123 protein-coding genes (2 of these 123 cut by a window edge) are annotated in these 109,151 nt (G+C 63.6%); 55 read left to right on the top strand and 68 right to left on the bottom strand.

Features of this window, described 5'->3' with window-relative positions:
- From RS899_RS06920 to RS899_RS06775, 30 genes are all read right to left on the bottom strand, one after another.
- On the bottom strand, positions 1 to 861 hold the start of the coding sequence (locus RS899_RS06920; RefSeq protein ID WP_315809461.1) for a lytic transglycosylase domain-containing protein. It extends 1,752 nt beyond the left edge of the window; the window shows 861 of its 2,613 coding nt (coding positions 1–861); it begins with the start codon at positions 859 to 861; its stop codon lies off the left edge, out of view.
- 62 nt (positions 862 to 923) lie between these two features.
- On the bottom strand, positions 924 to 1,328 hold the full coding sequence (locus RS899_RS06915) for a hypothetical protein (RefSeq protein WP_315809460.1): 405 nt from the start codon (positions 1,326 to 1,328) through the stop codon (positions 924 to 926).
- Between the two features lie 74 nt (positions 1,329 to 1,402).
- Positions 1,403 to 2,908: a hypothetical protein gene (locus tag RS899_RS06910; protein WP_315809459.1), complete on the bottom strand. Its 1,506-nt coding sequence runs from the start codon at positions 2,906 to 2,908 to the stop codon at positions 1,403 to 1,405.
- Positions 2,909 to 2,917: 9 nt separating this feature from the next.
- Positions 2,918 to 3,640 carry a hypothetical protein gene (locus RS899_RS06905; protein WP_315809458.1) on the bottom strand — a complete coding sequence of 241 codons (723 nt, stop codon included), beginning with the start codon at positions 3,638 to 3,640 and terminating at the stop codon, positions 2,918 to 2,920.
- A gap of 2 nt (positions 3,641 to 3,642) precedes the next feature.
- A complete protein-coding gene (locus tag RS899_RS06900; RefSeq protein ID WP_315809457.1) occupies positions 3,643 to 4,083 on the bottom strand; it encodes a GNAT family N-acetyltransferase in 441 nt (146 codons plus the stop codon).
- On the bottom strand, positions 4,080 to 4,637 hold the full coding sequence (locus RS899_RS06895; RefSeq protein WP_315809456.1) for a DUF6445 family protein: 558 nt from the start codon (positions 4,635 to 4,637) through the stop codon (positions 4,080 to 4,082). Before RS899_RS06895 ends, RS899_RS06900 begins: the two co-directional genes overlap by 4 nt.
- 2 nt (positions 4,638 to 4,639) lie before the next feature.
- On the bottom strand, positions 4,640 to 4,969 hold the full coding sequence (locus RS899_RS06890) for a hypothetical protein (RefSeq protein ID WP_315809455.1): 330 nt from the start codon (positions 4,967 to 4,969) through the stop codon (positions 4,640 to 4,642).
- Between the two features lie 8 nt (positions 4,970 to 4,977).
- Positions 4,978 to 5,553 (bottom strand): hypothetical protein, encoded by a 576-nt coding sequence (locus RS899_RS06885; RefSeq protein WP_315809454.1) that lies wholly within the window; start codon positions 5,551 to 5,553, stop codon positions 4,978 to 4,980.
- A 2-nt stretch (positions 5,554 to 5,555) separates the two neighbouring features.
- Positions 5,556 to 6,983 carry a hypothetical protein gene (locus RS899_RS06880; RefSeq protein WP_315809453.1) on the bottom strand — a complete coding sequence of 476 codons (1,428 nt, stop codon included), beginning with the start codon at positions 6,981 to 6,983 and terminating at the stop codon, positions 5,556 to 5,558.
- On the bottom strand, positions 6,980 to 7,690 hold the full coding sequence (locus RS899_RS06875) for a hypothetical protein (protein WP_315809452.1): 711 nt from the start codon (positions 7,688 to 7,690) through the stop codon (positions 6,980 to 6,982). The genes RS899_RS06880 and RS899_RS06875 overlap by 4 nt, the downstream gene beginning before the upstream one ends.
- Before the next feature lie 45 nt (positions 7,691 to 7,735).
- Positions 7,736 to 8,068, bottom strand: a complete 333-nt coding sequence (locus tag RS899_RS06870) for a hypothetical protein (RefSeq protein ID WP_315809451.1) — start codon at positions 8,066 to 8,068, stop codon at positions 7,736 to 7,738.
- 54 nt (positions 8,069 to 8,122) lie between these two features.
- Entirely contained in the window at positions 8,123 to 9,346 is a 1,224-nt protein-coding gene (locus RS899_RS06865) for a P22 phage major capsid protein family protein (RefSeq protein WP_315809450.1), read from the bottom strand.
- A gap of 12 nt (positions 9,347 to 9,358) precedes the next feature.
- A complete protein-coding gene (locus tag RS899_RS06860) occupies positions 9,359 to 10,102 on the bottom strand; it encodes a hypothetical protein (protein ID WP_315809449.1) in 744 nt (247 codons plus the stop codon).
- Positions 10,103 to 10,162: 60 nt separating this feature from the next.
- On the bottom strand, positions 10,163 to 12,283 hold the full coding sequence (locus RS899_RS06855) for a portal protein (protein ID WP_315809448.1): 2,121 nt from the start codon (positions 12,281 to 12,283) through the stop codon (positions 10,163 to 10,165).
- On the bottom strand, positions 12,280 to 13,623 hold the full coding sequence (locus RS899_RS06850) for a PBSX family phage terminase large subunit (protein WP_315809447.1): 1,344 nt from the start codon (positions 13,621 to 13,623) through the stop codon (positions 12,280 to 12,282). The genes RS899_RS06855 and RS899_RS06850 overlap by 4 nt, the downstream gene beginning before the upstream one ends.
- Positions 13,604 to 14,071, bottom strand: a complete 468-nt coding sequence (locus RS899_RS06845) for a DUF2280 domain-containing protein (protein WP_315809446.1) — start codon at positions 14,069 to 14,071, stop codon at positions 13,604 to 13,606. The genes RS899_RS06850 and RS899_RS06845 overlap by 20 nt, the downstream gene beginning before the upstream one ends.
- A 32-nt stretch (positions 14,072 to 14,103) precedes the next feature.
- Positions 14,104 to 14,724 carry a putative metallopeptidase gene (locus RS899_RS06840; protein ID WP_315809445.1) on the bottom strand — a complete coding sequence of 207 codons (621 nt, stop codon included), beginning with the start codon at positions 14,722 to 14,724 and terminating at the stop codon, positions 14,104 to 14,106.
- A complete protein-coding gene (locus tag RS899_RS06835) occupies positions 14,725 to 15,006 on the bottom strand; it encodes a hypothetical protein (protein WP_315809444.1) in 282 nt (93 codons plus the stop codon).
- Positions 15,007 to 15,039: 33 nt separating this feature from the next.
- A complete protein-coding gene (locus RS899_RS06830; RefSeq protein WP_315809443.1) occupies positions 15,040 to 15,375 on the bottom strand; it encodes a phage holin, lambda family in 336 nt (111 codons plus the stop codon).
- Positions 15,376 to 15,561: 186 nt separating this feature from the next.
- Positions 15,562 to 15,936 carry an antiterminator Q family protein gene (locus RS899_RS06825; RefSeq protein WP_315809442.1) on the bottom strand — a complete coding sequence of 125 codons (375 nt, stop codon included), beginning with the start codon at positions 15,934 to 15,936 and terminating at the stop codon, positions 15,562 to 15,564.
- A complete protein-coding gene (locus tag RS899_RS06820) occupies positions 15,933 to 16,511 on the bottom strand; it encodes a recombination protein NinG (protein WP_315810407.1) in 579 nt (192 codons plus the stop codon). The genes RS899_RS06825 and RS899_RS06820 overlap by 4 nt, the downstream gene beginning before the upstream one ends.
- A 127-nt stretch (positions 16,512 to 16,638) precedes the next feature.
- Positions 16,639 to 16,911: a hypothetical protein gene (locus RS899_RS06815; protein ID WP_315809441.1), complete on the bottom strand. Its 273-nt coding sequence runs from the start codon at positions 16,909 to 16,911 to the stop codon at positions 16,639 to 16,641.
- Positions 16,908 to 17,492, bottom strand: coding sequence for an NUMOD4 domain-containing protein (locus RS899_RS06810; RefSeq protein WP_315809440.1), 585 nt, complete (start codon positions 17,490 to 17,492; stop codon positions 16,908 to 16,910). The genes RS899_RS06815 and RS899_RS06810 overlap by 4 nt, the downstream gene beginning before the upstream one ends.
- The gene (locus tag RS899_RS06805) at positions 17,492 to 17,908 is read right to left on the bottom strand and encodes a recombination protein NinB (RefSeq protein ID WP_315809439.1); all 417 of its coding nucleotides are present in this window, start codon (positions 17,906 to 17,908) and stop codon (positions 17,492 to 17,494) included. The genes RS899_RS06810 and RS899_RS06805 overlap by 1 nt, the downstream gene beginning before the upstream one ends.
- A complete protein-coding gene (locus tag RS899_RS06800; protein ID WP_315809438.1) occupies positions 17,901 to 18,026 on the bottom strand; it encodes a hypothetical protein in 126 nt (41 codons plus the stop codon). Before RS899_RS06800 ends, RS899_RS06805 begins: the two co-directional genes overlap by 8 nt.
- Positions 18,023 to 18,817, bottom strand: a complete 795-nt coding sequence (locus tag RS899_RS06795; protein ID WP_315809437.1) for an ATP-binding protein — start codon at positions 18,815 to 18,817, stop codon at positions 18,023 to 18,025. Before RS899_RS06795 ends, RS899_RS06800 begins: the two co-directional genes overlap by 4 nt.
- Positions 18,807 to 19,628, bottom strand: a complete 822-nt coding sequence (locus RS899_RS06790; protein ID WP_315809436.1) for a hypothetical protein — start codon at positions 19,626 to 19,628, stop codon at positions 18,807 to 18,809. Before RS899_RS06790 ends, RS899_RS06795 begins: the two co-directional genes overlap by 11 nt.
- A gap of 35 nt (positions 19,629 to 19,663) precedes the next feature.
- Positions 19,664 to 19,876, bottom strand: coding sequence for a hypothetical protein (locus tag RS899_RS06785; RefSeq protein ID WP_315809435.1), 213 nt, complete (start codon positions 19,874 to 19,876; stop codon positions 19,664 to 19,666).
- A 19-nt stretch (positions 19,877 to 19,895) separates the two neighbouring features.
- Positions 19,896 to 20,093: a hypothetical protein gene (locus RS899_RS06780; protein WP_315809434.1), complete on the bottom strand. Its 198-nt coding sequence runs from the start codon at positions 20,091 to 20,093 to the stop codon at positions 19,896 to 19,898.
- 11 nt (positions 20,094 to 20,104) lie between these two features.
- Positions 20,105 to 20,296: a Cro/CI family transcriptional regulator gene (locus RS899_RS06775; RefSeq protein ID WP_315809433.1), complete on the bottom strand. Its 192-nt coding sequence runs from the start codon at positions 20,294 to 20,296 to the stop codon at positions 20,105 to 20,107.
- Positions 20,297 to 20,404: 108 nt separating this feature from the next.
- On the opposite strand from RS899_RS06775, the gene RS899_RS06770 reads away from it, so the two are divergent.
- From RS899_RS06770 to RS899_RS06695, 16 genes are all read left to right on the top strand, one after another.
- Positions 20,405 to 21,130, top strand: coding sequence for a helix-turn-helix transcriptional regulator (locus tag RS899_RS06770; RefSeq protein ID WP_315809432.1), 726 nt, complete (start codon positions 20,405 to 20,407; stop codon positions 21,128 to 21,130).
- Positions 21,131 to 21,784: 654 nt separating this feature from the next.
- Positions 21,785 to 22,105 carry a hypothetical protein gene (locus RS899_RS06765; protein ID WP_315809431.1) on the top strand — a complete coding sequence of 107 codons (321 nt, stop codon included), beginning with the start codon at positions 21,785 to 21,787 and terminating at the stop codon, positions 22,103 to 22,105.
- A gap of 118 nt (positions 22,106 to 22,223) precedes the next feature.
- Positions 22,224 to 22,487: a hypothetical protein gene (locus tag RS899_RS06760; RefSeq protein ID WP_315809430.1), complete on the top strand. Its 264-nt coding sequence runs from the start codon at positions 22,224 to 22,226 to the stop codon at positions 22,485 to 22,487.
- A gap of 301 nt (positions 22,488 to 22,788) precedes the next feature.
- Positions 22,789 to 23,271, top strand: a complete 483-nt coding sequence (locus RS899_RS06755) for a hypothetical protein (protein ID WP_315809429.1) — start codon at positions 22,789 to 22,791, stop codon at positions 23,269 to 23,271.
- Positions 23,272 to 23,388: 117 nt separating this feature from the next.
- Entirely contained in the window at positions 23,389 to 23,973 is a 585-nt protein-coding gene (locus RS899_RS06750) for a DUF1566 domain-containing protein (protein ID WP_315809428.1), read from the top strand.
- Positions 23,974 to 24,011: 38 nt separating this feature from the next.
- Positions 24,012 to 24,368, top strand: coding sequence for a four helix bundle protein (locus tag RS899_RS06745; protein WP_315809427.1), 357 nt, complete (start codon positions 24,012 to 24,014; stop codon positions 24,366 to 24,368).
- Between the two features lie 788 nt (positions 24,369 to 25,156).
- A complete protein-coding gene (locus tag RS899_RS06740) occupies positions 25,157 to 25,489 on the top strand; it encodes a hypothetical protein (protein ID WP_315809426.1) in 333 nt (110 codons plus the stop codon).
- Positions 25,486 to 25,695: a hypothetical protein gene (locus RS899_RS06735; protein ID WP_315809425.1), complete on the top strand. Its 210-nt coding sequence runs from the start codon at positions 25,486 to 25,488 to the stop codon at positions 25,693 to 25,695. The genes RS899_RS06740 and RS899_RS06735 overlap by 4 nt, the downstream gene beginning before the upstream one ends.
- 106 nt (positions 25,696 to 25,801) lie before the next feature.
- On the top strand, positions 25,802 to 25,948 hold the full coding sequence (locus RS899_RS06730; RefSeq protein ID WP_315809424.1) for a hypothetical protein: 147 nt from the start codon (positions 25,802 to 25,804) through the stop codon (positions 25,946 to 25,948).
- Positions 25,949 to 26,025: 77 nt separating this feature from the next.
- A complete protein-coding gene (locus tag RS899_RS06725) occupies positions 26,026 to 26,946 on the top strand; it encodes a recombinase RecT (protein ID WP_315809423.1) in 921 nt (306 codons plus the stop codon).
- A complete protein-coding gene (locus RS899_RS06720) occupies positions 26,930 to 27,556 on the top strand; it encodes a lambda exonuclease family protein (protein WP_315809422.1) in 627 nt (208 codons plus the stop codon). Before RS899_RS06725 ends, RS899_RS06720 begins: the two co-directional genes overlap by 17 nt.
- Entirely contained in the window at positions 27,553 to 27,900 is a 348-nt protein-coding gene (locus tag RS899_RS06715) for a LytTR family DNA-binding domain-containing protein (protein WP_315809421.1), read from the top strand. Before RS899_RS06720 ends, RS899_RS06715 begins: the two co-directional genes overlap by 4 nt.
- An 8-nt stretch (positions 27,901 to 27,908) precedes the next feature.
- On the top strand, positions 27,909 to 28,097 hold the full coding sequence (locus tag RS899_RS06710) for a ribosome modulation factor (RefSeq protein WP_315809420.1): 189 nt from the start codon (positions 27,909 to 27,911) through the stop codon (positions 28,095 to 28,097).
- Complete coding sequence (locus RS899_RS06705) at positions 28,097 to 28,342, top strand: hypothetical protein (RefSeq protein ID WP_315809419.1); 246 nt, start codon at positions 28,097 to 28,099, stop codon at positions 28,340 to 28,342. Before RS899_RS06710 ends, RS899_RS06705 begins: the two co-directional genes overlap by 1 nt.
- Positions 28,343 to 28,417: 75 nt before the next feature.
- Positions 28,418 to 29,296: a hypothetical protein gene (locus tag RS899_RS06700; protein ID WP_315809418.1), complete on the top strand. Its 879-nt coding sequence runs from the start codon at positions 28,418 to 28,420 to the stop codon at positions 29,294 to 29,296.
- A 321-nt stretch (positions 29,297 to 29,617) separates the two neighbouring features.
- Positions 29,618 to 30,475, top strand: a complete 858-nt coding sequence (locus tag RS899_RS06695) for a hypothetical protein (RefSeq protein WP_315809417.1) — start codon at positions 29,618 to 29,620, stop codon at positions 30,473 to 30,475.
- Positions 30,476 to 30,517: 42 nt separating this feature from the next.
- Here the strand turns inward: RS899_RS06695 and RS899_RS06690 are convergent, their stop codons facing one another.
- Positions 30,518 to 30,736, bottom strand: a complete 219-nt coding sequence (locus RS899_RS06690; protein ID WP_315809416.1) for a hypothetical protein — start codon at positions 30,734 to 30,736, stop codon at positions 30,518 to 30,520.
- A gap of 75 nt (positions 30,737 to 30,811) precedes the next feature.
- Here RS899_RS06690 and RS899_RS06685 point away from each other — a divergent pair, with 75 nt between their 5' ends.
- From RS899_RS06685 to cobA, 17 genes are all read left to right on the top strand, one after another.
- Positions 30,812 to 31,210 (top strand): hypothetical protein, encoded by a 399-nt coding sequence (locus RS899_RS06685; protein ID WP_315809415.1) that lies wholly within the window; start codon positions 30,812 to 30,814, stop codon positions 31,208 to 31,210.
- A gap of 84 nt (positions 31,211 to 31,294) precedes the next feature.
- Complete coding sequence (locus RS899_RS06680; RefSeq protein ID WP_315809414.1) at positions 31,295 to 31,672, top strand: hypothetical protein; 378 nt, start codon at positions 31,295 to 31,297, stop codon at positions 31,670 to 31,672.
- Positions 31,657 to 31,851: a hypothetical protein gene (locus RS899_RS06675; RefSeq protein ID WP_315809413.1), complete on the top strand. Its 195-nt coding sequence runs from the start codon at positions 31,657 to 31,659 to the stop codon at positions 31,849 to 31,851. The genes RS899_RS06680 and RS899_RS06675 overlap by 16 nt, the downstream gene beginning before the upstream one ends.
- A gap of 3 nt (positions 31,852 to 31,854) precedes the next feature.
- Entirely contained in the window at positions 31,855 to 32,301 is a 447-nt protein-coding gene (locus tag RS899_RS06670) for a hypothetical protein (protein WP_315809412.1), read from the top strand.
- Entirely contained in the window at positions 32,298 to 32,558 is a 261-nt protein-coding gene (locus RS899_RS06665; protein ID WP_315809411.1) for a hypothetical protein, read from the top strand. Before RS899_RS06670 ends, RS899_RS06665 begins: the two co-directional genes overlap by 4 nt.
- Positions 32,559 to 33,049: 491 nt before the next feature.
- The gene (locus RS899_RS06660; protein ID WP_315809410.1) at positions 33,050 to 33,487 is read left to right on the top strand and encodes a phage protein NinX family protein; all 438 of its coding nucleotides are present in this window, start codon (positions 33,050 to 33,052) and stop codon (positions 33,485 to 33,487) included.
- Positions 33,488 to 33,593: 106 nt separating this feature from the next.
- The gene (locus RS899_RS06655; protein WP_315809409.1) at positions 33,594 to 34,130 is read left to right on the top strand and encodes a hypothetical protein; all 537 of its coding nucleotides are present in this window, start codon (positions 33,594 to 33,596) and stop codon (positions 34,128 to 34,130) included.
- A 4-nt stretch (positions 34,131 to 34,134) separates the two neighbouring features.
- Positions 34,135 to 34,551, top strand: coding sequence for a hypothetical protein (locus RS899_RS06650; protein WP_315809408.1), 417 nt, complete (start codon positions 34,135 to 34,137; stop codon positions 34,549 to 34,551).
- Positions 34,437 to 35,579 (top strand): tyrosine-type recombinase/integrase, encoded by a 1,143-nt coding sequence (locus RS899_RS06645; protein WP_315810406.1) that lies wholly within the window; start codon positions 34,437 to 34,439, stop codon positions 35,577 to 35,579. The genes RS899_RS06650 and RS899_RS06645 overlap by 115 nt, the downstream gene beginning before the upstream one ends.
- Positions 35,580 to 35,956: 377 nt before the next feature.
- On the top strand, positions 35,957 to 36,649 hold the full coding sequence (locus RS899_RS06640) for a polysaccharide lyase family 7 protein (protein WP_054907740.1): 693 nt from the start codon (positions 35,957 to 35,959) through the stop codon (positions 36,647 to 36,649).
- A gap of 98 nt (positions 36,650 to 36,747) precedes the next feature.
- A complete protein-coding gene (locus tag RS899_RS06635) occupies positions 36,748 to 37,176 on the top strand; it encodes a thioesterase family protein (protein ID WP_024765720.1) in 429 nt (142 codons plus the stop codon).
- A gap of 319 nt (positions 37,177 to 37,495) precedes the next feature.
- Positions 37,496 to 38,707 carry a nitrate/nitrite transporter gene (locus RS899_RS06630; RefSeq protein WP_315809407.1) on the top strand — a complete coding sequence of 404 codons (1,212 nt, stop codon included), beginning with the start codon at positions 37,496 to 37,498 and terminating at the stop codon, positions 38,705 to 38,707.
- A gap of 152 nt (positions 38,708 to 38,859) precedes the next feature.
- On the top strand, positions 38,860 to 40,530 hold the full coding sequence (locus RS899_RS06625; RefSeq protein ID WP_315809406.1) for a bifunctional protein-serine/threonine kinase/phosphatase: 1,671 nt from the start codon (positions 38,860 to 38,862) through the stop codon (positions 40,528 to 40,530).
- Between the two features lie 272 nt (positions 40,531 to 40,802).
- Positions 40,803 to 43,253 carry a nitrite reductase large subunit NirB gene (gene nirB / locus RS899_RS06620; RefSeq protein WP_315809405.1) on the top strand — a complete coding sequence of 817 codons (2,451 nt, stop codon included), beginning with the start codon at positions 40,803 to 40,805 and terminating at the stop codon, positions 43,251 to 43,253.
- A 56-nt stretch (positions 43,254 to 43,309) separates the two neighbouring features.
- Positions 43,310 to 43,639: a nitrite reductase small subunit NirD gene (gene nirD, locus RS899_RS06615; RefSeq protein ID WP_054907744.1), complete on the top strand. Its 330-nt coding sequence runs from the start codon at positions 43,310 to 43,312 to the stop codon at positions 43,637 to 43,639.
- A 35-nt stretch (positions 43,640 to 43,674) separates the two neighbouring features.
- Complete coding sequence (locus RS899_RS06610; protein ID WP_315809404.1) at positions 43,675 to 46,389, top strand: molybdopterin-dependent oxidoreductase; 2,715 nt, start codon at positions 43,675 to 43,677, stop codon at positions 46,387 to 46,389.
- Between the two features lie 36 nt (positions 46,390 to 46,425).
- Complete coding sequence (gene cobA, locus RS899_RS06605; protein WP_315809403.1) at positions 46,426 to 47,163, top strand: uroporphyrinogen-III C-methyltransferase; 738 nt, start codon at positions 46,426 to 46,428, stop codon at positions 47,161 to 47,163.
- A 67-nt stretch (positions 47,164 to 47,230) separates the two neighbouring features.
- Here the strand turns inward: cobA and RS899_RS06600 are convergent, their stop codons facing one another.
- From RS899_RS06600 to ppsA, 8 genes are all read right to left on the bottom strand, one after another.
- Entirely contained in the window at positions 47,231 to 48,292 is a 1,062-nt protein-coding gene (locus tag RS899_RS06600) for an OmpA family protein (protein ID WP_054907747.1), read from the bottom strand.
- Positions 48,293 to 48,400: 108 nt separating this feature from the next.
- Entirely contained in the window at positions 48,401 to 48,991 is a 591-nt protein-coding gene (gene sigX, locus RS899_RS06595) for an RNA polymerase sigma factor SigX (RefSeq protein ID WP_024765715.1), read from the bottom strand.
- A 73-nt stretch (positions 48,992 to 49,064) separates the two neighbouring features.
- Positions 49,065 to 49,889: a mechanosensitive ion channel family protein gene (locus RS899_RS06590; RefSeq protein ID WP_024765714.1), complete on the bottom strand. Its 825-nt coding sequence runs from the start codon at positions 49,887 to 49,889 to the stop codon at positions 49,065 to 49,067.
- A 2-nt stretch (positions 49,890 to 49,891) separates the two neighbouring features.
- Entirely contained in the window at positions 49,892 to 50,140 is a 249-nt protein-coding gene (locus tag RS899_RS06585) for a hypothetical protein (protein ID WP_054907748.1), read from the bottom strand.
- A gap of 54 nt (positions 50,141 to 50,194) precedes the next feature.
- A complete protein-coding gene (locus RS899_RS06580; RefSeq protein WP_315809402.1) occupies positions 50,195 to 51,193 on the bottom strand; it encodes a zinc transporter ZntB in 999 nt (332 codons plus the stop codon).
- A gap of 101 nt (positions 51,194 to 51,294) precedes the next feature.
- Positions 51,295 to 51,783 (bottom strand): ribonuclease E activity regulator RraA, encoded by a 489-nt coding sequence (rraA, locus tag RS899_RS06575; protein WP_315809401.1) that lies wholly within the window; start codon positions 51,781 to 51,783, stop codon positions 51,295 to 51,297.
- Between the two features lie 96 nt (positions 51,784 to 51,879).
- Positions 51,880 to 52,854, bottom strand: a complete 975-nt coding sequence (locus RS899_RS06570; RefSeq protein ID WP_315809400.1) for an alpha/beta fold hydrolase — start codon at positions 52,852 to 52,854, stop codon at positions 51,880 to 51,882.
- A 65-nt stretch (positions 52,855 to 52,919) separates the two neighbouring features.
- The gene (gene ppsA, locus RS899_RS06565) at positions 52,920 to 55,289 is read right to left on the bottom strand and encodes a phosphoenolpyruvate synthase (RefSeq protein WP_054907752.1); all 2,370 of its coding nucleotides are present in this window, start codon (positions 55,287 to 55,289) and stop codon (positions 52,920 to 52,922) included.
- Between the two features lie 166 nt (positions 55,290 to 55,455).
- Here ppsA and ppsR point away from each other — a divergent pair, with 166 nt between their 5' ends.
- From ppsR to RS899_RS06535, 6 genes are all read left to right on the top strand, one after another.
- Positions 55,456 to 56,274, top strand: coding sequence for a posphoenolpyruvate synthetase regulatory kinase/phosphorylase PpsR (gene ppsR, locus RS899_RS06560; RefSeq protein WP_017516884.1), 819 nt, complete (start codon positions 55,456 to 55,458; stop codon positions 56,272 to 56,274).
- A 408-nt stretch (positions 56,275 to 56,682) separates the two neighbouring features.
- Positions 56,683 to 58,080 carry a DUF3300 domain-containing protein gene (locus RS899_RS06555; protein WP_315809399.1) on the top strand — a complete coding sequence of 466 codons (1,398 nt, stop codon included), beginning with the start codon at positions 56,683 to 56,685 and terminating at the stop codon, positions 58,078 to 58,080.
- 10 nt (positions 58,081 to 58,090) lie between these two features.
- A complete protein-coding gene (locus RS899_RS06550; protein WP_315809398.1) occupies positions 58,091 to 58,984 on the top strand; it encodes a DUF2950 domain-containing protein in 894 nt (297 codons plus the stop codon).
- Positions 58,985 to 59,267: 283 nt separating this feature from the next.
- Positions 59,268 to 59,810, top strand: coding sequence for an ATP-dependent zinc protease family protein (locus tag RS899_RS06545; protein ID WP_054908497.1), 543 nt, complete (start codon positions 59,268 to 59,270; stop codon positions 59,808 to 59,810).
- Between the two features lie 4 nt (positions 59,811 to 59,814).
- Entirely contained in the window at positions 59,815 to 61,350 is a 1,536-nt protein-coding gene (locus RS899_RS06540; protein WP_038803686.1) for an inactive transglutaminase family protein, read from the top strand.
- Positions 61,351 to 61,353: 3 nt separating this feature from the next.
- On the top strand, positions 61,354 to 62,340 hold the full coding sequence (locus tag RS899_RS06535; RefSeq protein ID WP_315809397.1) for an alpha-L-glutamate ligase-like protein: 987 nt from the start codon (positions 61,354 to 61,356) through the stop codon (positions 62,338 to 62,340).
- Positions 62,341 to 62,561: 221 nt separating this feature from the next.
- Here the strand turns inward: RS899_RS06535 and RS899_RS06530 are convergent, their stop codons facing one another.
- From RS899_RS06530 to RS899_RS06500, 7 genes are all read right to left on the bottom strand, one after another.
- Positions 62,562 to 63,743: a MalM family protein gene (locus RS899_RS06530; protein WP_315809396.1), complete on the bottom strand. Its 1,182-nt coding sequence runs from the start codon at positions 63,741 to 63,743 to the stop codon at positions 62,562 to 62,564.
- 10 nt (positions 63,744 to 63,753) lie between these two features.
- Positions 63,754 to 65,352: an outer membrane protein transport protein gene (locus RS899_RS06525; RefSeq protein WP_233300120.1), complete on the bottom strand. Its 1,599-nt coding sequence runs from the start codon at positions 65,350 to 65,352 to the stop codon at positions 63,754 to 63,756.
- An 18-nt stretch (positions 65,353 to 65,370) separates the two neighbouring features.
- Positions 65,371 to 66,375: a transporter gene (locus RS899_RS06520; RefSeq protein ID WP_054908496.1), complete on the bottom strand. Its 1,005-nt coding sequence runs from the start codon at positions 66,373 to 66,375 to the stop codon at positions 65,371 to 65,373.
- A 48-nt stretch (positions 66,376 to 66,423) separates the two neighbouring features.
- Entirely contained in the window at positions 66,424 to 67,185 is a 762-nt protein-coding gene (locus RS899_RS06515; RefSeq protein ID WP_024765704.1) for a C39 family peptidase, read from the bottom strand.
- Between the two features lie 78 nt (positions 67,186 to 67,263).
- Positions 67,264 to 67,719: a DUF6160 family protein gene (locus RS899_RS06510; RefSeq protein ID WP_037010433.1), complete on the bottom strand. Its 456-nt coding sequence runs from the start codon at positions 67,717 to 67,719 to the stop codon at positions 67,264 to 67,266.
- Between the two features lie 231 nt (positions 67,720 to 67,950).
- Positions 67,951 to 70,674 (bottom strand): LuxR C-terminal-related transcriptional regulator, encoded by a 2,724-nt coding sequence (locus tag RS899_RS06505; protein ID WP_233300121.1) that lies wholly within the window; start codon positions 70,672 to 70,674, stop codon positions 67,951 to 67,953.
- Between the two features lies 1 nt (position 70,675).
- Positions 70,676 to 73,384, bottom strand: coding sequence for a LuxR C-terminal-related transcriptional regulator (locus RS899_RS06500; RefSeq protein WP_082450636.1), 2,709 nt, complete (start codon positions 73,382 to 73,384; stop codon positions 70,676 to 70,678).
- A 162-nt stretch (positions 73,385 to 73,546) separates the two neighbouring features.
- On the opposite strand from RS899_RS06500, the gene pabB reads away from it, so the two are divergent.
- Entirely contained in the window at positions 73,547 to 74,890 is a 1,344-nt protein-coding gene (gene pabB, locus RS899_RS06495; protein ID WP_315809395.1) for an aminodeoxychorismate synthase component I, read from the top strand.
- A gap of 88 nt (positions 74,891 to 74,978) precedes the next feature.
- Here the strand turns inward: pabB and thrH are convergent, their stop codons facing one another.
- Complete coding sequence (gene thrH / locus RS899_RS06490) at positions 74,979 to 75,596, bottom strand: bifunctional phosphoserine phosphatase/homoserine phosphotransferase ThrH (protein ID WP_315809394.1); 618 nt, start codon at positions 75,594 to 75,596, stop codon at positions 74,979 to 74,981.
- A gap of 189 nt (positions 75,597 to 75,785) precedes the next feature.
- Between thrH and RS899_RS06485 the strand changes: the two genes are divergently transcribed.
- The 3 genes from RS899_RS06485 (at position 75,786) to RS899_RS06475 (ending at position 77,692) form a co-directional block, all read left to right on the top strand.
- Entirely contained in the window at positions 75,786 to 76,520 is a 735-nt protein-coding gene (locus RS899_RS06485; protein WP_037007390.1) for a phosphoadenylyl-sulfate reductase, read from the top strand.
- Between the two features lie 85 nt (positions 76,521 to 76,605).
- Positions 76,606 to 76,950 (top strand): hypothetical protein, encoded by a 345-nt coding sequence (locus RS899_RS06480; RefSeq protein ID WP_054908492.1) that lies wholly within the window; start codon positions 76,606 to 76,608, stop codon positions 76,948 to 76,950.
- Between the two features lie 112 nt (positions 76,951 to 77,062).
- Complete coding sequence (locus tag RS899_RS06475) at positions 77,063 to 77,692, top strand: phosphatase PAP2 family protein (RefSeq protein WP_315809393.1); 630 nt, start codon at positions 77,063 to 77,065, stop codon at positions 77,690 to 77,692.
- A 55-nt stretch (positions 77,693 to 77,747) separates the two neighbouring features.
- On the opposite strand, the gene cysB is transcribed toward RS899_RS06475, so the two are convergent.
- The 5 genes from cysB to RS899_RS06450 all read right to left on the bottom strand — a co-directional run bounded on the left by cysB (position 77,748) and on the right by RS899_RS06450 (position 81,734).
- A complete protein-coding gene (cysB, locus tag RS899_RS06470) occupies positions 77,748 to 78,722 on the bottom strand; it encodes an HTH-type transcriptional regulator CysB (RefSeq protein ID WP_024765699.1) in 975 nt (324 codons plus the stop codon).
- A gap of 167 nt (positions 78,723 to 78,889) precedes the next feature.
- Entirely contained in the window at positions 78,890 to 79,375 is a 486-nt protein-coding gene (locus RS899_RS06465; RefSeq protein WP_054908490.1) for a universal stress protein, read from the bottom strand.
- Between the two features lie 96 nt (positions 79,376 to 79,471).
- The gene (locus RS899_RS06460; RefSeq protein ID WP_054908489.1) at positions 79,472 to 80,383 is read right to left on the bottom strand and encodes a 5'-nucleotidase; all 912 of its coding nucleotides are present in this window, start codon (positions 80,381 to 80,383) and stop codon (positions 79,472 to 79,474) included.
- Between the two features lie 17 nt (positions 80,384 to 80,400).
- Positions 80,401 to 81,348 (bottom strand): putative 2-dehydropantoate 2-reductase, encoded by a 948-nt coding sequence (locus tag RS899_RS06455; protein WP_315809392.1) that lies wholly within the window; start codon positions 81,346 to 81,348, stop codon positions 80,401 to 80,403.
- Positions 81,348 to 81,734, bottom strand: coding sequence for a thioredoxin (locus RS899_RS06450; RefSeq protein ID WP_315809391.1), 387 nt, complete (start codon positions 81,732 to 81,734; stop codon positions 81,348 to 81,350). The genes RS899_RS06455 and RS899_RS06450 overlap by 1 nt, the downstream gene beginning before the upstream one ends.
- On the opposite strand from RS899_RS06450, the gene RS899_RS06445 reads away from it, so the two are divergent.
- Together RS899_RS06445 and RS899_RS06440 are read left to right on the top strand one after the other, a co-directional pair.
- The gene (locus RS899_RS06445) at positions 81,733 to 82,152 is read left to right on the top strand and encodes a PilZ domain-containing protein (protein WP_024765464.1); all 420 of its coding nucleotides are present in this window, start codon (positions 81,733 to 81,735) and stop codon (positions 82,150 to 82,152) included. The two genes, RS899_RS06450 and RS899_RS06445, sit on opposite strands and share 2 nt — an antisense overlap.
- A gap of 180 nt (positions 82,153 to 82,332) precedes the next feature.
- Positions 82,333 to 83,409 (top strand): 3-deoxy-7-phosphoheptulonate synthase, encoded by a 1,077-nt coding sequence (locus RS899_RS06440; RefSeq protein WP_024765463.1) that lies wholly within the window; start codon positions 82,333 to 82,335, stop codon positions 83,407 to 83,409.
- Positions 83,410 to 83,637: 228 nt separating this feature from the next.
- Here RS899_RS06440 and RS899_RS06435 read toward each other — a convergent pair whose 3' ends face one another.
- The gene (locus RS899_RS06435; protein ID WP_024765462.1) at positions 83,638 to 83,922 is read right to left on the bottom strand and encodes a GNAT family N-acetyltransferase; all 285 of its coding nucleotides are present in this window, start codon (positions 83,920 to 83,922) and stop codon (positions 83,638 to 83,640) included.
- Between the two features lie 22 nt (positions 83,923 to 83,944).
- Entirely contained in the window at positions 83,945 to 85,219 is a 1,275-nt protein-coding gene (locus RS899_RS06430) for a hypothetical protein (protein WP_054908486.1), read from the bottom strand.
- Positions 85,220 to 85,455: 236 nt separating this feature from the next.
- On the opposite strand from RS899_RS06430, the gene RS899_RS06425 reads away from it, so the two are divergent.
- Both RS899_RS06425 and RS899_RS06420 read left to right on the top strand, forming a co-directional pair.
- A complete protein-coding gene (locus RS899_RS06425; protein ID WP_054908485.1) occupies positions 85,456 to 86,145 on the top strand; it encodes a crotonase/enoyl-CoA hydratase family protein in 690 nt (229 codons plus the stop codon).
- 157 nt (positions 86,146 to 86,302) lie between these two features.
- On the top strand, positions 86,303 to 86,494 hold the full coding sequence (locus tag RS899_RS06420) for a hypothetical protein (protein WP_024765460.1): 192 nt from the start codon (positions 86,303 to 86,305) through the stop codon (positions 86,492 to 86,494).
- A gap of 109 nt (positions 86,495 to 86,603) precedes the next feature.
- Here the strand turns inward: RS899_RS06420 and RS899_RS06415 are convergent, their stop codons facing one another.
- Positions 86,604 to 87,107, bottom strand: a complete 504-nt coding sequence (locus RS899_RS06415; RefSeq protein WP_315809390.1) for a macro domain-containing protein — start codon at positions 87,105 to 87,107, stop codon at positions 86,604 to 86,606.
- Between the two features lie 284 nt (positions 87,108 to 87,391).
- Between RS899_RS06415 and RS899_RS06410 the strand changes: the two genes are divergently transcribed.
- Together RS899_RS06410 and RS899_RS06405 are read left to right on the top strand one after the other, a co-directional pair.
- Entirely contained in the window at positions 87,392 to 87,613 is a 222-nt protein-coding gene (locus RS899_RS06410) for a hypothetical protein (RefSeq protein ID WP_037010437.1), read from the top strand.
- Positions 87,614 to 87,705: 92 nt separating this feature from the next.
- Entirely contained in the window at positions 87,706 to 88,677 is a 972-nt protein-coding gene (locus RS899_RS06405; RefSeq protein WP_233300129.1) for a magnesium and cobalt transport protein CorA, read from the top strand.
- Between the two features lie 193 nt (positions 88,678 to 88,870).
- On the opposite strand, the gene RS899_RS06400 is transcribed toward RS899_RS06405, so the two are convergent.
- The 4 genes from RS899_RS06400 to RS899_RS06385 form a co-directional block, all read right to left on the bottom strand.
- Positions 88,871 to 89,623 (bottom strand): amidotransferase, encoded by a 753-nt coding sequence (locus tag RS899_RS06400; RefSeq protein ID WP_315809389.1) that lies wholly within the window; start codon positions 89,621 to 89,623, stop codon positions 88,871 to 88,873.
- A gap of 203 nt (positions 89,624 to 89,826) precedes the next feature.
- Positions 89,827 to 90,381: a cysteine hydrolase family protein gene (locus tag RS899_RS06395; RefSeq protein WP_054908481.1), complete on the bottom strand. Its 555-nt coding sequence runs from the start codon at positions 90,379 to 90,381 to the stop codon at positions 89,827 to 89,829.
- Between the two features lie 174 nt (positions 90,382 to 90,555).
- Entirely contained in the window at positions 90,556 to 92,700 is a 2,145-nt protein-coding gene (locus tag RS899_RS06390) for a 3-hydroxyacyl-CoA dehydrogenase NAD-binding domain-containing protein (RefSeq protein WP_315809388.1), read from the bottom strand.
- 15 nt (positions 92,701 to 92,715) lie between these two features.
- Positions 92,716 to 93,921 (bottom strand): acetyl-CoA C-acetyltransferase, encoded by a 1,206-nt coding sequence (locus RS899_RS06385; RefSeq protein WP_315809387.1) that lies wholly within the window; start codon positions 93,919 to 93,921, stop codon positions 92,716 to 92,718.
- A 688-nt stretch (positions 93,922 to 94,609) separates the two neighbouring features.
- Between RS899_RS06385 and RS899_RS06380 the strand changes: the two genes are divergently transcribed.
- Positions 94,610 to 95,413 (top strand): cytochrome c, encoded by an 804-nt coding sequence (locus RS899_RS06380; RefSeq protein WP_315809386.1) that lies wholly within the window; start codon positions 94,610 to 94,612, stop codon positions 95,411 to 95,413.
- Positions 95,414 to 95,661: 248 nt separating this feature from the next.
- Here RS899_RS06380 and RS899_RS06375 read toward each other — a convergent pair whose 3' ends face one another.
- From RS899_RS06375 to RS899_RS06360, 4 genes are all read right to left on the bottom strand, one after another.
- Positions 95,662 to 96,396: a proteasome-type protease gene (locus RS899_RS06375; protein ID WP_233300134.1), complete on the bottom strand. Its 735-nt coding sequence runs from the start codon at positions 96,394 to 96,396 to the stop codon at positions 95,662 to 95,664.
- Between the two features lie 79 nt (positions 96,397 to 96,475).
- A complete protein-coding gene (locus RS899_RS06370) occupies positions 96,476 to 97,285 on the bottom strand; it encodes a transglutaminase family protein (protein ID WP_233300135.1) in 810 nt (269 codons plus the stop codon).
- Positions 97,282 to 98,232, bottom strand: a complete 951-nt coding sequence (locus tag RS899_RS06365; RefSeq protein ID WP_315809385.1) for an alpha-E domain-containing protein — start codon at positions 98,230 to 98,232, stop codon at positions 97,282 to 97,284. Before RS899_RS06365 ends, RS899_RS06370 begins: the two co-directional genes overlap by 4 nt.
- 2 nt (positions 98,233 to 98,234) lie before the next feature.
- A complete protein-coding gene (locus tag RS899_RS06360; protein ID WP_315809384.1) occupies positions 98,235 to 99,647 on the bottom strand; it encodes a circularly permuted type 2 ATP-grasp protein in 1,413 nt (470 codons plus the stop codon).
- Between the two features lie 351 nt (positions 99,648 to 99,998).
- Here RS899_RS06360 and ydcS point away from each other — a divergent pair, with 351 nt between their 5' ends.
- The 5 genes from ydcS (at position 99,999) to RS899_RS06335 (ending at position 105,644) form a co-directional block, all read left to right on the top strand.
- Positions 99,999 to 101,171 carry a putative ABC transporter substrate-binding protein YdcS gene (gene ydcS, locus RS899_RS06355; RefSeq protein WP_156356599.1) on the top strand — a complete coding sequence of 391 codons (1,173 nt, stop codon included), beginning with the start codon at positions 99,999 to 100,001 and terminating at the stop codon, positions 101,169 to 101,171.
- A 166-nt stretch (positions 101,172 to 101,337) separates the two neighbouring features.
- On the top strand, positions 101,338 to 102,357 hold the full coding sequence (locus tag RS899_RS06350) for an ABC transporter ATP-binding protein (RefSeq protein ID WP_054908473.1): 1,020 nt from the start codon (positions 101,338 to 101,340) through the stop codon (positions 102,355 to 102,357).
- The gene (locus RS899_RS06345) at positions 102,354 to 103,256 is read left to right on the top strand and encodes an ABC transporter permease (RefSeq protein ID WP_315809383.1); all 903 of its coding nucleotides are present in this window, start codon (positions 102,354 to 102,356) and stop codon (positions 103,254 to 103,256) included. Before RS899_RS06350 ends, RS899_RS06345 begins: the two co-directional genes overlap by 4 nt.
- Positions 103,246 to 104,067 carry an ABC transporter permease gene (locus RS899_RS06340; RefSeq protein ID WP_315809382.1) on the top strand — a complete coding sequence of 274 codons (822 nt, stop codon included), beginning with the start codon at positions 103,246 to 103,248 and terminating at the stop codon, positions 104,065 to 104,067. The genes RS899_RS06345 and RS899_RS06340 overlap by 11 nt, the downstream gene beginning before the upstream one ends.
- Positions 104,068 to 104,219: 152 nt before the next feature.
- Positions 104,220 to 105,644: a gamma-aminobutyraldehyde dehydrogenase gene (locus RS899_RS06335; RefSeq protein WP_054908470.1), complete on the top strand. Its 1,425-nt coding sequence runs from the start codon at positions 104,220 to 104,222 to the stop codon at positions 105,642 to 105,644.
- 160 nt (positions 105,645 to 105,804) lie between these two features.
- Here RS899_RS06335 and RS899_RS06330 read toward each other — a convergent pair whose 3' ends face one another.
- The 5 genes from RS899_RS06330 to RS899_RS06310 form a co-directional block, all read right to left on the bottom strand.
- Entirely contained in the window at positions 105,805 to 106,509 is a 705-nt protein-coding gene (locus RS899_RS06330; RefSeq protein ID WP_315809381.1) for a type 1 glutamine amidotransferase, read from the bottom strand.
- 187 nt (positions 106,510 to 106,696) lie between these two features.
- Complete coding sequence (locus tag RS899_RS06325) at positions 106,697 to 107,035, bottom strand: ribonuclease E inhibitor RraB (RefSeq protein WP_024765445.1); 339 nt, start codon at positions 107,033 to 107,035, stop codon at positions 106,697 to 106,699.
- A gap of 277 nt (positions 107,036 to 107,312) precedes the next feature.
- Positions 107,313 to 107,996 (bottom strand): VIT1/CCC1 transporter family protein, encoded by a 684-nt coding sequence (locus RS899_RS06320; protein WP_315809380.1) that lies wholly within the window; start codon positions 107,994 to 107,996, stop codon positions 107,313 to 107,315.
- 33 nt (positions 107,997 to 108,029) lie between these two features.
- On the bottom strand, positions 108,030 to 108,791 hold the full coding sequence (locus tag RS899_RS06315) for an SDR family oxidoreductase (RefSeq protein ID WP_315809379.1): 762 nt from the start codon (positions 108,789 to 108,791) through the stop codon (positions 108,030 to 108,032).
- A protein-coding gene (locus tag RS899_RS06310; protein ID WP_315809378.1) for an alpha/beta hydrolase crosses the window boundary here: on the bottom strand, positions 108,788 to 109,151 show its final stretch. 584 nt of this gene lie beyond the right edge of the window; the window shows 364 of its 948 coding nt (coding positions 585–948); the start codon falls outside the window, past its right edge — the gene reads right to left on this strand; its stop codon occupies positions 108,788 to 108,790. Before RS899_RS06310 ends, RS899_RS06315 begins: the two co-directional genes overlap by 4 nt.

The raw sequence follows: 109,151 nt of genomic DNA, 5'->3' as shown, positions 1-109,151 counted from the left end.
CATGACGCCGCCAATGTTGCCGACGAGGCGGGCGACCTTGAGCGCACCACTGTCGCCGGCGCGCTGGGCGTAGTCCTCACGGGACTGGCGGTTGAGCTCTACCTGCTGCTCGTAGGTGGGCATGGGCACGCCCAGTTTGTTCAGCGCCCCGGTTAGGCCGACTTTCTCGGCGCCGCCGGCGAGCCATTCGGACGGAGCATCGAGCACGTCGCTGATGCCGCGCCCCAGAGCATTCGCCACGCGCAGGCCGGCTCCGCCGATTTGCGAGGCCAGGCCAGGAGTTTCAGGAGTTAGGGCCGGCGCAGTGGGCGCGGCCTCCGGTGCAGCCGTGGGCGTAGGCTGTTCAGCCAGCATCGATCCGAAGCGCTGCTGGAAGGCGCTTGCAGCCGATGCGGACTGCGGGTTCCCGTCGTCGCCGATGACCGCGCCAAAGCGATTGCGGAATGCGCTGTCGCCGGCGGGCTTCTCGGCGGCAGGTGCCGCCGGGGCCGCGTTTTGATATCTGCCCATGATCTTGCTGACGTAGTTCTTGGTTTCCGGGTAGTTCGGCACGCCGCCGGCACGATCCACCGCGCCGGGGCCGGCGTTGTACGCTGCCAGGGCCAGGCCGACGTCGTTGTACTTGTCGAGCTGCTGCGCCAGGTAGCGGGCACCGCCGAAGATGTTCTGGCGCGGATCGTTGATGTCGGTAACGCCCATCTCGCGGGCAGTTGCCGGCATTAACTGCATGAGCCCGCGCGCGCCCTTCTGGCTGACTGCACCGACATTCCCGGCGCTTTCCTGAGTCATCACCAGGCGCAGCAATGAGGGGTCGACGTTGTGCGTGCGGCCAGCCTCTTCGAGCAGGTCGTCGTAGTTCATGAGGTTTCCCGTAGGCATGAAAAAGCCCGCACTAGGCGGGCTTCTCGGATGGTGTGAATCGGCTACTTGTTACAGGAGTCGAAGCACTGCTCAGGCGAACGTGAGGTGTTCGCCTTGCAGGCTGTGATGCACGCGTTGATGTCTACTGGCGGGCTACTGGTAGTCACCACGTTGGAGAAAGCCGCAGTGCATTGCACAGCGGCTGCACGGTTCTCCACCACAGCAATCGAATCAGCGGCTCGCTGCTGCGCGGCGATCATGAAAAGCCCTGCATTGGGTCCAGGGGGGATATAGACCGGCGCAGTGTTGATCCTCGCTATCTCGGACCGAAGCATCGAGCATTCTTTCTGCTTTTCTTCTGCAGTCACCGGCAGCGGGCGGTTCTCGATCTGCTGCCGGTAGGTCGGTCCTGTTTCGCAGCCTGGCAGCACTGTTGCTACCAAAATGGTGAGAAGAATGCGCTTCATGCGGTAGGGCTTCCTGGGTGAGCTCGATCATTGATTCTATGGCCCACCCCATGCGCCCAATTCCGCATCGCATGTCAGAAAGCCCCTAGGCTCGCCATCTGGTCATAGCTCTTCTCGACTGCCTTGCGTTTGGCCTCGGGCAACGACTTCCAGTACTGCGCCGCTTCAGCGTCGCCGAGGCTGGCCATGTACATAGCGTCGGGGTTGTAGGCCTTGTTCCAGCGGGTTTCAAACTGGCTGTACTTGGTGAGGTCGCCGCCGTTGCCATCGGCGAACTGCTGCGCGGCCTGTTGCTTGGCGAGCTTGCCGGCGGACTGGGCGCGCACGTACTGGATGGCTTCCTTCAATGCGGCCGGGTTCATCGCGTCCGCGCTCGGCTGGCCGCCACGGAACATGGCGCGGCCGGCGTCGGAGCCTGAATAGCCGGCAGACTTGGCGGCCTCGTTGGCGGCGTTCTCCAGGTACTTGTGGAGCTCCTGCCAGTTCTTGTTCTGGTCGGCGTCCACCGGAAGGCCGAAAGCTTCAAGGCCTGCGTTCACAGTCATGACCGGCGACATGCCAGGGCCGGAGGTGCCCAGGCGATCCAGCGCCCCCATGGCGTTGTCATAGCCGGCAATGGTGTTGCGCAGGCCGTCTGCATCGGCCATCAAGCCGTTGAAGCGCTCTGCGCCGCCCTTTGCTGCCACTTCGGCGCTCGCCATCTGGCCTGGGCGCGCGGAGGCCTGGAAGCCGCCCGGCATACCCCCCATGGGTGCGCCCGAGTTGCCCGGGTAACGACCATTGCCGCCACCGCCAGCGAATCCGCCCGGCGCCTGGCCACCCTGTCCCAGGAGTTGCCCTTTCGGCACGAGGTAGTCCGTACCATCCGGGCCGGTAACGCGCACCATTTCGGCGGCGGCCTCCGGGCCGAGGGTGTTCTGCAGGCTGCCGGCGACGGTGGGCGCGCCGGTGATGGGATCGACGTTCAGCACCTGCTGGCCGCTGCCGGTGTTGATCACTTGGGTCTGCGGCATGATCGCCTTGAGCTGCGCCTCGTTCTGCAGGGACTGAACGTAGTTCTGCCGCAGCCACTGCTGCAGCTCGGGGCCGCCTTCCGGCGCGGATTGCAATGCGCCCATGAGCTGGTCAGGCGTCACCAGTCCCTGATGAAGGCCGCCGGCGGCGTACTTGATCACGTCCTGCCGGGTGGCGTTGGGGTTGTTGAGCATTGCCCCGAAGCCTGATTTCAGCCAGTCGTTCTGCTTCTTCGCCAGGTCGAACTGCTTTGTGTCGATGTCGTACTGCTTCGACGTGTTCTCCAACTGGGAGTTACGCATCTGCTGCACGCTGGCATTGAACTGCGGAGCGTTGTAGGCGCCGCGCGGGTCGGCAGCGAGGTTCGATAGGGCCTTGCCCCAATCAACCTGGCCATCCTGGCCGGTGGCGCCGCGGATGGCTTCGGACTGGGCGACGTTGGCGTTGTACTGCTGATTCATCGCGCGCTGCTGCATGCCGGCCTGGCCCAATTGCGCGTAGCCCAGCAGGCTTTCCAGGGGATTGTTCTGTGTTCCCCTTAGGATGATGTCGGTGTTGACTGGCATGGCGCCTCCTTAACCGTACTTCTTGTTCAGCGCGTAGAGGCCTAGCCCGGTGTTGGCCAGCCCCGACAGTGCATTGGCTTGACCCATGCGGCCAGCTGCCTGGGCATTGCCGGCGTCGACCATGTAGCCACCTGCCGAATTGGCGGCATTGATGCCGGCGGTGCCGGTCTGCGCGGCGGAGGCTTGGCCGGTCTGGAGCAGTTGCATGAGGTTATTCACGTTGTTGCCGGCGGTCTGGTAGTTGGTGTTGTAGGTGCTGAGGGCGTTGTTGTACTGATCGTTGAATGTTTGTTGGGCCAAACCCGTGGAGAACTGCTGCGCCCCCTTGAGTTGCGCCCCGGAAAGGCCGAGGCCGCGGGATGTCATGCTGTTTTGCCCTGCCTTCAGCCCTTGCTGTAACGCGAACTGATAGCCAGGGGAGCTCTCCAGGTTAGACGCGTTGAAACTGAATTTTTGCTGCAGCGGCGACGCGGAGTTCACCGCCAGCTCAGCCAATTTCCCGTCCTTGAACGTGGGGTTGTAGCCCATGGCCTTGAGCAGGGCGTTCTGGCTACCGGTGCCCAGGGAGACGAAGGGCGATAGGTCGGTGCGCATCTGCGCGGCGGCATCCTGCTGTCCCTGAGCAGCACTTTCGGCGGCGTCGGCTTGCTTCTCCGCGCCCTTCTTGGCCTGGTTTGCGGCATAGGCCGAGGCGGCGACGGTTCCGGCGACGACTGCGGTTGTGGCGGCCATGGTTACAGCACCTTGGTGAATGAGGTTTCGGTTTTCGCGTAGCCCAGTCGCTGGTAGATCCGGTTCGCCGTCTCGGGCGACGAGGATTCCATGCTGACCATGGTCCAGTAGCGGATGCCCTGTTCGCGGGCCAGGCGCTCGATGTACTGCATCAGTTCGATTCCCTTTCGGCCCTGGCGGTATTCAGGCTCTATCCACCAGGCGAGTTCGGTACCGGTGAGCACGGCGGCATTGCCGAGCAAAGCGCCCTTGCAACCGGCGACGAAGCCGACGACGCCGGCCTCTTCCTCGAGCACGGCGAGCAGACCCTGCTCATGGGCGAGTTCGACCATGAGCCGCACGCTGTCGGCGCAGAAGGGTTCGTCGTAGATCGTTTCTCGCCAGAAGTGCCGGGCGAGCTCGACGATTTCCGGCACGTCGCAGCGCAGGCCACGGCGGATCATGTGAAGAAGCAGGTCAGGACTACCCTGCCCTCCGCGCCTTCGCCGAAGCCGCCCACGGGCTCGGCCCGGTGCAGGGTGTTGGCTTCGAAGACGGCGCCGCGGTTGGGGACCATATCGATCATCTGGACGATGGCCCAGGCGTCTGGGGTGTTCTGGTCGGCGCGAATGGCATCGAGGAATTCAGCACGCTCCGGCGCGAATGCCACGCCGGTTTCCAGGTGCCGCACCATCGAGGTGCCGCCCTGGCAGTGTTCGGGGCGGTTGAGGTAGAGCATGAAGCTGAAGACGCCCATGGAGTTGTCGCTGTGGACCTGGTGCGGGCAATGCACACCCGCCGGAGAGCGGCGAAGGAACATCGTGTAATCGGTAACGGGCGCGCCCTTGATCAGGGCCAGGCGTTGGAGCACTTCTTCGCGGATTGCGCGGGGGATGTCGCGGCAGATTTGCGGGTAGGTCACGCCGTCGATGTCGTTCACCTCGTCCTGGTACTTGGCGTCGAAGGCGTAGGCCTGCAGGTCGGCGAACTGGGTCAGGAAGTTGTCGATGATCAGCATGGTCACTCCGGGATGTACTCGACGCCCGAGATGTTCAGGCCCAGGCCGAGGCCGTCGGCATAGAGCTGGGTGCCGGGTTGCAGCTTATGGTTAACGGCGTCGAAAAGGGTCACGGTCCCGCCGGCTGGCACGGTGCGGGTGGCGATTTTGTTCGGGCCGCCGGCGGTGCCGGCGGCGGGCACCTTGTAGAGGTTGCAGACCACAGCGGCGGCGGTTGGGTTGTTCACAGTGGCGGCGTGGATGGCGGCGGCGGTGTTGGCTGGGGCGGCGTAGTAGGCGACGGCGCTGGCGGTCAGCAGCTGGCCGGCCACCATTTCCTTGTAGGCGATCATGGGCGCTCCTAGAGGGCATCAAGCTTGGCTTTGTCCGCTGCGGACATGAATCCCGCGGACGTGGGAGTAGCGAGGGCGTGCAGGTCCGGATCATGCTGTAGGCCATGGCAGCTAATGACTTCGTGAAACTGGTCGTAACGGCGCGCCACGGCGACCAGTTCCACGTCTTGCTCGCGCCGCCGCAGGGATGGAACCGGTGCAACCTCCTGCTGCTGGCGGTGATGCACGGGCACGGCCGGAACATCCAGCGCGGCGGGGCGCGCAATCGTTACTAGTGACACGTCTGCCGGGGCGGCCTGCTGCTGGTGAATCTGCACCTGGGCAGCGGCCAGGGCTTCGAGGAACAGCTGCCCGATGACGGCGGCGCCGTTTGTAGGCACTTCGGACGCTGACAGCGCGGCGTTCTCGGTAATGACGACTTCTGTTCGTTCTGTGATGACCTGCAGTTCCGTAGCGTCGACGCCTTGCTGGCCGCCTGTGCGGTTGAGCAGTTGCAGTAGGAAACGCCACCACACGTCGTTTACGCGCCCGCCGGCGCCAAGAATCGGCGTGGCGAAGTCGGGAATGTTCCCGCGAACATCCATCGTCAACCCCTCCCGCTCTCGGTGCGTATGAATGCGCCGTTGAGCGCGGTTTTCGTGTTGGCCATCCAGCTCAGTTCGAATACGCGGTCGCGGCCCAGACCCAGGCGGCGGAAGGTCGGCGTCTTGAGGAAGTCACCGCGCGTGCCGAATGACTGGCTGACGCTGGTCCCCCAGCTGCGGCCGGCGGTGTCGCTCCAGCGCAGGCGCAGCTCGCCGTCATCAAAGCTATCCGCCCTACCCTCGCCCACCTGAATGGCGGCGGTGAATTCGTGGTAGTGGATGCGGTTGTCATCCTCCAGCAGGTGCGGGAAGGAACGCACGCGGCGGATGGGGCCGCCGTCGTCCTGGTAGACGTCGGTGCGCATCTCGTAGAGCCGGCCATCTTCCCAGTCGCCCACCAGCGTCATGCCCTGGAAGAAGGCGTGACAGTTGGCGCGGTGGCGGTGCTCTTTGCCCTGGGCATCGAGCCAAGTGCGCTCGTGCCATTGGCCGGTGGCCAGGTCGAAGCACCAGGTGGCATCGGCGGTCGGGAAGGTCACCTGGTAGAAGAAGTGTCCATCCTGCTGATAGGTGAATGCCGTCGCGTCGTCCACGCGTGGGTAGGCGGAAATCGCCTGCTCGATGGCATGGGTGGAGATGCGCCCGGCCTCGTAGTTCTCGGTACGGAAGAACACGCAGTGCCCCTCTTTCGACCGACTGAGCCAGTACAGCGAGCCATCCATCTGCTGCACCGAGCCCACGGCGACGCAGCCGTGCTGGATGAAGGCGCCGGGCATGCGCGAAAAGGTGAAGTCTGCGCTGCCGTCGTTGAACCACACTTCCGTGGTCAGCTCACCGAGCAGGTACACCTGACGTTTCGCGGCGGCAACGGCCACGAGGTTGTCGCTGAAGCCGCTCTTGGCCGCGAAGTCCAGGGCGTCGAAATCGACCTGCTGAAACAGGCTGATGTAGAACTGGTTGGTACCGGGGCGGTTGAGCAACAGGTAGTCGTCGCTCAAGTCGATGCGGCTGGAGCCGTAGAATGCAGAGTTGCTGACGACGCCGAACGCGTCGGTGCTCATGTCGATGGTGTAGCCGGCGGCGGTACCGTCCACTGCCACCACGGTCAGGCCATTGTCTACGGGGTATACCGGGGTGGTGTTCGCTCCTACGGTGCCCAGTAGAGTGAATGCCCAGGGTGTGCCGGGGATGATGCGGTAAAAGGCATTGCCGGCCACGCCGTAGAACCGGCCATTGTTCGCCGCATACAGGCAGCGCCACCCCTTGTTGTTCGGTGCTACGGCGACGCGCCGCAGGCCGGGCGTTGGATAGTGGGTGACCGGGAACGGCGAGTCCTCAGGGTTCTGCTCGGGGAACAGGTTGGCGCAGCGCTGAGCGTTGGCGATCACGCTGCGGGCTTGGTAGGCGCCGAGGGTCAGGGGCACTTTCATCGGGATTGGTCCGCGTAGACGTTGTACGCGCCGGGCCGGATCAACTCGCCGGGCACTTGCAGCCGGGGTATCTGCGCGTTGGCCTTCTTCACGATGTTGAGCGATGCGCGAGCCAGGCCGGCCAGTTCGGCGCTCACCGAGAGCCCATACAGCGGGCACAGGCGACCGGCGAGGTTGTACATGATCGCTTCCTGATACTCGTCGGGCATTTCGAATTCGTCGTAGGGCGTTGCGAAGCGCTGCAACGGTTCCATCACGGTCAGGTGCAGCTGGAACTGGCTGCCCGGTACCGGCCAGGGGTAGACGTTACCCAGCGGGTAGGCGCTGTCGTAGAACAGGCAGTAGGGGAACGACTTCAGGCTCTTCTGGCTGATGCGGTTGTAGTCCTCGCGGGCGCGCAGGATGTCCAGGTCGTAGTCCACCGGATCGGGGCCGGGCACCAGCTGCCGCACGAAGGCGCTTTCGATCTTGTTCGGGCGCGCGGTGTCGATGTCGCCGCCGGCGCCGATGGTGTAGGCCTGGCGGCCATCGCAAGTGATCGAGACGGTGCGCAGGCGGTATACGTTGTAGCGGTTGCGCTGCCACTGGGCGAGCATCATCTTCAGCAGGGTGAAGCCATCTTCCAGGTCTTCGGCGCTGGCGGTCTGGCCGATGCCGAGGGCGGTGGTCTGCTTCATTGCCAGGATGATCAGGTCTTGGGGGGTCATGGGCAGCGCTCGGAAAGAAAAGGCCCCGCCGGAGCGGGGCAAGGGTCACGCCGGCTTGTGCGCGGCGATGGCGGCAGCGATGCGGGAAGCGCCCCAGCGGGCGTCGTACTTCACGCCGAGGGCTTTGGCCTGGGCGATCAGGTCGTCACGGGTTGGCTCACCGGTTGCAGCCGGAGGTGTAGGTGGCGGAGTGGGCTCGGGCTCAGCTGGCGGTGGAACAACAGCGCCAACGGCCGCGAGCGGAATGGCCGGGGCGACGGCTGGTGTTTGCGGCGGCGCATCGAACCACTCGCCATCGAGGGCCAGTTCTTCCTCGGCGCTCTCGACGATCACCGCTTCACCCGGGCGGTACTTCCACTTCGGGAACTCTTCGAACATGGGAACTCCTGAAACGACACAGGCCCCGCAGGGCCTGTTGTCGTGTGTGGCGGGTTAGAGGATGTCCGCGACGGTGGTACCCCACTCGCCGCGGATGTTCTGCCAGCCGTAGAGCACGTCGAAGCGGCTGATGAAGTTGTCGTTGGTGACGTCGTAGCCGGTCACGAAGCGCAGCGACACGCCGTCGTAGCTTTCGCGGTATGCCTCATGCACGCCCTTGGGCAGTTCCAGGTCAGCGAAGGCGGCAGTGATCGCCATGGGGTCCATCACGAAGTTCTTGCGGAAGGTGACGCCTGCACCGCCCACCAGGGTGATCAGCGCGCCGTTGGCCGGCGAAGCGGTCACGGTGCCGTAGGCCACGTTGCCGGGGATCAGCGGCGGATAGATGGGGATGGACGTGCCGCCGGCCGCGACGTTGGCGGTGACCACGAACTGGCGCAGCTCGCCGGTGGATTGCTTGGTCACCGGGTTCACACCCTGCACACCGGCAAACACGATCACGTCGCCCTTGTTGAGGGTGCCGGTGATGGCGGCCGTGGTGATTGCGGAGCCGGTCTGGTTGGCACCTGCCACGGCGCCCGCCGAGTAGGTGCCGTTGGTGTGCTTGATGACGGTCTGGTCCACACCCCAGTCGAGGCCCAGGGTGTCCACGCCCATCTCGCCGGTCTTGAACTGCTCGCTGACCTTCTTCGAGTCGTTGAACAGACCCTTCAGGCTGTCGACAGTGCGCGCCTGGGTACGCGGGTCGAGGATGGCCTTGCGGTTGCCCTTGGCGTTCACGCGCGGGGTGCTGGTGAGGTCCAGCTGCGCGCCGGCATCGAGCCAGGTATTCGACGTAGGAGTGGCGATAACGCCCGTACTGTCGACGGTGTTGCGGCCCTGGAAGGTCAGGTTGCTGAAACCCTCGGTCGCGCTCATCACGTTAACCGCGATAGCGCCGGCAAGGGTGTTCATCGCCGGGAGCAGGATGCGCTGGCTGTAGTCGTCCAGGGACAGGGCGCGCTCGGCGGAGCTGAACGCAACGTCTACGCCCTGCTGGGTGGCAACGGTGAGCGAGGTACTGCGCTCGGCGGTGTCCTGCGGCGCGGCGACTTTGCCGGTACGAACGGTGTAGTCGTTCGGCAGACGGATGCGCAGGGTGTCGCCGATTTTGGCGCCCTTCTGCGCGAAGCTATCGTCGTACTGGGTGTCGATGTTGCGCAGGAAGAGGTTGGTGTTCTTGAAGATCCGCAGTGCTTCGCGGGTGATCATCTGCGGCGTCAGCAGGGTGTTGGCCATGGTGTGGTTTCCTTAAAAGCGAGTCTTGGCGTTCTTTTCGCGCCAGGCCATCCAGTCCTTGGTGGACATCTTGCTGGGGTCGGTCTCGACCTTCGCAGAGCCACCCACGGGAGTGATGGGTGCGGGCGCACTGGATACAGGAGTGGTTTTCGGGGCGGCGGCCTTCTGCGCGAGGCGCTCCAGCTCACGGCCCTGGGCAACGGGCGACAGGGAGAGAATGCGGGCGGCGTTGTCGAGATCACCGGCAAGGGCATGGAGGATCACGTGTGGCTTCTCCATCGACGTCACGGCGTCGAGGAAGCCCGGATCAAGCTGCCCCAGGAGCGTCAGGTTCTGGATTCTCTCGTCGAAGTCCGAAAACTCGGCCTTGCCCTGGGCGTAGGCGTCATTGCAGCGAGCATCAAAGGCCTGTTGCTGGACGATCTGCTGGGCCAGCGCCTGCGGGTCGCGGGTGTCCTGCTGCTGTTGCGGCAGTTGCACCTGGTCGCCGTTCTGCTGTGCGTCGAGCAGTCGTCGATAGGTCTCGTTTTCGCGCCGCGCGGCGTCAAGTTCCGCCTGCGTTGCGTGGTTGCGTGCGGTCAGTTGGCCGAGGCGCTTCTGAACCCATTGCGGCGTTTTCTGCCGCTGGTCATCCTGCTGCTCGCCGGGCTGCTCCGCTTCCTGCACCGTGGCCTGCTCGGTGCTGTTGAGTTCGGCCTGTTGCGCCTGTTCGACTTCCTGTCCAGTGGGCTCTACTGCGCTGCTTTCGTCGCTCATGGATTACTCCAAGGGGGTGCATCCGGTAACCGCCGGAAGTCGGGCGTAAAAAAGCCCGCACTAGGCGGGCATCTGGGGTTGTAGCGGATTCATGTCCGGTGGCGCGGCCATCTGTGGCTGCATGTCCATCGGCGTCGGCTGCTGTGGTGGCGGCATTGGCTCGGGGTCGGCCTGGGCGGCCTGCACGGTGTCGCCGGTCAGGCCTTCCAACAGCACGGCGGCGGCCGGGTTGGCCGTCAGCGCGCCAATGAGCTTGTCGAGGCGCTCGGTCACAGCCTTGTAGCTGTTGATCTCGTTGGCCTGGGCCTTGGTTTCGTTCTCGCCCTGGGCGTCGGCCAGGGCCTGGAGCGCGTCGCTCAGTTGGCCCTGCATCTGCTGAATCTGCTGCTGGGCCTGCACAAGCTCAGGCGGCGGCGCCTCGCCGCGAAGCTCCGGCGGGATGGTGCGGGCGAAGCGCTCGGCCAGTTCCTCGGCCATCGGGAAGTTCGCGCTGCGGAAGTACAGGTCGCCGGCCACGGTCTTGAAGGTCGGGTCCTGAGCCATCATCTGCGACATGGCGTCAAAGGCCTCATCACGGCGGGTGGCGTAGCTCGGGCCGGTGTCAGCGATGACGTCGTACTGCCCCACCGCCGGGTTGAAGATGCGCTGCACCGTGTCGCCGGGGCCTGGCTGCTCCGTCATAGCCTGCTGACTTTGCGGGTCGATTTTCACCTGCTCGTCGGTACCGTCCTCGGCGAGGATGCGAATCACGCGGGGCGTGTCGTAAATCTTCGGGATCAGGTCGAGCAGGATTTTCCCGGTGTAGCGCACGGCTTTGGCGAGGTTGTCGGTGTAATGGTAGGTCGCCTGGTCGGCCTTGCGCTGCTGCTTACCCAGTGCAACGCCGGATTGATCGAGCGGGTTGGCGCCCTGGGCCGGGTCGTACTGGCCGCTGACCATCTTCATCTCTTCGCCGGCGATCTGCATGCCGCTGATGTAGGCCTGGGCCATCACCGGGGGCTGTTCGCGGGTCGGCGGTGCTATCGGATTCCCCTGCTCGTCCACGCCGTTGTAGGGCAGATAGGAGTAGTTCACCCGGTTGGCGTTCTCGTACTCGGTCTCGAAGCCCTCGATTGCCTCTACCGCGGCGACGTAGGGCTGTTTGCCCTGCAGCGCGACCTGCTCAACAGCCGAGCTGGTCCAGTAGTTGTACATGCGCTGCGGGTCTTTCAGGTTGCGCACGTGGCCCTTGCGCTCCAGCTTGCCCTCGATCAGCAGTTCCTCACCCACCACCTGCACGATAGGCAGCCAAGCGCCGGGCCAGTCGGCGCGGTCGATGATCTGGTCGCCGCCGATCTTGTACCACTTCCACACGGCCCGTTCGACGGAGCGGCGCTTGATGCTCTTGTCGGCCTTCACAACGTCGCGCATGTCGTCCGGCAATTCGCTGAGCTTCACCACCTGGGTGTAGGTGCCGCCGTCGGGCGCGGGCAGCGGCAGCGCGATCAGTTCGTCTTTCTCATACTCGCAGCGGTAATACTCGGCGACCTTCACCGAGTCCTTGCTGGCCCACGAGATGTCGTCATCGAGCACGCTCTCGCGAACATCGTCCTTGAACTTGGGGTACTGCCGCTTGAACTCATCGCGGGACATATCGTCCAGCACAAACCCCCACTTGGCGTCGCTCTTGTCCGCCTCCTTGGCGTCGCAGTCGATCAGCACGCAAAGCGGGTCGCGCACGCGGCGGATGAAGATTTCCTGGTCGAAGCTCTCGCCGTCCGCGTAATCGGTCATCACCCGCCAGTAGCCGACGCCGCCCTGCACCTGGTGATCGAGCGCGGTGTCGTAGGCGTCCTGGGCGTTGCTGATGTACTCGATGTGGCGCACAACGCCCTCATACACCTGGGCGGAATCATAGGAAGCGCTGCCGCCGGTGGCCTGCACCTTCACGCTCGGCTTGTTCTGCTTCGCATCGTTGGTGATCTGCAGCACGTGCTGGCGGGTCTTGTTGATCGTCAGGCACGGCCGGGCATCATCGGCGCGGGTCTTGCGCAAGTCATCCGGCCACTGGTAGCCGTTGTCGGAATCGGCATTGCAGAACTGCAGGTCCTGCACAAACAGCTTGCGGAAGTCGGATTCGAATTCCATCGCGCGCTTGAACCGCTCGTGCGCCTCGCGAACGATTTCTTCGTCTTTCATCATGCCATCCAGGATTGTGCGCCGGACCGAGGGCCTTTCGCCCGGGTCTTCGGTTGCGGTTTGGGCTTGTCCTCGTCGTCCTGCGTCTGCGCGATGGCGAGGTAGCGGAATGCGTCGGCGCCGTGGGACGCCCAGTCGTGCAGCGGCTCGCGCTTGAATTCCTTCTTCTCTTCGTCGTACTCGTAGCGATAGCTGCGCAGAGCGGCGAGGCCGGAACCGCCGTCTTCGGGTCTGTCACTCTCCCGGTCGCAGCGGGTGCGGTCGAACCAGCAGCGGTCGAGCACCTGGCGAGCGGCGTTGATACCCTCGTTGACCCTGATCTTCTTCACGATGCGCACTTTGAAGCCGGCATCGCGCATCTGCTGCGCCACGGTCAGGCGCGAGGCGAGCAATTCGTTCTCAGCGTCGTGGGGCAGCCAGCAGTTGCCGTACACGTAGCCGCGCGATTGCAGCAGCTGGATGAAGTGGTCCAGCGCCTTGCCTGATCGCTCGTAGTAATCGATCACCGCGAAGCCGAACGGCACCACCTGCACGAACCAGATGGCGGTCTTGTCGGCGCGCCCCAAGTCCCAGAACAGGTGGACCGGCTTGGTGCGGTCATACGGGACGTTGGTCACACGGTCCGAGGCGTCCAGGCGCTTGAGCTCTTCGCCATACACCGCGCCGCGCACAATGCCCCGATACTCCCCTTCCCAGATCCAGCCGTACTCGTCCGGCCGTTCAACCTGGTCGCGCAGGCGCTGGCGGTTGAGCTTCGCCGGGAACCAAGGATTGTCCCGCCAGTTCAGCGCCACGACCTTGATACGCGGGTCTTTCGACTGTCGGTAGCGCTTGTCCGTGGGGCTGTTGCGCGCCTCGGGGTTCCACGTCACCCAGAGTTCGGCGTTCCAGCCTTCGTCCTCGGCGCGTAGCGTGGGCTCCAGTTTCATGTAGGCGTCATCGGTGACGCTCTCTGCCTCGTCCACCCAGCAGATCAGGATGCGCGCGGTGGACTTGATACTGTCGAGGTTCGCGCTCAGGCCGCGGAAGATGAAGTCCACCCGCCCTGGCAGGCCCTTGGTACTGATGTAGTTCTCGCCCAGGTCAAACACGGGCGCGAGTTCGGGGTTATCGGTGATCGCTTCCTTGATCTCGGCGAACGATGATTCCTTGATGCTGTTCATGTGCTGGCGGCCGCAGAGCATCACACCCCGCACCCCGGCCTCGGCGAAGCGCCTGGCGTGTACAGCGATCATCTCCGCGAAGCTATGCGTCTTCGCCGAGCCACGACCACCATAGGCGCCGCGCACGTCAGCCTCGCCCAGGAACACGTCCACCAGCTTGTCAGGTAGACGAATCTCCATCGGCCTTCACACCTATCAATCGGATTTCGGAAATGGCCTTGATCGGGCCGCCATCCGCCCCGGAGTGCTCGTGCTGGTGCTTGTTCGTATACACCCCGCCGGACTCCTTCGCGGCCTGCTCCAGCAACTGGGCGGCCAAGCTCAGGTTGCGCATGCTTTCAGCGCGCTCGGCCATGCGGCCCAAAGCGCGCAGGCGGAACGCGCGGTTGGCGATGGGAATGTCCGCCGTTTCCTCACGGAAGCGCGTGCGGGTGTCGTGGAAGAGCGTCACCCAGCGGGCTGCGAGATGCACTCCAGCGCGTTTGGTGGGGTCATGCTGCTCGACCTGCTGCCGGCTAACCTCGATGCCGAATACGTCCTTCACGGCCTGTGAGACCTGGCTCGGCGTGTCGAAACAGGCCAACGCCTGAACGATGAAGGCTTTCACCTCGATTTTCAGGGTGGCCATAGGGAATACATCCGTCTCATGTCTGTCTCACGTCACGCCGACTTCAGCAGACAGGTTCCGCAGGCCCTCGCGATGTTGATCTTGGCCACCTCGGGCGGCCTGTTGGCGGCGTCGACCAGAGCTCGCACGCCTTCGCTCGCGCCGTAGCGGCGCACCACGCCGACGAACTCTTCCACGTCGTGGCCACGCAGCGTCAGCGAGGGCAGCCCCTCTTCGGTGAACTTGGGTTCGCCGTACTTATCCAGCGCTTGGGCGATGTGGTACAGCTCATGCTCCACCAGGGCGCAGAACTCGGCGTCGGTGCATTCGGCAGCGTAGTCGGCGGCCAGGGTGATCAGGAAGGACGGCACGTAGCCGAACCAACGCAGCATCTGCTGTTCCTGCCGGCCCTTCTGCCACGGCCCGCAGCGAAACGTGACGTCCTCCGCCTGGCCTAGCACCAGGCGCCCTTTCCGCTCGAAGCCCGAGGCGGCCCAGAGGAAGGCGATAGGCGCATCCTGCAGATGAGCATGGTCTTCGTTCTGCAGCTCGCCGGTTTCGTGCACGAAGGTGGCCATGGCCCACTCCAGCACCTCGGGCGCGGGCACGAACGCGTCATCCCAGGCCTCGCCCTCGGCGAACTGGCCGAGGGTCGAGGGCGGCAGCGGGCGCATTTACTCGACCTTCATGACCGGATAAAGCTCCTCGTACTTGGCGTGGAACTCCTCGTTGCTCACCACGTGGACAACATCGCCAACCCTGTACACGATCTGCCCAAGACCCACGGTCACGGTCTCGCCGTTCTCCAGGGTCAGGATCAGTTCTTCGGTGCGGCGGTTCGCCTGGAAGGCGTCGGCCTTCACGAAGTTGGCGATCAGGCCGGCGTCGGCCATGTCGGCGAATGCGACGGCTTCCACCGTCGGAGCCTTCTCTTTGAAGCTGGTCACGCTGAACATCTGACTCTCCGAGTGTGTGGGCGCGGGGCGCTATCAAGGCTCGTCCGGACGCTGGGGCAGCTTCCAGTCTGCGAAGCGGTCGGCGATGTCCGCCACCTTCTTCACGCCCAGGAAGCCAGTGAACACCCCAGCAGCGGTGGCCAGCCCTTCGGGCAACCCGGCCCACTCCAACAGCGAAACAAGGCCGAGGGTGATGAGCGTGCAGAGCGCGGCTTCGAGTAGGGCCTGCCGACGCGTACCGCCCCCGTAGATGACGCGAATCAACGCGGTGAGGAATGAAAGGCCTGCGGCGTACAGAATCGGCGTGTGCTGGCTCAGCCAGGCGAGCACCATCGCCCAGAAGTCTGGTTTGTCAGGCATATGGGCCATTCCGTTATCCCCTCTGAGGGGTGGAAATGAAAAAACCCAGCGCGAAGGCTGGGCTCAGAAAAAAGCCCGGCTCATTGGCCGGGCTGGATGTCGTGCGAAGGTTCGCCGAAGCGGCAAAACCGCAATGTGACACAAACTCTATCTACGCTGATTATCACTGTCAATATGTCCAGCCTGGATATCCACTCAGGCCGCCAGGCGATCCTGCATCAGGAAACATGCGGCGATCGCCGAGAGCCCAGCCCGAACAAGCATTCGCGCATCCACGTAGCTGCGCCCCATTCGATCACCCACCTCTCGAAAAGTGAGATCGTGGACGAAGTAGAGGGTCAGGCTTTCCACCACATCAGGATCACTCTTCAGCAGCGTCCCCATAAATGAATCCACCTGCAGAGCACAGTCATCACTGATTAGCGGCGTAGGCGATCGCAGCCTCTTCTCGTTCGCTGGGTTCCTGAGCATGATCGCCAGCATCGGGGAAGTGCAGCGCGGAACGCCGTTGTCCCGCCACACCCAAAGGCCGTACTGCTCCATAAGGAACTCGGTAGCCTCGATTTTCATGCTGCTCCCCTTTTAAGTTCGCGCAACTTGGCGCGGTAGTGGGCCGTGATGGCTTTGATCTGGTCGATGGTCAGCTTCAGTGGCTCATGCGGACCCTCCAGCCAAGCCACGCGCTCAGCCCCGATCTTCGCCACCAGGTTGATGCGGTAGTTCACGATGTCGCCGGACTTGTGGTTGTTGCAGGGCGCGCACTGCTTGTGGATGTTCAGCAGTTCGAAGCGGAGCTCAGGGAAGGCAGCGACCGTTCGATAGTGCCCGGCGTGGTATTGACCCTGGTGGTGCCGACCACAGCTGATGCATGGGAGGTCCTTGTCGCGCAAACGGACGTATTCGTTCACTGCGGCCTGGGCGTCCTTTAGGTGATCCGCCCTGCTCTTCAGCTTCTCCTTCCGCTCCTTGATCTCGCGCCGCTCCCGGCGCTGGAACGACACTCGGTCCTTCTCACGCTTCGCGGCCGCCATGCCCAGGCCACACTTCGGACTGCAAGCCTCCTGCCCCAGACGCTGCGGCACGAAGGGCGCGCAGCATTGTGGGTTTTGGCATTTTTTAGGCTTGGGTTGCCGGGCTGTCGTCATGGGCGGATAACCCCAGTCATCATGAAAAGCCCCATTAAAATGGCAACAAGCCCAGTAAAAAGAGCAGCGCATACGCAAGCCATGAATAACGCCCATGCAGTCTGCTCTAGCGTTCTGATTGCCTTCTTCATGCCTCCACCCCCTTCGCCTTCTGCTGCTCGGGCTGGAAATCCCCGCGGAGGGGCATGAGATTGCGCTCCAGCTTGATGCCGATCTGGACGCCGTCCGTCACTGCCCAGCCGGAATGCTCAGAATCTGGGTTCAGGTAGTAGTGACTGCCATCCTTGGCAACGTGGTACAGATCGCCCGGATTCACCCAAGAGCGAACCTCTACCTGCTGCCCGAGGAACAGATCGCCGCCGACCACCAGGGCGATGTCGCCAGCCTTGAACTTGCTCATGCCGCCCTCCCCCTGCGCTCGCCATCCAACGATATGTGGCTCCAGGACCTGCCAGCCTTGATCTCGCTGATTGCAGATGGAGTAACCGGATAGTTGCGCGCTATGGAGGCAGGCCCTTCACCCGCAGCCAATCGCCGCTTGATCTCCCGCACAGAGTCATCTGTCAATTTTGCAGCTGGGCTTTCCATCCCTGGGCCAGAATTCGAAACCATCAACCCCATTCGTGCGGCATGGGCCATGTTCTGTTTGTGAGTAACCCACTCCAGATTTTCAGGGCGATTGTTCAGCTTATTTGCATCAATGTGGTTCACATGCGGCAGCCCATCAGCGTTCTCGATAAATGCCATCGCCACCAGCCTATGCACTAACATCCGGCGACGATTTCCGCTGTCCTTGAGTTCAACGGATTTGTAGCCATAGGCTGTATCCGTCATTTTCAGGATTCGTTCCGGAATTGCTCTAGGGCGCCATTGTTTCTTAGGGCAATGTCTGACGATTTGGGCAGACGAACGAATTCTTCCGAGATTTGATGCCCAGTACTGCCCATTGAAACCAGGTATCTCTTTCCATATCTCTTCCATCAGTAACGCCCCTCCCAATGGTCCTTCTGCGTCCAGCGCACCGAGTGCTCTGCACCGAATGCCTGAACCCATTCGATCAGCGACGCACACTTCTTCACCCCGAGCTTCGAGGTCTTCTCGTAGATCACGTCGAAGCCGTTGCCATCGAGGGCCGGAATCATGGTGGCGTTCTCGCCCTCTTCGCGAAGCCATGCCGCAGTGCATAGGCGTTTCCAGATCAGGACGCTCCATTTCTGGCCCGCGTGCTCAACCTGGCGCGCAATGTCGGTCAGCATCGCGTGGAGCTTGGCGTTCTGCTCGGCGGTACGGTCTTCGTCGCTGATGGCCACCTTGCGGGGCTTGCTCAGGTCCAGGCCGGAGATGAAGCCCAAAAGGCGCGAGCGGTCCGACTCGGTGCGGAGCTGAAGGTCAGCCATGGCTCCCCCCTATGACGAATGCCAGACCGATCACCAGGCCGACCCCGATATAGCTACGACGAGCCATTGCTATCCAGCCAAAGGCCGAGAGCGTGGCGATGGTTGCGAAGTCGATCATTGCTCCGCCCTCCCCCTGGCCGACTCCCAGTCGAAGCCGACCACGATGCCGCCACCCTCGCGCAGGCGGTCTACGCAGCGCTCGCCAATAGCCGCTGGCAACTCTTTCGGCGGCAGGTTGGAGATGATCACTGTTGGCAACCGCTCTTCGTAGCGGCCATTGAGGATCGCGAAGATGGTTGCCAGTTCGAATTCGGTAGGCTTGGTCGCACCGACCTCATCCAGGACCAACAGGTGGGGCCTGATGAGGCCCTTGAAGGCATCGGACTCGGTGTACTCGGCATCCCGGTCGTAACTGCCCTTGATGTACTGGAGCAGGCCGCCCACGGTGCGGTACACAGCCAGCGCTCCGGTGTTCCGAATCAGGTAATTCGCGATGGCCGCGCCCAGATGCGTCTTCCCGGTGCCGGGCTTCCCCAGCAGCATCAGGCAACGGCCGGCGTCGTAGTTTGCTTGGAAGTTCTCGGCGTACTCGCGGCATACCGACAGGGCTTTCTGCTGTCGCGGCGCGTCGGCCTGGTAATTCTCGAAGCTGCGATCAAGGAACCTAGTCGGAATCATGGCGCTGCCGAGCTTACGCTGCAGGCGGTCGCGATCTTCGCGGGCTTTGGACTCGATCTCGGCTGCTGCTTCCGCTGCTCGACGCTCCTGAGCGCAGACAGGGCAGCCACAGCGTATTTCGCGCCCCATGATCTCAGTGACCTTGCCTTGGAAATCACCGTGTTTATCGCAGGTGCCGCGGTAGCTGCCCGGAGCAGGCATTTCGACCACGTTGGATTTTTTAGATGCCATAGGTGCCATCCTTCCGTTCGGTCAGGCCGTCGAAATAATCGCGCCCAGCGAAGCCGTGATGCCGGCTACTGGGCAGGTGCTGGACGTTGGCTGTTACGCGATCAGGGAAGAGCCCCTGGTAGCCACCGGCTATGGAGCGGCGGATAACCTCATCGGGACTAGGGTGCCCCGCCAATTGCTTGGCTTGGGCGTGGCAGGTTGTTTCCTTGAGCGGCTTCCCCTGCTCCCTGCGGCACTGAATCCACTCAGCCCATACGGACGGGGTGACGTTCTCAGGGCAGCAGGTCATAGCGTCGAATTTGGCGCGCTGCTTGGCAGGCTTTGGGCTGCCTTCAACCTTTTCGGTTTCAGCCGACTGGCTCGGAGCGGCAGCGACGAATTCCCCCTCAGGGGGTAAGGGGGTTATCTCTTTCTCTTCTGTATCTGTATCTGTATCTGTATCTGTATCTAGAGCGTTATCTTTTGCTACTTCGCCGTTACCTGTAACGTTACATGCATTTTTCTTACGCGCTCGGTGGGCTGCAACCCGCGCAGCGCTTGAGTCCGAGGAATACTGGCGCTTGTCCCAAGCGACAGGCTTATTGTCGTTTCCGATAAGCCCCTTGGCGATGAAACGGGCCTTTGAGGCCGTCCACTCTTCCTCAGAAATCCGCATCTGAAACGCGACTTCCTCGTCCTGTAACGTTACATCTCCGTTACTGCAACGCATGCACAGCAGCATCACGTAACGACGCTGGTCGGACTCAGAAAGCATCTGGACCTTCGGGTCATTCGCGAACTCGGAGTACATGCGGAACCAGGGATTTGCCATGAAGGCCACCATCTAAATCTGAGAGGCCCTCGGGCCTACCCTTTTGAGGCCCTGTCGGAGTCCCTCTTGAGGGTCACCAACTGCAAGACCTTGGCTTTTTGGCGTCCAACCACCGATGTGGCGCCGTTGGATACCGCTGAAATGCAGATTTCGTTCAGGGCCTTCTCGAAGCTCCACCCGTTGGCGTGCATGAGTTCCTGAATGCGCCGTCGCGTCTCTGGCGACAGCTTGTCCGGTTCGAAAAGCATTGGGCCCTCCAGAGGGCCTTCAGCCCGCGATATCTTCGTGGTCGGTCTGGAGCTCTTCGATGGCGCCGTTGGCTACTGCCCACTCGATCAATTCGTAGAGGTATGTGGCGTGCTGCCGGCGGGACTTGTGCGCCGCCTTGCGCAGGATTCGATCCAGTACCGGTTCGAACCGAACCTTCACGGGGATGGCGCGTTTCTGGGATTGGTCGAGATACATGCACAGGCCTCCTATGCAGCTACAGGATTGGAAACTGGGTTTGCGTCAGCCTTCAGGCGGCCCTTGGTGATCACCTGGATCTGGCACTGGCGGACGTGAGGGATGGATTCGCCCCACATGGAAACTGCGCTCGGACTGATGCCCAGCGCCTTCGCGAGCTTGGTTTTGGTTTTGAAGTGCCCAACGGCATCGGTCATGTTCATTGCGCGTCCTCGGGTGGCAATGAACGAATTTCAGCACACTTAAAACATGCACGCAACAGCGCCAGACGATTTCCACACGCTTAAATTAAGCCACCTTAAGATTTGAGGATGAAAACAAACGAGCGCATCGCCAGGGCCATCCAAGCCAGTGGTAAATCAAAGAGCGAGGTCGCAAAACTTTGCGGCGTCGCTCCGTCTGCAGTCACGCAATGGATTTCAGGAGAGAGCAAGACGCTGAAGGCAGAGAGCGTCTTCGCGCTGGCTAAGGCGACCGGATTCCGAGCTGAATGGCTGGCAACTGGTCTCGGTGCTGAGCGCGCAATAGACGAGAGGCAAGGCGTCCAAGGTGAAGTGATCGGCCTAGTTTCCGCTTGGGAGGCCGACGATCCGCTAGATGACGATGAAGTCGAGCTCCCCTACTATGCCGAGGTCGAGTTTGCCGCGGGCGATGGAATGACCGAAGTAGTAGAGATCGCAGGCCGGAAGCTGCGATTCAGCAAGGACACCCTAAAGGCGGCCGGTGTGGAAGCATCGAGCGCGGCGTGCGCCAGAGTAAAGGGGAGGAGCATGGAGCGCCTGATCCTAGATGGAGCCGCCATCGGCTTTGATACCAGCTTCACCCACATCGTTGATGGCGAAATCTACGCCTTCAACCAAGACGGGATGCTGAGGGTGAAATACCTCTATCGCATGCCAGCCGGGAATGTTCGGGTTCGCAGTGAGAACGACGACGAATACCCTGACGAAATCCTATCCCCAGAGCAGTTTGCCGAGATCAAGATGCTCGGACGTGTATTCTGGTGGTCAACGGTAAGGCGCGCTCCGCGCCGATAGTTGGACGAACCCACGTAAAGCCCGCCAAGTGCGGGCTTTTTCATTCCCATACACTTCAGCACGCTGAAAATAATCTTTTCAGAGCGCTTGACCTTGCAATTTCAGTGCGCTTAAATTCACTCAACGCCGAGCAACACACCGCCGGCCAGGCCACCGAGCCGCGATCTTTCACAACCTGACGTACCCAGCGACGTACCGGCTCCAGCCGGTGGCGAGAAAGCTAAACCGTCGCCCATGCAGCCTCTGGCAGCTGCCGGACTCCCCATATGGGAGGACGCCAAACCACGCAAGCCATCCGGGAGCGCATCGACCACGAAATGTGCAATGCCGGACAGGTGGGGAAACCGCGGCGACGCGCGTGGGGAGGAACAAACGACAGAGGAGGAACCAACCGATGAAGAACTAAGCCCAGCCGACGACACGGGTCGGCACCTCGCGAGCAGCTGCCCACATCACCGGGCCGCCGGGCTGCAGTAGGCCGCGAGAGAAATCCTGAACCCCATGACCTGCTCCGTAAGCCGATTGAAGGCGCAGCGAGGGAAGCCCAAGGCCAAACATATCTAGTCCGAGCTGCTATCGGCAGTGGTGAGGACAGCACCACCCGCGGGTTGTAGAAGCCCAGTAGGCGAACGCGGAGCAATACCGATTTCCTCGATGCGCTTCACCCGAGGCGCATCAGGGAAATCAACTGCCCTGGAGGGCAAACAGATGCGACCAGTTATGACCATGAAGGCCTTGCACGATGATCGTGGCCGCCGGACAGGGATCGAAGACGCAGCCGAAGGCAAGTTCCACGCCTGGGGTGTCGAGTACGAAGAGTTCGAGAACGGCCCTGGAAACTACAGCGTCGCCATTGTTGAGATGGCGGATGGCACAGTCAAAACGCTGATGCCTTGGGAGATCCGCTTCTTGGATGGTGAGGACGCCAAACAGCAGGCCCTGAATGACTTCCTCGCCCGGCCAGCCATTGGCTGACTAATTCCCTGACAGCCGGAAAGACGGCCCGATCCCCTGGCCCAGCCAGGGCGCGGCGGAACGCATCACTGAAGCCCATCCAGAGGGTGGGCTTTGGGATGACAACCAGGAGAACACCATGCGCATCAACGTCTATAGCCAGGAGCTGACCAGCGAGGTCATCACCGTGGCGAAGGAATCGAACACCGGGGTCACCTACCACGCCGCCCAGCTGATCCTGCACAGCAGCGAGCGCCTGCATCACCCGCCGGCGGATGACGACCGCAGCGCCGTCACCTTCTGGCTGCCGAAGTCGCAGCAGCGGCGCGAGGAAATGGCCCAGGCCTTCGAGCGCATCGCCGCGGTGTTCCGCGAAGCGCCACCGGAAAGCGGCCTCGACTGAGCATCACTTCTGCCGCTTCATCGAGGCGGCAGCGGGATGCGCAAGCATCTCCCTAGCTAGTTGGCCTTGCCCGTCCCCGCGGGCCTTTTGCGGGCGTTCTGGTTCGATGCCGGGCGCCCGCTCCACATTCGATCATGGAGTCATGAGGGGAGCGGTCTGCAAGTGAGTAGCCAGGCACCTGACTTGTAATCAGGCCGACGCCAGGTGGAACGCAAGCAGCCACCGCGAAAGCTGGGGACGCCCGCGCAGACCGCTCCCCCATGGCTCCGCACCAAAACACAACACCGACAAGGACACCACGATGACTATCACCTCCATCAAAGCAGCAGAACTCCCCGCCATCGGCCAAGCGCTGGCTGACGGCATCTTCGCCTACCGCTATTGGCTGAATGGCTCCGAGTACGCCCTGGTTGATCTGGGCGCCGAGCGTGAGTTCGCCGGCGAGTGGGGCGAGTACGACCAGGATGTGGAAGGCGCAACCAGTTACCGCGACGGCGCCGCGAACACCGTTGCCATGGTCGAAGCTGGCAGCCCCATTGCCAAGCAAGCCATGGAGCTCGGCGAAGGCGTATTCATCCCCTCCGCCCTTGAACTGGCAGGCCTGTACGCAGCGAAGCAAGCCGGCGAGATCAGCGGCTTCCAGGATCGCTGGTACTGGTCGAGTTCGCAGTACTCCGCCTACGGCGCCTTCTACGTGGACTTCACCGACGGCTGGACGTACACCAACGTCAAGTACGACGACTTCCGAGTTCGCCCCGTCCGCAAGATTCTCATCCTTCAGTGATCCGTTCCTTCATTCCTTTTTCTCGCAGGCGATTCGCGGGGCCGTAACCCACCGACGAGCCAGACCAGAAGCTTGCCGAGTAGCGCCGGCCGCCTGCCCTTTTCTTCAGGAGTCGACATGACCACTGTCACCGTTAACGCAGGAAGCACCAGCTTCACCACTGACAACCCGCAGTTTGCCGCAGTAGTGCTCCAGATGATCAGCGAAGGACCCCTGGTCGCGGAGCCATCGGAGATCGATGGCGTCCCCGCAATCGGCGCTGAATGGCCGGGCCAAGGCGGAATCTACGCGGGCCTCATGCGGGGCCGTGACGGCCACCCTGATTACCACCTGATCATCGCCCCAGCGGAAAGCGATGGCGAGCTTCAGTGGGGCGGTTACGGCAGCAAATCCTCGGCAGCCAGCAAGTGGGATGGACTGGCCAACACCAAGGCACTCATCGAGGAAGGCGATCACCCTGCGGCGGAGTTTGCGGCCAGCGTCACCATCGGCGACCACAAGGACTTCTATCTGCCGGCTCAGGCTGAGCTGATGCTCGCCTGGGCAAACGTTCCGGAAGCCTTCTCCGAGGGTTACCACTGGAGCAGCACGCAGTTCTCCGCCTACTACGCCTTCTACGTGCACTTCAACGACGGCTGGACGTACTCCAGCGGCAAGAACCTCGCCTTCCGAGTTCGCCCCGTCCGCAGATTGCTTCGCTAATTCATTCATTCGATCAGGACTGATCGTAGGAGGCCAGGATGGCCATGCACACGGAACTGCAGATTCACAAGACCGCCGAAGAGCTGCTCGGCCTGACGCTTGACCTGGTCAGGAACATCCCACGGGACCTGAAACAGGTCGTCGGCTCAAAGCTTCGTGATGAGGTTCTGCAGGTTCTTGTCCTGATCGGCAGAGCCAACATGGCGAAGGACAAGGTGGCTCACCTCAACCAACTGCTCGAAAGCATTTGGATGGTGAATTACCTACTCCGAGCTCTGGCCAACAACCGCTTCATCAGCCTCAAGCAACACGCCTCGGCGATGCAGCTCACTGCCTCCATTGGCAAACAGGCAAACGCCTGGAAAGGAAAATTCGCAACCGCGCCCGTTGGGTGAAGGCTACGGCCTCCATTCCTGTGCGCTGAATCTGGTCTTGCCGCTGCCCCATTGGGCACCGCCATGCGCACCACGGAAACCATCAGGAACGACTGACACGGTCCGGCGCAGTTGTTCAGCTGAGCAATCGTCTGGGCGACGTAGATAGCAAGACAGGTCGCAGTACTCCGCCAACAGCGCAAAGCCCTCCATCGGATTAATCCAATGAGCACTCACGGACTGCATGGAACCATCACCTACATGCGCTGGAAGTCTATGCGCGCTCGAACTTCAGATAGAGGGCGGGCGCGCAATAAAAACTACGCGAATGTCATGTGCTGCGAACGCTGGTCGAGTTTCGAGGCGTTCCTGGCTGATATGGGCGAGTGCCCGCCAGGCCACTCCATCGACCGATATCCGAATACGTCTGGCAACTACGAGCCAGGGAATTGCAGATGGGCGACGGCTCAGCAGCAGAGCGCCAACCGCAGACACTGCATTCAGATCACGAGGGACAGCAGAACCATGACCGCCAGTGAGTGGGCAGTAGAGCTCGGCTTGAATCCCTCCACAGTGATTGAGCGAATCCGCAGAGGATTCAGCCATGAGGAGGCCCTCTCTGACGCAAAGAGCCTTCACAGGGGTCGCAAGCCCACCGAGACGCTGACATTCCTAGGAAGAACCCAAACCCTTGTTGAATGGGCCAAAGAGATTGGCATGAGCCCAAATGCGCTTCGCCAGCGGATTGGCCGACTCGGCTGGCCGCTTGAGAGAGCGCTGACCAAGACATTCCCTCCCAGGAGGAAGTCATGAACGCAATCCAGCACCACAGGATCGAGGAGCACCAGCTCGCTTCGAGCGAGTGGCTCACCGCCCAGGTAGGCCAGCTTCTCAAGGGTAACGACGCCGATAGCGTCCCGTTCTTCTCCCACCGCTTCCAAATTCCTGCAGCTCAAGGCTTCTGCGACCGGCTTTACGAGAACCTGGCCGACATCGACCAGTGGCCCGAGAGCTTCGTGATCCAGTGCTTGCTTGCAGTTGGGCGCGGCGATCACGAACAGGCCGCAGCCATCTACGAAAACCACCTTCGCGCCGGCATCAACGCATTCGCCGAGCAGTGCATCCAGGAGAGCGCAGCATGAAGCCATGGCAGGTAATTGATCGGCAGATCGAACTACTCCGCTCAGCCGGCGAGCGCACGCCGCTTTCGGCCAGCGAAGTCATGGGGATGATCGAAATGGCAGAGGTCTGCCAGGTCATCACCTACGGCGACGGCATCAAGTTCCGCGCCGACGTCCACGACATCGAGAAGAAGCACTGGGACAAGGTGATTGGGAGGGTGGCATGACCATCACCATCGACCTGACCAAGGCCGCCCAAGTCCTGATCTTCGGCGGCTTTTTCGTGGGCGGCGTTATCGCCTTCGCTTGGGCCGTTGTGGGGATGGTGACGCCATGATGAAGAAAGCCCTCCGAAACGGCCTGATCCTCGCCCTGTTCTCCATGCTCGCCTTCTTCAAGGCCATCGAGTTCGCCGACTCGCTCACGGGGCGGCACACGGCTGAGCAGCCGATTCAGTACCCAGTCGCGCATCAGCGCTGATTTGGCCGAGTGGCGCACGTAACGCGCCTTTCCCCCTCCCTTCACTGGCTGCGCACCGCGCGGCGAGGTATCACAACATGAGCAATCTTGCGGTCATCGAGCAGGATGTCTACGGGGCTCGCAGCTCCTTCGCGTCCGTGCTGACCGACTCGGCACTCAACTTCGAGCGTGAAGCGGAGTTCGCCATACAGACCTTTCAGAACAACGATTACGCCGCGAAGATCGCCGCCAGCAACCGCCAGTCGGTCGTCAACGCAGTGACCAACATTGCAGCAATCGGCATCAGCCTGAACCCTGCGAAGCGCCAGGCGTACCTGGTGCCGCGCGATGGACGCATCTGCCTGGACATCAGTTACATGGGCCTGATGGACCTCGCCATGGCCACGGGATCGATCCTGTGGGCGCAGGCAGAACTGGTCTATGCACACGACTCCTTCGCTCTGAACGGCTTCGACAAGCCACCAACCCACTCCTACAACCCGTTCGCCAAAGAGCGTGGGGAGATCGTCGGAGTGTATGTGGTAGTGAAGACGGCGGACGGTGATTACCTGACCACCTGCATGAGCCGCGACGACATCGACGGCATCATGAACCGTTCCCAATCGGTCAAGTCCGGCAAGTCGTCTCCCTGGAAAACCGACTACGGCGAGATGGCCAAAAAGACGGTCGTGAAGCGTGCCTACAAGTACTGGCCGAAGACCGATCGCCTTGATCGAGCAATCCACTATCTGAACACCGACTCCGGCGAAGGGCTGGCAAGCCTTGCGTCCAACGCTCAGGGCGGAGAACTCGCCGAGAAGTGGATCTCCCAGGTGGTGAATGCTGAGTCTCTGGACGCGCTGCAAAGCGTATGGCTGGCCGGCAAGGCAGAGATGCAGGCCGCACGCGACGTGCAGTCGTTCGCCCAGTTCAAGAAGGCTGTTGAGCAGCGCAAAGGCGCGCTTGCCGTGCAGCCTGAGCCTATCGAGGCGGAGGTGGAACATGATCCAGCAGACTGATGATTGGTTCGCCGCGAGAATCGGCCGCGTAACGGCCAGCAAGGTTAAGGATGTGATGGCAAAGGGGCGCAGTGGCGCCCCTTCTTCTACCCGGCAGAACTACATGATGCAGCTACTTTGCGAGCGCCTGACTGGCACGCGCGAGGAAGGCTACACGAACGCAGCCATGCAGCGTGGCAATGACCTTGAGCCCGTTGCACGCTCTGCTTACGAGCTCTACGAGGACTGCGAAGTTCTGGAGGTTGGGCTGATCCTGCATCCAAGCATCGAAGGCTTCGGTGCAAGTCCTGATGGCGTGATCTTGCTGGACAGCGGCAGGCGCGGCCTGGAAATCAAGTGCCCGAACACCGCGCAGCACATAGCCGTAATCCAGGGCGGCAAGCACGACACCCAATACGAGTGGCAGATGCTCGCCCAGATGGCCTGTGCCGAACTGGAGTCAGTGGACTTCGTGTCCTTCGACGACCGCCTGCCCGACGAACTCCAGTACGCCTGCTTCCGCTACCACAGGGACGAGGCGCGTATTCGCGAGATGGAGGCCGAGGTGAAGGCCTTCCTGGAAGAACTTGCCGAACTCGAAGCCGACATGCGCGGGAGGATGGCAGCATGAGAACCCACCTGACCGCCTGCTTCTTCCGGAAGACGAAGAGCGTGGCATTCGCCGAGATCACCCACTTTACTGCCGGCGACAAATACGTCACGGCCCACTATCCGGGCGGCGAGTTGGTCCTGACCGACACGCTCAACGCCCTGGAAACCGAGTTCTGGGCCTACACCACGCGCGTCCATCGCGGCGTACTGGTCAAGACGCACCTGATCAAGTCGATGTTCCGAGACGAGCAGAATAAGAACGCCCTGCTCCGCCTGGTCGGCGTGGACGACTACATCAAGGTCAGCCGGACACACATCTCGGAAGTCGCGCAGATCATCGACAGCCGTGCGATGGCTGCGTAGGTGACGACATGAGCAATCAGGCACCACTTACCTTCCCCGAGCGCACCACCGAGTACATAGAGGGCGTCGAATCTCGTCGCAGCAAGTTCTCCCGCGGGGCCTGCCCGTACGGCCAGCACATGATGTTTGAGCGCTCTCTGTGGCTCGCTGGCTGGCATGACACCGATATGTCGATGACCGCCATGAGGGTCGCTTAATGGCCAAGACCGCCGCCCAGCGCAAGGCTGACCAGCGTGAACGCGACAAGATGACCGAGGAGGAACGCCTGGCGCGCCTCCTCTCCCACCGCATCAGCCTGAACCTCTACAAGTCCACGGATATGGCGCTGATTCGCACCATGGCACGGCTTGGTATCGACGAGCCGCAGGATGTCATGAGCCGGCTTATCCACGGCGCCGACCGCCTCGACGACAAGTCACTGGCCGAGCTGACCAGCTACTAGTCACGCCAGCCCGTCACACAACACTTTCGCCATCCGCCGCACTCGCGGCGCGGCGGCGCTCTACCTGGAGAAACCATGAACCCCTATTTCATCAAGGGGCCGGCGCAGATCGGTCTCAGTGGTGGCCGCACGTCCGGGAAAATGATGCATGACATCCTTGACGCGCATGACGGCCAACTGCCGCCCGATGTGATCGTGACCTTCCAAAACACAGGAAAGGAAGATGACCGCACCCTCGTCTTCATCAACGAGATGGACAAGCGGTGGGGCCTTGGCGTCGTTTACCTTGAATACGACCGCGTGTATGGGCAGCCAAAGGACAAGCCGTGGTTCAAGATCGTCGACTTCGAGACGGCATCCCGCAACGGCGAACCCTTCGACATGATGCTGGCGTACTTCGCGGAATACCGCAGGATCGAGAATGGCCTTCCGCCAATCCTTCCCAACTTCTCAAACAACCTGTGCACTGGCCATTTGAAGATTCGGGTGACTGAGAAGTACATGCGGTCGCTTGGCTACGACGAGTGGGACAGCATCATCGGAATCCGACGCGACGAACCGCGCCGCTATCACAAGATGATGGCAGCAAACGCCAAGGGTAACTCGCGCTGGGAAGGCGTATGCCCGCCATACGAAGCAGGCGTAACAAAGGCAGACGTGACCGAGTTCTGGAGCCAGCAACCCTTCGACCTCAGCATCGACTCCGACCTCGGCAACTGCGATCTGTGCTGGAAGAAGAGCGAAGACAAGATCTACCGCTCCATCATCGAAGACCCGTCGAGGGTGCTCTGGTGGTCGGGCACGGAAGAGAAGTTCGGCCAGGTGTTCCGCCAGGACCGCCCGAAGTACGCCCACATGGGCTGGTACGCCGAGCGGATGGCAACTCAGGAAGCTTTCGACTTCGAAGCAGCCGGTCTGGTGAGCGAGGACATCGACTGCTTCTGCGGGGACTGATCAGTCCAGGATCGTCACCATGTAAGGCCCAATCTCCGGTATCTCGGCGGGCCTGTTATGACGCGCGGTATCGAGTGCATTTCGCGTCCTCTCTACGCTGAAGGTGCGGTCACTGTGCTCGGCGAGATACGACCCGTTGATCTTGAATTCGCCACATCCTGGGCAACGTAGGTGCAGCCCGTCATAACCACTCAGAATCCGCTCTGATTCCGAACCGCAAACTCTGCAATCCATAGCTCTCTCCTTGATCCGGCCCCATGCCGGGCCATCCGAACCTACCCCACTCCCTGCCATTGCGCCAATACGGCGCGAGGACACCTCATGCCCAGGAAACTCCACTACCTCACGTCATCTGGCCAAGACATCTGCGGCGAGTACTACTCCAGTTCGGCCTGTGGCCTTGGCGACGACGCAGATTTCGAGTGGGACGGCACCCACAAGAAGGAGATGGCCACCTGTAAGCGCTGCATCGCCGCTCTGGCGAAACCGCCGCAGCCGATCGTGCCGTACGGCGAGAGAGCAAAGCCGATCCTGTTCTCAGGCCCAATGGTTCGCGCCATTCTCACCGGCCAGAAGACGGTAACGCGCCGCCTCATGCCTGCCTGGCAGGTGCCAAGTCGAACAAAAGAGCCTGATGAAGATCCGCGCTACAACTGGATCGCGGTCGCCCAGAACCATCCGCGCTGGGGCTTCGCCGCATTCGGGGAAACCGAACAGGCCTGTGCCGACGAACTCACCATGATCGCCAACAGCCCATATGGAGGTCGCTTTGACAGGCTATGGGTGCGGGAGACCTGGATGGACCTGCGCGGCACAGGCGTCGAGCATAGACCTACGCCGGACAGCCCGCTCCAGCGCTATGCCTATGGTGCCGACTCACCGCCTGGGTCGTTCAGTGACGAGGCGCGCAAGGACTTCGGCCTGAAGTGGCGGCCAAGCATCCATATGCCTCGCGATGCTTGCCGCCTCCAACTGGAAATCACCGACGTGCGAGCCGAGCGCCTGCATGACATCACCGTCGAGCAGATCATCGCCGAGGGCCTGAGCACCAATCTCCGCGAGCACGACGCCGAATGCGACCTTCGCCGTCAGTGGCGAGAGCTTTGGGAGTCAACCAGTGGCGACTGGGACTCAAACCCCTGGGTCTGGGCGATTTCGTTCCGCCGAGTCACCCCGTAACCCTCCGCAACAAATTGCCCTTTTCCGGAAACTCTTTTCCGATCAGCTCGCAACGACGGTGCCGGCCTTGACGCGATCTGCCAGTGCACTGGCCTTGTCGATGCAGTCATGCACCAGGCCAGCGGCCTGCATCAGCACTTCCACTTGATCCTCCGGCAGCGTTTTCGCCACCTGCCAGATGACATGCGCCGCCTCTTCTCCCAGGCGCGCAATGTCCTGCAGCTCTCTGCGTAGCTGCTGATTCGCTCGACTCATGCCCATACCGGCTCTCCTCTCAATCGGAGAGCCAGCATACCCCCAACCCTTTCCAGCGCCAGCAGGCGCCGAGGATTCGTCATGCCCGAAGAAAACGTGTGTTACAGCCTGAACGATGAGGATTACGTGTACACGGACCTGTTCACCCTAATGAGTGAAATGGAGGACGCAGACTACCTGCAGGAAGGTGCGGAGTACTGGGAGTCGGATTTCAGGGTCGCGCTTCCGAAAGATGCGATCAGCGTCGAGCACATCCTGGAATGCGCGGATGAGCGCTTGTTTGATGAAGTCGGGGAGATTTACGAGAACGACTTCAGCTATGCGTCGCCTGCGGCGAAACTTGAGCTTCTGGACCTGCTGAATGCCTGGTGTGACAAGCACATCAACTTGTCCAGCTACAGCGTCCTTACCGGGAAAGCCCGGAAGAAGAGCATCACCGCCGAGGAGGTTGAGCAATACCGCGCGGATGCCAAGCCGTGAGCGCCCCTCGCATCTGCCGCACTACTGGTAAGCGCATCGGCGAGTGCCCCTGCTTCCGTTGCCATCCGCCGAAGGAGACATCCAATGTCCCAGCTTCCTGACGACGTGCGCGCAGCCCTGTTGCGCAACGCCAAGACCTGGCTGCTCACCCGCTACTTCGGCGGCGGGCGGAAGCTCGAAGCCTGGGACGATCACTATGCAGGCCTCACAGGCATCCAGTCCTACTCACTGCCCGGCGATCGAGCGAAGAACCTGCGCTGCCTTGCCAAGCTCGCCGCAGACGGGCACCTGGTGGAGCGCCCGCGCTACCGAAAAGGCATCGGCACCCGGACGTTCACCCTTCCCCAGCCTCTGCTCGACGAACTCGGCCAGCAGGCACAGCGCGAATGGGAGGCCATCGGCTATGTCGTCGGCCAGATGATGGACCCCATCCCGGAGCCAGAACCATGCCCATCCAGTTGACCGTCATCCACCGCACCGACCAGGGCGGCAACCCCATCGCCTACATCAAAGGCTTCCCCCACTTCGGCGCCACGTTCAACCCCGAGCAGATGCACGAATACGCCCGCCAACTCCATCAGGCCGCCATAGCCGCCCAGCAGGGCGAGCGTGGTGAACGCCAATACCCCGCTAAGGACTGAGCCATGACCGAACAACAAGCCTGCACCCTCTGCGGTGCGGATGGGCACACTGCTGCCAACTGCATCTGGAATGGAAGCGAAAAGGGCCTGGCCCTGGTGCAGCGCATCGACAAGAACCTGGCCGAGCGCGAGCAGTTCGAGTCCTGGGTGCGCCGGGAGTGGCCCGGTGCTCCACTCCACCACGTGCGAGACGCGCTGCCAAAGGACGATCCGCGTTACGGCGAATACTGCAACGAGATGATCCAGCGCGCATGGGTCGGATGGCAAGCCAGCCGCGCGACTCTGGTGGTGGACCTGCCGCCGACAATCACCGTGGAGGAAGCCGCCGAGCACTTCAACATCGACGAAGAAGGCATCGACATGGCTGTCGGTATCGCGCACATGGTCAACGGCGCCATTGCCGTCTGCGCGGCCTTCATCAAGCAAGCCGGAATCGAGGTGAAGCCATGAGCGACTTTCGAGTTTGGTGCCCTGACTACGGGCAGGAAGAGGATGATGCGACGCATATCCGTAACTCATACGACCACGCCTGCGCCGCGCGCGAATGGGCAGAAGAGTATGAACGACGCAATGCTGACTACAACATCGCCAACGGCGAGTGCGTGACAGTGATGGTGCATCGGATCGGCGAGGGAACGCAGGCATTCGCCGTCTCCGGCTACGCGCAACCAACCTATACCGCGACTCCGATCAGGGAGCAGCCATGACCGACCTCACCAAGCTGAAGGAGCTGGCGGAGCGGGCTCTGCCTTTCGCTCCAGGAGAATGGTTTGTCGAGAACGACCTCAACCAAGTGCGAGACGGAGAATACGACTTCGTGTGCGATACGAGCGAGGACGAGCCCATCAAGGCTGCCTACATCGCCGCCGCCAACCCCCCAAGCCATTCTCGCGCTGATTGCCGAGGTGGAGCGGCTGCGCGCCGAGTTATCCGCCTGCACCGAGCATCCAGGCGGCTGCGGATATTGGCGAGAAGCGTCCAAGCGCAGAGCAGAAGAGCGCGACCGGCTCAAGGCGGAGAACGAGGGGCTGCGGAAGCAGCTTGAGCAGGTGCATCCGTTCAAGTTCTCCAGCCCAACCGAAGGCCCTGACCTGAAGTGTGCGGCATGTGGCGGCTATCACTACGGACTCCCGCAGAACATGCCGTGCCCGAAGAGTGCCGCGATTGCCCAGGACGCAGCCCTGGAAGGAGGTGGGAGATGAGTACTGTGGAAATGAAGGCAGCCGACCTTATCGGGCCGGCACTGGATTGGGCTGTATTCTGCGCGGTCTATAGGGGAATGGAGCCTACGATTCACGTTATCGAAGCGACAACGCTGGAACGGCACCCGTTTATCAAGCCAATCACATTCCCTCGCGCGGTGAGCCTTAGCTATTCCGGGGCGTATGGCGTGGAGCTCTACTGGCACCCATCAACCGACTGGGAATGTGGAGGCCCTCTGTTTGATCGATATCTGCTCGACTTCACTGTCGAGCATCCGAAGACAATCGGTTCCGCACTCTGCGATGAAAACGGGATGTACATCAGCGCCATGATGTTTGCTGAGACTCACCTGATCGCAGCCTGCCGCGCCATCGTCCGCGCCAAGCTCGGCGAAACCGTCCAGATCCCAGCAGAACTAGCGAACCCGGCCTGACAGCCCACCCCCATCCTTGCCCGACACGGGCGACCTCTCAGGCCAGGTCCTGGCCGTTACCCTAGACCATTAATCGCCGGCAATCGCCGGCAGGCGAGGCATTGTCATGAACGCAGCAGAGAAGATTGATGCGCAAACGAAACCCGGATTTCTATACAGGCACTTCGATGCTGAAGGTGTTCTGCTCTATGTCGGGATATCTCTGAATGCAGTCAGTCGTCTTGCCCAGCATCGTGACCATGCTCATTGGTTCCAGTTAATCGCACGGGTCGATATAGAGCAGCACCCCAGCAGGGAGGCGGCAATAAAGGCTGAGAAGCTGGCAATCCACAAAGAAAATCCGCGACACAACCTGATGCGTCCATCACCGCCTAAGCAATCAAAAGGCGCGCAGGCCAGCTCAGACAACCTCACAGCACGTCTCGTCAGCTTCAACCCAACCTATTCGCTGAAGCAGATTGCCGAATGCCTCGGCGTTCGGGCGAGCAAGGTAAATGAGCTGATGGATAAAGGCCTGCTCTCCTTCTACGAGATCGAAGGGCCTAGGTCTGGAGGTCATCCGCCAAAGATGCACAGGAAATGCACCGGCTGGCAGCTGATCGACTACTTGGAATCGCTGCAGAGCAATAGACCCCGGAGGTAAGCCCATGTCCGCCCTTCTCGCGCCGACGGAATCCCGCCGGCGGCAGCCCCCTTTTGCCCCGAGGTTCATTCGAGCCAAGGACGCGCCGGCCTACCTGGGCATGTGCCGCGACGAGTTCAACAAGACAGTGCGCCCGCACGTCCACGAGTTCCCCATCGGCTCCCGCGGTGTCGGCTTCGACCGCGAGGAACTTGACGCCTGGGCTGACAGCTACATCGAGCAGCAGGCGATTGCCAAGCCAGCCGGTTCGGCCAACAATCAGGGCGCAGCGAGCGCCAAGGAGTCAACGCAATGGCGCGAAAAGGAATCACGGGCCTCTCGCAGAGGAACGGGATCTGGCATATCGACAAGAAAATCAACGGAGAACGACTTTACGAGAGCACTGGCACTGGTGACAGGGCAGAAGCGGAAAAGTACTTGATCCACCGCCTGGAACGACTCAGACAGGAAAAGGTATACGGCGTTCGGAGGGTGAGAGTCTGGCGGGAGGCAGCTACGCGCTACCTCGTCGAATTCAAGGACCAGCCCTCTATCCGGATTACGGCAAACTGCCTGAAGAAGCTGGACCCTTTCATCGGGGACATCCCGCTAACCCATGTTGACGATGAAGCTCTTGCCCCATTCGTCAAGCATAGGCTTGAGGTAGACGGCTCTTCGCATAGGACGGTGAACATCGCCCTTGAGCGTGTCATGCGGATTCTGAACCTGTCGGCGAGAAAGTGGCGGGATGAGGACAAGCGCCCATGGCTGGATACGGTCCCGCTGATCACGCGGCTGGACCTAAGATTGAACAGCCGGAAGCCTTACCCGATGTCATGGGAGGAGCAGAGCCTGCTTTTCGCGGAGCTGCCCGACCATATGCGGCGCATGGCGCTCTACAAGGTCAACGTCGGGTGTAGGGAGCAAGAGGTTTGCCGGCTTAGGTGGGATTGGGAGATCAAGGTTCCCGAACTGAATGTCAGCGTATTCCTCATCCCATCTGACTTTGGTGGACGAGGGTCCAGGGCTGGGGTGAAGAACCGGGATGACCGCCTGGTGATCTTGAATGACGTAGCTGCCAAGGTTGTTGACGGGCAGAGAGGAATGGACCCTGTGTACGTTTTCCCTTACGGGCGCTGGGGAGGTCCGATGAAGCGGTTATTCACGCCGGCTTGGATTGCGGCGCGGAAGCGTGCGGCAGCCAAGTGGGAAAAGATCCACGGAACCGCCGCACACACCGGCTTCCTTACGGTTCGCGTGCATGACCTCAAACATTCGTTTGGCCGACGACTGAGGGCAGCAGGCGTTTCTCTTGAGGACCGCAAGGCGCTATTGGGACATAAGAACGGCAGCGTGACCAGCCATTATTCAGGGGCTGAGCTCGGGCTGCTTATAGAGGCATCGAACAAGGTATCGGCGACCGATTCGCGCGGCCCGGTACTGACGATTCTGCGGAGGGCGAAAGGGTAGAACACACGCGAAGTCACGCAAAAGTCACGCACTCCATTTCGCGAGCAATTCGCGGAAACCGCTGGAGAGCCTGATACGACTGGGCCTGACGCTATACCTCAAGCAAGCAGTATCCCTGCACGAAATGCTCGGCCACTAACATCAAAGAGATAGGACCGGCCAACTGCCAGCGGCGGCAAGGCGCGATCATTTCGCCAGCCGCCAAGCTGGCCCCTGCCCTCCCGGCAACGTCCTATGCTGCGCCCGCCCGGCTTCAAGGCCGGGCCCCCGGAGCGTCATCGGCAGGGTTCGATGGCGCATCGCAGTGGCCGCCGCCGGCTAGGCACCTCGGCGCCCACCCGACCTCGCCGCACGCGCGGCTCAGCAAGGGCAAGCCCATGATCGACCTCAGCACCTGGAACCTCAGCGTTCCCACCGATCCACGCCCCACCGAAGTCACCACCGAGCAGATCGCCAGGGGCTACCAGAGCCGCTATTTCAAGAGAGACGGCAGCCAGCTGGTGTTCTGGGTGCCCGTCACCGGCTCGCACACCTCCGACAGCGTCTATCCCCGCAGTGAACTACGCGAGACAACCACCGCCGGCGAAGTCGCCAACTGGTACTACAACCAGGGCGACAACGAGCTGCGCGTGACCATGAGCGTCCAGCAGGTGCCATCGAAGAACAAGATCATCATCGGCCAGATCCACAGCCGCTCGCCCTATACCGGTGATGGCGAGCCACTGGTCAAGCTGCAGTACCACTATCTGCCAACCCTGGAGAGCGGGCGCCTCGAAGCCCTGGTGCGCAACCACCCCGACGACAGGGCCAGCATCAATGTCCCGCTGATCGACAACATCGCGCTGGATCAGACCTTCAACTACAGCCTGCGCGTCACCTCGGTGGGCAACCTGGCCATTCGCGTGGAAACCTCCGACGGCCGCGCCAACTACTACCGCAAGATCCTCAGCACCACCTGGTCCAAGCAACTGCTCTACTTCAAGGCCGGGGCCTATATCAACGACAACTACGGCAACAGCGGCGAGGGTGCGCGGGTGACCGTCTTCCATCTGAACATGGCGCATCGCTGACCGGCCATTCAGTGGCCTGATGAGGCGCGGGAGCGGCGGACTGCGCGTAGAATGCGCGGCACATCCGCACTACCCGCCGCCTTGTCACCGAGATCGCCATGGCCCGCCTGAAACTGGAATTCCCCGAAGAACTGTTCATCTACAGCACCAAGCTCACCGTTCGCGTCACCGACATCAACGGCGCCAACCACCTGGGCAACGACTCGATGATCTCGATGATCTCCGAGGCCCGCGCGCGCTTCCTGTTCGACTACGGCATCCGCGAGACCGGCATCATCGTCACCGACCTCGCCACCACCTACCGCGCCGAAGCCCACGCCCGCGACCAGCTGCTGTTCGAGGTCGGCGTCATGGACTTCAACAAGTACGGCGGCGACATCATCTTCCGCATCACCCGCCCGGCCGACGGCACCCTGGTGGCGATGGCCAAGTCCGGCTTCGTATTCTTCGACTACAAGATCGGCAAGGTCGTGGAGATACCGACGGCATTCCGCGACACCTTCCCCAACGTCAACTGGATCGCCTGACGCTCCAGCAGGGCGCGCGCCCTCCATCGGAGCGCCCCACGTTGGATCATTACTGATCCCACCTCACCCGGCATCGCCCTGATCCGCCGCGGTTCTGTCACCTTGGCCCGCACCTTGCTCAGTAAAGGGCGGCGGTAGTCAACGGCGATTACCCAACCTACGACAAAGGCGTCGCATCCACACCCGCAGCTTGCGGTGGGTGGAGCGACGCCTTTTTCGTTTGCCCCGGCGCAGGGGCTCAGCAGGACCTTTCCCGAGCCCGGCGGCTGCCACGTGAGCGCCTGACCGGAGCCCTCAACCGTTGCTGATGAGGTGTTCGATGAACACGAGTTTCTGGAAAGCCGGCCATGCGCCGACCCTCTTCGCCGCCTTCCTGTATTTCGACCTGAGCTTCATGGTCTGGTACGTCCTCGGCCCGCTGGCCGTGCAGATCGCCACCGACCTGCAACTGACCACCCAACAGCGCGCGCTGATGGTCGCCACGCCTATCCTCTCCGGCGCCATCCTGCGCTTCCTGATGGGCCTGCTGGCCGATCGCTGGTCACCCAAGGCCGCGGGCATCCTCGGTCAGGTAATCGTCATCTGCGCGCTGTTCGGCGCCTGGCAGCTGGGCATCCACAGCCTGGAGCAGGCGATGATCCTCGGCGTGCTGCTGGGCATGGCCGGCGCCTCGTTCGCCGTGGCGCTGCCACTGGCCTCGCAGTGGTATCCGCCGCAGCACCAGGGCAAAGCCATGGGCATCGCCGGCGCGGGCAACTCCGGTACCGTGCTCACCGCGCTGTTCGCCCCGGCCATCGCTGCCGCCTTCGGCTGGCAGAACGTCTTCGGCTTCGCGCTGATCCCGCTGCTGGCCACTCTGCTGGTGTTCGCCCTGCTCGCCCGCAACGCTCCGGAGCGGCCGCCGGTCAAGTCACTGGCGGATTACCTGAAGGCCCTGGGCGACCGTGACAGCTGGTGGTTCATGTTCTTCTACAGCGTGACCTTCGGCGGCTTCCTCGGCCTGGCCAGCACCCTGCCCGGTTACTTCCACGACCAGTACGGCCTCGACCCGGTGACGGCCGGCTACTACACCGCCGCCTGCGTCTTCGCCGGCAGCCTGATGCGCCCGTTGGGCGGTGCCCTGGCCGACCGCATCGGCGGCATCCGCAGCCTGCTGGTGATGTACACCGTCGCCGCGATCTGCATCGCCGCCGTAGGCTTCCACCTGCCCAGCGCGGTGGCCGCGCTCAGCCTCTTCGTGGTCGCCATGCTCAGCCTCGGTGCGGGCAACGGCGCGGTGTTCCAGCTGGTGCCGCAACGCTTCCGCCAGACCATCGGCGTGATGACGGGCCTGATCGGCATGGCCGGCGGCGTCGGCGGCTTCTGCCTGACGGCCGGCCTGGGTGCGATCAAACAGGCCACCGGTGACTACCAGATCGGCCTCTGGCTGTTTGCCAGCCTCGGCGTACTGGCCTGGTTCGGCCTGCACGCCGTGAAGGCCCGCTGGCGTACCACCTGGGGCAGTGCGGCCGCTACCGCCGCGCGGGTCTGAACGATGCGCCCTTGTAGGAGCGAGCTTGCTCGCGAACCGCTTAACGCCCGAGTCGCCGGGAAATCCGTTCGCGAGGCCGATTTTGTTCCCGACAACATTCGGCATTCCCCACATCCCTGTGGGTCACAAGCTCGCTCCTACAGGTGTCGGCGATGACTTTGCTGATTTCCTTCGCCCAGGCCAGCGCCACCGGCCCGCGCGCCGAGAACCAGGACGCCCTGCGAGTGGTCACCCCGCCCGCCGGGCTGGCCGCCAGCAAGGGGCACCTGTTCGCCATCGCCGACGGCGTCAGCCACTGCGCCGACGGCGGCCTGGCCGCGCGCCTGACCCTGCAGGCGCTGGCCGCCGATTACTACGCGACTCCCGAGACCTGGGCCGTCGCCCAGGCTCTCGACCGCCTGCTGATCTCGCAGAACCGCTGGCTGCAGGCCAACGGCGGCGGCCAGCCGCTGCTCACCACCCTCACTGCGCTGGTCCTGCGCGGCCGGCGATTCACCCTTGCCCACGTCGGCGATTGCCGCCTGTACCGCTGGCACGCAGGCGTTCTGGATTGCCTGACCCAGGATCATGTCTGGGAACAGCCCGGTATGCAGCACGTACTCAAGCGCGCGCTGGGCCTCGACCAGCACCTGGTGGTGGACTACTGCGACGGCGAACTGGAAGCCGGGCAATGCTTCCTGCTGGTCAGCGACGGCATCTGGGCCGCCCTGGGTGACAGTGTCATCCAGCGCCTGCTGGAGGACGCACAGAGCCTGCAAGCCTGCGTCGACGCACTGGTCAGCGCCGCCCACCTGGCCGGCAGCCAGGACAACGCCAGCGCCCTGCTGCTGCAGGTAGACGAACTGCCGCCCGCGAGCCTCGGCGACGCCCTTGCCCAACTCGACTACTGGCCCGCAGCGCCAGCACTGAGGGTCGAACAGGAGTTCGAGGGCTGGCAGGTCGAAGGCAAGCTGGCCCAGTCCCGCCAGTCGCTGATCTATCGCGTGCGCGACCGGCAGAATCGTCCCTGGCTGCTCAAAACCTTGCCGCCAGCGCTGCGCGATTCTCCGGAAGCCGCCCAGTCGCTGCTGCTGGAGGAATGGTTCCTGCGTCGCGTGCAAGGCCGCTACTTCCCCGAACTGCACAGCCTGCCGCAGCGCCAGCACCTCTATTACGTGATGCGCGAGTATCCGGGGCAGGCGCTGGACGAGCAGCTGAAACTCAACGGCCCGCTGAACCTGCCCGACTGGCTCGACCTCGCCCAGCGCCTGCTACGTGGCCTGGGCCAACTGCACAGGCGCAACATCCTGCACCGCGACATCAAGCCGGAAAACCTGCATTGGGCCGACGACGGCGAACTGCGCCTGCTGGACTTCGGCCTCGCCTACTGCCCCGGATTATCGCAGGAAGACCCGCACGACCTGCCCGGCACCCCGAGCTACCTGGCGCCGGAATCCTTCCAGGGCGCGCCGCCGGATGCGCGCCAGGACCTCTACGCCGTTGGTGTCACGCTGTATCGACTGCTCTGCGGCCAATACCCCTATGGCGAGATTGAAGCCTTCCAGCATCCGCGTTTCGGCACGCCCGCACCGGCCAGCCGCTATCGTCCGGATATACCGGCCTGGCTCGACGACTGGCTGGCAAAGCTGATCGTCGCCCAGCCGCAACAGCGCTTTGAAACCGCCGAGGAATGCCTGCTCGCCCTGGAACAAGGCGAACGGCAGGCACCGGCGCGCCCGCGCTCCCTGCTGGAGCGCGAGCCGCTGAGGGTCTGGCGCGGCGTTGCCCTCGCCTCCCTGGCGATCAACCTGGGGCTGCTGCTCTGGTTGTTGCACCAGGGCTGAGGGCGCACCAGTTCGGCCCAGAACGCATCACCGCAGTGCAGCAAAAACGACGATTCGCCGGGCGATCTACCTGAAAGCCCCGGAAACCGGAGATCGAGCAAGTTGGCACAGCCCCTGCAATAACCGTTTCAACAATCTACAAAAGCGCGTCCCTCAACGAAGAGGCTCGCACTTCCCGATCGAACGGGACTTGGACAAAGGCGTCCTCGCTGGGTAACCGGCGGGACGCCTTTTTTGTTTTCCGTGATTTTTCCCTGACGCGGAGCCCTGACATGAAAAAGCTCAAGCTCGTACTGATCGGCAACGGTATGGCCGGCGTACGCACCCTCGAAGAACTGCTGAAGATCGCGCCCGACCTCTACGACATCACCGTGTTCGGCGCCGAGCCCCACCCCAACTACAACCGCATCCTGCTCTCCCCCGTGCTGGCCGGCGAGCAGGCCTTCGAGGACATCGTCCTCAACGACCTCAACTGGTACAGCGAGAACGGCATCCGCCTGCTGCTCAACCGCAAGGTCACCCGCATCGACCGCCATCGCCGCAAGGTGTACGCCGAAGATGGCACCGAGGCCGAGTACGACCGCCTGCTGATCGCCACCGGCTCCAACCCCTTCATCCTGCCGGTGCCAGGCAGCCGCCTGCAGGGCGTGATCGGCTACCGCGATATCGCCGACACCCAGACCATGATCGACACCGCCGGCACCCACAGCCACGCGTTGGTCATCGGCGGCGGCCTGCTCGGCCTGGAGGCGGCCAACGGCCTCAAGCAGCGCGGCATGGACGTCACCGTGGTGCACCTCTCCGACTGGCTGCTGGAACGTCAGCTGGACCGCACTGCCGGCAAGCTGCTGCAGGAAGCGCTGGAATCGCGCGGCATCCACTTCCGCCTGAACACCCATACCGAAGAGCTGATCGATGACGGCAGCGGCCGCGTCTGCGCTATCCGCTTCAAGGACGGCGAAGTGATCGCCGCCGACCTGGTAGTCATGGCCGCTGGCATCCGCCCCAACACCGAGCTGGCAGAAAAAACCGGGCTGCCCTGCAACCGCGGCATCCTGGTCAACGACACCCTGCAGACCTATGACCCGCGCATCTACGCCCTGGGCGAATGCGCCAGCCACCGCGGCATCGCCTACGGCCTGGTGGCGCCGCTGTTCGAGCAGGCCAAGGTCTGCGCCAACCACCTGGCCATGCTCGGCTTCGCCCGCTACCAGGGTTCGGTGACCTCCACCAAGCTCAAGGTCACCGGCATCGACCTGTTCTCCGCCGGCCAGTTCATGGGCGGCGAAGGCACCGAGACCATCACCCTCTCCGACCCCATCGGCGGCGTGTACAAGAAGCTGGTGATCAAGGACGACGTGCTGGTCGGCGCCTGCCTGTACGGCGACACCGCTGACGGTGGCTGGTACTTCCGGCAGATCCGCGAGAACCACAACGTCGCACAGATCCGCGACCACCTGATGTTCGGCGAGAGCAGCCTCGGCGACGTCGGCCACCAGGGCCAGAACAGCGCGGCAAACATGCCCGACACCGCCGAAGTCTGCGGCTGCAACGGCGTGTGCAAGGGCACCATCGTCAAGGCGATCCAGGAGAACGGCCTGTTCAGCGTCGACGAGGTGAAGAAGCACACCAAGGCCGCCAGTTCCTGCGGCTCCTGTGCGGGGCTGGTGGAGCAGATCCTGATCAGCACCGTGGGCGGCGCGGCGGACGTGAAGCCCAAGAGCGAGAAAGCCATCTGCAGCTGCAGCGACCTCAACCACGGCCAGGTGCGCCAGGCGATCCGCGAGCATCACCTGATCACCCTGGGCAGCGCCATGCGCTTCATGGACTGGCGCACCTCGGACGGCTGCGCCACCTGCCGTCCGGCACTCAACTACTACCTGATCTCCACCTGGCCGGGCGAGGCCAAGGACGATCCGCAGTCGCGCCTGATCAACGAGCGCGCCCACGCCAACATCCAGAAGGACGGCACCTATTCAGTCGTTCCGCGCATGTGGGGCGGCGTTACCAACGCCGCCGAGCTGCGCCGTATTGCCGACATCGCCGACAAGTACCAGGTGCCCATGGTCAAGGTCACCGGCGGCCAGCGCATCGACCTGCTGGGCGTGAAGAAGGACGACCTCCCGGCCATCTGGAAGGAGCTGGACATGCCCTCCGGCCACGCCTACGGCAAATCCATCCGCACCGTGAAGACCTGCGTGGGCAGCGAGTTCTGCCGCTTCGGCACGCAGAATTCGACCCAGCTGGGCATCGATCTCGAGCACGACCTGTTCAACATGTGGTCGCCGCACAAGGTCAAGCTGGCGGTCTCCGGCTGCCCCCGCAACTGCGCCGAGGCCGGTATCAAGGACATCGGCATCATCGGCGTGGATTCGGGCTGGGAGCTGTACATCGGCGGCAACGGCGGGATCAAGACCGAGGTGGCGGAGTTCTTCGTCAAGCTCAAGACCGCCGACGAAGTCCGCGAGTACAGCGGCGCCTTCCTGCAGCTCTACCGCGAGGAAGCCTTCTACCTCGAGCGCACCGTGCACTACCTGCAACGGGTCGGCATGCAGCGCATCAGGAAGGCCGTGCTCGACGACGCGGAGAACCGCCAGGCGCTCAATGCGCGGCTGCAATTCTCCCTGTCACTGGAACAGGACCCATGGCAGGAGCGCATCGCCCAGCAACCGCTGAAGAAGGAATTCGAACGGATTCCGCTCAAGCAGCTGGAACCCGCCTGAGTGCCCGCCGGGCCTCGCCATCGGGGCCCTTACTACCCGATTGCCGGAGACACCCCATGAACTGGTTCGACATCTGCGCCCTGGACGACATCAACCCGCTGGGCTCGCGCGTCATCGCCGGCCCCCAGGGCGACATCGCGATCTTCCGCACCTCTGACGACGAAGTCTTCGCCCTCGATGACCGCTGCCCGCACAAGGGCGGCCCGTTGTCCCAGGGCCTGATCTACGGCAAGCGCGTGGCCTGCCCCCTGCACAACTGGCAGATCGAGTTGGAAAGCGGTGAAGCCGTGGCTCCCGACCAGGGCTGCGCCCATCGCCACGAGGCGAAGGTCGAGGATGGCCGCGTGCTGCTAGCCCTGCGCGGCGACCTCGCCCACTGCGCGTGATTTCCCGTGCTTCTGATTCAGAGCGAGGCTGCGCCATGACCAACAACCGTCGCACCACCGCATCTACCTGCTGTTACTGCGGCGTAGGCTGCGGCGTACTGATCGAACACGACGACGAGCGCATCCTCGGCGTGCAGGGCGACCCGCAGCATCCAGCCAACTTCGGCCGCCTGTGCAGCAAAGGCTCGACCCTGCACCTCACGGGCGATGAAGATGCCCGCGCGCAGTTCCCCGAGCTGCGCCAGGGCAAGGGCCTGGCTCGTAGCCGAACAGACTGGGATACGGCGCTGGAACATGCCGCTGGCGTTTTCGCCGAAACCATCCGCGAGTACGGGCCGGATAGCGTGGCCTTCTATGTGTCCGGCCAGTTGCTCACCGAGGACTACTACGCCTTCAACAAGCTGGCCCGCGCGCTGATCGGCACCAACAACATCGATAGCAATTCGCGCCTGTGCATGTCCTCGGCAGTGGTCGGCTACAAGCGCAGCCTGGGCGCAGACGCCCCGCCCTGCAGCTACGCGGACATCGAGCTGGCCGACTGCGTGATGATCGCCGGCAGCAACATGGCCTACGCCCACCCCGTGCTATTCCGCCGCCTGGAAGAGGCCCGCGCGCGACGCCCGGAGATGAAGCTGATCGTCATCGACCCGCGCGTCACCGACACCGCCGAGCAGGCCGACCTCCACCTGGCCATCCTGCCCGGCACCGACGTCGCGCTGTTCCACGGCATCCTGCACATCCTGCTCTGGGAAGGCTGGATCGACCGCGATTTCATCGACGCCCACACCGAAGGCCTGGATGAGCTGAAAGCCCTGGTGCGCGACTATGGCCCGCTGGCCGTGGCGGAAATCTGCGGCATCAGCGTCGACGACCTGCAACGCGCCGCTCAGTGGATCGGCCAGGCACCATCCTTCCTGTCGCTCTGGTGCATGGGCCTCAACCAGTCCAGCGCCGGCAGCGCGAAGAACAGCGCCCTGATCAACCTGCACCTGGCTACCGGGCAGATCGGCCGCCCCGGCGCCGGCCCCTTCTCGCTCACCGGCCAGCCCAACGCCATGGGTGGCCGCGAGACCGGCAGCCTGTCCAACCTGCTGCCCGGCCACCGTGACGCCGCGAATGCCGAGCACCGAGCGGAAGTCGCCGCTTACTGGGGAGTCGAAAAGCTCCCGGAAAGTCCCGGCCTGAGCGCCATCGAACTGTTCGATGCGGTCCGTGACGGCCGCATCAAGGCCCTGTGGATCGCCTGCACCAACCCGGCCCAATCACTGCCGGACCAGACCCGCGTGCGCGAAGCCCTGGCCGCCTGCCCATTCGTCATCGTCCAGGAAGCCTTCACCACCAGCGAGACCTGCCAGTACGCAGACTTGCTGCTGCCGGCCGCCAGTTGGGGCGAGAAGGAAGGCACGGTGACCAACTCCGAGCGCCGCATCAGCCACGTGCACTCGGCTGTTCCGGCCATTGGCGAGGCGCGGGCGGACTGGAATATCGTCTGCGATTTCGCTCGGCGCCTGGAGCAACACCTGCGTCCCGGCGAGCCCAGCCTGTTCGATTTCACATCACCGTCCACGCTGTTCGACGAATACAAGCTGCTAACCCGTGGGCGAGACCTCGACCTCTCCGGCATCGACTACGCGCTGCTGGACACCCATGGTCCGCAGCAGTGGCCCTTCCGCCCTGGCGCGCTACACGGTACCGAGCGCCTGTATGGCGCCGGACAGTTCCCCACTGCCAATGGCCGCGCCAGGATGATCGCCGAGCCCTATCGCGCACCGAAGGAAAAGCGCGATGCGCGCTATCCGCTGATCCTCAACACCGGCCGCTTGCGCGATCAATGGCACGGCATGACCCGCACCGGCACAGCGCCGCAACTGTTCGGCCACGTCGAAGAAGCCGTGCTCGGCCTGCACCCGGACGAACTGCGCCGCCGGCGCATCAGCGACGGCCAACTGGTCCGTCTGCACAGCCGCCGCGGTGAACTGGTGCTGCCGGTGCAGGCAGACGAGCGTTTGCGCCCCGGCCAGGCCTTCCTGCCTATGCACTGGGGCGACCGCTATCTCAAGGGGCTCGGCATCAACGTCCTGACCCTGCCTGCCGTGGACCCACTATCACGCCAACCCGAACTGAAACACGCCACGGTCGAGGTCAGTCGCGTCGAATTGCCCTGGCAGTTCTTCGCCTTGGTGGAAGGCGAGGTGCAGAAGCGCTTCGATGCCTTGCGCCCGCTGTTCGAAGAACTGCGCTACGCCAGCTTCAGCCCCACCGGCCGCGAGCGACCGGCACTGGTGATCCGCGCTGCGCACGTTGAGGCGCCCAGCGCGGAGTGGCTGGCCCGTATCGATGCTCTGCTCGGTCTGGCCGATGGCCCGGTGATGGCCTATGACGACCCACGCCGCACCGTCGGTAAACGCGTGCGTATCGAACAATCACGAATTGTCTCGCTGCGCCTGGCCGGCGAAACCGCCGCTCGCGCCTGGCTGCGCGAACTGTGGAAGGAAGGCCGCGCCGACCAGGAACTGCGCCGCTGGCTGCTCGCCCCGCTCAGCGCCGCACCTGGCAAAGCCAGCGGCGCGATGGACAAGACCCTGTGCAACTGCCTGAACGTCAGCCAGAGCCGCATACAGGCCGGCATCGACAAGGGCCTGGATCTGGAAGGCCTCAAATGCGAACTCAAGTGCGGGACCGCCTGCGGCTCCTGCGTACCGGAAATAAAGCGCCTGCTGGCCCGCAAGCCGCTGGCGGCGACCGCCTGAACCAAGCCGCGAAGACGGCAGCCTGAGGAGAACGACATGAGTGGAAAAGTCTGGCTGATCGGCGCCGGTCCGGGTGACCCCGAGTTGCTGACCCTGAAAGCCGTGCGCGCCATGGCTCAAGCCGAAATAGTACTGATCGACGATCTGGTGAATCCGGCGGTATTGGATCACTGCCCGTCGGCTCGGGTGATTGCCGTCGGCAAGCGCGGCGGCTGCCGCTCTACACCGCAGGACTTCATCCAACGCCTGATGCTGCGCTACGCAAGCCAGGGGCGCCGCGTGGCGCGCCTGAAAGGCGGCGACCCGTGCATCTTCGGCCGTGGCGGCGAAGAGGCAGACTGGCTCAAGGCACGGGGAATCGAGTGCGAACTGGTCAACGGCATCACCGCAGGACTGGCAGCCGCTACCCAATGCGGCATTTCCGTGACCCTGCGCGGCGTCAGCCGTGGAGTGACCCTGGTAACCGCCCACACTCAGGACGATAGCCCGTTGAATTGGCGAGCCCTGGCGGAAGGCGGGACAACCCTGGTGGTGTACATGGGCGTGGCGAAACTGGCTGAAATCCGCGACGGGCTGCTCGAAGGCGGCATGGCTGCCTGCACGCCGGTGGCGATGATCGAGAACGCTTCCCTGCCCGCCCAACGCGAATATCGCAGCCAGTTGGGCGACATGCTGGAAGACGCCCAGCACTTCGCCCTGAAGAGCCCGGCAATCCTGGTGGTCGGCGAAGTTGCAGCCGCTGCGCAGCAGGCAATACTGGCCTGTAGCGCCTGAGCCTTACTTTCCTGCAGGCAAAGAAAAACCCGGCCTAGGCCGGGTTTTTCTCAGGAGCTCGGACCGATTACTGCTTGGCCTGGGCTTCTACTTCGGCTTCTACGCGGCGGTTAACAGCGCGGCCTTCGGCAGTTGCGTTGTCAGCAACCGGACGGGACTCACCGTAACCAACAGCGTTTACGCGGCCGCCTTCAACACCGTACTCGTTGACCAGTACGTCACGAACGGCGTTAGCACGACGCTCGGACAGTTTCTGGTTGTAGGCGTCGGTGCCGACGGAGTCGGTGTGGCCTTCAACGGTGGTGGAGGTGGACGGGTACTGCTTCATGAAGTCAGCCAGGTTTTTGATGTCAGCGTAGCTGTTCTCTTTAACCTTGGACTTGTCGAAGTCGAACTTCACGTCCAGCTGAACGCGAACGACTTCAGCCACAGCCGGGCAGCCGTTGGCGTCAACGGTGACGTTAGCCGGGGTGTTCGGGCACTTGTCGACGTTGTCGCAGACGCCGTCGTTGTCGGAGTCGGAGCAGACTTCAGCAACCGGCTCGGGAGCCGGGGCCGGCTTGGCGCCGCCACCGAAGTTCATACCAACGCCCAGGCCTGCCATCCACTCGCCCTGGTGACCGTTGTCACGCTTCTCCAGGCCGTACTGACCGTCGAGGCTGGCTTTGGCGTAGAAGTTCTCGGTGAAGTAGTACTTCAGACCGGTACCGACCATGGCCATGGTCAGGTTCTGACGGCCACCGTTGTCGGAGTTGATGTTGGTCAGGCTCTGGTGGCCAACGCCGGCGGAAACGTACGGACGCAGGTTGCCAGCACCCGGAGTGCCGAAGTGGTAGATGGCGTCCAGAGTGCTCAGGTTGCCATGGACCTTCTTGTTGCCGGTCTCGTAGGTGCCACGTACGTCGTGGTACTCACCGTAGGACAGAGCCAGCTCGACGTCGTCGGTCAGGAAGTAGCCGACCGAGCCGCCGTACAGGTCGGCGTTCTTCATGTTGCGGGTGCTGTCGGTGAAGTAGCGCTTGCCGAAGGCTTCGACTTCGACGGCGCCCTGGCCTTGAGCGAACGCGTTGACAGCGGCGGTGGCGATCAGCGAGCCAACTACGACGCCTAAGGTGTTCTTCAGTTTCATCCGTTAAATCCCCATCTTGGTGGTCAATAAGTTGTCCAACCATAGGCCGTACAACTTGGGTGGCAAGTTTATCAGAACTTCCCAAACAGAGAGACAATATTTCCCCGACTAAGATTCCGTCACATTGGAAAACTTTTCTCTCATTCGATCGAGTGCACGCTTGTAGCGCATTTTCGTGGCGCTAAGCCCCATGTGCATGATATCGGCGATCTCCTGGAACTCCAGTTCAGCTACAAATCGAAGGACTAGGATTTCCCGATCAATGGGATTGACATGAACTAGCCAGCGGTCTAGCCCACCCCGTTCTTCGACTTTCGGAGACTTCTCTTCAGATGCCTCCTCGACTGGATCCAGACTCAGCGCATCAAGCAATCTGCGTTTGCGCCGCTCCTTCCGATACTGGGTTATGCACTCGTTGTAAGTGATGCTGTACAGCCAGGTCTTGAACTTCGATTTGCCCTCGAAGTTCTTCAGACCATACAACACCTTGAGCATGACCTCTTGACACACATCATCGGCGTCCCGGTCGTTGCCCAGGTAGCGCGCACAGACGTTGAACAGCGTGCGCTGGTAGCGGCGCATCAGCTCTTCATAGGCCCGTGTCACGTGGTAAAGCTCCTCGTGAGAACGCTCCACCAGCTCCTCATCGGTGAGCTGGCGCGGGTCATAGCGCAAGGACAATGATTGCGGCTTGTTCAAGTCGGGTCGGGCCAGGTCAAGTCAGCGTCCGGCGCGGCTTTCGGTAAGCCGGACCGGCAATCGGTCATCATCTTCAGCGACTGGTCACACGCTGATCGAGCAGGATGCGGTTGGCGATCGACACCAGCTCACCCTCGTCTGTCAGCAGGATAGTCTTGATGGTACCAATTTCCTCGATGATGCCTTCGACATCCGCCACTTTCACCTGTTGTCCGACCTGATACAGCTCCCGCACGTAGATCCCCGCGATAATCTGCCCCGCCACTTCGCGACTGCCCAGGCCCAGCGCTAGCGCAGCGGCCAGACCGATAGTGATCAGCACGATGGCGATGATGTAGTTCAGCAGGTCGGTCTTCACCTCGAGCTGGCCGATGGCGACCGAGATGCTGATGATGATGACCAGCCACTGAGCGACACGACCCAGGCCGTTGGAGTATTCGAGGCCGACGCCATCCGCAGCGCCACGCACCAGGCTGTTGGCCAGTTGGGCGAGCAGGATGCCGACGATCAGCACGAGTGCTGCGCCGAACACCTTGGGCAGGTACAGCGCGAGCATGTCCAGAGTCGCCGAGACACGCTGCAGGCCCAGGGACTCCGCGGCAGAGACGAGGAACACCAGCAGCACGAACCAGTAGATGATCTTGCCGATCAGGGTCGAAACCGGCACCTGGATCCCGGCGCGCGACAGCAGCTTGGTCAGGCCGGTACCCGCCATCAGGCGGTCGAGGCCGAGCTTGGCGAGCAACTTGGAAAGCAGCGCGTCCAGCAGCTTGGCGACGACGAAGCCGAGCAGCACGATTACCAGGGCGGCGAGCAGGTTCGGGATGAACCCGGCCAGCTTGCCCCACAGGGTGTTCATCGCGGTGAGCAGGCTTTGCGTCCAGATGTCGAATTGCATGTTCAGTCGGCCTTGTCAGCGGAAGGGGCGGAATTCTGCGCGTGGCGCGAGACGGGTGCAAGGTGTGCGGCGCCACGGCTCACGCCGATGGAAAGGGCCTGGAACCAGTGCCCAATCAGGCTGAACAGATCGCCCGCGCCCACCTGGCGGTTGGCGGTCTTGAGCACGCGGTCCAGGCGCGAGTTGTCACCCGGCTGTTCCGGGGGCATTCGCAGCAGATCGCGCAAGGATTCTTCAAATGGGTCGTGCATACGCACCTCGCCTGTGTGAGGTGCTTGACGCCCCCACCACCTCGAAAGTCACACCTAGAGCCAACGCAGGCGGCGGAAGATCCACCATTGGAATGTCGCCAGACCACCGATCAACAGGCAGGCAGCGACGAACCCATAAGGCGCATCCGCACCCGGAATGCCACCGACGTTGATGCCCAGGAGCCCGGTCACGAAGCTCATGGGCAGGAAAAAGCCGGTGATGATACCAAGCAGGTACATGGTGCGGTTCATTCGCTCGGTAATTCGACGATGTTCGGCTTCCTGGATCAGGCTGATGCGCTCTCGGACAAGCTCCAGTTCTTCCAGGTTGCGGGTCAGGCGGTTGTATAGCTCGTTCCAGTAGTCGGCGTCGTCGGCCACCGTCCAGGACAGCTTGAACTTGACCATCTGCGAGTAGATCTCCCGCTGGGGCGCCAGATATCGCCGCAGGCCTGCGGCACGTCGACGCAGGGTGCGCAACTGATGCTGGTCGGGAATGCTGCGCTCGTCCTCCTCGATGGCTTCTTCCATGGCGTCAAGCTGATCGGCCAGGCCGCCGATCAGGGTGTCCACGCGATCGGTGAGGTAATGGGCCAGGTAGAGAACGACTTCCGACGCGGTCTTGGGGCCACGCCCCGTATCCAGGTCAGTGCGTAGGTCAGCCACGGCCTTGAGCGGACGCAAGCGCAGGGAAATCACGCGTTGCGACTCGGCATAGACCCGCAGCGAGACCATGTCCTCCGGAACTGCACCGGGATTCAGGTTCACCCCGCGCAGGAACAGCAGCAGGCGCTCGCCGCCCAGGTCCACCAGGCGCGGGCGTGTCGCCTCCTCCAGCAGCAGGTCGCAGGCGAACTCGTTAAGCCCACTGGACTCGCGCAACCAGGCCTGGGCTTCGGGCACACCGCGATCCCAGTGCACCCAGAGGCTTTCCTCGGGCTTGAGGTCCAGCAGCGGCAATTCGCTACGGGTGATCCGCCGACCGCCACCATGGCCATCCAGCACGAAGCCGTCGATCAACCCGCGTTCCGTGCCGCTTTCGTACTGCTGCATGCCCTCTCCCCTCGCTCCAGATCGTGTGAACGCAGCCCCATGAAAAATGCCGGAAGCTTCCGCTCCCGGCATTGACTCGAAACCTTGTGGGAAGGTTCGAATTATTCCGGCATTTTCAAAGCTTTAGGCGAAACGATGATGCCGTTGTTGTCGGCATAGACGAAGTCGCCTGGGCGGAAGGTGATGCCGCCGAAGGTCACGGCGACGTTCAGGTCGCCGATGCCGCGCTTGTCGGTCTTCATCGGGTGGCTGGCCAGTGCCTGCACGCCCAGGTCGGTCTGCGCGATCACGTCGACGTCACGGATGCAGCCGTACACCACGATGCCTTCCCAGCCGCTCTTGGCAGCTTTCTCGGCGAGCATGTCGCCCAGCAGCGCGCGACGCAGCGAGCCGCCGCCATCCACCACCAGCACCTTGCCCTTGCCATCCTTCTCGACCTGCTCCTTGACCAGCGAGTTGTCCTCGAAGCACTTGATGGTGACGATCTCGCCACCGAAGGAGTCCCGCCCGCCGAAGTTGCTGAACATCGGCTCGACGACCTGGACCAGCTCCGGGTAGGCATCGCACAGATCGGGGGTGACGTAATGCATGGAGACGCTCCTCTTGATGAAATCCGGCAGGGTTTCAGGCCCGGATGTGACCGAAAGCCGCAATGGCGTCACAGTCTACTCCCTGCCACGCCAAGCTCAAGCCTGCGCCAGAGCGCCCTGCCCCGCTGGCAGGCAACCGTGCTCCAGCCAATGCTGCAGCTGTGGCCAGACTTCGCGCTGGGCGCCCTTGCTGATCAGCATGTCAACGTGGCCGAAATCCTCGGAGAAGCCTTGACGACGCCCCAGGTGCAGATATTCACGCACCTCGGAGCCAAACTGCTCCAGTAGCTTGCGGCAGGCCCAGGCAGGGTCCTGGATGTCGCCATCGGAGCCGATCGCCAGAACGGGCACGGAGACTTTCTGCAGCCCGGCCCACCAGTCATTGCCCTTCTCGCCGAAACGGCCGAACAGGCTGTACCAGTGCAGGGCCTCCAGCGCCAGTCCCAGCGGCTCGTCCTCCGGCCCACGCTTGAGTCGGGCCCCGGACAGGCCGCCCATGCGCTTGAGCAGGAACCGCCCGCCCCATGCCACAGGCGGCAACTTCAGCGGCCAGTAGGTACGGCTGACCTGGCTGCCGCAAAGCGCCGCACTGGCCGCTTGCTGATCATCCAGGTAGCCGCCACCCAGGGCGGCGGCGAGAGTCACGCCGCCCAGGGAGTGGCCGAGCCAATGCGGCACCTGGCCACTCTGCTCGACCACAAAATTGGCGATGGCCGGCAGATCGAAGCGCGCGTAGTCGGCGACCCGATTACGGTCGTAGTCCTCGTTGCGCGGCGAAAGGCCGTGGCCACGCATTTCCGCGATCCACACGTCGAAGCCGGCACGCGCCAGATGGGCGCCCAGGCCAATGCCCTTGGGTGAGTACCAGAAGCGGCGGTTGGAAAAGCTGCCATGCAGCAGGATCACCGGCACACCCCGGCGCCCGTCGGGGCGCCCCAGGCGGGTGACGGCCAGCTCGACGCTGGAGTCCGGGCTGTTGTTGGGCTTGAGGCGGTAGACGTCCTCGGTGAGGTCGCCCCGCAATTCGGCGCTCACGAGCGCGACGGGAAATAGTTGACTGCTGCTTTGCATGGAATCGCTTGCACAAAAAAGGGCGGGTGAAATCACCCGCCCTTCTCAGGATGGTAAGGGAAACGTCAGGACTGGCCTTCGGCGAGGAAGAACCAGGTATCGAGGACTGAGTCGGGGTTCAGCGACACGCTCTCGATGCCCTGCTCCATCAGCCACTTGGCGAGGTCCGGGTGGTCCGACGGGCCCTGGCCGCAAATGCCGATGTACTTGCCGGCACGGTTGCACGCCTGGATGGCGTTGGACAGCAGCTTCTTCACGGCCGGGTTACGCTCGTCGAACAGGTGCGCAACGATGCCCGAGTCACGGTCCAGGCCCAGGGTCAGCTGGGTCAGGTCGTTGGAGCCGATGGAGAAGCCGTCGAAGAACTCGAGGAACTCGTCGGCCAGCAGGGCGTTGGACGGCAGCTCGCACATCATGATGACGCGCAGGCCGTTCTCGCCACGCTTGAGACCATTGGTGGCCAGCAGATCGACGACCTGGGAGGCTTCGCCCAGTGTGCGGACGAACGGCACCATCAGCTCGACGTTGGTCAGGCCCATCTCGTTGCGGACCTTCTTCATCGCGCGGCATTCGAGCTCGAAGCAGTCACGGAAGGATTCGCTGATGTAGCGCGAGGCGCCACGGAAGCCGAGCATCGGGTTCTCTTCTTCCGGCTCGTAGAGCTTGCCGCCGATCAGGTTGGCGTATTCGTTGGACTTGAAGTCCGACAGGCGCACGATGACTTTCTTCGGCCAGAAGGCAGCGGCCAGGGTGCTGACACCTTCGACCAGCTTCTCGACGTAGAAGCCGACCGGATCGTCGTAACCGGCGATGCGCTTCTCGACGCTTTCCTTGATGTCCGCCGGCAGGCTGGCGAAGTTCAGCAGCGCCTTGGGGTGCACGCCGATCATGCGGTTGATTATGAATTCCAGACGAGCCAGGCCCACGCCTTCATTCGGCAGTTGGGCGAAGTCGAAGGCGCGGTCGGGGTTGCCGACGTTCATCATGATCTTGAACGGCAGGTCGGGCATGGCATCTACAGAGTTCTGACGGACGTCAAAGCCCAGCTCGCCCTCGTAGATCAGGCCGGTATCGCCTTCCGCGCAGGACACGGTCACACGCTGGCCATCCTTCAGCGCCTGGGTGGCGTTGCCGCAGCCGACGACGGCCGGGATACCCAGTTCGCGGGCGATGATCGCAGCGTGGCAGGTACGACCACCACGGTTGGTGACGATGGCGCTGGCGCGCTTCATCACAGGTTCCCAGTCCGGGTCGGTCATGTCGGAGACCAGCACGTCGCCCGGCTGGACCTTGTCCATTTCCGAAACATCGTGGATCACCTTCACCGGACCGGCGCCGATGCGCTGGCCGATAGCGCGGCCTTCGACCAGGACCTTGCCTTTTTCCTTGAGCAGGTAGCGCTCCATCACGTTGGCGCTGGAACGGCTCTTCACGGTTTCCGGACGGGCCTGCACGATGTACAGCTTGCCGTCGTCACCGTCCTTGGCCCACTCGATGTCCATCGGACGCTCGTAGTGCTTCTCAATGATCAGGGCCTGCTTGGCCAGCTCGGTCACTTCGGCGTCGGACAGGGCGAAGCGGGCGCGATCAGCCTTCTCCACATCGACCACCTTGACCGATTTACCGGCCTTGGCTTCGTCGCCGTAGATCATCTTGATGGCCTTGCTGCCCAGGTTGCGACGCAGGATGGCCGGGCGGCCGGCTTCCAGGGTCGGCTTGTGTACGTAGAACTCGTCGGGGTTCACCGCGCCTTGCACCACGGTCTCGCCGAGGCCGTAGGCACCAGTGATGAACACCACGTCACGGAAACCGGATTCGGTATCCAGGGTGAACATCACCCCGGCGGTGCCGGTTTCCGAACGAACCATGCGCTGCACGCCGGCGGACAGGGCGACCAGCTTGTGGTCGAAGCCCTGGTGCACACGGTAGGCGATGGCACGGTCGTTGAAGAGGGAGGCGAAGACTTCCTTGGCCGCGCGGATCACGTTGTCCACGCCGCGGATGTTCAGGAAGGTTTCCTGCTGGCCGGCGAAGGACGCATCCGGCAGGTCTTCGGCGGTGGCGGAGGAACGCACGGCCACGGCCATGTTGTCATTGCTGCCGGCCATTTCGGCAAATGCCTTGCGGATCTCGGCATCGAGGCGCTCGGGGAACTCGGCGTCCATCACCCACTGGCGGATCTGCGCGCCGGTCTTGGCCAGGGCGTTGACATCGTCCACGTCCAGGGCGTCGAGCGCCGCGTGGATGCGATCGTTCAGGCCGCTCTGGTCGAGGAAGTCACGGTAGGCCTGGGCGGTAGTGGCAAAGCCACCCGGTACGGAAACGCCGGCACCGGCGAGGTTGCTGATCATTTCGCCCAGGGATGCGTTCTTGCCCCCCACATGTTCGACATCGTGGACGCCGAGCTTATCGAGGGAAACTACGTACTCTACCAAGGTGATCTCTCCACTAAGTGTTGGAAAAGGTCATACGAGTCGGAGCGGCCCCACCCTTCTGGCCGGAGCCGGAAAAATGGGTGAGAATGCCCCGGCAAAGGGCCTTGCAAACGTGGGGCCTATCATAACCAGGATTCGATCCTACCTAATAAGGCCCGCAGCGCACATGAAACGAACTGCATTCTTCATTTCCGACGGCACCGGCATCACTGCCGAAACCCTCGGCCAGAGCCTTCTGGCGCAGTTCGAGAACATCAACTTCACCAAACTGACGCGACCTTACATCGATACCGAAGAAAAAGCGCGCGTCATGGTACAGCAAATCAACCGGGCTGCGGAGGCGGACGGGGCAAGACCGATCATCTTCGATACCATCGTCAATCGTGAGATCCGTTCGGTCCTTGCGCAATCCAACGGTTTCATGATTGACATCTTCTCGACCTTTTTGTCCCCGCTCGAGCAAGAATTATCCTCAGACTCGTCGTATTCCGTCGGAAAATCCCACAGCATCGGCCATAACCCGCACTACATGGAGCGGATCGATGCGGTGAACTTCGCCCTCGACAACGACGACGGCGCCCGCACCCACTACTACGACAAGGCCGACCTGATCCTGGTCGGCGTCTCGCGCTGCGGCAAGACACCCACCTGCCTCTATATGGCCCTGCAATACGGCATCCGTGCGGCCAACTACCCGCTGACCGAAGAGGACATGGAGCGCCTGCAACTACCCAATGCGCTCAAGCCCTACAAGCACAAGCTGTTCGGCCTGACCATCGACCCGGACCGGCTCACCGCCATCCGCCACGAACGCAAGCCCAACAGCCGCTACGCCAGCTTCGCCCAATGCGAGTTCGAAGTCCGCGAGGTGGAGAACCTGTTCCGTCGCGAAAACATCGCCTACATCAATTCCACGCACTTCTCGGTGGAGGAAATCTCCGCGAAGATCCTGGTGGAAAAAGGCGTCGAGCGTCGCCTGAAGTAATCCCCCGGAGACTCATCGCCTCTCCGCTCGACGGCCGGTCATACCGGCCGTTGATCTTTCGGCAGCTTCTCGCCGCTGCGCCTATCATTCTCCAGACCCACGAATTACCCGTGACCTATGTCATGGGGGCGGGCATTCCACTGCAACGGCACAGGAGAGCGCCATGCGAGAATGTCAGTACCTGGTTCTGGTCGTCTTGCTGGCACTGTCGGGTTGCGATTCGGATGAACCACCCAAAGCCAAGGCGGCCAACCCGAGCCCCCCGCCAACACTCAGCCCGCCGCCGTGCCAGCGCCGCCCCCGGCCCAGGCTGCTGCGCCCGCGCAACCAGCCGCCGCACCTGCACCTGCCCCAGCCCCTGCAGAGCAACAGTCCCAGGCCGTATTCACCCCTGAGCAACTGGACCAGATGCTCGCGCCCCTGGCGCTGTATCCCGACTCTCTGCTGGCGCAGGTGCTGATGGCGACTACCTACCCCGGCAATGTGGCCGACGCGGCAGCATGGTCGAAGGCGAACCCCAAAGTCAGTGGCGACGACGCCGTGAAGCAGGTGGCAGATCAGCCATGGGACCCCAGCGTCCAGTCGCTGGTTGCCTTTCCACTGGTGCTGGCGACACTGGGACAGGACCCGGCCTGGGTACAGCGGGTCGGCGATGCCTTCCTGGCCCAGCCTGATGCGGTGATGGACGCCATCCAGCGCCTGCGTCGCCAGGCCCAGGCCGCCGGCAATCTGCAGTCGAATGAGCAGCAGACCGTCACCGTCAAACCGGCGCCGCCGGCTCCCGCTCAGCCCGCGCCCAGCGGTGGTACCGCGGTTGTGCAGCAATCGGCGCCGGCGCAGACGATCATCATCGAGCCGGCCAATCCGCAGGTGGTCTACGTCCCCAGCTACAACCCGACGCAGGTCTACGGCACCTGGGCCTACCCGTCGAGCCCACCGGTCTACTACCCGCCTCCGCCCGAATACCCGGTAGCCACTGCACTGGCGACCGGCCTGGCATTTGGCGCAGGCGTCGCCATCGTCGGCTCGCTCTGGGGCGACTGCGACTGGGACGACCACGAGATCGACGTGGACGTGGAGCATTACAACAACTTCAACAGCAACCGGAACGTCAACGTCAACCGCGACTTCAACAGCAACCGCACCGTCAACGGCAATCGCACCGCTTGGCGCCATGACCCGACCTACCGCAACGGCGTGCCCTATCGCGATACCCGCAGCCGCGAGCAGTACAACCGCCGGCTTGCCGGTGGCGAGCAGCGCGAGGCCATGCGCGGCTTCGACTCGACCAAGGCACAGGAGCGCTCGCGCGCACGGGAAAGCCTGGCGCAGCGGGGAGTCGCACCGCCTGCGAACAATCAGCAGGCACGTGAGCGCGCCCAGGCTGCGACCCGCGATCTGCGCGACAACCCGCAGGCCCTCCAGCGTGCGCAGCAGGCCAACCGCGAACCGCGTGACGTCAATCAGGCCCGCGAACGCGCGCAGAACGCCACCCGCGAGCTGAAGAACAACCCCGAGGCCCGTCAGCGCGTGCAGAACGTGGCGCAGAACCGCAACGCACAATCCCAGCAGCGACCGAGGGCGCAGAACAACCAGAAAATTCGTGAACAGGCCCGCCAGCAGCACGCCCGTACCCAGGCTCCACGCAACAACGCCTTCGCCGGCGCCAACAATCCGCGGCAGACCCGCGAGCTCGCCAACCGCGGCCAAGTCAGCCGCGCTGCTGCCAGCCGCCCGCAGGCGGCACGCGCCGGCCATGCCGTACAACGACCTGCCCGCGCGCCTCGTGGCGGCGGACGTCGATAGGAGACGAGTCATGCATATCGCATCGCGCCTGCTGGCGCTCGCCCTCCTGAGTTCGTTGCCCGGCGTCCTGCTGGCGCAGGAGTCCTTCCCCACCCCGGAAGCCGCCGCCGACGCCTTCATCGCCGCGCTCGGCACCGAAAAAGCCGATCCGGAGCGCCTCGCTGCCCTGCTCGGCAATGACTGGCACAACTACATCCCCACCGAAGGTATCGACCGCGACGAGGTGGACGCCTTCCTCGCGCACTATCGGGACAAGCACGAAATCCACAAGGACAACGCCAAGCGCGCGCATCTGGTGGTGGGTAACGATCCCTGGACGCTGCCCCTGCCCATCGAGCAGGAGAAAAAAGGCTGGGCATTCAACGCCAAGGCCGGCGGCGAGGAAATCCGCATCCGCCGCATCGGCCGCAACGAGGAATCGACCCTGGAAGCCGTGCAGGCCTACCACGATGCGCAGATGGACTTCGCCGAGGTCGACCGCAACGGTGACGGCATCCTGGAATACGCACAGAAGTTCGTCAGCAGCGACGGGCAACACGATGGCCTGTACTGGCCCGAGGAAGAAGGTGGCGAGGAGAGCCCGCTCGGCCCGCTGTTCGGCGACGAACTGCCTGGTGACGGCTGGCACGGCTACCACTACCGCATCCTCGCGGCCCAGGGGCCATCGGCACCGGGTGGCGCCTACGACTATAAGATCGGCGGCAGGATGACTCGCGGCTTTGCCCTGATCGCCTGGCCGGTGAAGTACGGCGACAGCGGTGTCATGAGCTTCATGATCAGCCACGACGGCGAGATTTTCTCGAAGAACCTCGGCCCGGAGAGCGGCAAGATCGCCATGAAGATGAGCCGCTTCGACCCGGACAGCAGTTGGACCGAAGTCACTGCGCAGGAAGAAAAACCCTGACGCCCTGAACCCGTCCGGCCTTCCTGCGGTCGGACGGGGCGGGGAAAGTCTGCCACTCGCCTCGCTGCTCGGCAGGTACGCGCCGACCTGTTATGAGCCTGAAACAAATACCCTGCCAAGGCGCCAACCGACTGTCGCCAGCGAAAAACCACATGATAGAATTCGCCGCGCTATTGCCTGGCGTCACCAGGCCCCGCCGGCCGGCATGCCGGCCACAGCCACATGGGGTGACGACCGGGGCGTTTCTTTTCAAGGCTTTGCGGCCACTCACTCATCAAGGCCCATGAGACTCAAGCCCACAGCCCTGCTCCTCTTCCTGAGCATCTTCCTGCTTCCCGGCATCAGTGCCGCTGCCGGCAAGACCGTCTATGGCCTGAACGAATACGCGCGGATCAACGACCCGGACATCGAACTGGCCGCCAAGCTCGATACCGGCGCCAAGACCGCCTCCCTCAGCGCCCGCGATATCAAGCGCTTCAAGCGCGACGGCGAGACCTGGGTGCGCTTCTACCTGGCCACCGACACCGCAGACAGCCAGCCCATCGAGAAACCCCTGGCGCGCATCAGCAAGATCAAGCGCCGCCACGGCGACTACGACCCCGACGAAGGCAAGGCCTATACCGCGCGCCCGGTGATCGAACTGGAGCTGTGCATGGGCAAGGCCCTGCGCACCATCGAAGTGAACCTTACCGACCGCAGCGCCTTCCAATACCCGCTTCTGATCGGCTCCGACGCGCTCAAGCGCTTCGGCGCCCTGGTCGACCCGAGCCTGAAATACGCTGCCGGCAAGCCCGGCTGCCAACCCGTAGCGAAACCTGCCGAGTAATCCCATGCGCTCTCTTACCCTGCATCTGAAGGTCCTGATCGCCATCCTGCTGACGCTGGGCGTCGCGATCACTGCCTACCAGATCTTCGTCCTCGGCATTCCCATGACCGAGGCCGAAACCGACGACCTGTGGAACATCGACGCCAAAGTCGAGTTCGTCGCCACGCCGAAGACCCCGGTAAAGGTGCAGATGTTCGTGCCGCCGCTGACCCAGGATTACGTCAGCCTCAACGAGAGTTTCGTCTCCAACAACTACGGTGTGGGCATCAACCGCTCGGACGGCAACCGCAAGGTGACCTGGTCCTCGCGTCGCGCCAGCGGCCAGCAGACTCTCTACTACCGCCTGGTGCTGACCAAGCGCTATGCCGGCGCCAGCGGCGAGAAAGCCAAGGAGAAAGGCCCGATCTTCCGCGACAGCCTGCCGCTCGAAGGCCCGGACAAGATCGCCGCCGAAGCGCTGATCGCGCCCATCCGCCAGCATTCGGCGGATGTCGAGACCTTCGTCAGCGAAGCCATCAAGCGCGCCAACAACCTCAATGACGACAACGTGAAGCTGCTGCTGGCCGGCGATACCAGCCTGGACAAGCGCTCCCACGTGGTCGAGACCCTGCTCGCCGTGGCCCACGTGCCGCTGGAGCGCGTGCACACCATCCGCCTGGTCGCCAACCAGCCGCAACAACCCGAACTCTGGCTGCGCAGCTACAACGGCAAGGAGTGGCTGTACTTCAACCCGGAAACCGGCGAACGCGGCCTGCCCAACGACCGCCTGATCTGGTGGCTGGGTGACGAGAGCCTGCTGTCCATCGAGGGCGGCAAGAAAGCGACGGTCAATTTCAGCCTGAACAGCAGCGAGATGAACGCCATCCGCCTGGCCAAGCTGTCGGACGAGAACACCGACGCGGCCTTCCTCGAGTACTCGCTGTACGGCCTGCCGCTGTCTACCCAGCAGACCTTCCAGATCATGATCATGATCCCGTTCGGCGTGCTGGTGATCCTGGTGCTGCGCAACCTGATCGGCCTGCAGACCCTGGGTACCTTCACCCCGGTGCTGATCGCCCTGGCCTTCCGCGAGACCGGCCTGCAGTGGGGCATCGGCCTGTTCACGGTGATCACCGCGCTGGGCCTGTCGCTGCGTTCCTACCTGGAACACCTGAAGTTGCAGATGCTGCCGCGCCTGTCGGTGGTGCTGACCTTCGTGGTGGTGATGATCGCCGCCATCAGCCTGCTCAGCCACAAGCTCGGCTTCGAGAGCGGCCTGTCGGTCGCCCTGTTCCCGATGGTGATCCTGACCATGAGCATCGAACGCCTGTCGATCACCTGGGAAGAGCGCGGCGCCGCCCACGCGATGAAGGCGGCCATCGGCACCCTGTTCGCCGCCGCACTGGCGCACATCCTGATGCGCGTACCGGAACTGGTGTACTTCGTGTTCACCTTCCCGGCCGTGCTGCTGATCCTGGTGTCGTTCATGCTGGCGATGGGTCGCTACCGCGGTTACCGCCTGACCGAACTGTTCCGCTTCAAAGCCTTCCTCAAGGACTAAGCCATGTTCGGCCTGATCAAGCGATGGAAAGCCCTGGAAGCCAAAGGCATCATGGGCATCAACCGACGCAACGCGGACTACGTGCTCAAGTACAACCAGCGGCACCTGTACCCGATCGTCGATGACAAGATCATCACCAAGCAGCGCGCCATCGAAGCGGGCATCCACGTACCGGAAATGTACGGGATCATCTCCACCGAGAAGGAGATCGAACGCCTGCCGGAAATCATCGGCGAGCGCAGCGACTTCGTGATCAAGCCGGCGCAGGGCGCCGGCGGCGACGGCATCCTGGTGATCGCCGACCGCTTCGAGGAACGCTACAAGACGGTCTCCGGGCGGATCATCAGCCACGAGGAAATCGAGCACCAGCTGTCGAGCATCCTCACCGGCCTGTACTCCCTGGGCGGCCACCGCGACCGCGCGCTGATCGAGTACCGGGTGACCCCGGACCAGATCTTCAAGAGCATCAGCTACGAAGGCGTGCCGGACATCCGCATCATCGTCCTGATGGGCTACCCGGTGATGGCGATGCTGCGCCTGCCGACCCGCCAGTCCAACGGCAAGGCCAACCTGCACCAGGGCGCCATCGGCGTGGGTGTGGACCTGGCCACCGGCCTGACCCTGCGCGGCACCTGGCTGAACAACAAGATCAGCAAGCATCCGGACACCACCAATGCAGTGGACGGCGTGCAGTTGCCGAACTGGGACGGCTTCATGAAGCTCGCCGCCGGCTGCTACGAGCTGTGCGGCCTGGGCTACATCGGCGTGGACATGGTGCTGGACCAGGACAAGGGCCCGCTGATCCTCGAGCTCAACGCCCGTCCCGGCCTGAACATCCAGATCGCCAACGACTGCGGCCTGACCCTGCGCACCCATGCCGTCGAGGCGCATATCGCCGAGCTGGAAGCCAAGGGCGTGAAGGAGACGGCGGAGGAGCGCGTGCGCTTCTCCCAGCAGCTCTTCGGCCACGTGCATCCGAAGGAAGTCTGAGGCGCCCTGCTCCATGAAAAAGCCCGGCAATCGCCGGGCTTTTTCATGGGTGACCGCTGGGATGCAACCCCGTAGGGCGCATAACCTGGAACAGGTTATCCGCCGGATACTCTATGGCGGATAACGCTGACGCGTTATGCGCCCTACGCAACTGGACGGTTCGCGAGCAAGAACTAGGCGTCCCCCTCGCTCCTACGAAAAGCATCGACCCCGCGCACAGCTCAGCGCACCACCGCCAGCTCAAAGCCCCCCTGGTCGCCGTGATCGCGCACCTTCATCCCCGCCTCGTTCACCGCCAGGTTCTCCAGCGGGCGCTTGTACGGTTTGTTATCCAGAGTCTGCAGGCTGCGGTCCTCATCGGTGGTCAGCAACAGCACGTAGCGCTCGCCCTGGTTCGCACGCACCGGGATGGTCCCCTCGATGAACGCATAGCGGTACCAGGTTTCCGGATTGAGCTTGTACACCGCGTCGCTCACCAGCCGGGTCGGGCGTTTCTGCTCGTCGAGGAACAGCAGCGAGGGGTAGACCACCTGGTGATTGGCGAAGCTGCGCACGCGCAGGCCGTAGACGCGCTGGGAGCTGGGCAGCTTCATCGCCACGTAGTAACTCTTGCCCATGGGGAAGTCGAAGCTCGGCGAGAATTTGTTCAGCTCCTCGTAACGCGGCTCCTCAGCCGAAAGCTCGGTGAAGTCGCCTTCGCCCATCTGGTCGCAGCAGCGCCGCTGCAGGTCGACGTAGAGATCGTCCAGGGTCTTGCCGCTGCCTTTGAGCAGTGCCTTCATGGCGTCGGTCTGCTCGCCTGTGCCATCGAGTCCCGGCAAGTTGCTCGGGCGTGTTTTCAGGTCGATCTGGCGGCCTTCGGTGAAAGCGATCTGGCTGCCGCCCTGCTCGCCACGACGGAAGGTTTCGCCGCGCTGCTCCGCAGTGATCGGCGAGTTGCGTACCTGGCCCTTGTCGTCGACCCAGGTGAAGTACGGGCTGCCGTTCTCGCTGCGGACGAAGCCGCGGTCCTCATAGGACTCGGCATCGATGTACTCGGAGGAATGGTCGCCGTTGGGCAGCACATAGTCGGCCCGGCCGGGCGCGACCTGGCCGGCGGCGTAGAAGCTGTTCTGCAGGTTGCCCTGGGCATCGACCCAGGTGAAATAGCGCCTTTTGCTCTCCCCCGCTGGCCGGCTTCCCGGCCACTGGGTAGCGCTGACGTCGATCAACCGCGCTCGGTCGCTCTGGTCGATGCGCTTGTCCGCCTGGCGTTGCTGTTTGGCATAGCTGTCGTCGACGAAGGTGTTGTGCACCTGGCCGCTGTCGTCGATCCACGACAGGTAGCGGCCACTGGCGGCCTGCACCGACGCGCTGAGGCCGGCGGCGGCGATGCAGGAGATCAGGAGGGTCAGCCTGCCCATGTTCATGCCCTCAGAAGGTGGTGCGGTAAGTCATGGCGAAGACGTAGGCCTTCACCGTGGTGCTGACATCGAGGCCGGCATAAGGGTTGTAGACCAGGTTGTCGATGCCGGTGCAGTTCAGGTTGCAACTGGTACCCGCCTTGATGTTCTGCTTGGAGACGAAGTAGTTGAAGCCCAGGTCGATCACCGTGTCCTTGTCCCACTGATAACCCAGGCCCAGGCCGTAGAGGTTGGCATCGCCAATGGGCACCAGGGCGTCCGCCTTGTCCTTGGGGATCGCCGAGGGTCGGTATTCGTAACCGGCGCGCAGCTGCAGGCGGTCGTTGACGTCGTACTGCATGCCCATGGCGTAGCTCCAGGTGTCCTGGTAGCCGCGGTCGAGGATGATGCTGTGGTCGGTGGCGCCGTTGGGTGCGAAGTTCTTGGCGATACGCAGCAGGTCGAGCTCCTTGTCGAACTCGATTTCCAGCTTGTTCCAGTCGCTGTAGTCGGTCCACTTCAGGTCGAAGTTGAACTGCCACTTGTCGAACGGACGCACCTTGATGCCGGTGGAGAAACTGTCCGGGTTGACCATGTTCAGCGTCGCCACACCGTGCTCTTCATCGGCGTTGCCATAGGGGAACAGCGGGCTGAGGAAGGCGCCGAACACCGAGCTCTGCATGCCGGACCAGAAGCCCTGCCAGTCCTTGGTGTAGTCGACGCGGTATTTGCCCTTGAGGTGCATGCGTGACTCACTCTGGTAGGTCGCGCCCCAGGCGAACCAGTCGTAGGGCTCCCAGAGCACCCCCAGGTTGAAGCTCGGCGACAGGGTCTGCTGCATGTCCAGCTTGAGGTTGGCCAGCGAATCGTAGGGGCCGATGCGGCCACCGCAGACGTTGAAAACCAGCTCGACGATCTCCTGCGCGCCCGGCACGCAGGTGGTGTCGTGCAGGGTCTGCAGCAGGCCGGTGAGCAGGCCGGGGTTGCGGAAGTCGGTATCCAGCGCCATGGCCTGGTGCGAGAAGCCGATCGACAGGCCCGCCGACAGCGTGTCGTTGACCTCATAGCCCACCGAGGGCGAGAAGTAGGTGATGCGTTGCAGCGAGACGCGACGGCCTTCGTAGCGCGCCGGGTCGCTGTCGGAGTCGCGCGAATAGCCCAGCGCCTGGGGCGCGTAGACGTTGGTGGCGAAGGTGAACTTGGAGCCGGGCGGGTTGATCGACAGCCCCGCCAGTGGCGCCACCAGCAGCGGCATGTCGGTCATGCCGCCGAGGCCCGGCAGGTACATGGTCGGGGTCAGGGTACGGCTGTTCTGGCCGGCCACCGGGTCGTCGTCCAGGCCGAATGCAGCGGAGCCATAGTCCGGCGGAGCCTTGAAACCGGCGCGGATGTCCATGACCCCGGTGATCAGCTTGATCTGCGTCTGGCGGCCCTTGAGCTTGGTCAGGGCGGCAGGGTTGTAGTGCACCGCATCGATGCCGGTGGAGTCGGCCGTGACCGCGTTGGCCATGGCCATGGCCTTGGGGTTGCCGATGGTCAGGTCGTTGGCCAACTGGGCGTTGGCGAGCGTCGCCCAGCCAAACCCTACCCCTGCCATCGCCACCGCGAGGGGCGAAATGCGCATAGTCATGTGGTAGTCGCTCGTCGGTTACTGGGCTTTGAGGCCTTGGATATCCAGGGGCAGGGAAACCCCCAGCAGTACATCCGGCGAGTCTTCGGTCAGACCGAAACCGGCGTTCACGTTGACGATGTAGTCCGGCGATGTTCGCAGGCCGAGCGAGAAGTTCATGATCGCGCTGGTCTGCTCGGGTGCCTCGACCGTACGGTCGTTGAAGTAGTACTTGTTCTTGAACGAGTAGGCCATCTGATAGGAAGTGGCCAAGGAAACGTCGTAGGACAGCGCATAGGCCATGCCCATGGCGAAGTTGAGGGTATCGCCCGGCACCACCTTCTCCAGCTCTTCGCCGTACTGATTCTGGTGGATGTCGTCGACCTTCATGTTGTAGGTGTAACCCAGCGAGCCGTAGAGCACGACCGGGTCGATCACGTAGGACATGTTGGCCCCGGCACCGAGGCTGTAGTAACCAGCGCCGGTGGATACGTCGTCCTGCACATTGCCCTTGTACGGGCTGTCGCCGGTGGGCAGGCCGAGGGTTGCGTAGAGCGTGGTGACCGGCCGGCCACGGCGCGCGGCCCAGGGCTGCCAACGCATCGTCGCGGAAATGTCACCCAGGCTGTAGGCATGGATGTCGCGCTCGGTGTCGTACTTGGCCACGAACGGCAGGCGCATGCTGAAGGTCAGGTTGTCCCAGATGCCGTAGTCGAAGGTGAAGGAGTTGGTGAAGGTGTGCTGCGCCTCGCTCTGGGCCAGCACGCTGTAGACGTTCTCGCCACTGCGCACGGCCTGCAGGCGCGTGTCGCGCATCAGGGTGTAGTCGAAGCCGTAGGTCAGCTGGCGTTCACCCTTCTTGAGCAGGGTGTAGCTCTTCTCGGCGGCCTGGAACACCTGCTCCAGCGCCTTGGCGCTGTCGGCGTCGGTGTCCTTCTTGGCCAGCGCGTCACGCGCGTCCTCGGTTGTCGCTTCTTCGGCGATGGCGCTGGCATTCACCAGCAAGGCCAGAGCGGCAACGCACGCAAACCCCTTGAAATCCATGTTGCTATCCCCTGGTCTTGTTCTTATTCGTATGGGCCGATCGGGCGATCACTTGCGCCGGATGTACTGGACATCCCCCTTCGTGGCGGCTTCGCCAATCTGGTTCTGGGTGAGCTTGCTCATCTCCGGGAACTCGCGGAATGCCAGCAGGCTGACGGTCCGGTCGTCCACCAGGCGCAGGTCGGCCTCGCGCAGCTCCAGGGCGTTCTTCGGCTCCTGGCCGCTGGGGTAGATGACGAAGAGCACGTTCTGGTCCCAGATTTCCTCGAAGCGGGCGCGGGTGAAACTGATGTTGCCCAAGGCAGGATCGGCAACGAAAACGTGGTCGTTGTAGACGTCGCGGACCACGACGAAATGCTTGAAGCCGGCATAGTGGATCGGCACCAGCGCCGGGTGTTCGAGCGAGTCCAGGTCGGAGAACTCGGCACGGAAGCCGCCACTCTTGTAGCCGAGTGCGGCGGCATAACGCTTCATGTCCAGAAGCGAGAATCCACGGCGCTGGACGATCTTGTCGGCCTCGCCATACTTGATCAGGCCTTCCATGACCTGACGCTCTTCCAGGTTGCGGCCCAGGTAGTAGTCCAGCAGCGTGGTCAGCGCCGCCGAGCCGCAGCTGTAGTCATAGGCCTGGCGGATAACGTTGCGGAACTGCACCTGGCTCATCGGTTCGAGCTGCACCGACTCGCGGAACGGTCCGTTGGGCGTGAGCGGCTGCGAGATATTCACTGTGCCCTGCTGCTGCGGCTTGGTATCCACCGCCTGGGTAAAACCGAACAGACCCAGCAGGCTTCCCAGCAGAATCTCGAACATCCAGCCCCCTTCTCTTCAATCCTGGAAGAACCTTGCCGGCGAGCGCCGGCAAGGGATACCGCGCGTACAACCTCGGGATCAGTGACCCCAGACCTTCACGGTCGAACCGGCCAGGTTCAGGTTGGAAACGGTCAGCGAGCCAATGCTGGCTCCAGTGGTGCCAACCTTGACGGCGTCGATGGTAACGTCGCCGGTCACGGTGGGCAGACCGATGGCGAGCTGCTGGGTTGCAACAGCGGTGCCGCCACCGGACGGGGTGATGTTGGTGGTCACCACGTCGACAGTCATCGGGGCGTTGTCGGCGATGGTCACGCTCGGCAGGTGGATACCCTGCAGGACCAGGGAGCCGCCGCCGGCATCGGCGTCCTTGTAGGTAACGGCGCCGATGGAAGCGTTGAAGGTACCGGAAATGCTGATGCCATCCTGGCCGGTGATACCGGACAGTGCAGCGTCATCCATGGATTTCATGTCGGCATGTGCCAGGAACGGAGCGGCCAGAACTGCGCTTGCAAGAACCAGTTGCTTGATTTTCATTGTTATAACTCTCCAGTGTTCAGGTGGGGTTGCCCCAGGCACTGCAAGGGGCGTCCTACCCCGCTGCAGGTTGACCGGCTGCTGCCGATCTTCCAGACCCACGACTTCTTCCTTAGGCGCCGCGGGTATGGATTCGTGAAGCACGAAGCTTCGCGTCCTGATCTCCAAGCTACTGACCCGCCGTGAACCTGCCAGCCCATCCAAGGGATGGCGCAAAACCAACCGTCTGACTCAAGCTTCGCTCAGCAATCCCAGACTCTTCCCCTTGAGAACCGCCTGGGTCCGACTGCGCACGCCGAGCTTGGCGAACAGGTTGTGCAGATGCCACTTGATGGTGGCCTCCGACAAATGCACCGCCTGGGCGATGTCGCGGTTCGACAAGCCCGCCGCGACAAGTCGCAGGATCTCCCGCTCGCGATGGCTAACATCCTGATTTTCATCGAAACTTTCCGGATCGACAGACAGCCTGCGGCACTGCTCGCGGAGCATCTCCGCTACCCCCTGCCAGGCCGAGGCACGCTTGGGTTCCGCTACCTTCCAGGCCTCCCAGAGTGGCAGCAGCCACAGCGCGTCGTCCTGGAACAGGCGCCGGTAGCCCAGGTTCCAGGCTTCTTCCAGGGTGGGAGCGAACAAAGCGAAGGCTTTTTCGCTGTTACCTTTCTGCCAATACGCCACAGAAAGTAACAGCGAAAGACGCAGCCGTCGGTCGCGCTGGTAAGGCGAGGTAAAGCCCGCCAGGCACGATTCCAGACGCTGCTGGGCGCGCTCGGCGTGGCGCTCGGACAGTGCCAGGCGCGCCTCCGCCATCACCAGTGCGGAATGGGCGTCGGCATAACGCTCGGCGTTGAGCCCGGAGAGATGCCGCGCCAGCTGCAGGCACACCCGCTCGGCCTCGTTCGGCCGGCGCATCCACAGCAGCAATTGCACCTTGCAGCTCATGGCCAACGCATGCACCCGCTCGTAGCCCGGCGACTGCAGGCCAACCAGCCATTCGTCGAGCTGGGCCAGCCCCTGTTCGGCCTCACCGGCGAAGAAACGCGCCCGGGCCATCACCAGCTGACCACGGCTGATCAGCTCCACCGGCGTGGCGACGTCGCGCCAGGTGGTGGCCAGCGGCAATTCGGCGAGGATCGCCGCGTGGCGATCCTGCTCGTACAGCAGATCGGCATAGGCCAGGGACAGCGGTCCGCCGACCCGGCTGCGCCGGCCGAAGACCCGTTCCACGCGGCTGCGCGCGCTTTCGGCGATGGTCCGGCCGCGCTCCAGTTCGCCGCGCTCCTTGCAGATCAGCGCCTCGATCATGCTGACCACGACCTGCAGGTATTCGCTGTCGGCCATGCGCAGGCAATCGCGGGCGACACCGATGGCGTTGGCCGCCTCGGCATAATCCCCCAGCAGCGCATAGGCCGCCGCCTGGATGCACGACAGGCTGGCGCGAAACACCGGCTGATTGCCCGGCACCAGCGCCAGCCACTGGCGCGCCACCTTCAGGCAGGCCTCCAGCTTGTCCTGGTAGAGCAGCACGAGCGCCTTCAGCACCTGGGCCACGGCGAGCAACTCGGCCATGCCGAAGTGGCGCACCTTGCCCTGGCCCTGCAGCAGCCGGACACTGAGCTCTTCGATCAGCGCCTCGGCCTCGGCGAACTTCTGCTCGAAGGCCAACTGCCAGGCATAGAAGATCTGGAACACCGGATGTTCGCGGATCACCTCGGCGGGAATGCTGCTGAGCATGCCGAGGATGCCGTAGACGCGGTTACCGGCGATCAGCTTGGCGCCCTGGCGCTCCAGCAGGTCGGCGGCAAACGCATAGTCACGGGCGCGCAGGGCGTACTTGATCGCGCGGTCAGCCATGTCGCGACTCTCGCACCAGCGCGCCGCGGCGTGCAGCAGCGGTGTCGGGTCGGAGTTGCGCGCCAGGCGCCCCTGGAGGAATTCGGCGAACAGGTGGTGATAACGGAACCACTCGCGCTGGTCGTCCAGCGGAATGATGAACAGTTGCTCGTTCTGCAACCGCATCAGCATGTCCAGGCCGTCGCGGCGCCCGGTCAGGGCATTGCACAGTTCGGCGCAGAATTCGTCCAGCACCGAGGTCTGGTCGAGAAACTGCTGCAGCGGTTCGGGCAGGCTGCGCAGCACGTCCTCAGCGAGGTAATCGGCGAGGTCGCGCTCGGTGCCGGAGAGCCCCTTGAGCAGCGCCGCCCGGTCCGGATTGCGCGCCAGCGCCAGCGCCGCGAGATGCAGCGCGGTGATCCAGCCTTCGGTGCGCTTGTGCAGCAGCTTGAGCTCGCTGTCGCTCAGCGCCAGGCCCTTGAGTTCGGTGAGGAAGGTGTCGGTTTCCTCGCGGGTCAGGCGCAGGTCGTCACCGCTCAGGCAGAAGGCCCAGGGCGCCAGGCCCGGCTCGTCCACCAGGAAGCGCGGACGATAACGGGTGCTGGTGACCAGGCGGATGTTGTCCGGCAGGTGCTCGATCAGGTAGCGCGCGCCGTGGGCCAGGGCCGGGTGGCGAATCTGGTGGAAGTCATCAAGGAACAGGTACAGCGGCCCGTCGAGGCGACTGAGGTCCGAGAGGAAGGCGTCGATGATGCCTTCCAGCGGCAGGGTCATGTCCGACTGCAGCAGGTTCGAGGTGTTGGTGCCGAAGTCCGCCTCGACACTGCGAATGCTCGCCACCAGGTACTGCACCAGTCGCTGCGGTTCACTGTCACCCTCGTCACAGGACATCCAGGCGACCCGAGCCCCGCTCTGCATCAGGCGCTGGCGGAACAGGCTGAGAATGGTGCTCTTGCCGAAGCCGGCCGGTGCACTGAGGATCAGCACGCGCTGCTGGCGATTGGCGTACAGGCGATCGATCAGGGCGCGGCGCGGCAGCAGCGAATCGCTGTCGGTGCGCGGCGGGAACAGCTTGGTGCGCAGCAGCGGCATGGGCTGCTGCGGCAGTGTGGTCAGGGTCGTCATGTCAGAGCAGACTCAGCTCGCGGGCACGGCGTATCGCTTGGGTCCGATTGCGCACCTTGAGCTTCTCGTAGATGTTGTGCAGGTGCCATTTGACGGTGCCCAGGGCCAGCGACAGCTGCTGGCCGATCTCCTCATTGGAGAGTCCCTGGGCCGCCAGGCATACCACCTCGCGCTCGCGGTCGGTCAGACCTTCCTCGAGCACCTCGGGTGACCTGCGTGCTTCCTGCCCCGGCCAGACGGTCAACATTCCGCGAATGAAGACCTGCAGTGCCGGTTGTCGCTCGGTGGATTCCAGCTGCTGCAGCAACTGGCGAATCCCCTCGCCTTCCTCGATGAAAATGCTCCGCACCCCCTCCCGCTCGGCGCCGACCAGACATTGGCCGAGCAGGCTGTGGGAGCGCTCCTGATAGCCCAGGCGCTGGTAGCTCAAGGCCGCCAGCAGGTCCAGGCGCAGCCGTTGCAGGCCGTGCCAGCCCGGCTGCAGCATGCCGCGCAGCTGGGTGATTTCGTGCAGCGCCTCGCTGAAGTGCCCGCGTGCCTGTAGCAGGCGAACCCGGCTGATGCCCTGTACCCAGAGCACCGGGTTGAACGGCATCTGCTTGTAGTGGCTGGCGAGCTTGGCCCAGTCGATGGCCTTGAGGCGCTGCTCGGCGCGCTTGCAGCGATCAGTGGCGGTTTCCTGGAGGATCAGGTTGATCTCCTCGCCCACTGCCATGGCAAAAAAGCGCCAGGACTGGTTGCGCGAGGCCAGGGTCTGCATCAGGCCCAGCGTGGCCAGCGCCTCCTTGCCGCGCCCCTGCAGGCGCTGGATGCGCGCCAGGCACTGCATGCCCTGGGCGTAAAGATCGATGGGATTGACCACGTCGACCCGACCCAGCGCCCAGCGCAGGCGCTCTTCCAGGCCGTCCAGCTCGGTACGGTAGTAGGCGGTCAGCGCTTCGGCGATGGCCGGCAGAGCGAGCGCCTGAGAGCGCTTGTCGAACAGCGGCATGGCCTGCTCGCGCACGCGCTCGATGAGCATCTGCGCCTGCTTGACCTGGCCCTGCTCCAGCGCCAGCACCACTTCGATGGTGCACTGCTGCATGTGCAGGTAGCGGCCATCGAGGAAGTGATTGCGCTGTTGTGCCAGCCCCATCAGCCGACGCGCCTGCTCCGCCTGGCCACGCACGACCTGAGCGAAGGCAGCGATCAGCAGGATGGCTCCCTCGAGAAACGCGGAGTTCTGTCCCAGCTGGCTCTCCACCTTGCGCGCCAGGGTGATGCACTGCTCCAGGTCATCCTTCTGCAGCGCCAGCACGGCCTTCACCGCCAGCGCCGAAAGGTACTGGTTGCCCATCGGGCCACTGCCGCGCGAGTCGCCCCAACGCGCCAGCAGCTCGTCGATCATGCGGTTGGCCTCGGGCAGGCTGAGCTCCGTGGCACGGGTCCAGACGTCGCTGAGCACGAGGATCGGGTAGCGCTCGGCGATCTCGTTGGGCACATGTTTGCGCCAGCGCGAAATCAGGTACAGCTGGCCACGGTTGATCAGCTCCAGGCCGCAGCCGTCCACCAGCGCAGCAAGCATCTCCGGGTCCTCGGCGAGGCAGGCGTGCTCGATGGCCAGGGTCGGCATGTGGTGGTTGGTGAACCACAGGCTGGCGTTGAAGTGCAGTTGCTTGAAGCGTTCCGGGTCGCGCTCGCGCAGGCGGGCCCGGAGAAAGTCGGCGAACAGCTGGTGGAAGCGGTACCACTGGCGGTCGCGGTCCAGCGGCAGGAGGAACAGCTGCATGCTGTCCAGGTGCTCCAGCAGCGCCTGGCCATCCTGGCGACCGGTCAGGGTGTTGGCCAGGTCGCCGTTCAGGCGATTGGCAATCCCCAGCGAGAGCAGCGCGCCCTGCACATCGGCAGGCAGGCGCTCGAACACCGCACGCAACAGGTAATCGCCTACGGCCGCCTTATCGCTGCTGAGCAGCTTGAGGTCCTCCGGCGCGCCAGACTGCTGGCGCAACCACAGGCTGACCAGGTGCACCCCCGCCATCCAACCTTCGGTCTGGTTGTGCAGCGACTGCAGGCAGCTATCTTCGAGTTGCAGGCCATCGCGGGCCAGGTATTCGCGGGTTTCGTCGCGGGACAGGCGCAACTCGTCCTGGCCGATTTCCAGCAGCAGGCCCTTGGCGCGCCAAGTGGCGAGGTTCAGCGGCGGCTGGGAACGGCTGCCGATGGCCAGGGTGAGGCCGGGCGGCGCGTATTGCACCAGGCGATTGAGGCCGGCGAAGACGTCGGAATGGGTGATCTCATGCAGGTCGTCGAGTACCAGCAGGACCTTGCGCTCGTCGCGGGAGAGGTCCATCAGCAGGCTTTCCATGACCGCGACCACGGGCACGCGCATGGTGTTGCGCACGTAGCCCAGCGCATCCTCGCCGATGCCCGGCACGGCAGTGGCCAGTGCCTGGATGAGCTTCAGGCAGAAGCGGCCAGGGTCGTCGTCGTCACTCTCCAGGGAGAGCCAGGCGACCTGGTGGCCTTCGCTCGCACGCTTGCCAGCCAACGCCGCCAGCGCGGTGGTCTTGCCAAAACCGGCCGGTGCGCAGAACTGCAGTATCGAGGCATAAGGATGACGGTCCAGGGCATTCTGGACCGCGGGACGAATCAAATAATCAGCAGGCACCCGAGGGGGTGTTAATCTGGAGCGCAGAAGGCTGCCGGCTGCGGGTTCGAGCACTACATCCACGGCCTGTATCCCTATGTCATTATCGTTGTTGGTACGGAGCATCGTCCGCGTGGGATTCGTCACTTCTTATCAGAATGCCTTTCCTACGTAAACTGAAGAAATAGCTCTAGGATCGATACTTCAGCCGACCTGATCACCTCATTTGCCTGCACGCTGTTACCCATGCCTGACTGTTTTTTGCACCCGCTTCCCTACCAGGAAGACCCGGGCGAACGCTTCGCCCTGATCCATCGGGCACCCGGCGCCGTCCTCCTGGACGCCGGTCGACCCATTGCCACACGTGGACGCTATGACCTTCTGAGCGCCTGGCCATTGGCAGAGTTGGCACCTTTGGCCGGAGAATCGGCCAACCGCTTTTTCGCTCGCGTCAGAAGTGCCCTTCAGAGCCTGGGCGAAGCTCGAGCACCCGATACTGTCGATGTGCCATTCGTCGGCGGAATGATCGGGTATCTCGGATATGACTTCGGCCGGCGCATCGAGCGCCTACCTGAGCCGAACCAGGATGATCTCGGCCTGCCCGACGCACGCCTGGGGCTCTATGCCTGGGCGCTGGTCACTGACCACGAAGAACGCAGCAGCCGGTTGGTATTCCATCCGGCACTGGCGGCGGACGAGCGGGAGCGCCTGATCAGACTGTTCGAAGATGGTCACGATGGCGACGCCCTGCCACCCTTCCAGCTGGCAGCGCCGTTCCGGCCGGACCTGAGCCGTGAGCAGTACCGCGACGCGCTGGAACGCGTACACGGCTACATCCTGGCCGGCGACTGCTATCAGGTGAACTACACCCAGCGCTTCCGCGCCCCCTGCAGCGGCTCCCCCTGGCTGGCCTACCGCGCGCTGCGCGAGGCCTGTCCTACGCCGTTTGCCGGCTATCTGGCATTGCCTGAAGGCGCCGTCCTCAGCCTGTCGCCGGAGCGCTTTATCCAGCTTCACGGCGGCCAGGTGGAAACCCGCCCGATCAAGGGTACCCGCCCGCGCGGCGATACCCCCGAGGCCGACCGGAACAACGCCGAAGCCCTGCTCGCCAGCGAGAAGGACCGCGCCGAGAACCTGATGATCGTCGACCTGCTGCGCAATGACCTGGGCCGCAGTTGCCGGCCGGGCAGCGTGCGTGTACCCGAGCTGTTCGCAGTGGAGACCTACCCCAACGTCCACCACCTGGTCAGCAGCGTGCGCGGCGAACTGGCGGCCGACAAGGATGCGCTGGACCTGCTCGAAGGCAGCTTCCCCGGCGGTTCCATCACCGGTGCACCGAAGGTTCGCGCCATGCAGATCATCGACGAACTGGAGCCCACCCAGCGCAGCATCTACTGCGGCAGCCTGCTCTACCTCGACGTGCGCGGCGAGATGGACAGCTCCATCGCCATCCGCACCGTGCTGGTGAAGGACGGCCAGGCAAGCTGCTGGGCCGGCGGCGGCATCGTGGCCGACTCCAACTGGGAGGAAGAATACGAGGAGTCGCTGACCAAGGTGGGCGTGCTGCTGCGCACACTGGAAAGCCTGTGAGGCTCGCTGGGACTGCCAGTTACCTACAGAAAAAGAAGCCGATAAGAAAAAGCCCCGCATCCGCGGGGCTTTTTCATCACAGCCGGTCTTACAGGCTGAGCGGGCGAATGGACGCCTTGAGGAATTCCTTCTTCAGGTCCTCATAGGTGTGCACCGCCGGGAACTGCGGGAACTCGCGAATCACGTTTTCCGGCGCGTGGAACAGGATGCCGGCGTGGGCTTCGGAGAGCATGGTAGTGTCGTTGTAGGAATCGCCAGCGGCGATGACACGGTAGTACAGGCTCTTGAAAGCGATGACCGACTGACGCTTCGGATCCTTCTGGCGCAGTTGGTAATCCACCACGCGATCGGTCTCGTCTGTGATCAGCTTGTGGCACAGCAGGGTCGGGAAACCGAGCTGGCGCATCAGCGGCTGGGAGAACTCATAGAAGGTGTCGGAAAGGATCACCACCTGGAAGCGCTCGCGCAGCCAGTCGACGAACTCCACGGCGCCTTCCAGCGGCTTCAGGGTGGCGATCACTTCCTGGATGTCGGACAGCTTCAGGCCGTGCTCGTCGAGGATGCGCAGACGCTGCTTCATCAGCACGTCGTAGTCCGGAATATCGCGAGTCGTCGCCTTGAGCGCTTCGATACCGGTTTTTTCAGCGAAGGCGATCCAGATTTCCGGAACCAGAACCCCTTCCAGGTCGAGACAGGCGATTTCCACGAACGATTTCCCCGCAGGATTGACTTGAGAGGCGGCACTCTAGCCGCTCGCTCCAAGCGGCGCAACGCGGCACTTATACCCAAACACCTCAGTCGACCTTCCTGATGGTTATTTAGGGGCATATCCGCCTCTTTGCTACCATCGCGCCCACAGAGCGCACTGCGCCATTAAAACTAGGAATACCGCCTGATGAGCCTCCCGTTCGATATCGCGGAAATCGCCGCGAGCTACGCCAGCAAATCCCCACAGGACATCCTGAAGTTTGCCTTCGAGCACTTCGGCGACGACCTGTGGATTTCCTTCAGCGGCGCCGAGGACGTGGTGCTGGTGGACATGGCCTGGAAGCTCAACAAGAACGTCAAGGTATTCAGCCTGGACACCGGCCGCCTGCATCCGGAGACCTACCGCTTCATCGAACAGGTCCGCGAGCACTATGGTATCGCCATCGAGGTGATGACCCCGGACCCTCGCCTGCTGGAGCCGTTCGTCAAGGAAAAGGGCTTGTTCAGCTTCTTCAAGGACGGCCACGGCGAGTGCTGCGGCATCCGCAAGATCGAGCCGCTCAAGCGCAAACTCTCCACCGTGACCGCCTGGGCCACTGGCCAGCGCAAGGACCAGAGCCCCGGCACCCGCAGCCAGGTCGCTGTGGTCGAACTGGACGGCGCCTTCTCCACTCCGGAAAAGCCGCTGGTCAAGTTCAACCCGCTGGCCAACATGAGCAGCGAAGACGTCTGGGCCTACATCCGCATGCTGGAAATCCCCTACAACAGCCTGCATGAGCGCGGCTTCATCAGCATCGGCTGCGAGCCCTGCACCCGCCCCGTGCTGCCGAACCAGCACGAGCGCGAAGGCCGCTGGTGGTGGGAAGAAGCCACACAGAAAGAGTGCGGCCTGCACGCTGGCAATTTGATCAGCAAGGCCTGAAGCCTTACCCTCGGCTGACGGAAAATTCCTTGTCAGCCCGCAGCCCAGGATCGGACTCCTGCACGCCTGCGGCGGAGTCGATCCCATGCGTATCACCCTGGTGAAAAAGGTCCTGGCCGATGGCCAGGACTGCCGCAAGTGCCGCGAAGTGCACGAACGCCTGGTCAAGGGCGGCTACCTGAGCCGCATCGACCGCACCCTGGTCGCCGACGAGCGCAACCCCGCCAGCACCGGCTGGCTGGTCGCCGCACAGTACGGCGTGGACACCGCGCCGTTCTTCATCGTTCGTCACGATGACGGCCGCGAGGTCGTCTACACGGTGTTCATGAGCTTCCTCCACGAGGTGCTCGAAGGCCGTGGAGAGCTACCGCTGGACTCACGCGAGGCCCTCGCTGAACTGGCGCGGCGCGACGACCTCGACAATCTGTGACGCACGCATTTCTTCGCGCACAGCACCCGCTGCCCGCGCCTTAACGCGTCCTTCACACTCCCGCGAATAGGCTTGCTGACTTCATGCCCGGCCACCTGTCAGTCCTCTCCCGATGCCAAGCGCGCTTCCACCCACCCCCAGCAATCTGCTGGAGGCCCTCAATCAATCCCTGTTCATCTCCATCAACGCCCGCCCGGACACCCCCGCCGGACTGATTCATCTGGCCCAACTGGTCGCCACGGTGCCGCTATTCCTGCTTCCGCTGGCACTGCTGTGGCTCTGGTGCCGGGGCAACTCCGTGAAACGCAATGCGTTGTTGCGGGCTGCGCTCGTCATGGCGACGGGCCTGGCCTTGGCCCAGGCCATCGGTCTGCTATGGCCTACGCCTCGCCCCTTCGTCATGGGACTTGGCCATGCCTGGCTGAATCACGCCGCCAATGCCTCGTTCCCCAGCGACCACATGACCTTGTTCGCCTGCGCGGCACTTAGCCTGATGTGCGATGGAATCATCCTGGCGGGTAGCCTGCTTGCCGTGATCGGCATTCTGGTCGGATTGGCACGGGTCTATCTGGGTATTCATTTTCCGCTGGACCTGTTCGGCGGCTGCGCCCTCGCGGCCATCGGCAACACGCTGGTGTGGATAGGCTGGGAGTACTGCGGAACACGCTGCACCCAGGCAGCAGAGAACATCCACCGCCGGTGGCTGGCCCCGCTGATTCGGCGCGGCTGGGTTCGCGCCTGAGGTGCAGACGTGAAAACGCCCGGCCGAGCCGGGCGTTTTTCTGCCGCCGTCGTACTCAGTAGACCGGCAGCTCGATACCGTCGAACAGTTCGTCCAGCTCGGTCTTGTTGTGGCACTGCACGGCCTTGGCCAACAGGTCGCGGGTCAGGTGCGGGGCGAACTTCTCGATGAAGTCGCACATGAAACCGCGCAGGAAGGTGCCGCGACGGAAGCCGATCTTGGTCACGCTGGACTCGAACAGGTGGCTGGCGTCGAGCATCACCAGATCGCTGTCCAGCTTCGGATCGACCGCCATGTGGGCGACGATGCCGACGCCCAGGCCCAGGCGCACGTATGTCTTGATCACGTCGGCGTCGGCCGCGGTGAACACCACCTTGGGCACCAGGCCGCGCTGGTTGAAGGCCTCGTCCAGCTTGGAGCGGCCGGTGAAGCCGAACACGTAGGTGACGATGGGCTGCTCGGCCAGCAGCTCCAGGGTCAGCTTCGGCACCTTGGTCAGCGGGTGGCCCTGGGGCACGATCACGCAACGGTTCCAGCGGTAGCAGGGCATCATGATCAGGTCACCGAACAGCTCCAGCGCTTCGGTGGCGATGGCGAAATCGACGGTGCCGTCGGCGGCCATCTCGGCGATCTGCATCGGCGTGCCCTGGTGCATGTGCAGGGAGACGTCCGGATACTGCTTGATGAAACCACTGATCACGCCAGGCAGCGCATAACGCGCCTGGGTGTGGGTGGTGGCGATGGACAGGGTGCCCTTCTTCTCGTTGGAGAACTCCTGGGCGATCTGCTTGATGCTTTCGACCTTGCGCAGGATCTCGCCGGCCGTGGTGATAATGCGCTCGCCGGCGGGGGTGACGCGGGTCAGATGCTTGCCGCTGCGGGCGAAGACTTCGACACCCAATTCATCTTCCAGCAGGCGGATCTGCTTGCTGATGCCGGGCTGGGAGGTATAGAGGCTTTGGGCGGTGGCCGAGACGTTCAGATCGTGGTGCGCGACTTCCCAGATATAGCGCAGTTGCTGAAGCTTCATGGACTTTCCTCGAAATGAATGTCGCGACCCGCGATCAGGGGCTTGTCGTTTTATAACCATATTAATGGTTTAAGGAATAAAACTAGACGTTTTTTTTTGCCCTGCATGCCATTCGTCTAAAGCCCCACGCAAATTCCGGGCTTGCCCGACGTATCGTCACAAAGCGCTCAGCGATGCTGCAGCATCGGTACCAGGTAGACCGGCACCTCGGCCAGTTGCACGAGCCGCCCGGCGGTGCGCCCCAGTGGCGTGTTCAACCCCTCCCCGTGGCTGTGGCTGCCGGCGACTATGATGTCGACGCCCAGGCGCTTGGCTTCATCGAGGATCACCATCGGCGCATCCCCCTGCACCACGCGCACCGAGCGGATCAGTTCGGCATCCTGGCGCGCTTCCCCCAGTTCGTCGCGGAACCCCTCCATCACCCGCTGCTCGATGCTGCCCATGACGTTGGTCAGGCCATTGGTGCGCATCTCGTTCAGCGTGCCTTCGTCCAGATAGGTCTGCAGGACGGACTCGGCGAACAGCCCCAGCGGCTCCACCGCGTGCACGACATACACCTCGGCTCCGTAGGCACGGGCCAGCGAGAGTGCGTGCTGAAGGACATAGGGGGCGTAGAGACCGAGGTCAGTGGCGTAAAGAATCGATCGGATCATGCGGCCTCCTCGACTGCCTGCGCGGCGGGGCCTATCCAGCAGCGTAGCAGGAGAACGCGAATCGCTCCGAGAAGGCCGGATGTCGCGGCCGAGCGGCTATCCGGCGACCTTCTTCTCGTTGCTCACACCGTGGGGGACATGACCGGTGGCGACCACCTCCCTGGCCTTCTCGCAGTGCATCGGCTGGTCGTCGAAGAACACGTCGGCAGCGAAGGCTTCGAGGAAAGCGGCCTTGTCCAGACCACCGAGGAACAGCGATTCGTCCAGGCGGATATCCCACTCGCGCAGCGTGCGGATCACCCGCTCGTGGGCCGGGGCGGACCGCGCAGTGACCAGCGCCGTGCGGATCGGGCAGGACTCCTGTGGGAAGGCCTGCTGCACACGGTTCAGCGCCGCCAGAAAAGGCTTGAACGGCCCGCCGCCCAGCGGCTCGCGGGCGGACTCGCGCTCGTGGGTTTGGAAGGCTTCAAGCCCGCCCTGCTGGTAGACGCGTTCGGAGTCGTCGGAGAACAGCACGGCATCGCCGTCGAAGGCAAAACGCAGCTCGCCATTGGCCTCCCGGCGTGTGCCGCCGGAGAGGATGGTTGCCGCGGCGAAGCCGGCATCCAGCGCATTGCGCACATCCTCGATGTGGGTCGAGAGGAACAGGTGGCAGTTGAACGCCTTGAGGTACGGATAGGGGCTGCGGCCTCCTACAAAGGCGGCGCGCGAGATGCCCAGGCCGTAATGCTGGATGGAGTTGAACACGCGCAGGCCAGTGTCGGCACTGTTGCGCGAGACCAGGATGACCTCCACCGGCGCGCTGTCGGTCCCGCCATTGAGGGCCAGCAGCTTCTGCACCAGGGCAAATGCATCGCCTGGCGGCAGGACTTCGTCCTCGCGGGCGATCTGGTATTGGCGATAGGCCTCGACACCCTCGCTTTCATAGACCTGATGGCTTTCCCGCAGATCGAACAGCGCCCGCGAGGAAATCGCCACCACCAGCTTGTCGCCCAACCCTTTTGCCATGCTTCCCCCGGCGTTCGTCAGCGAGCCTGGTTGCGCGCGTCGATGAAGCGCAGCGCGCGATACAGCGCCTCGATCTTCGGCAGTTCGCACCCGGCCCGGCGTGCAGCTTCCAGCGGCGCCGCGTAGATTGCGCCCAGTTCCAGCGGTCGGCGCTGGGCGAAGTCATGGTACATGCTCGGCAGGTAGTCAGGCATGGCATCCGTGGAGCTGAGCATGGCGCCAACAATGCCCGAAGGCAGCGAATGCCCGCAGGCGGCGGCGCCGGCGATGACTTCTTCCATCAGCTCGGCGACCAGGGCGCGGCTGTCAGGGTTGTCCATGATCGCCCGCGTGCCGCTGTCGAGCAGCACGGAGAGGCCGTTGTAGGGGATGTTCCAGACCAGCTTCTGCCAGCGCGCCTGCTCCAGGTTCGGCATGGCGTTGGAGTCCAGGCCGGCGCTGCGAAACAGTGCGGCGCCCTCCTCCACGATCGCCTGGCGCGCCTCGGCCTCGTCGGCAGGGCCGGAGTGATAGCCGATGTTGACGCCGCCGAAGGCCTGGTGCTCGATCACACCCGGCTCGGCGCGATGCACGCAGATGAAGCACAGTCCACCCAGCAGATGGATGTACTCAGGCAACAGAGCCCGCAATTCGTCTTCCACGGCGAGGCCGTTCTGCAGCAGCAGGACCTTCGCCCCCTGTGCAGCGGCCTGAATGATCAGCGGTGCGAGGTCTGCGTTGCTGGTGGTCTTGGCGCCCACCAGCAGCCAATCGCAGGGCGGCATCTTCGCCACGTCGGCATAGGCATTCACTGGCGCCAGGCTCAGTGCGCCATGCACCTGGCTGTTCAGGCGCAGGCCGTTCTGCGCAACAGCGGGGTATTCGCTACGCAGCAGGAAATGCACGTCGTGGCCGGCGCGGGCCAGCATCAGGCCGTAGAAACCGCCAATGGCGCCGGTTCCGATGATGCCGATTCGCAGATTCATCAAGGCAACTCCTCAGCAGGGCGCGACAGGGCAGCGCGCAGGGCTTGGATCAGGGGTTCGGGGCGCAGTGGTGTATGGACAGGGCCCAGGAAATGGCCGTCACGCACCAGGAACAGGGAAGGCAGGTGGAAGACTTCGTAGCGCTCGACCAGGCCGCCGCTGTGCCCGGCATCGATCCAGCACAGGCGATCCACCGGCAATTGGAACTGCGGCAGAGCCTGCCGCGCCCAGCGACAGGTGGAGCAGCCTTCCCCAGTGAAAATCAGCAGCGACACGCCCGGCAGCTCCAGCAGCCGGCGGTCGGCATCCAGGTCGGTCAGCTCCAGGGCCGGCACTATACTCAAGGTGCCAACACTATAAAGATTGCAGTCGGAGCGTTCCGTCATGCGTCAGTTCCTGCGTCACCCTTGCGATTTTCCGGTCGAGCTGGTCATCCGCAAACAGACTTTCCTGCCGCGCCAGCGGTTGCACAATATCAGCCTGGGCGGTGTCGCGTGCAATTCGCCACGGGGCTTTCGCCGCGGCACCTCCATCGAACTGCGCATCCCGCTGCTGGGCGACTCCGCCCGCTACCCCGGCATCATCGCCTGGAGCCGCAAGCAAGCCAGCGACTATCGCGTGGGTATCGCCTTCATCGACGAGGACACGCTGTTCCGGGCACGCATGGTGGAGCAGGTCTGCCAGATCGAGCAGTACCGCCGCCAGCGGGAACGGGCCAGCGGCAACAGCCTGCCTTTCGAGGACCTGGCACTGGAGTGGATCGCGCAGAACGCCGCGGACTTCCCATTGTTTTGCGCGGTCTGATCGACCCAGCGCAGAAAGTTGCGCAAATGCCCGTGTTGCGGGCACTTTCCTGCATCGAGCCATTGTCGAGGCCACGCCTGAACGGTTAAGGTTCGGGTTCCCCTTAGCGACACATTTGCCTGCGCCCCATCGCACGGGGATTTCTGGCGGCCGGCACCCGTGACCTGATTGAGTACCACGATGGCTGATTTACAGATCGACGACCTTAACGTTGCCTCCAACGAGACACTGATCACGCCGGAGCAGCTCAAGCGCGAAATCCCCCTGACCGATGCCGCCCTGCGCACCGTCGCCAATGGCCGCCAGGTCGTCCGCGACATCCTCGACGGCAAGGACCACCGCCTGTTCGTGGTGATCGGCCCCTGCTCGATCCACGACATCAAGGCCGCCCACGAATACGCCGAGCGTCTGAAGGTGCTGGCCGCGGAAGTCTCCGACACCCTGTTCCTGGTGATGCGCGTGTACTTCGAGAAGCCGCGTACCACCGTCGGCTGGAAGGGCCTGATCAACGACCCGTACCTGGACGACTCCTTCAAGATCCAGGACGGCCTGCACATCGGCCGCCAGCTGCTGCGCGACCTCGCCGAGATGGGCCTGCCCACCGCCACCGAAGCGCTCGACCCGATCTCCCCGCAATACCTGCAGGACCTGATCAGTTGGTCGGCCATCGGCGCGCGCACCACCGAATCCCAGACCCACCGCGAGATGGCCTCCGGCCTGTCCTCGGCGGTCGGCTTCAAGAACGGCACCGACGGCAGCCTGACCGTGGCGATCAACGCCCTGCAGTCGGTGTCCAGCCCGCACCGTTTCCTGGGTATCAACCAGGAAGGCGGCGTCTCCATCGTCACCACCAAGGGCAACGCCTACGGCCACGTGGTGCTGCGCGGCGGCAACGGCAAGCCGAACTATGACTCGGTCAGCGTCGCCCTGTGCGAACAGGAACTGACCAAGGCGAAGATCCCGCTAAACGTGATGGTCGACTGCAGCCATGCCAACTCCAACAAGGACCCGGCCCTGCAGCCGCTGGTGATGGACAACGTCGCCAACCAGATCGCCGAAGGCAACAATTCCATCGTCGGCCTGATGGTGGAAAGCCACCTGGGCTGGGGCGCTCAGCCGATCCCGAAGGATCTGTGCCAGCTGAAATACGGCGTGTCGATCACCGACGCCTGCATCGACTGGGACACCACCGAGAAGGCCGTGCGCAGCATGCATGCCAAGCTCAAGGACGTCCTGCCCAAGCGCCAGCGCGGCTGACGCTTCGAGCGGATAGGAAGAAGCCGGGCAGATGCCCGGCTTTTTCTTTGGCAAATTCTGCACCGGTGCTTTTTGTAGGAGCGAGCCTGCTCGCGAAGCGCTTGACGCTGGGTAGGAAGACCCTTCGCGAGCAAGCTCGCTCCTACAGAACTTCTGCCGGAAATGGAATTCCATCAGGCATAAAAAAGCCCGGCATTGGCCGGGCTTTTCGTTTCTGCACCCTGATGATCAGAGCGCGGTATCAGTGTGGCGCTGACGGCGCTCCAGGTAGCGCTCCACGTAGGAGCACGACGGGATGACACTGTAGCCCTTGCGCTCGGCGAACTGCAGCGCGTGTTCGGTGAGGGCGGCGGCAATGCCGCGGCCGCGAAGGCTGTCCGGAACGAAAGTGCGATAGATGTCGAGCGTCTGCTTGCCCAGATCCATGTAGGCCAGATAGGCGCGATGACCATCAACAGTCGTTACGAACTGGTGGCTGGTTTCATCATGCTGGATGGACAACGACTCACTCACTTGCTCTCTCCTTCCGGGGGCCTCACAACATGACCCGCACCTGATTGATCTTGTTCAGGCGGAGGAACATTTCTGCCGAGCCGGTCCCCATCAGGACCGTGATATAGGCTCGACCGTTCTCCACCTTGTGCAGCACACCCTGGTAATAGGCACCATCGAACGTGATGAACTGCAGGCGCTTGCCGGTGTACTGGGCAAGGCTTTCAACGCTAACGAACTCATATTGCTGCGTTCTGGCCTGCGACTCAACCGTTTCTTGGGCCGAAACCATTTGATATTGGCTTTCCGGCGTGATTTTTTTCTTCAGCGGATCGACCCAGGCGAATCCCAGCGGTGTAACTGACTGCTGGTTTACTAAGACGACCGGATGCAGCATCTGAATCACATCCTTGGGCTCGAAAAATTGCAGGCCGTCCCAGGCCATACCCTCACTGGGGGTCAGCTCAACGCGCAGCGAGCGCGGGTCTTCCAGGTAACGGCCGTAAGCCTCGAGCACCGGCTTGTCCAGGGCGATACGCTGTTGGCGCAGCGCCTTGTCGAACTGTTCCAGCGAGAGCGCGGTATACGCCTTCTGGTCCACGCCCAGCTTGCCCCGGCAGAACTCGCTGACTCGGCGCTGGTACTGGTTGTCGTTCATCTCGACGACGACCTGAGACACTCGCGGAGGGTTCACACGCATATCGCCCGGGCGCTCGGAGACGTTCATCAGCGTCATGCTGGTGTGCATGTCCAGCATGTCGCGGGTGTCGCTACGCAGGTCGAAGGTCAGGGTCTGCGCGCCCGGCTGCAGGCGGTAGGAGAACTCGATGTCCGATTCGAGGGTGCGGTAACCCATCTGCAGCAGCTCATCGACACCGATGTTGCGTACGTTGCCGCAGGCCACTTCGCTCATGGCGGTGAAGGCGCTCTTCTCCGCCGGCTGGGCGTACAGCGACTGCATGAACGGGCCGTGAATCTGCAGTTCAACGCCCTTCAGGTCCACCGCCATCTGCTCCGGCAGCTTGCCCTCGCCCAGGCGTTCCTTGAAGCTGAGCAGTTCGCGCAGGCCATTGAACTTCAGCTGTGCATGGGAAACCTTCAGGCTGTCACCGGCCATCGGCACCCTGATCACCACGTTCTGCAGCCCCACCCGACCGTCGAAAGACGAGGAAATGCCGCCATAGGTGATCTCCATGAACGGCGAGACACGGGCAATGGCGTCGTTCACCACGCTACGCACGGAGAGCCAGAGCGACGCCTTGATGATCAGGGCGATCGCGACGACGGCAAAGAGGGACCACTTGAGAATCTTCGACATGACAGGCACATCCTGGATTGTGCGAGGGGGGACGCGGGGATGCTGGCAGCTTAACAGCACGCCTAGGACCTCTCTATGAGCACCTCCGGAATTTGCGTGCATAGCGCACAGAAATCTCTCCATTTCTGTGGCAAGCGCCTGACTCACCAGTCAGTCAAAACGCTTTACGCCCCCTCCCGGCGTCAGTATGTTCTGGCCACTTCCAATCCAAGGACTCCAACCCAGGACCCTCTGCCATGAGTGAGCTGATCAGCTACCAATTCGAAGACGGCATCGCCACCCTGACCCTGAACAACGGCAAGGTGAACGCCATCTCCCCGGCGGTCATCGATGCCTTCAACCAGGCCCTGGACCAGGCGGAGAAGGACCGTGCGATTGTCATTGTCACTGGCCAGCCGGGCATTCTCTCTGGCGGCTACGACCTCAAGGTGATGACCTCCGGCCCGGAAAACGCCGTGAACCTGGTGGCCGCGGGCTCGACCCTGGCGCGCCGCATGCTGTCGCACCCGTTCCCGGTCATCGTCGCCTGCACCGGCCACGCGGTAGCCAAGGGCGCCTTCATCCTGCTTTCGGCGGACTACCGCATCGGCGTCGATGGTCCGTTCCAGATCGGCCTGAATGAAGTGGCCATCGGCATGACCATGCACCACGTCGGCATCGAACTGGCCCGTGACCGCCTGCGCCGCTCCGCCTTCACCCGCTCGGTAGTGAACGCGGAGATGTTCAACCCGCGCGACGCCGTGGACGCCGGCTTCCTCGACAAAGTGGTACCGGCCGAGCAACTCCAGGCCGCTGCCCTGGAAGCCGCACAGCACCTGAAAAAGCTGAACATGACAGCCCACCGCAATACCAAGCTGAAAGTGCGCAAGCAGTTGCTGGAAACCCTCGACAAGTCCATCGAGCTGGACAAGAACCACCTGGCCTGATCGCTCGAGAACGAAAAGCCCGGCCTGTGCCGGGCTTTTTCATGCCCACACTGTTACCTAAAGAGCAACACTGATTAAGCCTGTTTGCTATTTTTCAAAAATTATTACGCATTAACCTATAGATGAACCCAAGCAAAACCAACCGGAGGTGTTCATCATGAAACTCAACATCATCGCCGCCAGCGTCCTGGCCGCCGCTACTGCCTTTGCCGCTCAAGCCAGCTTCGCCGAAGAGTCCCCGCTGATGCAGGACCGCATGGTTCACATGACCCAGGCCGCCATCCAGCAGCAACAGTCCGAGCAGTCTGCCAGCAAGGTGAATGTCGAAGCCGCTGCCAAGCAGGGCTGAGACCTTTACGCCCCTCCAGCCGCCTGCAGCAGGTGACGTCATGCAGTCGAGCCCGAAGCCGAAAGCCCGGCGTGAAGCCGGGCTTTTCAGGGGCGACGACGCAGCGGCCTCAGAGCCCTTCGGCGGCCACGACGCCCCGGCGGTAGGTCTCATAGACCCACACTGTGGCGGCCAGGTCACCCAGGTAACGTTCCACCAGTGGCTTGACGTCCTTCCACTCCAACCCACCGACGCCCGTTGCCAGACAGGGCAGCGCAACGCTTTCAACGCGCTCACTCTGCAGGTATTTCGCCAGATCCTTCAGGCAATGGCTGACGTTTTCCAGTGTCGCTTCGGCAGGCTTAGCACCGCGCCCCTCGCCCTGCATACCCTGGGTGAGCAGGTTGGCGATGCAGCGGGTGGAGCCATCGGCGTCCACGCCCGACCAGATCCAGATCGCACCCGGTCTGGGCGCCTTCGAGTGCGACGCGTGACGGTAATCGCGAACCATCGACGGCCAGCGCTCGCGCAGGTCCAGCGCCAGGCCGCTGTCGAAATGGTCCTGCGGCGCAATACCGTGCGCGATGACCTGGGCCTTGCTCAGCAGAATGTCGCCTTCAACGTATCGAATCATGGGGAGTTCCTTGCATCCTGGGAGTCCGTGGCAGCTTCGCGCCACCGTCTGATTTCCACGCTACGCCAGGCAACCGCCCCCTCCTTGACGAGGGTCAAGCAGCCATGAAGACCGCCAGAGTCCCGGAAACGTCCGACGAGATTCCACCACCCGCAGCCTTGCGCCTGGTCGTTGCCCCGCCATCTATCAATTCGCCTGATATCGGGAACCAACCGACATCGTTATTCAATCGAATTGGCCAAAGCGACACTGGGCCATCCCATCCCGGTCCCCGAGTCGCCAGCATGAATCGCCAAGCCCACCGCTATGCCCGCAACGGCGCCCTCGCCGCCCTGGGGCTCTATACCATCGTGATCCTGGTGGTCACGGCGCTCACTGCCGGCTTCGACGGCGCGCGCCGTGCTCCAGTGGACAATGTCGACCGCAACGGGCTCTTCGAGCGTTTCAACCAGGCGGTGCCCGTCGCGCTGCAAGGTATCCAGGCCGCCCTCACTCCCCACTCCTGACTGCACTTCACTGGCGCGTCTCGCCAGGCTGGCCAACACTCAATCCCTGCAGAACGACTCCCGACCGATCCAAGAGCAGGGTGGGTTTCAGCATGGGCCGAGTCATCGCTTCCGCCGTCTACAGCAAGGGCCGCAAGGTTTCCGATATTGCGCTCGAGGACGGCTATCGCTGGGCCTGCCAGCCCGACCACTTTGTCTGGACCGGCCTGCAGGAGCCGACGCCGGAAGAAATGTTCAACCTGCAACGGCAGTTCAACCTTCACGAACTGGCTGTCTCCGACGCCCTGGAAAAGCACAGCCGGCCGAAGCTGGAAACCTTTGGCGATGCCCTGTTCATCGTCATCTATTCGCCCATCCGCGCCGATAGCCGGCTGATGTTCGTCGAAACCCACCTGTTTGCCGGCATCGGCTACATCATCAGCGCGCGACATGGTTTCTCCCAGTCCTATTCCCAGGTCCGACAGCGCTGCGAAGCCCGGCCGCTGCTGCTGGCCCATGGCACCGACTTCGTGCTCTATGCCCTGCTGGATTTCGTGATGAGCAACTACGAACCGGTGGTGGAGGCGATCCGCGAGGAGATCGAGGAAGTGGAGCAGCAGGTGCTGCGCAAGTCGCTGACCCAGGAGCAGATCGAGAAAATCTACGGCCTGCGCCGCGAGGTGCTCAAGCTCAAGCACTACGCCGCACCCATGGTGGAAATCTGCCAGGAACTGCAGCGCCTGGACTTTCCCTTCATCGACAAACAGATGCGGCCCTACTTCCGCGACGTGGCAATCCACGTGAACCGCCTCCTGGAAGACCTCACTACTTTGCGCGACGTCGCCAGCCAGACCATCGAAGTCGGGCTGGCGCTGGAGTCCTCACGGCAGAGCGTGGTGCAGCGCAAATTCGCTGCCTGGGCGGCCATCCTCGCCTTCCCCACCGCCGTGGCCGGTATCTACGGGATGAACTTCGAATACATCCCGGAACTGCACTGGCACTACGGCTACTTCCTGATCATGGGGCTGCTGGCGCTGGGCTGCGTCGGGTTGTATATCAGCTTCAAGCAGGCGGATTGGCTATAGAGACCATTGGCGGCCATTCGGCGACGCGAAACGTAGGATGGCGTGGAGCGCAGCGATACCCATCGAATGATACGTACCGGCCTGCATGGGTATCGCTGCGCTCCACCGATCCTACAAAAGCTGTTCAGCCTGACACCTGCGCAAACGAAAACGCCGCTCATCTGAGCGGCGTTTTCAGTAAGAGCGGCAAAAATCAGGCCGCGCTTTTCTTCTCGGCTTTCTTCTTCTCGTCGCTGCCCTGCTGGACGAAGCGCATCATCCACTCGCCCACCGCCGTGCCCTGGTGCGAGCGCGCGAGGCTGTCGATGCCGGACTGGAACACCGGCTCGCTGAAGATGTGCTTGCGCAGCTCCAGGATCGCCTGGGAATAGTCGCTCTGGAACTCCGGGTGGCCCTGGAAGCACAGCACCTGATCACCGATGGCGTAGGCAGCGTTCGGGCAGAAATCGCTGGAAGCGATGCGACGCGCGCCGTGGGGCAGCTCGGTGACCTGGTCCTGGTGGCTGACCAGCAGGGTCAGGCCATCACCCAGCGACGGACTCATCCACTCCGGCTGCTCCTCGATGCGGTAGTCGTGGATACCCACGCCCCAACCCTGGCTGGCACGCTCGGTCTTGCCGCCCAGCACCAGCGCCAGCAACTGGTGGCCAAAGCACACGCCCAGCAGCTTGTCGCCGCGCTGGTAGAGCTTGAGCACGTAGTCCTTGAGGGTCTGGATCCAGGGATCAGTGCCGAAGGAGTCCGCCTTGCTGCCAGTCACCAGGTACGCATCGAACTTCTCATCATCGGGCGGGTAATGCCCTTCCACCACGTTGTAGACCTTGAACTCGGCCGGAACGGGTTGCTTGGCGAACAGTTGCTGGAACATCCAGCCATAGCCCTTGTACTGATCGATGAGTTCGGGGCGGAGGATGTCGGTTTCCAGAATGCAGATGTGCAACGACATGCAGTGGTGATTCCTGGGGGGTTGGCGGCTGATAAGAGTGGTTATCCTGACACTGATGAAACGCGCGTGAAAATTACGCCCTATTTTTTCACCACACAAGATACTGAGCGGATTCTTGTGCAGGAATTTCAGGGGAAATACCGGAAAAAACGACTTCCTTCAATTGCACCGACGCACAAGGGTGACGGCCGGTTGGCAAGGATTCAGTCCAATGACCGCTCGCGCAGAACCAAGTTCGCGTCCACTACCTGCGCGTATTCGCCTTGCAGGTTGGCCAGGGACATCGCATGGACTTCCTCCGCGCTGCGCAGCATGCCGCTGAAATCGCGCTTATCGAAGGCGAAGCAGGCATCCGCCACCACCTGGACGAAGAAGCCCAGGTTGCCCGCGGTGCGGGCCGTGGATTCCACCGAGTTGTTGGTACTCACGCCGCAGATCACCACCGATTCGATGCCGCGCACGCGCAACCAGCGTTCCAGGGCGCTGTTGATGAAGGCGTCGGGGACGTTCTTCTCCACCACGTGCTCGTGCTCCAGCGGCGCCAGCTCCGGCTGGAATTCCGCGCCGGGCTGGCCGGGCCAGAACGGTGAGCCTGGTGTACGGGAAATGTGCCGCACGTGAACCACCGGCCAGCCTGCCTGGCGCCAGGCTGCCAGAAGCTCACCGATGCGCCGTTCGGCCTGCGGGTTGTTGCGCGGGGCGGGGCTGTCACGCATGCCTTTCTGCTGGTCGATGATCAACAGGGCGGGAGCGGTCATCGGTGCGGTCCTTGCGATTCGGAAGGCGCCATCCTACGGCTTGTACAGGCAAGAAAAAACCGGCCACCAAGGCCGGTTTTTCTGTAGGAGCGAGGGGGACGCCTAGTCCTTGCACGCGAACCCAACCCCGCTGCGAGCCCGTTCGCGAGCAAGCTCGCTCCTACCAAGAGCCCATCAGAAGGGCTCGTTGCGCGCGGCCTTCTCCAGCAGCAGCGCCGGCGGCAGGAAGCGCTCGCCGTACTGCTCGGCCAGGTACTGGGCGCGGGCGACGAAGTCCTTCAGGCCGTACTGGTTGATGAACTGCAGCGCACCGCCGCTCCAGGCCGCGAAGCCAATGCCGAAGATCGAGCCGATGTTGGCGTCGGCGGTGGAGGTCAGCACGCCCTCCTCCACGCAGCGCACCGTCTCGATAGCCTGCACGAAGAGAATGCGATCGCGCACGTCCTCGGCGGAAATCTGCGCGTCAGCCTTTTCGAAGCGCTGTTTCAGCTCAGGCCACAGATGCTTCTTGCCGTTGGCCGGATAGTCGTAGAAGCCGGCGCCAGCGGCTTTGCCCGGGCGCTTGTACTCGTTGACCATCAGGTCCACCACGGCGAAGGCCGGATGCTTTGGCAATTGCTTGCCTTCGGCTTCCAGGTCCTTGCGGGTCTGCTCGCGGATATGGGTCATCAGGCTCATGGAGACTTCGTCGCTGATCGCCAGCGGGCCTACCGGCATACCGGCCTGGCGCGCCTGGTTCTCGATCATCGCCGCCGACACGCCTTCGCCGAGCATCGCCAGGCCTTCGTTGGTGAAGGTGCCGAACACGCGGGAGGTGAAGAAGCCGCGGCTGTCGTGGACGACGATCGGGGTCTTCTTGATCTGCAGGACGTAGTCGAAGGCGCGGGCCAGAGTGGCGTCGTCGGTCTTCTCGCCGCGGATGATCTCCACCAGCGGCATCTTGTCCACCGGGCTGAAGAAGTGCAGGCCGATGAATTTCTGCGGCTGCGCCACGGCTTCGGCCAGGCCGGTGATCGGCAGGGTCGAGGTGTTGGAGGCGATCACCGCGTCCGCCAGCGCGGCGGATTCCGCAGCAGCGCTGACCTTGGCCTTCAGGCCACGGTCCTCGAACACGGCCTCGATGATCAGGTCGCAGCCTTCGAAATCGGCGTCACTGGCGGTCGGCTTGATGCGGGCGAGGAAGGCGTCGCGTTTCTCGGCTGTCATCTGGCCCCTGCCGACTTTCTTGTCCAGCAGGCCGGCGGAGTACGCCTTGCCCTTTTCCGCCGCTTCGATGGAAACGTCCTTGAGCACCACCTCGATGCCGGCGGCGGCCGAGACGTAGGCGATACCCGCGCCCATCATGCCGGCGCCGACGACACCGACCTTCTTCGTCTGCTGCGGCGGGATGCCTTGCGGACGGGATTTGCCGGCGTTGATCTCGTTGAGCTGGAACCAGAAGGTGCCGATCATGTTCTTCGCCACCTGGCCGGTGGTCAGCTCGGTGAAGTAGCGCGCCTCGATCAACTGCGCGGTATCGAAGTCCACCTGGGCGCCTTCGACGGCAGCGCACATGATCTTCTCCGGTGCCGGGAAGCAGCCCTTGGTCTTGTCGCGCAGCACGGACGGGGCGATGGCGAGCATCTGCGCCACGGCCGGGCTGGACGGCGTGCCGCCGGGGATCTTGTAGCCGGCGCTGTCCCACGGCTGCTTGGCGGCCGGGTTGGCGACGATCCACTCGCGGGCCTTGCTCAGCATCTCGTCGCGGCTGGAGGCCAACTGATGGATCAGGCCGGCCTTGAGCGCCTGGTCCGGGCGCACCTTCTTGCCTTCGGCCAGGTACGGCAGGGCCTTCTCCAGCCCCAGCAGGCGCACCATGCGCACTACCCCGCCGCCACCGGGCAGCAGGCCCAGGGTGACTTCCGGCAGGCCGAGCTGGACGTGGCTTTCGTCCAGGGCGATGCGGTGGTGGCAGGCCAGGCAGATTTCCCAGCCGCCGCCCAGCGCCGCGCCGTTGATAGCGGCAACTACCGGCTTGCCGAGGGTTTCCAGGCGGCGCAGCTGGCCCTTGAGCACCAGGATGCCTTCGTAGAAGGCCTTGGCGTCCGCCTTGGTGACCTTGATCAGTTCATTGAGATCGCCGCCGGCGAAGAAGGTCTTCTTCGCGGAGGTGATCACCACGCCGGCGATCGAATCCTTCTCGGCTTCCAGGCGCGCGACAGTGGCGGCCATGGCCTCGCGGTAGACACCGTTCATGGTGTTGGCGCTCTGGCCGGGCATGTCCATGGTCAGGACGACGATATTGTCCTGGCCTTTTTCAAAGCGGATGGCGTCGGTCATTTTTATTCTCCGGCCTCAAACCCTTTCAATAATCGTCGCGATGCCCATGCCGCCGCCCACGCAGAGGGTGGCCAGGCCGTAGCGCAGGTTGCGCCGCTCCAGTTCGTCCAGCAGGGTGCCGAGGATCATGCAGCCGGTGGCGCCCAGCGGGTGGCCCATGGCGATGGAGCCGCCGTTGACGTTGACCTTGCTCTCCGGCACGCCCATGTCCTTCATGAACTTCATCACCACCGAGGCGAAGGCTTCGTTCACCTCATAGAGGTCGATGTCCTCGGCCTTCAGTCCGGCCTTGGCCAGCGCCTTGCGGGTGGCCGGCGCAGGGCCGGTGAGCATGATGGTCGGGTCGGTGCTGGTCACCGCGGTGGCGACGATGCGGCCACGGGCCTTCAGGCCCAGCTCGCGGCCCTTGGCTTCGGAGCCGATGAGCATGGCGGTGGCGCCGTCGACGATGCCGGAGCTGTTGCCCGGCGTATGCACGTGTTCGATGCGCTCGACGAAGCTGTACTTGCGCAGTGCGCTGGCGTCGAAGCCCATCTGCCCCATCATTTCGAAGCTGGGCTTGAGCGCGCCGAGGCCTTCGAGGGTGGAGTCGGCGCGGATGAACTCGTCATGGTCGAGCAAGACGATGCCGTTCTGGTCGGTGACCGGCACCAGGGATTTGGCGAACAGCCCTTCGGCGCGGGCCTTGGCAGCCTTCTGCTGGGAACGCAGGGCAAAGTCGTCGACGTCAGCTCGGCTGAAGCCTTCCAGGGTGGCGATCAGGTCGGCGCCGATGCCCTGGGGGACGAAGCTGGTGTGCAGGTTGGTCTCCGGGTCCAGCGCCCAGGCGCCGCCATCGGAGCCCATGGGCACGCGGGACATGGATTCCACGCCGCCGACCACCACCAGGTCCTCGAAGCCCGAGCGCACTTTCATGGCGCCCAGGTTGACCGCTTCCAGGCCCGAGGCGCAGAAGCGGTTGATCTGCACACCGGCGATCTGCTCGTCCCAGTCGGCCACCAGCGCGGCGGTCTTGGCGATGTCCGAGCCCTGGTCGCCCACCGGGGTCACGCAGCCCAGGACGATGTCGTCGACCTGGGCGGTATCCAGCTGGTTGCGCTGCTGCAGCGCGCGCAGTACACCGGCCATCAGGTTGACCGGCTTGACGCTATGCAGCGCGCCGTCCTTCTTGCCTTTGCCGCGGGGAGTACGCACCGCGTCGTAAATGAATGCTTCGGTCATGGCGTTCTCTCTTAGAGTTGTCGTCACGCAGGCGTGGCGTGTCGGCCTACCTTAGCGGCGTATCGGCACGGAGCAATGACCGCAGCGCTCAGCGAAATTGACCGCCACGCTCAGCGACCGACCGGAGGCGATGAGGCCGAAGGCTCTGGAAAGGGGCTGCCGGCGGCAGCGGACGAGCGGTCGAAAAGCTGAACGGCTTTGTCACGTGCCAGTCATATAGAGGGAATATGCCTGAAGCTGCATCACTTGCTGCAAGATGGTCTAAGCCCGCGCGGCACTAGGCTTAGACTCCGTTATGCAGTGAATGAAAAGCGTGCAGATGATGCGAAAAGTGCCGTTGCCGGGTTTTGCCGGCTCGGCTCGAGAAACCAGAAGCCAAGGCATGCGCGCCACTATCAACAGGCAGTGGGTGGCCGTGCCAAGAACAAGAAAGGCGGAAGGAGATCATGGACAAACAATCGAGAAAATGGCGTCAGGCAAGCCTGATCGTCTTCGCAACCACCGTTGTTCTGATCATTCCCAATCTGAGTCGTCTGGTCGGCTAGGGCCAACACCCGGCTTCCCCGCCGCTGCGTACCGCGTGCCGCCATCCGCGAGCCACGGTCAACGCAGCGCGGGAGCCACCTACCTCCTGCTGCGCCCACTCCTCTGCTAATGTTCCGCGGCCCACTCCGCCACGGATGCGACCATGCGCCCACTGCTGCTGACGCTGCTCCTGCTCTGCCCCACCGCTTTCGCCGCGACGCTCACCCTGGAACTGCCCGATGGCGAGCACAGCCTGACCAGTGAGCAATTGCTGGCCGATCCCCAGGCGCAGGACATCGAGATTCCCGCCGACGTTTCCTACAACCGCAGCATGCATTACCGCGCGGTGCCACTGGCCGCGCTGCTCAAAGGCGTGAAGCCCGGTGATCACCTGCAGGCAGTGGCGCTCGATGGATTTGCCGCCGAGCTGCCAGCCGCGCCGCTACTGGAGAGCAAAGGCTCGCGCGCCTGGCTGGCCATCGAGGAAGCCGACAAGCCCTGGCCGAAACTCGGCGACGGCAAGCCGTCCGCCGGGCCGTTCTATCTTGTGTGGAGCGATCCCAAGGCCGCCGGCATCGGCCCGGAGCAGTGGCCGTTCCAGGTTGCCAGCATCCGTTACCTGAAGCCGCTGGCCGAACGCTTCCCGGCGCTGCTGCCGGCGAAGAACGCACCGAAGCCAGTGCAGGAAGGTTTCGCCCAGTTCCAGAAGAACTGCCTGGCCTGCCATCGCCTGAACGGTGCCGGGGATTCGCAGTTCGGTCCGGACCTGAATATCCCGCACAACCCGACCGAATACTTCGCCGCGGGCTATCTCAAGCAGTACATCCGCGACCCGCAGAGCCTGCGGCACTGGCCGGAGGCACGGATGAAAGGGTTTGCGGCGGATGTGATCAGCGACAGGGAGCTGGATGAGATCGTCGCTTACCTGAAGCACATGGCGGGGCGCAAGGTGAAGGTTGGCGGCTAGAAGCCGGGGCTCTCTGTAGGGCGCATAACGCGCCAGCGTTATCCGCCATATCGATATCGGCGGATAACCTGTTCCAGGTTATCCGCCCTACCGTACTGAATCGTCTGGCGGGACGGAAGGTTAACGCCTGCGGCTGATCGGCAAGGCCTGCGTAGCGGCTGTTCGCGAGCAAGCTCGCTCCTACACCCCTGCACCGATGCATCCCTGTAGGAGCGAGCTTGCTCGCGAACCCGCCCCGCAGCGAAGCGTCAGTGCCAATAATCCCCCGGCGGCGCCGGCAGCTCGCCGAGCAACTGGCGCAACCCCGCGCCCCACTGCCCGCGAATTCCCTCGAAATACGCATCGCCTTCCTGGATGCGGTACCCCGCCGGTACCTCCAGGCTGCCTTCGCGGTACACCAGCAGGTCCAGCGGCATGCCCACCGAGAGGTTGCTGCGGATGGTCGAATCGAAGCTGATCAGCGCGCAGCGCAGCGCCTGTTCCAGCGGCGTGGCGTAACTCATGGCGCGGTCGATGATCGGCTTGCCGTACTTGCTTTCACCGATCTGGAAGTAAGGCGTGTCGCGGCAGGACTCGATGAAGTTGCCCTGCGGGTAGACATTGAACAGGCGCGGCACCTCGGTGCCGATCTGCCCACCCACGAGGAACGAACTGCCCAGGTCGACGCCCTGGTTCTGCCCGATGTTCTCGTCGTGGTCGACCACCTCGCGCAGCGTCGACCCCACCAGCCGGGCCGCTTCGAAGAGGTTGCCGACGTTCCCCAGGTTCGGTTCTTCGCTGCCCATGCGCTGCCGCAGCACGCTGATCACCGACTGCGAGGTGGCCAGGTTGCCGGCGCTCTGCACCACGATCAGGCGCTCGCCGGGCGTGCCGAAGATGTGCAGCTTGCGGAACACGGCGATGTTGTCGACGCCGGCGTTGGTGCGCGAATCGGAAACGAAGACCAGGCCCTGGGCGAGGTTCATGGCGACGCAATAGGTCATGACGTTCTCATGGCAGGTTCAGGGAGCGGGAGGGCTGGCACCGATCTTAAGCCGGTGCCCGGCCTTTCGCCACGCCTGCTCATTGCTGCATCTGCTGGGCCTGCTGCAGGTGCCCCGGCGCCACGGTGACGCGGGCATGCATCTGCTCACCGCCGCCGCCCCGACGCATGCCGCGCACCGGGCAGGCGTCGAGGTAGTCCAGGCCCACCGCCAGTTTCAGGTGGCGTTCGGGGCGGTCCAGCACGTTGGTCACGTCGAAGCTGTACCAGGCGTCGTCCAGCCAGGCTTCGGCCCAGGCGTGGCTGGCGAGGTGTTCTTCGCTGTCGGTGTAGAGGTAGCCGGAAACGTAGCGCGCCGGCACGCTCAGGTAGCGCAGGCAGGCGAGGAAGGCGTGGGCGTGGTCCTGGCAGACGCCCTGCCCGGCCGCAAAGGCTTCGGCGGCGGTGCTATCCACCTGGGTCGAACCGGGCACATAGGCGATGCGCTCGTTTAGCGCCTGCATCAGGCGAATCATCGCCTTGCGGTCGCGGCGCTCGGCGCACTGGGCGCGGGCAAACTCCTGCAGCGCGCCGTCGGCCAGGGTCAGGCGAGTGCTGCGCAGGAACGGCAGCGGCGACAGGTGATCGTGCTCGCACTCGTTCTCCACGTCGATTTCGACGTTGCCATGGGCGGCGATGGCAATGGCCTCGTGGGGCTCGTCGAGGGTCAGCACATGGAGGATGTTGCCGTAGGCATCGCGCTGCGGGTGCGCCGGACGCGGCAGGTGCAGTTGCCAGTCCAGGACGTGCTGGCGTTCGCTCTCCTGGGGGGTCAGGCGCAGGTACTGGATGCTCGCGCGCACCTGGTCTTCGTAGCGGTAGGTGGTGTCGTGGCGGATGGAGAGTTTCATGCGGCCTCCAGGTACGAGCTGTGAATGGCGTTGGCGAGCTGGCGCACCAGCCCGATGTGGTCGGTGATCCAGGTGTGCAGGCCGGTGCCCAGCACCTCGTCGATGCCGGTGTAGCGCACCCGCGCTTCCAGTTCGGCGGCCATGCGCTGCGCCGGGCGGCCGTTGGCGCCGGGCAGGCTGGCGAGGATCTGGCGCAGCTCCTCGGCACAGGCCAGCAGCGAGCGCGGGACGTCCTCGCGCAGCAGCAGGAGTTCGGCGATGTTCCGTGCGTTCAGCGCATCGCGATAAAGCTCGGTGTAGCCCTCGAAGGCCGAGAGCGCGCGTAGCAATGCCGTCCACTGGTAGTAACCACGGGCGGAACCTTCCGCCGGGCCGGCGCTGTGTTCGCCCAGCACCTGATGACGCGCATCGAGCAGGCGCAGGGTGTTGTCGGCGCGCTCGATGTAGGTGCCTAGGCGAATGAAGTGGAAGGCGTCGTTGCGCATGCTGGTGCCGAAGGTGGCGCCGCGGAACAGGTGCGAGCGGTCCTTCACCCATTCGCAGAAGTGGCTGATGCCGTAGCGCAGTAAGCCCTGGTGGGCGATGTCGCGCATCTCCAGCCAGGTGGCGTTGATGTTTTCCCACATGTCGGTGGTGATGCGCCCGCGCACTGCATGCGCTCCGGCACGGGCGGCGCCGAAGCAGGAATAGATGCTGGTGGGGTTCTGGGCATCCAGGGCGAAGAAGTTCAGCAGGCGCTCGGCGTGCAGCTCGCCGTGACGGGCGAGATAGGCGTCGAGATTGCCGGTGATCAGCATCGGCATGGCCAGTTCTTCCAGGCCATCGCCGCGGCCATCCTGGGGCATCAGCGACAACGAGTAGGACACGTCGAGCATGCGCGCGAGGTTCTCGGCGCGCTCCAGGTAACGCGACATCCAGTACAGGTCGGAAGCGGTTCTACTCAGCATGGTCAGTCCCCTACCACCCAGGTGTCCTTGGTACCGCCACCTTGTGACGAGTTGACGACCAGCGAGCCTTCGCGCAGCGCCACGCGGGTCAGCCCGCCGGGCACCAAACGCACGTTGTCCGGCGCGGACAGCACGAAAGGCCGCAGGTCGATGTGGCGCGGGGCGATGCCGTTCTCGACGAAGGTCGGGCAGGTAGACAGGCTCAACGTCGGCTGCGCGATGTAGGCCTCCGGCCGCGCCATCAGCCGCGCGCGGAAAGCTTCGATTTCCCCCGTGGTAGCCGCCGGGCCGACCAGCATGCCGTAGCCGCCGGAGCCCTGGGCTTCCTTCACCACCAGTTCGGGCAGGTGCGCCAGCACGTGGGACAGGTCCTGCGGGCGGCGACACTGCCAGGTCGGCACGTTGTGCAGGATCGGCTCCTGGTCGAGGTAGAAGCGGATCATCTCCGGCACGTAGGGGTAGACCGACTTGTCGTCGGCCACGCCGGTGCCGATGGCGTTGGCCAGGACCACGTTGCCGGCGCGATAGGCGGCCAGCAGGCCGGGCACGCCGAGCATGGAGTCGGGATTGAAGGCCAGCGGGTCGAGGAAGTCGTCGTCGATACGCCGGTAGATCACGTCCACCTGCTGTGGGCCGGCGGTGGTGCGCATGTAGACGCGCTCGTCGCGGACGAACAGGTCGGCGCCCTCCACCAGTTCCACGCCCATCTCGCGGGCAAGGAACGCGTGCTCGAAATAAGCGCTGTTGAAGCGTCCCGGCGTCAGCACCACCACGCTGGGGTTATCCAGCGGGCTGGAGTTGCGCAGGGTGTCCAGCAGCAGGTTCGGGTAGTGGTCGATGGGAGCGATGCGCTGGGCGGAGAACAGCTCGGGGAACAGCCGCATCATCATCTTGCGGTTCTCCAGCATGTAGGAGACGCCGCTGGGAGTGCGCAGGTTGTCCTCGAGCACGTAGTAGGCACCGTTGCCGTCGCGTACCAGGTCGATGCCGGCGATGTGCGCATAGACATTGCCGGGCACGTCCAGGCCCTGCATCGCCAGCTGGTACTGGTCGTTGGCCAGCACCTGTTCGGGCGGGATCAGGCCTTCCTTGAGGATGCGCTGGTCGTGGTAGAGGTCGGCAAGGAACAGGTTGAGCGCCTGTACACGCTGGATGCAGCCGGCCTCGATGATCTTCCATTCGCTGGCGGGAATGCTCCGCGGGATGGTGTCGAAGGGAATCAGGCGCTCGGTGCCCTGGTCGTCGCCGTAGAGGGTGAAGGTGATGCCCGCGCGATAGAACAGCAGGTCGGCTTCGCGGCGGCGCTGTTGCAGATGCTCGCCGGGCATGTCCGCCAGCCAGCGGGCGAACTCCGTGTAGTGCGGTCGGCAGGCGCCAGCGGCGTCATGCATTTCGTCATAGAACACCCGAGCCATCTTCTACTCCTTGTTGCCGCTCGTCCTCGGCTACGAAGGCCATCGCAAGGCCCGTGCCAGAGGTCGATTTCCTGTTGGTTCAATGACTTGCAAAGTCTGCCCGGACGCCACGCACCCGCTTGGTGCGCTTTTGCCGGCCGGCCACCCCGGCTCGCCCCGTTTGGGGCCGCAAGCGCCATGCGGCGGGCCTTTGCGGGGTGCCGGAGGCTTTCTTGTCAGCCTTCGGGGCCGGAACTACGCTGCAAGAGCGTGCCCATTCGCTATGGACATGCAGCGGTCAACGGAGGTGCCATTTTTCTGCGCGCTGGTTCCGCAGTGGCTCCCACAACGAAGAACAACAGGAGTCCGTCCATGTCATCCGTGCAATTGTCCTTAGTGAAAGCCGCGGCACTGGCCTTTGCCGGCGTCAGCCTGCTCTCCAGCGCCTCGCTGCAGGCGGCAGAAGCACTCAAGCAGCTCGGCAACCCCGAAGGCGCGCTGGATATCATTGCCTGGCCCGGCTACATCGAGCGCGGCGAGAGCGACAAGAACTACGACTGGGTCAGCCAATTCGAGAAGGACAGCGGCTGCAAGGTCAACGTGAAGACCGCCGCCACTTCCGATGAAATGGTCAGCCTGATGGCCAAGGGTGGCTACGACCTCGTCACCGCGTCCGGCGATGCCTCGCTGCGGCTGGTCTACGGCAAGCGCGTGCAGCCGATCAACATCGCCCTGGTGCCCAACTGGAAGAACGTCGACAAGCGCCTGCAGGACGCGCCCTGGCACACGGTGGACGGCAAGCACTACGGCACGCCGTACCAGTGGGGCCCGAACGTGCTGATGTACAACACCAAGGTCTTCCCCAAGGCGCCGGACAGCTGGAGCGTGGTGTTCACCGAGCAGAAGCTGCCCGACGGCAAGAGCAACAAGGGCCGCGTGCAGGCCTATGACGGGCCGATCTACATCGCCGATGCGGCGCTCTACCTGAAGACCACCCAGCCCGCGCTGGGCATCCAGGACCCGTACGAACTCAACGAGGAACAGTACGCCGCCGCCCTCAAGCTGCTGCGCGAACAGCAGAAGCTGATCCACCGCTACTGGCACGACGCAACGGTGCAGATGAGCGACTTCAAGAACGAAGGCGTGGCCGCTTCCGGTTCCTGGCCCTACCAGGTGAATGCGCTGCAGGGCGAGAAGCAACCGATCTCCTCGACCATCCCCACCGAGGGCGTCACCGGTTGGGCCGACACCACCATGATGCACGTGGACGCCAAGCACCCGGTGTGCGCCTACAAGTGGCTGAACTGGTCGCTGGAACCCAAGGTGCAGGGTGACGTCGCCGCCTGGTTCGGCTCGGTGCCCGCCTCGCCCGACGGCTGCACCGGCAGCCAGTTGCTGGGCGCCCAGGGATGCGCCACCAACGGCTACGACCAGTTCGACCGCATCGCCTTCTGGAAAACCCCGCAGGCCAAGTGCGCGCAGGGGCAGTGCGTGCCGTACAGCCGCTGGACGCAGGACTACATTGCGATCATGGGTGGGAGGTGACCCCTCGGTACTGACTGCTTTTCTGTAGGAGCGAGCTTGCTCGCGAACAGCCCCGCTGCGGAGTCCGGTTCGCGAGCAAGCTCGCTCCTACGAAGAGCAACCTCCTCAACAGGTTCTATGCGCTACCTTTTCTGATGCAGCCCCCGCCACGCAGGTAGCCCGCAGCATGACCACAGCCGTCCAGTTCACCGACGTGAGCCGTCACTATGGCGAGGTGCGCGCCGTCGACCGCGTGTCCATCGAGATCCGCGATGGCGAGTTCTTTTCCATGCTCGGCCCGTCCGGCTCCGGCAAGACCACCTGCCTGCGACTGATCGCCGGCTTCGAGCAGCCCACCTCCGGCTCCATCCGCATCCACGGCAACGAAGCCGCTGGCCTGCCGCCCTACGAGCGCGACGTCAACACGGTGTTCCAGGACTACGCACTGTTCCCGCACATGAACGTGCTGGATAACGTCGCCTACGGCCTGAAGGTAAAGGGCGTGGCGAAGACCGAACGCTACCACCGCGCCGAGGAAGCCCTGGGGATGGTCGCCCTCGCCGGCTACGGCAAGCGCAAGCCGGCGCAGCTGTCCGGCGGCCAGCGCCAGCGCGTGGCGCTCGCCCGCGCCCTGGTGAATCGCCCGCGTGTGCTGCTGCTGGACGAACCCCTCGGCGCACTGGACCTGAAGCTGCGCGAGCAGATGCAGGTGGAGTTGAAGAAACTGCAACGCCAGCTGGGCATCACCTTCATCTTCGTCACCCACGACCAGAGCGAAGCGCTGTCCATGTCCGACCGAGTGGCCGTGTTCAACAAGGGCCGCATCGAACAGGTCGATACTCCGGGCAACCTCTACCGTCGCCCTGCTACGCGCTTCGTCGCCGAGTTCGTCGGTACCGCCAACGTGCTGCGCGGCGATCTCGCCCAACGCCTGCTCGGCGAATCCCGCCCACATTCATTGCGCCCGGAACACGTGCGCTTCGGCCGCGCCGGTGAGGGCGAGCTGGAAGTCAGCGGTACCTTGTTCGACGTGCAGTACATGGGCGCCAGCAGCCGCTACGAGATCGAACTGGATAACGGTGTGCGCCTGGTCGCCGCGCTGCCCAACGGCGAGCGCGAGGAACAGCGCCCGAAACCCGGCGACGCAGTGACCGCCTCCTGGGCACGCAGCGCGCTGGTGCCGCTGCTGGAAGAACCGCCGTCATGAGGGCGATCTCCACCTTTCTCTACCGGCGCAGCACACTCTACCTGCTGATGCTGCTGATCCCGCCGCTGCTGTGGTTCGGCGTCATCTACATCGGCTCGCTGTTCGCCCTGCTCTGGCAGAGCTTCTACACCTTCGACGACTTCACCATGGCGGTGACGCCGGACCTGACGTTGGCCAACTACCAGGCACTGTTCAACCCGGCCAACTACGACATCGTCCTGCGCACGCTGGGCATGGCCATCGCCGTGTCCATCGCCAGCGCCATCCTCGCCTTCCCCATCGCCTACTACATGGCGCGCTATGCCGGGCCGAAGGAAAAAGCCTTCTTCTACATCGCCGTGATGCTGCCGATGTGGGCCAGCTACATCGTCAAGGCCTACGCCTGGACGGTGATCCTGGCCAAGGGCGGCATCCTCTACTGGGTGATCGAGCACCTGCACCTGCTCGGCCTGCTGGACTTGCTGCTGGAGGTTCCCGGCGTGGGCGGCAACACCCTGTCCACGTCACACATCGGGCGCTTCTGGGTGTTCACCTACATCTGGCTGCCGTTCATGATCCTGCCGATCCAGGCCGCCCTGGAGCGCCTGCCGCCCACGCTGCTGCAAGCCTCGGCCGACCTCGGCGCGCACCCGCGGCAGACGTTCTTCCAGGTCATCCTGCCGCTGGCCTTCCCCGGCGTGGTGGCCGGGTCGATCTTTACCTTCAGCCTGACGCTGGGCGACTTCATCATCCCGCAACTGGTGGGCCCCAGCGGGCTGTTCATCGGCACCATGGTCTACGTGCAACAGGGAGCGGTGGGCAACATGCCGCTGGCGGCAGCCTTCACCCTGGTGCCCATCGTGCTGATCGCCGTGTATCTCTCCATCGCCAAGCGGCTGGGGGCCTTCGATGCGCTCTGATGCACCTTCCACCGACCGCCCCTCCTGGTTCCTGCGCCTGGCGGCCTGGGGTGGGCTGGTGTTCCTGCACTTCCCGATCCTGGTGATCCTGCTCTACGCCTTCAACACCGAGGAGTCGGCCTACAGCTTCCCGCTGCAGGGCTTCACCCTGAAGTGGTTCAGCATCGCCTTCGGGCGCGGCGACGTACTCGACGCCATCTGGCTGTCGGTGAAGATCGCCTGCGTCGCCACGCTGATCGCCATGGTCCTGGGCACGCTGGCGGCCGGTGCGCTGTACCGCCGCGACTTCTTCGGCAAGGAAGGCATCTCGCTGATGCTGATCCTGCCCATCGCCCTGCCCGGCATCATCACCGGTATCGCCCTGCTCTCGGCGTTCAAGACCCTGGGGATCGACCCCGGCTTCCTGACCATCGTCATCGGCCACGCCACCTTCTGCGTGGTGATCGTCTACAACAACGTGATCGCGCGCTTCCGCCGCACCTCCTTCAGCCTGATCGAGGCGAGCATGGACCTGGGCGCCGACGGCTGGCAGACCTTCCGCTACATCATCCTGCCGAACATCGCCACGGCGCTGCTGGCGGGCGGCATGCTGGCCTTCGCGCTGTCGTTCGACGAGATCATCGTCACCACCTTCACCGCCGGCCATGAGCGCACTCTGCCGCTGTGGCTGCTCAACCAGCTGACCCGCCCGCGCGATGTGCCGATCACCAACGTGGTGGCCATGCTGGTGATGCTCACCACCATGCTGCCGATCCTCGGCGCGTACTACCTGACGCGCGGGACCAGTGATGTGGCGGGGAGCGGGAAATGACTCTGGCGTTTTGCGAAACGCCCTCTCCCCAGCCCTCTCCCTGAAGGGAGAGGGAGCATCCGTGCAGCGGGATACCACTGTGCAGAGGACAGCCCCCTCTCCCTCCGGGAGAGGGCTGGGGTGAGGGGAAACCCATTGAAGGAGGAGCCCCCATGCAAACCAAACTCCTGATCAACGGCCAGTTCGTTGCCGGCGAAGGCGCGAAGCTGGACGTCCTCAACCCCTCCACCGGCGAGGTGATCGGCCAGATCGCCGAAGCCAGCGAAGCCCAGGTGGATACCGCCGTGCGCGCCGCCAACGCCGCCTTCGACGGCTGGTCGCAGACCGCACCGAAGGACCGCGCCATGCTCCTGCTGCGCCTGGCCGACCGCATCGAGGAACACGCCGAGGAGCTGGCCCGCCTGGAATCGGACAACTGCGGCAAGCCCTACGCCGCCGCGCTGAATGACGAGATCCCGGCCATCGCCGACGTGTTCCGCTTCTTCGCCGGCGCCTGCCGCGTGCTGCCCGGCTCCGCCGCCGGCGAGTACCTGCCCGGCTTCACCTCGATGATCCGTCGCGACCCGGTGGGCGTGGTCGCCTCCATCGCACCGTGGAACTACCCGCTGATGATGGCCGCCTGGAAGCTCGGCCCGGCGCTGGCCGCGGGCAACTGCGTAGTGCTCAAACCCTCGGAACAGACGCCACTGACCGCCCTGCGCGTCGCCGAGTTCATCGCCGAGCTGTTCCCCGCCGGCGTGGTCAACCTGGTGTTCGGCCGTGGCCCGAGCGTGGGCGCACCGCTGGTCAGCCACGACCTGGTGCGCATGGTCTCGCTGACCGGCTCGGTGGGCACCGGCAAGGCGATCATCAAGAGTGCCGCCGACAGCGTGAAACGCCTGCACATGGAGCTGGGTGGCAAGGCCCCGGTGATCGTCTTCGACGACGCCGACCTGGAAGATGTGATCGCCGGCATCCGCACCTTCGGCTTCTACAACGCCGGACAGGATTGCACGGCCGCCTGCCGCATCTATGCCGGCAAGAAGGTCTACGACAACTTCGTCGCCGATCTGGCCAGCGCGGTATCCAGCCTGAAGACCGGCCTGCAGAACGACCCGAATACCGAACTCGGCCCGTTGATCACCGCGGCCCAGCGCGACCGCGTCTCCGGCTTCGTCGAACGGGCCAAGGCCAGCCCGCACATCCAGATCGCCACCGGCGGCAAGATGGTCAGCGGCAAGGGGTTCTTCTACGAACCCACGGTGGTAGCCAACGCCCAGCAGGACGACGAGATCGTCCGCCGTGAGGTGTTCGGCCCGGTGGTGTCGGTGACGCCGTTCAGCGATGCGGACGAGGCCGTGCGCTGGGCGAATGACTCCGACTACGGCCTCGCCTCGTCGGTGTGGACCAAGGATGTGGGCCGCGCCTCACGAGTCGCAGCACGCCTGCAGTACGGCTGCACCTGGGTGAACACGCATTTCATGCTGTGCAGCGAAATGCCCCACGGCGGCTTCAAGCAGTCCGGCTATGGCAAGGATTTGTCGATGTACGGCCTGGAGGACTACACAGTGGCACGGCACATCATGTTCAAGCATTGAGTCGCACACGCATGCAGACACTGTAAGAGCGAGCTTGCTCGCGAACCCCAGCCCCGCAGCGGGGGGTGTTCGCGAGCAAGCCCGCTCCTACGAAAAGCCGGCTCCTGCGTAGGAGCGGACTCCGTCCGCGATGTCCCACTGCCGCACCAAGATCGCCGGATCAGATCAACCCGGCCAGCTTCAACCAATGAAGGTAGAACCCTTCCGCCACCTGGTTCATCGCCGCCACTCGCTGCGGCAGACCGTCGAGCATCACCTCGGCGCTTTCCTGGCTCGGCTGACTGGGATCGAGGTATTCCGGGAAGCCGTTGACCCAATCGCTGACCAGTTCCTCGGTCATTTCCGGGTGGCCCTGCAGGCCGAGGATGCGATCGCCATAACTGAAGCCCTGGTTCTCGCACCATGGGCTGGACAGCAGGCGCGTGGCGCCTTCGGGGATGTCGAAGGTATCGCCGTGCCACTGGTAGATCGGGAATTCGTCGGGCAAGTGCGCCAGCCACGGGCTCTGGCCTTCCTGGCGGCGCATCGGCTGCCAGCCCAGTTCGGTGTACGGCAGGCGATGGATGTCCGCGCCCAGCGCCTTGGCCAGCAACTGGCCGCCCAGGCAGTGGCCGATCATCGGTACGTCGCGCTCGATGAAGCGGCGGATTGCCGCGATCTCGTCGCGCAGCCATGGCAGGTCGTCGTTCACGCTCATCGGCCCGCCCATGATGGCGACGGCCCTGGGCCGCTCCAGGTCGTAGCCTTGCAGCTCGCCCAGGTCGGCACGGCGGACGTCGAACGGCAATTGCAGACGGTCGAGCAGCACGCCCAGATGGCCGGGGGGGCAGAAATCGACGTGGGTCAGGATCAGGATATCGGTCATGGTCACCTCCGCGCGGCAGTCTGCCGCATCGGTGGCGCCGGGGGAACCGGGCGTGTCCGCAAGGTCCTTCTTGCATCGCCGCCTTTGCCGACGTGAAGAAGCGCGCCGTCACTGCTAGCGACGGCGCGCTGTCTGGTTTCGCGGGTAGAAGATCGGCCGCCATGAAAGGCGGCTCAACGACGTGCTACTAGCGCAGGGAAGTGACCTCCTGGGTCACGCCCCATCCATCGAGAATACCGCCCAGTGGCACCACGACCTCCTCAAGATCGTGTTCGAAATCACCGATGGCGGCGTGGGTGGCGAACATCACCTTGCTGATCTGCAGGCTCCAGCCGCCGTCATCGCGGGCCTCGACCTGGGTTCTCAGCGATTCGCCGCGAAACTGCCGGGCAGCTTTGCGGGCGTTCTGTTCATCGGAAAAGATGGCGAAAAAGTCGATGGGATGAATGCGTGCGAAATCGAAGCCACCTTCCTTCATCCGGCGCAACACGTTGACGCTGATATCCTCCGAGAGGGGCTTTTCCATGGTACGCACCTCCTGTCGAGACGTTCAGAGTGTATTCCCCGCCAACGAACGCGGCCTTGGCGGTCGCGTTCCGGGCACTTCAGTGTGCCGCCAGGAAACGTCAAATGCCGCAACGTCCCCCGAAATGGTGGCCAACTCCGCCGAACGCGCCGAGCGGCGCAACGGAAATATACCGGCCACATTCCTCAGCGTAGCGTCTCGGCGCCCGACCTGCCGCTACTTTGACGCTTTGCTCCGCTCGGCGGCGACAGGCGGCGGATGGCGCAACCCCGCGGCACTAGCCGCCCAGCGCGATGCACAGGCCCGTCATGGCAACGCCAAGGGCCGTGAAGCCCAGCGCACCCGGCCAGGGGGAGTCGCCAGACCAGCGGCTGAGCAGCCAGCCCAGGCCAAACAGCATGACCACACCGATGCCCTGGGCAATGCGCAGTGCCATCAGCTCGTCCGGCACCAGCCACAGCGGCAGGATCAACGGCAGGGTGATGCCGCTAACCAGCAGCACGATCAGCAACGCCGCCAGCCAGACAGCGGCGCCGCCACCGCGCGGCTGACCGATACCCAGTTCCGAGGCCATCAGCCGCTGGCGCAGGCTCCAGACCTCATCCGGATGGAGCACTGCCACCAGCCTGGGCGGCAGGAACTCGTCGAGCCCTTCACGAAAGTCGGCGTCGCTCGAAACACCCCGCAAAGCGCGCAACCGCCCGTGCTGGTGCACCCGCTCCACCCGCAGGCGCACCAGCAGCATCAGGGCATCCACCACGCCCCAGGCGATGTTGCAGCCCAACGCGGCGACGATCAGGTCCTGTCGGCTCGCACCGCCACTGGCAGCAGAAATCACCGAGATGATGGTCAGGGTCATGATCACCCCGTAGGTCATCTCGCTGATCCGGTCGAACGGTGTGGTGATGTCCTGCAGCACTCGCTGCCAGACAGAGGGCTGGGGTTCGGGGATTCGCTGCATGGGACGGCCTCCTTCGCCGCCCCTGCAGTCTACTCAGGCACGGCTGAGCCAGGCCATCACCCAGCGGTTGATCGCCGGGGGCGACAGCTGACCGGACCAGTACATGGCGCGGAACATCGCGCCAATGGGCCGATGCACGCCGCCACTCCGGGCCTGGCGCCAGGCGGCCCGAGCGATGTCTTCGGCGACCAGGGTGACGCCCAGGCGGCGCAATACCGAGGGCTCGAAGGTCTGGCTGGCGACCATCGGCGTGCGCACGAAAGGCGGCATCAGGTCGGCGACGCGGATGCCGAGCTCGCGCCACTCCAGCTCCAGCGCCTCGGTCAGCCCACGGATGGCAAATTTCGAGGCCGAATAACTGGCCATCTGCGGCACGCCATAAAGCCCGGAAGCCGAGCCCATGTTCAGCACCTGCGCACCCGGCGTGCGCTTGAGGTATGGCAGCGCGGCATAGCAACAGTTGAGTACGCCCTGCACGTTGATGGCGATGATGCGGTTGTGCTCGGCGAGGCTGATGTCCTCGAAACGCCCGAAGCGCAGGATGCCCGCGCAGTTGAACAGCAGGCGCAGGTGGCCGCCATTGGCTTCTGCGAACGCGTTCACCGCCGCCGTTACAGCCTCGGCATCGGTTACGTCCAACGCCCTTTGCCAGGCACCGCCCAGTTCGGCGGCGAGGTTCTCCAGCGGCTCGGGATTGAGATCGATCAGACCGACGCGCCAGCCGTTACGGTGGAAGAGCTTCGCGGTGGCCGCGCCGATGCCCGAGGCGGCACCGCTGATCAGGATGGACTTCATCGGCGCGCTCCCTGCAGATGGCCGGCGAGATAGTTGGCAACGTCCTGCAGCGCCCGGTCGGCCACGTCCAGCAGGCCGGCGTGGGCCTGGAACACGTGCCAGCAGCCGGGGAAGCGTTGCAGGCTCACGCTCACGCCGTGACGCCGCGCGGCGTCGGCGAAGCGCAGGCTGTCGTTGCGCAGCACTTCATCCTCGCCGACCTGGATCAGCAGCGGCGGCAAGCCGGTGAGATCGGCATGCAGCGGCGACAGTTGTGCGTCCGCGCGCGGCACGCCCGGCGGGCAGAACATCTCCATGGCGCTGTCCATCCAGGCGCGGGTGATCAGCGGATCGCCGGCCGCTGGCGCGTGCAGATGCTCG

Source organism: Pseudomonas sp. C9-3 (assembly GCF_032392015.1).
GTDB lineage: Bacteria > Pseudomonadota > Gammaproteobacteria > Pseudomonadales > Pseudomonadaceae > Pseudomonas > Pseudomonas nitroreducens.
Note: the sequence above shows the minus strand (reverse complement) of the source record. Positions and strands in the feature narration are given on the sequence as shown.

Excerpts from the sequence above, each read along its gene's own strand:
- RS899_RS06915 (WP_315809460.1), bottom strand. The coding sequence starts at position 1,328 with ATGAAGCGCATTCTTCTCACCATTTTGGTAGCAACAGTGCTGCCAGGC.
- RS899_RS06910 (WP_315809459.1), bottom strand. The coding sequence starts at position 2,908 with ATGCCAGTCAACACCGACATCATCCTAAGGGGAACACAGAACAATCCC.
- RS899_RS06905 (WP_315809458.1), bottom strand. The coding sequence starts at position 3,640 with ATGGCCGCCACAACCGCAGTCGTCGCCGGAACCGTCGCCGCCTCGGCC.
- RS899_RS06900 (WP_315809457.1), bottom strand. The coding sequence starts at position 4,083 with ATGATCCGCCGTGGCCTGCGCTGCGACGTGCCGGAAATCGTCGAGCTC.
- RS899_RS06895 (WP_315809456.1), bottom strand. The coding sequence starts at position 4,637 with ATGCTGATCATCGACAACTTCCTGACCCAGTTCGCCGACCTGCAGGCC.
- RS899_RS06890 (WP_315809455.1), bottom strand. The coding sequence starts at position 4,969 with ATGATCGCCTACAAGGAAATGGTGGCCGGCCAGCTGCTGACCGCCAGC.
- RS899_RS06885 (WP_315809454.1), bottom strand. The coding sequence starts at position 5,553 with ATGGATGTTCGCGGGAACATTCCCGACTTCGCCACGCCGATTCTTGGC.
- RS899_RS06880 (WP_315809453.1), bottom strand. The coding sequence starts at position 6,983 with ATGAAAGTGCCCCTGACCCTCGGCGCCTACCAAGCCCGCAGCGTGATC.
- RS899_RS06875 (WP_315809452.1), bottom strand. The coding sequence starts at position 7,690 with ATGACCCCCCAAGACCTGATCATCCTGGCAATGAAGCAGACCACCGCC.
- RS899_RS06870 (WP_315809451.1), bottom strand. The coding sequence starts at position 8,068 with ATGTTCGAAGAGTTCCCGAAGTGGAAGTACCGCCCGGGTGAAGCGGTG.
- RS899_RS06865 (WP_315809450.1), bottom strand. The coding sequence starts at position 9,346 with ATGGCCAACACCCTGCTGACGCCGCAGATGATCACCCGCGAAGCACTG.
- RS899_RS06860 (WP_315809449.1), bottom strand. The coding sequence starts at position 10,102 with ATGAGCGACGAAAGCAGCGCAGTAGAGCCCACTGGACAGGAAGTCGAA.
- RS899_RS06855 (WP_315809448.1), bottom strand. The coding sequence starts at position 12,283 with ATGATGAAAGACGAAGAAATCGTTCGCGAGGCGCACGAGCGGTTCAAG.
- RS899_RS06850 (WP_315809447.1), bottom strand. The coding sequence starts at position 13,623 with ATGGAGATTCGTCTACCTGACAAGCTGGTGGACGTGTTCCTGGGCGAG.
- RS899_RS06845 (WP_315809446.1), bottom strand. The coding sequence starts at position 14,071 with ATGGCCACCCTGAAAATCGAGGTGAAAGCCTTCATCGTTCAGGCGTTG.
- RS899_RS06840 (WP_315809445.1), bottom strand. The coding sequence starts at position 14,724 with ATGCGCCCGCTGCCGCCCTCGACCCTCGGCCAGTTCGCCGAGGGCGAG.
- RS899_RS06835 (WP_315809444.1), bottom strand. The coding sequence starts at position 15,006 with ATGTTCAGCGTGACCAGCTTCAAAGAGAAGGCTCCGACGGTGGAAGCC.
- RS899_RS06830 (WP_315809443.1), bottom strand. The coding sequence starts at position 15,375 with ATGGCCCATATGCCTGACAAACCAGACTTCTGGGCGATGGTGCTCGCC.
- RS899_RS06825 (WP_315809442.1), bottom strand. The coding sequence starts at position 15,936 with ATGAAAATCGAGGCTACCGAGTTCCTTATGGAGCAGTACGGCCTTTGG.
- RS899_RS06820 (WP_315810407.1), bottom strand. The coding sequence starts at position 16,511 with ATGACGACAGCCCGGCAACCCAAGCCTAAAAAATGCCAAAACCCACAA.
- RS899_RS06815 (WP_315809441.1), bottom strand. The coding sequence starts at position 16,911 with ATGAGCAAGTTCAAGGCTGGCGACATCGCCCTGGTGGTCGGCGGCGAT.
- RS899_RS06810 (WP_315809440.1), bottom strand. The coding sequence starts at position 17,492 with ATGGAAGAGATATGGAAAGAGATACCTGGTTTCAATGGGCAGTACTGG.
- RS899_RS06805 (WP_315809439.1), bottom strand. The coding sequence starts at position 17,908 with ATGGCTGACCTTCAGCTCCGCACCGAGTCGGACCGCTCGCGCCTTTTG.
- RS899_RS06800 (WP_315809438.1), bottom strand. The coding sequence starts at position 18,026 with ATGATCGACTTCGCAACCATCGCCACGCTCTCGGCCTTTGGCTGGATA.
- RS899_RS06795 (WP_315809437.1), bottom strand. The coding sequence starts at position 18,817 with ATGGCATCTAAAAAATCCAACGTGGTCGAAATGCCTGCTCCGGGCAGC.
- RS899_RS06790 (WP_315809436.1), bottom strand. The coding sequence starts at position 19,628 with ATGGCAAATCCCTGGTTCCGCATGTACTCCGAGTTCGCGAATGACCCG.
- RS899_RS06785 (WP_315809435.1), bottom strand. The coding sequence starts at position 19,876 with ATGCTTTTCGAACCGGACAAGCTGTCGCCAGAGACGCGACGGCGCATT.
- RS899_RS06780 (WP_315809434.1), bottom strand. The coding sequence starts at position 20,093 with ATGTATCTCGACCAATCCCAGAAACGCGCCATCCCCGTGAAGGTTCGG.
- RS899_RS06775 (WP_315809433.1), bottom strand. The coding sequence starts at position 20,296 with ATGAACATGACCGATGCCGTTGGGCACTTCAAAACCAAAACCAAGCTC.
- RS899_RS06770 (WP_315809432.1), top strand. The coding sequence starts at position 20,405 with ATGAAAACAAACGAGCGCATCGCCAGGGCCATCCAAGCCAGTGGTAAA.
- RS899_RS06765 (WP_315809431.1), top strand. The coding sequence starts at position 21,785 with ATGCGCTTCACCCGAGGCGCATCAGGGAAATCAACTGCCCTGGAGGGC.
- RS899_RS06760 (WP_315809430.1), top strand. The coding sequence starts at position 22,224 with ATGCGCATCAACGTCTATAGCCAGGAGCTGACCAGCGAGGTCATCACC.
- RS899_RS06755 (WP_315809429.1), top strand. The coding sequence starts at position 22,789 with ATGACTATCACCTCCATCAAAGCAGCAGAACTCCCCGCCATCGGCCAA.
- RS899_RS06750 (WP_315809428.1), top strand. The coding sequence starts at position 23,389 with ATGACCACTGTCACCGTTAACGCAGGAAGCACCAGCTTCACCACTGAC.
- RS899_RS06745 (WP_315809427.1), top strand. The coding sequence starts at position 24,012 with ATGGCCATGCACACGGAACTGCAGATTCACAAGACCGCCGAAGAGCTG.
- RS899_RS06740 (WP_315809426.1), top strand. The coding sequence starts at position 25,157 with ATGAACGCAATCCAGCACCACAGGATCGAGGAGCACCAGCTCGCTTCG.
- RS899_RS06735 (WP_315809425.1), top strand. The coding sequence starts at position 25,486 with ATGAAGCCATGGCAGGTAATTGATCGGCAGATCGAACTACTCCGCTCA.
- RS899_RS06730 (WP_315809424.1), top strand. The coding sequence starts at position 25,802 with ATGATGAAGAAAGCCCTCCGAAACGGCCTGATCCTCGCCCTGTTCTCC.
- RS899_RS06725 (WP_315809423.1), top strand. The coding sequence starts at position 26,026 with ATGAGCAATCTTGCGGTCATCGAGCAGGATGTCTACGGGGCTCGCAGC.
- RS899_RS06720 (WP_315809422.1), top strand. The coding sequence starts at position 26,930 with ATGATCCAGCAGACTGATGATTGGTTCGCCGCGAGAATCGGCCGCGTA.
- RS899_RS06715 (WP_315809421.1), top strand. The coding sequence starts at position 27,553 with ATGAGAACCCACCTGACCGCCTGCTTCTTCCGGAAGACGAAGAGCGTG.
- RS899_RS06710 (WP_315809420.1), top strand. The coding sequence starts at position 27,909 with ATGAGCAATCAGGCACCACTTACCTTCCCCGAGCGCACCACCGAGTAC.
- RS899_RS06705 (WP_315809419.1), top strand. The coding sequence starts at position 28,097 with ATGGCCAAGACCGCCGCCCAGCGCAAGGCTGACCAGCGTGAACGCGAC.
- RS899_RS06700 (WP_315809418.1), top strand. The coding sequence starts at position 28,418 with ATGAACCCCTATTTCATCAAGGGGCCGGCGCAGATCGGTCTCAGTGGT.
- RS899_RS06695 (WP_315809417.1), top strand. The coding sequence starts at position 29,618 with ATGCCCAGGAAACTCCACTACCTCACGTCATCTGGCCAAGACATCTGC.
- RS899_RS06690 (WP_315809416.1), bottom strand. The coding sequence starts at position 30,736 with ATGGGCATGAGTCGAGCGAATCAGCAGCTACGCAGAGAGCTGCAGGAC.
- RS899_RS06685 (WP_315809415.1), top strand. The coding sequence starts at position 30,812 with ATGCCCGAAGAAAACGTGTGTTACAGCCTGAACGATGAGGATTACGTG.
- RS899_RS06680 (WP_315809414.1), top strand. The coding sequence starts at position 31,295 with ATGTCCCAGCTTCCTGACGACGTGCGCGCAGCCCTGTTGCGCAACGCC.
- RS899_RS06675 (WP_315809413.1), top strand. The coding sequence starts at position 31,657 with ATGCCCATCCAGTTGACCGTCATCCACCGCACCGACCAGGGCGGCAAC.
- RS899_RS06670 (WP_315809412.1), top strand. The coding sequence starts at position 31,855 with ATGACCGAACAACAAGCCTGCACCCTCTGCGGTGCGGATGGGCACACT.
- RS899_RS06665 (WP_315809411.1), top strand. The coding sequence starts at position 32,298 with ATGAGCGACTTTCGAGTTTGGTGCCCTGACTACGGGCAGGAAGAGGAT.
- RS899_RS06660 (WP_315809410.1), top strand. The coding sequence starts at position 33,050 with ATGAGTACTGTGGAAATGAAGGCAGCCGACCTTATCGGGCCGGCACTG.
- RS899_RS06655 (WP_315809409.1), top strand. The coding sequence starts at position 33,594 with ATGAACGCAGCAGAGAAGATTGATGCGCAAACGAAACCCGGATTTCTA.
- RS899_RS06650 (WP_315809408.1), top strand. The coding sequence starts at position 34,135 with ATGTCCGCCCTTCTCGCGCCGACGGAATCCCGCCGGCGGCAGCCCCCT.
- RS899_RS06640 (WP_054907740.1), top strand. The coding sequence starts at position 35,957 with ATGATCGACCTCAGCACCTGGAACCTCAGCGTTCCCACCGATCCACGC.
- RS899_RS06635 (WP_024765720.1), top strand. The coding sequence starts at position 36,748 with ATGGCCCGCCTGAAACTGGAATTCCCCGAAGAACTGTTCATCTACAGC.
- RS899_RS06630 (WP_315809407.1), top strand. The coding sequence starts at position 37,496 with ATGAACACGAGTTTCTGGAAAGCCGGCCATGCGCCGACCCTCTTCGCC.
- RS899_RS06625 (WP_315809406.1), top strand. The coding sequence starts at position 38,860 with ATGACTTTGCTGATTTCCTTCGCCCAGGCCAGCGCCACCGGCCCGCGC.
- nirB (WP_315809405.1), top strand. The coding sequence starts at position 40,803 with ATGAAAAAGCTCAAGCTCGTACTGATCGGCAACGGTATGGCCGGCGTA.
- nirD (WP_054907744.1), top strand. The coding sequence starts at position 43,310 with ATGAACTGGTTCGACATCTGCGCCCTGGACGACATCAACCCGCTGGGC.
- RS899_RS06610 (WP_315809404.1), top strand. The coding sequence starts at position 43,675 with ATGACCAACAACCGTCGCACCACCGCATCTACCTGCTGTTACTGCGGC.
- cobA (WP_315809403.1), top strand. The coding sequence starts at position 46,426 with ATGAGTGGAAAAGTCTGGCTGATCGGCGCCGGTCCGGGTGACCCCGAG.
- RS899_RS06600 (WP_054907747.1), bottom strand. The coding sequence starts at position 48,292 with ATGAAACTGAAGAACACCTTAGGCGTCGTAGTTGGCTCGCTGATCGCC.
- RS899_RS06590 (WP_024765714.1), bottom strand. The coding sequence starts at position 49,889 with ATGCAATTCGACATCTGGACGCAAAGCCTGCTCACCGCGATGAACACC.
- RS899_RS06585 (WP_054907748.1), bottom strand. The coding sequence starts at position 50,140 with ATGCACGACCCATTTGAAGAATCCTTGCGCGATCTGCTGCGAATGCCC.
- RS899_RS06580 (WP_315809402.1), bottom strand. The coding sequence starts at position 51,193 with ATGCAGCAGTACGAAAGCGGCACGGAACGCGGGTTGATCGACGGCTTC.
- rraA (WP_315809401.1), bottom strand. The coding sequence starts at position 51,783 with ATGCATTACGTCACCCCCGATCTGTGCGATGCCTACCCGGAGCTGGTC.
- RS899_RS06570 (WP_315809400.1), bottom strand. The coding sequence starts at position 52,854 with ATGCAAAGCAGCAGTCAACTATTTCCCGTCGCGCTCGTGAGCGCCGAA.
- ppsR (WP_017516884.1), top strand. The coding sequence starts at position 55,456 with ATGAAACGAACTGCATTCTTCATTTCCGACGGCACCGGCATCACTGCC.
- RS899_RS06555 (WP_315809399.1), top strand. The coding sequence starts at position 56,683 with ATGCTCGCGCCCCTGGCGCTGTATCCCGACTCTCTGCTGGCGCAGGTG.
- RS899_RS06550 (WP_315809398.1), top strand. The coding sequence starts at position 58,091 with ATGCATATCGCATCGCGCCTGCTGGCGCTCGCCCTCCTGAGTTCGTTG.
- RS899_RS06545 (WP_054908497.1), top strand. The coding sequence starts at position 59,268 with ATGAGACTCAAGCCCACAGCCCTGCTCCTCTTCCTGAGCATCTTCCTG.
- RS899_RS06540 (WP_038803686.1), top strand. The coding sequence starts at position 59,815 with ATGCGCTCTCTTACCCTGCATCTGAAGGTCCTGATCGCCATCCTGCTG.
- RS899_RS06535 (WP_315809397.1), top strand. The coding sequence starts at position 61,354 with ATGTTCGGCCTGATCAAGCGATGGAAAGCCCTGGAAGCCAAAGGCATC.
- RS899_RS06530 (WP_315809396.1), bottom strand. The coding sequence starts at position 63,743 with ATGGGCAGGCTGACCCTCCTGATCTCCTGCATCGCCGCCGCCGGCCTC.
- RS899_RS06525 (WP_233300120.1), bottom strand. The coding sequence starts at position 65,352 with ATGACTATGCGCATTTCGCCCCTCGCGGTGGCGATGGCAGGGGTAGGG.
- RS899_RS06520 (WP_054908496.1), bottom strand. The coding sequence starts at position 66,375 with ATGGATTTCAAGGGGTTTGCGTGCGTTGCCGCTCTGGCCTTGCTGGTG.
- RS899_RS06515 (WP_024765704.1), bottom strand. The coding sequence starts at position 67,185 with ATGTTCGAGATTCTGCTGGGAAGCCTGCTGGGTCTGTTCGGTTTTACC.
- RS899_RS06510 (WP_037010433.1), bottom strand. The coding sequence starts at position 67,719 with ATGAAAATCAAGCAACTGGTTCTTGCAAGCGCAGTTCTGGCCGCTCCG.
- RS899_RS06505 (WP_233300121.1), bottom strand. The coding sequence starts at position 70,674 with ATGACGACCCTGACCACACTGCCGCAGCAGCCCATGCCGCTGCTGCGC.
- pabB (WP_315809395.1), top strand. The coding sequence starts at position 73,547 with ATGCCTGACTGTTTTTTGCACCCGCTTCCCTACCAGGAAGACCCGGGC.
- RS899_RS06485 (WP_037007390.1), top strand. The coding sequence starts at position 75,786 with ATGAGCCTCCCGTTCGATATCGCGGAAATCGCCGCGAGCTACGCCAGC.
- RS899_RS06480 (WP_054908492.1), top strand. The coding sequence starts at position 76,606 with ATGCGTATCACCCTGGTGAAAAAGGTCCTGGCCGATGGCCAGGACTGC.
- RS899_RS06475 (WP_315809393.1), top strand. The coding sequence starts at position 77,063 with ATGCCAAGCGCGCTTCCACCCACCCCCAGCAATCTGCTGGAGGCCCTC.
- cysB (WP_024765699.1), bottom strand. The coding sequence starts at position 78,722 with ATGAAGCTTCAGCAACTGCGCTATATCTGGGAAGTCGCGCACCACGAT.
- RS899_RS06465 (WP_054908490.1), bottom strand. The coding sequence starts at position 79,375 with ATGATCCGATCGATTCTTTACGCCACTGACCTCGGTCTCTACGCCCCC.
- RS899_RS06460 (WP_054908489.1), bottom strand. The coding sequence starts at position 80,383 with ATGGCAAAAGGGTTGGGCGACAAGCTGGTGGTGGCGATTTCCTCGCGG.
- RS899_RS06455 (WP_315809392.1), bottom strand. The coding sequence starts at position 81,348 with ATGAATCTGCGAATCGGCATCATCGGAACCGGCGCCATTGGCGGTTTC.
- RS899_RS06445 (WP_024765464.1), top strand. The coding sequence starts at position 81,733 with ATGCGTCAGTTCCTGCGTCACCCTTGCGATTTTCCGGTCGAGCTGGTC.
- RS899_RS06450 (WP_315809391.1), bottom strand. The coding sequence starts at position 81,734 with ATGACGGAACGCTCCGACTGCAATCTTTATAGTGTTGGCACCTTGAGT.
- RS899_RS06440 (WP_024765463.1), top strand. The coding sequence starts at position 82,333 with ATGGCTGATTTACAGATCGACGACCTTAACGTTGCCTCCAACGAGACA.
- RS899_RS06430 (WP_054908486.1), bottom strand. The coding sequence starts at position 85,219 with ATGTCGAAGATTCTCAAGTGGTCCCTCTTTGCCGTCGTCGCGATCGCC.
- RS899_RS06425 (WP_054908485.1), top strand. The coding sequence starts at position 85,456 with ATGAGTGAGCTGATCAGCTACCAATTCGAAGACGGCATCGCCACCCTG.
- RS899_RS06420 (WP_024765460.1), top strand. The coding sequence starts at position 86,303 with ATGAAACTCAACATCATCGCCGCCAGCGTCCTGGCCGCCGCTACTGCC.
- RS899_RS06415 (WP_315809390.1), bottom strand. The coding sequence starts at position 87,107 with ATGATTCGATACGTTGAAGGCGACATTCTGCTGAGCAAGGCCCAGGTC.
- RS899_RS06410 (WP_037010437.1), top strand. The coding sequence starts at position 87,392 with ATGAATCGCCAAGCCCACCGCTATGCCCGCAACGGCGCCCTCGCCGCC.
- RS899_RS06405 (WP_233300129.1), top strand. The coding sequence starts at position 87,706 with ATGGGCCGAGTCATCGCTTCCGCCGTCTACAGCAAGGGCCGCAAGGTT.
- RS899_RS06400 (WP_315809389.1), bottom strand. The coding sequence starts at position 89,623 with ATGTCGTTGCACATCTGCATTCTGGAAACCGACATCCTCCGCCCCGAA.
- RS899_RS06395 (WP_054908481.1), bottom strand. The coding sequence starts at position 90,381 with ATGACCGCTCCCGCCCTGTTGATCATCGACCAGCAGAAAGGCATGCGT.
- RS899_RS06390 (WP_315809388.1), bottom strand. The coding sequence starts at position 92,700 with ATGACCGACGCCATCCGCTTTGAAAAAGGCCAGGACAATATCGTCGTC.
- RS899_RS06385 (WP_315809387.1), bottom strand. The coding sequence starts at position 93,921 with ATGACCGAAGCATTCATTTACGACGCGGTGCGTACTCCCCGCGGCAAA.
- RS899_RS06380 (WP_315809386.1), top strand. The coding sequence starts at position 94,610 with ATGCGCCCACTGCTGCTGACGCTGCTCCTGCTCTGCCCCACCGCTTTC.
- RS899_RS06375 (WP_233300134.1), bottom strand. The coding sequence starts at position 96,396 with ATGACCTATTGCGTCGCCATGAACCTCGCCCAGGGCCTGGTCTTCGTT.
- RS899_RS06370 (WP_233300135.1), bottom strand. The coding sequence starts at position 97,285 with ATGAAACTCTCCATCCGCCACGACACCACCTACCGCTACGAAGACCAG.
- RS899_RS06365 (WP_315809385.1), bottom strand. The coding sequence starts at position 98,232 with ATGCTGAGTAGAACCGCTTCCGACCTGTACTGGATGTCGCGTTACCTG.
- RS899_RS06360 (WP_315809384.1), bottom strand. The coding sequence starts at position 99,647 with ATGGCTCGGGTGTTCTATGACGAAATGCATGACGCCGCTGGCGCCTGC.
- ydcS (WP_156356599.1), top strand. The coding sequence starts at position 99,999 with ATGTCATCCGTGCAATTGTCCTTAGTGAAAGCCGCGGCACTGGCCTTT.
- RS899_RS06350 (WP_054908473.1), top strand. The coding sequence starts at position 101,338 with ATGACCACAGCCGTCCAGTTCACCGACGTGAGCCGTCACTATGGCGAG.
- RS899_RS06345 (WP_315809383.1), top strand. The coding sequence starts at position 102,354 with ATGAGGGCGATCTCCACCTTTCTCTACCGGCGCAGCACACTCTACCTG.
- RS899_RS06340 (WP_315809382.1), top strand. The coding sequence starts at position 103,246 with ATGCGCTCTGATGCACCTTCCACCGACCGCCCCTCCTGGTTCCTGCGC.
- RS899_RS06335 (WP_054908470.1), top strand. The coding sequence starts at position 104,220 with ATGCAAACCAAACTCCTGATCAACGGCCAGTTCGTTGCCGGCGAAGGC.
- RS899_RS06330 (WP_315809381.1), bottom strand. The coding sequence starts at position 106,509 with ATGACCGATATCCTGATCCTGACCCACGTCGATTTCTGCCCCCCCGGC.
- RS899_RS06325 (WP_024765445.1), bottom strand. The coding sequence starts at position 107,035 with ATGGAAAAGCCCCTCTCGGAGGATATCAGCGTCAACGTGTTGCGCCGG.
- RS899_RS06320 (WP_315809380.1), bottom strand. The coding sequence starts at position 107,996 with ATGCAGCGAATCCCCGAACCCCAGCCCTCTGTCTGGCAGCGAGTGCTG.
- RS899_RS06315 (WP_315809379.1), bottom strand. The coding sequence starts at position 108,791 with ATGAAGTCCATCCTGATCAGCGGTGCCGCCTCGGGCATCGGCGCGGCC.